At 71.6% G+C, this 115,343-nt stretch carries 95 protein-coding genes and 2 tRNA genes (1 of these 97 running past the window's edge); 66 read left to right on the forward strand and 31 right to left on the reverse strand.

The annotated features are described in order from the left end of the window. Positions 1 to 115: 115 nt before the first annotated feature. Positions 116 to 1,522 (reverse strand): MFS transporter, encoded by a 1,407-nt coding sequence (locus tag FM125_RS10045; RefSeq protein WP_245829966.1) that lies wholly within the window; start codon positions 1,520 to 1,522, stop codon positions 116 to 118. Between the two features lie 340 nt (positions 1,523 to 1,862). On the opposite strand from FM125_RS10045, the gene purH reads away from it, so the two are divergent. The 4 genes from purH to FM125_RS10065 all read left to right on the forward strand — a co-directional run bounded on the left by purH (position 1,863) and on the right by FM125_RS10065 (position 7,963). Beyond that, the gene (gene purH / locus FM125_RS10050) at positions 1,863 to 3,557 is read left to right on the forward strand and encodes a bifunctional phosphoribosylaminoimidazolecarboxamide formyltransferase/IMP cyclohydrolase (RefSeq protein ID WP_087134510.1); all 1,695 of its coding nucleotides are present in this window, start codon (positions 1,863 to 1,865) and stop codon (positions 3,555 to 3,557) included. A 4-nt stretch (positions 3,558 to 3,561) separates the two neighbouring features. Then, positions 3,562 to 5,022, forward strand: coding sequence for a magnesium transporter (gene mgtE / locus FM125_RS10055; protein WP_245829968.1), 1,461 nt, complete (start codon positions 3,562 to 3,564; stop codon positions 5,020 to 5,022). A 132-nt stretch (positions 5,023 to 5,154) separates the two neighbouring features. Then, the gene (locus tag FM125_RS10060; protein ID WP_087134511.1) at positions 5,155 to 5,583 is read left to right on the forward strand and encodes a hypothetical protein; all 429 of its coding nucleotides are present in this window, start codon (positions 5,155 to 5,157) and stop codon (positions 5,581 to 5,583) included. A gap of 157 nt (positions 5,584 to 5,740) precedes the next feature. Further along, on the forward strand, positions 5,741 to 7,963 hold the full coding sequence (locus FM125_RS10065) for an NADP-dependent isocitrate dehydrogenase (protein WP_087134512.1): 2,223 nt from the start codon (positions 5,741 to 5,743) through the stop codon (positions 7,961 to 7,963). A gap of 287 nt (positions 7,964 to 8,250) precedes the next feature. Here FM125_RS10065 and FM125_RS10070 read toward each other — a convergent pair whose 3' ends face one another. Then, positions 8,251 to 8,856, reverse strand: coding sequence for a methylated-DNA--[protein]-cysteine S-methyltransferase (locus FM125_RS10070; RefSeq protein WP_087134513.1), 606 nt, complete (start codon positions 8,854 to 8,856; stop codon positions 8,251 to 8,253). Between the two features lie 111 nt (positions 8,857 to 8,967). On the opposite strand from FM125_RS10070, the gene FM125_RS10075 reads away from it, so the two are divergent. Next, positions 8,968 to 10,584 carry a TIGR01777 family oxidoreductase gene (locus tag FM125_RS10075; protein ID WP_087134514.1) on the forward strand — a complete coding sequence of 539 codons (1,617 nt, stop codon included), beginning with the start codon at positions 8,968 to 8,970 and terminating at the stop codon, positions 10,582 to 10,584. Positions 10,585 to 10,593: 9 nt separating this feature from the next. Here FM125_RS10075 and FM125_RS10080 read toward each other — a convergent pair whose 3' ends face one another. Further along, positions 10,594 to 12,459, reverse strand: a complete 1,866-nt coding sequence (locus FM125_RS10080) for a glutaminase (protein ID WP_087134515.1) — start codon at positions 12,457 to 12,459, stop codon at positions 10,594 to 10,596. A 63-nt stretch (positions 12,460 to 12,522) separates the two neighbouring features. Between FM125_RS10080 and FM125_RS10085 the strand changes: the two genes are divergently transcribed. The 5 genes from FM125_RS10085 (at position 12,523) to FM125_RS10105 (ending at position 20,098) form a co-directional block, all read left to right on the forward strand. Continuing rightward, a complete protein-coding gene (locus FM125_RS10085) occupies positions 12,523 to 15,333 on the forward strand; it encodes an ATP-dependent helicase C-terminal domain-containing protein (RefSeq protein ID WP_087134516.1) in 2,811 nt (936 codons plus the stop codon). A 166-nt stretch (positions 15,334 to 15,499) separates the two neighbouring features. Beyond that, positions 15,500 to 16,813 carry an extracellular solute-binding protein gene (locus tag FM125_RS10090; protein ID WP_087134517.1) on the forward strand — a complete coding sequence of 438 codons (1,314 nt, stop codon included), beginning with the start codon at positions 15,500 to 15,502 and terminating at the stop codon, positions 16,811 to 16,813. Beyond that, positions 16,810 to 17,757, forward strand: a complete 948-nt coding sequence (locus FM125_RS10095) for a carbohydrate ABC transporter permease (RefSeq protein ID WP_070638718.1) — start codon at positions 16,810 to 16,812, stop codon at positions 17,755 to 17,757. Before FM125_RS10090 ends, FM125_RS10095 begins: the two co-directional genes overlap by 4 nt. A 116-nt stretch (positions 17,758 to 17,873) precedes the next feature. Then, a complete protein-coding gene (locus FM125_RS10100; RefSeq protein ID WP_070638885.1) occupies positions 17,874 to 18,695 on the forward strand; it encodes a carbohydrate ABC transporter permease in 822 nt (273 codons plus the stop codon). A gap of 35 nt (positions 18,696 to 18,730) precedes the next feature. Beyond that, positions 18,731 to 20,098, forward strand: coding sequence for an ABC transporter ATP-binding protein (locus FM125_RS10105; protein ID WP_087134518.1), 1,368 nt, complete (start codon positions 18,731 to 18,733; stop codon positions 20,096 to 20,098). 159 nt (positions 20,099 to 20,257) lie between these two features. On the opposite strand, the gene FM125_RS10110 is transcribed toward FM125_RS10105, so the two are convergent. From FM125_RS10110 to purU, 3 genes are all read right to left on the reverse strand, one after another. After that, positions 20,258 to 21,229: a D-isomer specific 2-hydroxyacid dehydrogenase family protein gene (locus FM125_RS10110; RefSeq protein WP_245829970.1), complete on the reverse strand. Its 972-nt coding sequence runs from the start codon at positions 21,227 to 21,229 to the stop codon at positions 20,258 to 20,260. 2 nt (positions 21,230 to 21,231) lie between these two features. After that, positions 21,232 to 21,753, reverse strand: coding sequence for a gamma carbonic anhydrase family protein (locus FM125_RS10115; RefSeq protein WP_087134520.1), 522 nt, complete (start codon positions 21,751 to 21,753; stop codon positions 21,232 to 21,234). Positions 21,754 to 21,879: 126 nt separating this feature from the next. After that, on the reverse strand, positions 21,880 to 22,803 hold the full coding sequence (purU, locus tag FM125_RS10120; protein ID WP_087134617.1) for a formyltetrahydrofolate deformylase: 924 nt from the start codon (positions 22,801 to 22,803) through the stop codon (positions 21,880 to 21,882). A 150-nt stretch (positions 22,804 to 22,953) separates the two neighbouring features. On the opposite strand from purU, the gene FM125_RS10125 reads away from it, so the two are divergent. Continuing rightward, positions 22,954 to 25,281 (forward strand): hypothetical protein, encoded by a 2,328-nt coding sequence (locus FM125_RS10125; protein ID WP_087134521.1) that lies wholly within the window; start codon positions 22,954 to 22,956, stop codon positions 25,279 to 25,281. A gap of 104 nt (positions 25,282 to 25,385) precedes the next feature. Here the strand turns inward: FM125_RS10125 and FM125_RS10130 are convergent, their stop codons facing one another. After that, complete coding sequence (locus FM125_RS10130) at positions 25,386 to 26,870, reverse strand: catalase (RefSeq protein ID WP_067188009.1); 1,485 nt, start codon at positions 26,868 to 26,870, stop codon at positions 25,386 to 25,388. Positions 26,871 to 27,138: 268 nt separating this feature from the next. Between FM125_RS10130 and glyA the strand changes: the two genes are divergently transcribed. The 4 genes from glyA (at position 27,139) to FM125_RS12440 (ending at position 32,443) form a co-directional block, all read left to right on the forward strand. Further along, positions 27,139 to 28,416 (forward strand): serine hydroxymethyltransferase, encoded by a 1,278-nt coding sequence (gene glyA, locus FM125_RS10135; RefSeq protein WP_087134522.1) that lies wholly within the window; start codon positions 27,139 to 27,141, stop codon positions 28,414 to 28,416. Positions 28,417 to 28,424: 8 nt separating this feature from the next. Further along, positions 28,425 to 29,330, forward strand: a complete 906-nt coding sequence (locus tag FM125_RS10140; RefSeq protein WP_087134618.1) for a bifunctional methylenetetrahydrofolate dehydrogenase/methenyltetrahydrofolate cyclohydrolase — start codon at positions 28,425 to 28,427, stop codon at positions 29,328 to 29,330. 204 nt (positions 29,331 to 29,534) lie between these two features. Then, a complete protein-coding gene (locus FM125_RS10145; RefSeq protein ID WP_245830004.1) occupies positions 29,535 to 30,467 on the forward strand; it encodes an ABC transporter ATP-binding protein in 933 nt (310 codons plus the stop codon). A 2-nt stretch (positions 30,468 to 30,469) separates the two neighbouring features. Then, a complete protein-coding gene (locus FM125_RS12440; protein ID WP_143745337.1) occupies positions 30,470 to 32,443 on the forward strand; it encodes an ABC transporter permease in 1,974 nt (657 codons plus the stop codon). 39 nt (positions 32,444 to 32,482) lie between these two features. Here FM125_RS12440 and FM125_RS10155 read toward each other — a convergent pair whose 3' ends face one another. Beyond that, entirely contained in the window at positions 32,483 to 33,952 is a 1,470-nt protein-coding gene (locus tag FM125_RS10155) for an MFS transporter (protein ID WP_245829972.1), read from the reverse strand. 181 nt (positions 33,953 to 34,133) lie between these two features. Between FM125_RS10155 and FM125_RS10160 the strand changes: the two genes are divergently transcribed. The 9 genes from FM125_RS10160 (at position 34,134) to FM125_RS10200 (ending at position 41,687) form a co-directional block, all read left to right on the forward strand. Beyond that, the gene (locus tag FM125_RS10160; RefSeq protein WP_180525500.1) at positions 34,134 to 34,715 is read left to right on the forward strand and encodes a VanZ family protein; all 582 of its coding nucleotides are present in this window, start codon (positions 34,134 to 34,136) and stop codon (positions 34,713 to 34,715) included. Between the two features lie 189 nt (positions 34,716 to 34,904). Next, complete coding sequence (locus FM125_RS10165) at positions 34,905 to 35,441, forward strand: hypothetical protein (protein WP_087134524.1); 537 nt, start codon at positions 34,905 to 34,907, stop codon at positions 35,439 to 35,441. 1 nt (position 35,442) lies between these two features. Beyond that, a complete protein-coding gene (locus tag FM125_RS10170) occupies positions 35,443 to 36,369 on the forward strand; it encodes an exodeoxyribonuclease III (RefSeq protein WP_087134525.1) in 927 nt (308 codons plus the stop codon). A gap of 74 nt (positions 36,370 to 36,443) precedes the next feature. Then, positions 36,444 to 37,520, forward strand: a complete 1,077-nt coding sequence (gene trpS / locus FM125_RS10175; RefSeq protein ID WP_087134526.1) for a tryptophan--tRNA ligase — start codon at positions 36,444 to 36,446, stop codon at positions 37,518 to 37,520. 173 nt (positions 37,521 to 37,693) lie between these two features. Then, complete coding sequence (locus FM125_RS10180; RefSeq protein WP_087134527.1) at positions 37,694 to 38,539, forward strand: ABC transporter ATP-binding protein; 846 nt, start codon at positions 37,694 to 37,696, stop codon at positions 38,537 to 38,539. Beyond that, positions 38,536 to 39,819, forward strand: a complete 1,284-nt coding sequence (locus tag FM125_RS10185) for an ABC transporter permease (RefSeq protein WP_067188023.1) — start codon at positions 38,536 to 38,538, stop codon at positions 39,817 to 39,819. The genes FM125_RS10180 and FM125_RS10185 overlap by 4 nt, the downstream gene beginning before the upstream one ends. 33 nt (positions 39,820 to 39,852) lie before the next feature. After that, positions 39,853 to 40,278, forward strand: a complete 426-nt coding sequence (locus FM125_RS10190; protein ID WP_087134528.1) for a hypothetical protein — start codon at positions 39,853 to 39,855, stop codon at positions 40,276 to 40,278. A gap of 37 nt (positions 40,279 to 40,315) precedes the next feature. Further along, the gene (locus FM125_RS10195) at positions 40,316 to 41,140 is read left to right on the forward strand and encodes a hypothetical protein (RefSeq protein ID WP_087134529.1); all 825 of its coding nucleotides are present in this window, start codon (positions 40,316 to 40,318) and stop codon (positions 41,138 to 41,140) included. 31 nt (positions 41,141 to 41,171) lie between these two features. Further along, on the forward strand, positions 41,172 to 41,687 hold the full coding sequence (locus FM125_RS10200) for a hypothetical protein (protein WP_087134530.1): 516 nt from the start codon (positions 41,172 to 41,174) through the stop codon (positions 41,685 to 41,687). Between the two features lie 71 nt (positions 41,688 to 41,758). Here the strand turns inward: FM125_RS10200 and FM125_RS10205 are convergent, their stop codons facing one another. The 4 genes from FM125_RS10205 to sdhC all read right to left on the reverse strand — a co-directional run bounded on the left by FM125_RS10205 (position 41,759) and on the right by sdhC (position 45,310). Further along, positions 41,759 to 42,547, reverse strand: coding sequence for a succinate dehydrogenase iron-sulfur subunit (locus tag FM125_RS10205; RefSeq protein WP_067188035.1), 789 nt, complete (start codon positions 42,545 to 42,547; stop codon positions 41,759 to 41,761). Continuing rightward, positions 42,547 to 44,334 carry a succinate dehydrogenase flavoprotein subunit gene (sdhA, locus tag FM125_RS10210; protein WP_070638732.1) on the reverse strand — a complete coding sequence of 596 codons (1,788 nt, stop codon included), beginning with the start codon at positions 44,332 to 44,334 and terminating at the stop codon, positions 42,547 to 42,549. Before sdhA ends, FM125_RS10205 begins: the two co-directional genes overlap by 1 nt. Positions 44,335 to 44,419: 85 nt before the next feature. Next, complete coding sequence (locus FM125_RS10215; protein ID WP_070638734.1) at positions 44,420 to 44,902, reverse strand: succinate dehydrogenase hydrophobic membrane anchor subunit; 483 nt, start codon at positions 44,900 to 44,902, stop codon at positions 44,420 to 44,422. Between the two features lie 3 nt (positions 44,903 to 44,905). Then, entirely contained in the window at positions 44,906 to 45,310 is a 405-nt protein-coding gene (sdhC, locus tag FM125_RS10220; protein WP_082739465.1) for a succinate dehydrogenase, cytochrome b556 subunit, read from the reverse strand. A 233-nt stretch (positions 45,311 to 45,543) separates the two neighbouring features. Here sdhC and FM125_RS10225 point away from each other — a divergent pair, with 233 nt between their 5' ends. From FM125_RS10225 to ilvA, 20 genes are all read left to right on the forward strand, one after another. After that, positions 45,544 to 46,695, forward strand: a complete 1,152-nt coding sequence (locus FM125_RS10225; RefSeq protein WP_087134531.1) for a mannose-1-phosphate guanylyltransferase — start codon at positions 45,544 to 45,546, stop codon at positions 46,693 to 46,695. Positions 46,696 to 46,781: 86 nt separating this feature from the next. Next, positions 46,782 to 48,047 carry an amidohydrolase gene (locus FM125_RS10230; protein WP_087134532.1) on the forward strand — a complete coding sequence of 422 codons (1,266 nt, stop codon included), beginning with the start codon at positions 46,782 to 46,784 and terminating at the stop codon, positions 48,045 to 48,047. A gap of 294 nt (positions 48,048 to 48,341) precedes the next feature. Further along, entirely contained in the window at positions 48,342 to 49,478 is a 1,137-nt protein-coding gene (locus FM125_RS10235) for a BMP family lipoprotein (RefSeq protein ID WP_087134533.1), read from the forward strand. Positions 49,479 to 49,596: 118 nt separating this feature from the next. After that, the gene (locus tag FM125_RS10240) at positions 49,597 to 51,147 is read left to right on the forward strand and encodes an ABC transporter ATP-binding protein (RefSeq protein ID WP_070638743.1); all 1,551 of its coding nucleotides are present in this window, start codon (positions 49,597 to 49,599) and stop codon (positions 51,145 to 51,147) included. Continuing rightward, on the forward strand, positions 51,144 to 52,610 hold the full coding sequence (locus FM125_RS10245) for an ABC transporter permease (protein ID WP_087134534.1): 1,467 nt from the start codon (positions 51,144 to 51,146) through the stop codon (positions 52,608 to 52,610). The genes FM125_RS10240 and FM125_RS10245 overlap by 4 nt, the downstream gene beginning before the upstream one ends. After that, entirely contained in the window at positions 52,607 to 53,923 is a 1,317-nt protein-coding gene (locus FM125_RS10250; RefSeq protein ID WP_067188061.1) for an ABC transporter permease, read from the forward strand. The genes FM125_RS10245 and FM125_RS10250 overlap by 4 nt, the downstream gene beginning before the upstream one ends. Positions 53,924 to 53,925: 2 nt before the next feature. Further along, positions 53,926 to 54,333, forward strand: a complete 408-nt coding sequence (locus FM125_RS10255) for a cytidine deaminase (RefSeq protein ID WP_245829974.1) — start codon at positions 53,926 to 53,928, stop codon at positions 54,331 to 54,333. Between the two features lie 124 nt (positions 54,334 to 54,457). Then, a complete protein-coding gene (locus tag FM125_RS10260) occupies positions 54,458 to 55,792 on the forward strand; it encodes a thymidine phosphorylase (protein ID WP_087134535.1) in 1,335 nt (444 codons plus the stop codon). A 16-nt stretch (positions 55,793 to 55,808) separates the two neighbouring features. After that, positions 55,809 to 56,450, forward strand: a complete 642-nt coding sequence (locus FM125_RS10265) for a DedA family protein (RefSeq protein ID WP_067188072.1) — start codon at positions 55,809 to 55,811, stop codon at positions 56,448 to 56,450. 54 nt (positions 56,451 to 56,504) lie between these two features. Continuing rightward, positions 56,505 to 57,725 (forward strand): adenosine deaminase, encoded by a 1,221-nt coding sequence (locus tag FM125_RS10270; protein WP_180525517.1) that lies wholly within the window; start codon positions 56,505 to 56,507, stop codon positions 57,723 to 57,725. A 20-nt stretch (positions 57,726 to 57,745) separates the two neighbouring features. Beyond that, on the forward strand, positions 57,746 to 58,552 hold the full coding sequence (locus FM125_RS10275; RefSeq protein ID WP_087134536.1) for a MazG nucleotide pyrophosphohydrolase domain-containing protein: 807 nt from the start codon (positions 57,746 to 57,748) through the stop codon (positions 58,550 to 58,552). Positions 58,553 to 58,605: 53 nt separating this feature from the next. Continuing rightward, on the forward strand, positions 58,606 to 59,883 hold the full coding sequence (eno, locus tag FM125_RS10280) for a phosphopyruvate hydratase (RefSeq protein ID WP_087134537.1): 1,278 nt from the start codon (positions 58,606 to 58,608) through the stop codon (positions 59,881 to 59,883). Between the two features lie 211 nt (positions 59,884 to 60,094). Then, positions 60,095 to 61,120, forward strand: a complete 1,026-nt coding sequence (locus FM125_RS12425; protein ID WP_281251981.1) for an FtsB family cell division protein — start codon at positions 60,095 to 60,097, stop codon at positions 61,118 to 61,120. 139 nt (positions 61,121 to 61,259) lie between these two features. Beyond that, complete coding sequence (locus tag FM125_RS10290) at positions 61,260 to 62,816, forward strand: DUF501 domain-containing protein (RefSeq protein WP_087134538.1); 1,557 nt, start codon at positions 61,260 to 61,262, stop codon at positions 62,814 to 62,816. Between the two features lie 37 nt (positions 62,817 to 62,853). Continuing rightward, a complete protein-coding gene (locus tag FM125_RS10295; protein ID WP_067188088.1) occupies positions 62,854 to 64,275 on the forward strand; it encodes an NAD(P)/FAD-dependent oxidoreductase in 1,422 nt (473 codons plus the stop codon). Between the two features lie 161 nt (positions 64,276 to 64,436). Continuing rightward, positions 64,437 to 64,511 (forward strand) — tRNA-Leu (locus FM125_RS10300). Between the two features lie 259 nt (positions 64,512 to 64,770). Beyond that, positions 64,771 to 65,649 carry a Bax inhibitor-1/YccA family protein gene (locus tag FM125_RS10305; RefSeq protein ID WP_425435830.1) on the forward strand — a complete coding sequence of 293 codons (879 nt, stop codon included), beginning with the start codon at positions 64,771 to 64,773 and terminating at the stop codon, positions 65,647 to 65,649. 216 nt (positions 65,650 to 65,865) lie between these two features. Further along, entirely contained in the window at positions 65,866 to 66,852 is a 987-nt protein-coding gene (locus tag FM125_RS10310) for an aldose 1-epimerase family protein (RefSeq protein WP_342743430.1), read from the forward strand. Beyond that, the gene (locus FM125_RS10315) at positions 66,849 to 68,201 is read left to right on the forward strand and encodes an AI-2E family transporter (protein WP_087134540.1); all 1,353 of its coding nucleotides are present in this window, start codon (positions 66,849 to 66,851) and stop codon (positions 68,199 to 68,201) included. The genes FM125_RS10310 and FM125_RS10315 overlap by 4 nt, the downstream gene beginning before the upstream one ends. After that, on the forward strand, positions 68,198 to 69,571 hold the full coding sequence (gene ilvA / locus FM125_RS10320) for a threonine ammonia-lyase (RefSeq protein WP_087134541.1): 1,374 nt from the start codon (positions 68,198 to 68,200) through the stop codon (positions 69,569 to 69,571). The genes FM125_RS10315 and ilvA overlap by 4 nt, the downstream gene beginning before the upstream one ends. A 122-nt stretch (positions 69,572 to 69,693) precedes the next feature. Here the strand turns inward: ilvA and FM125_RS10325 are convergent, their stop codons facing one another. From FM125_RS10325 to FM125_RS10335, 3 genes are all read right to left on the reverse strand, one after another. Further along, entirely contained in the window at positions 69,694 to 70,506 is an 813-nt protein-coding gene (locus FM125_RS10325; protein ID WP_070638768.1) for a GOLPH3/VPS74 family protein, read from the reverse strand. 200 nt (positions 70,507 to 70,706) lie between these two features. Beyond that, the gene (gene greA / locus FM125_RS10330; RefSeq protein WP_067188102.1) at positions 70,707 to 71,201 is read right to left on the reverse strand and encodes a transcription elongation factor GreA; all 495 of its coding nucleotides are present in this window, start codon (positions 71,199 to 71,201) and stop codon (positions 70,707 to 70,709) included. Positions 71,202 to 71,482: 281 nt separating this feature from the next. Further along, entirely contained in the window at positions 71,483 to 71,950 is a 468-nt protein-coding gene (locus FM125_RS10335) for a DUF4307 domain-containing protein (RefSeq protein ID WP_070638770.1), read from the reverse strand. A gap of 245 nt (positions 71,951 to 72,195) precedes the next feature. Between FM125_RS10335 and mca the strand changes: the two genes are divergently transcribed. Further along, entirely contained in the window at positions 72,196 to 73,116 is a 921-nt protein-coding gene (gene mca, locus FM125_RS10340) for a mycothiol conjugate amidase Mca (protein WP_067188307.1), read from the forward strand. Positions 73,117 to 73,141: 25 nt separating this feature from the next. Beyond that, positions 73,142 to 73,537: a hypothetical protein gene (locus tag FM125_RS10345; RefSeq protein WP_067188109.1), complete on the forward strand. Its 396-nt coding sequence runs from the start codon at positions 73,142 to 73,144 to the stop codon at positions 73,535 to 73,537. Between the two features lie 188 nt (positions 73,538 to 73,725). Here the strand turns inward: FM125_RS10345 and trhA are convergent, their stop codons facing one another. Continuing rightward, positions 73,726 to 74,511, reverse strand: a complete 786-nt coding sequence (gene trhA, locus FM125_RS10350) for a PAQR family membrane homeostasis protein TrhA (RefSeq protein ID WP_082739467.1) — start codon at positions 74,509 to 74,511, stop codon at positions 73,726 to 73,728. A gap of 139 nt (positions 74,512 to 74,650) precedes the next feature. On the opposite strand from trhA, the gene FM125_RS10355 reads away from it, so the two are divergent. Continuing rightward, the gene (locus FM125_RS10355; protein ID WP_067188112.1) at positions 74,651 to 75,424 is read left to right on the forward strand and encodes an isoprenyl transferase; all 774 of its coding nucleotides are present in this window, start codon (positions 74,651 to 74,653) and stop codon (positions 75,422 to 75,424) included. Positions 75,425 to 75,433: 9 nt separating this feature from the next. Here FM125_RS10355 and FM125_RS10360 read toward each other — a convergent pair whose 3' ends face one another. Continuing rightward, complete coding sequence (locus FM125_RS10360) at positions 75,434 to 76,138, reverse strand: rhomboid family intramembrane serine protease (RefSeq protein ID WP_087134542.1); 705 nt, start codon at positions 76,136 to 76,138, stop codon at positions 75,434 to 75,436. Between the two features lie 264 nt (positions 76,139 to 76,402). On the opposite strand from FM125_RS10360, the gene phoH2 reads away from it, so the two are divergent. Beyond that, positions 76,403 to 77,788: an RNA 5'-3' helicase PhoH2 gene (phoH2, locus tag FM125_RS10365; protein WP_245830010.1), complete on the forward strand. Its 1,386-nt coding sequence runs from the start codon at positions 76,403 to 76,405 to the stop codon at positions 77,786 to 77,788. Between the two features lie 325 nt (positions 77,789 to 78,113). Then, positions 78,114 to 78,632 (forward strand): prepilin peptidase, encoded by a 519-nt coding sequence (locus tag FM125_RS10370; RefSeq protein ID WP_087134543.1) that lies wholly within the window; start codon positions 78,114 to 78,116, stop codon positions 78,630 to 78,632. A gap of 225 nt (positions 78,633 to 78,857) precedes the next feature. Here FM125_RS10370 and FM125_RS10375 read toward each other — a convergent pair whose 3' ends face one another. The 3 genes from FM125_RS10375 to FM125_RS10385 form a co-directional block, all read right to left on the reverse strand. After that, positions 78,858 to 80,279 (reverse strand): class II fumarate hydratase, encoded by a 1,422-nt coding sequence (locus FM125_RS10375; protein WP_087134544.1) that lies wholly within the window; start codon positions 80,277 to 80,279, stop codon positions 78,858 to 78,860. 111 nt (positions 80,280 to 80,390) lie between these two features. After that, on the reverse strand, positions 80,391 to 81,038 hold the full coding sequence (locus FM125_RS10380) for a carbonic anhydrase (protein WP_067188121.1): 648 nt from the start codon (positions 81,036 to 81,038) through the stop codon (positions 80,391 to 80,393). Between the two features lie 122 nt (positions 81,039 to 81,160). Beyond that, positions 81,161 to 81,808 carry a DUF4245 domain-containing protein gene (locus FM125_RS10385; protein ID WP_245829976.1) on the reverse strand — a complete coding sequence of 216 codons (648 nt, stop codon included), beginning with the start codon at positions 81,806 to 81,808 and terminating at the stop codon, positions 81,161 to 81,163. Between the two features lie 141 nt (positions 81,809 to 81,949). On the opposite strand from FM125_RS10385, the gene glpX reads away from it, so the two are divergent. Then, on the forward strand, positions 81,950 to 82,966 hold the full coding sequence (gene glpX, locus FM125_RS10390) for a class II fructose-bisphosphatase (protein WP_067188124.1): 1,017 nt from the start codon (positions 81,950 to 81,952) through the stop codon (positions 82,964 to 82,966). Between the two features lie 148 nt (positions 82,967 to 83,114). Here the strand turns inward: glpX and manA are convergent, their stop codons facing one another. The 4 genes from manA to FM125_RS10410 all read right to left on the reverse strand — a co-directional run bounded on the left by manA (position 83,115) and on the right by FM125_RS10410 (position 87,874). Next, entirely contained in the window at positions 83,115 to 84,359 is a 1,245-nt protein-coding gene (gene manA / locus FM125_RS10395) for a mannose-6-phosphate isomerase, class I (protein WP_070638893.1), read from the reverse strand. A gap of 116 nt (positions 84,360 to 84,475) precedes the next feature. Further along, a complete protein-coding gene (locus tag FM125_RS10400) occupies positions 84,476 to 86,098 on the reverse strand; it encodes an LCP family protein (RefSeq protein ID WP_245829978.1) in 1,623 nt (540 codons plus the stop codon). Further along, positions 86,095 to 86,652, reverse strand: coding sequence for a 5-(carboxyamino)imidazole ribonucleotide mutase (gene purE, locus FM125_RS10405; RefSeq protein ID WP_087134546.1), 558 nt, complete (start codon positions 86,650 to 86,652; stop codon positions 86,095 to 86,097). Before purE ends, FM125_RS10400 begins: the two co-directional genes overlap by 4 nt. A gap of 1 nt (position 86,653) precedes the next feature. Continuing rightward, entirely contained in the window at positions 86,654 to 87,874 is a 1,221-nt protein-coding gene (locus FM125_RS10410; RefSeq protein WP_087134547.1) for a 5-(carboxyamino)imidazole ribonucleotide synthase, read from the reverse strand. A 390-nt stretch (positions 87,875 to 88,264) separates the two neighbouring features. Here FM125_RS10410 and FM125_RS10415 point away from each other — a divergent pair, with 390 nt between their 5' ends. Beyond that, positions 88,265 to 88,876, forward strand: coding sequence for a GtrA family protein (locus FM125_RS10415; protein WP_082739470.1), 612 nt, complete (start codon positions 88,265 to 88,267; stop codon positions 88,874 to 88,876). A 13-nt stretch (positions 88,877 to 88,889) separates the two neighbouring features. On the opposite strand, the gene FM125_RS10420 is transcribed toward FM125_RS10415, so the two are convergent. After that, positions 88,890 to 89,597: a hypothetical protein gene (locus FM125_RS10420; protein WP_087134548.1), complete on the reverse strand. Its 708-nt coding sequence runs from the start codon at positions 89,595 to 89,597 to the stop codon at positions 88,890 to 88,892. 218 nt (positions 89,598 to 89,815) lie between these two features. Between FM125_RS10420 and FM125_RS12340 the strand changes: the two genes are divergently transcribed. Together FM125_RS12340 and FM125_RS10430 are read left to right on the forward strand one after the other, a co-directional pair. After that, a complete protein-coding gene (locus tag FM125_RS12340) occupies positions 89,816 to 90,379 on the forward strand; it encodes a WhiB family transcriptional regulator (RefSeq protein WP_082739471.1) in 564 nt (187 codons plus the stop codon). Positions 90,380 to 90,624: 245 nt separating this feature from the next. Next, positions 90,625 to 91,632: a hypothetical protein gene (locus FM125_RS10430; RefSeq protein ID WP_087134549.1), complete on the forward strand. Its 1,008-nt coding sequence runs from the start codon at positions 90,625 to 90,627 to the stop codon at positions 91,630 to 91,632. A 183-nt stretch (positions 91,633 to 91,815) separates the two neighbouring features. Here FM125_RS10430 and FM125_RS10435 read toward each other — a convergent pair whose 3' ends face one another. Further along, complete coding sequence (locus FM125_RS10435; protein WP_143745339.1) at positions 91,816 to 92,334, reverse strand: hypothetical protein; 519 nt, start codon at positions 92,332 to 92,334, stop codon at positions 91,816 to 91,818. Positions 92,335 to 92,397: 63 nt separating this feature from the next. Here FM125_RS10435 and FM125_RS12345 point away from each other — a divergent pair, with 63 nt between their 5' ends. The 3 genes from FM125_RS12345 to FM125_RS10450 are packed head-to-tail and all read left to right on the forward strand — an operon-like array spanning position 92,398 to position 96,033. Further along, positions 92,398 to 92,913, forward strand: a complete 516-nt coding sequence (locus tag FM125_RS12345) for a DUF3499 domain-containing protein (protein WP_257994798.1) — start codon at positions 92,398 to 92,400, stop codon at positions 92,911 to 92,913. 48 nt (positions 92,914 to 92,961) lie between these two features. Next, positions 92,962 to 94,515: an adenosylhomocysteinase gene (gene ahcY / locus FM125_RS10445; RefSeq protein WP_245829982.1), complete on the forward strand. Its 1,554-nt coding sequence runs from the start codon at positions 92,962 to 92,964 to the stop codon at positions 94,513 to 94,515. A gap of 39 nt (positions 94,516 to 94,554) precedes the next feature. Beyond that, a complete protein-coding gene (locus tag FM125_RS10450; protein ID WP_087134551.1) occupies positions 94,555 to 96,033 on the forward strand; it encodes a TIGR01906 family membrane protein in 1,479 nt (492 codons plus the stop codon). Positions 96,034 to 96,133: 100 nt separating this feature from the next. Here the strand turns inward: FM125_RS10450 and FM125_RS10455 are convergent, their stop codons facing one another. Both FM125_RS10455 and FM125_RS10460 read right to left on the reverse strand, forming a co-directional pair. Next, positions 96,134 to 97,990 carry an AMP-dependent synthetase/ligase gene (locus FM125_RS10455; protein WP_087134552.1) on the reverse strand — a complete coding sequence of 619 codons (1,857 nt, stop codon included), beginning with the start codon at positions 97,988 to 97,990 and terminating at the stop codon, positions 96,134 to 96,136. A 60-nt stretch (positions 97,991 to 98,050) separates the two neighbouring features. Continuing rightward, positions 98,051 to 99,682: a dolichyl-phosphate-mannose--protein mannosyltransferase gene (locus FM125_RS10460; protein WP_087134553.1), complete on the reverse strand. Its 1,632-nt coding sequence runs from the start codon at positions 99,680 to 99,682 to the stop codon at positions 98,051 to 98,053. Positions 99,683 to 99,821: 139 nt separating this feature from the next. On the opposite strand from FM125_RS10460, the gene rsmI reads away from it, so the two are divergent. The 3 genes from rsmI to FM125_RS10475 all read left to right on the forward strand — a co-directional run bounded on the left by rsmI (position 99,822) and on the right by FM125_RS10475 (position 103,435). Beyond that, positions 99,822 to 100,673 (forward strand): 16S rRNA (cytidine(1402)-2'-O)-methyltransferase, encoded by an 852-nt coding sequence (rsmI, locus tag FM125_RS10465; protein ID WP_087134554.1) that lies wholly within the window; start codon positions 99,822 to 99,824, stop codon positions 100,671 to 100,673. A gap of 199 nt (positions 100,674 to 100,872) precedes the next feature. Further along, positions 100,873 to 102,354, forward strand: a complete 1,482-nt coding sequence (locus FM125_RS10470) for an NAD-dependent succinate-semialdehyde dehydrogenase (protein ID WP_087134555.1) — start codon at positions 100,873 to 100,875, stop codon at positions 102,352 to 102,354. Positions 102,355 to 102,457: 103 nt separating this feature from the next. Continuing rightward, positions 102,458 to 103,435 carry a TatD family hydrolase gene (locus tag FM125_RS10475; RefSeq protein ID WP_087134624.1) on the forward strand — a complete coding sequence of 326 codons (978 nt, stop codon included), beginning with the start codon at positions 102,458 to 102,460 and terminating at the stop codon, positions 103,433 to 103,435. 85 nt (positions 103,436 to 103,520) lie between these two features. Here the strand turns inward: FM125_RS10475 and FM125_RS10480 are convergent, their stop codons facing one another. The 3 genes from FM125_RS10480 to FM125_RS10490 are packed head-to-tail and all read right to left on the reverse strand — an operon-like array spanning position 103,521 to position 108,111. Beyond that, positions 103,521 to 105,881: a transglutaminase TgpA family protein gene (locus FM125_RS10480; RefSeq protein WP_070638795.1), complete on the reverse strand. Its 2,361-nt coding sequence runs from the start codon at positions 105,879 to 105,881 to the stop codon at positions 103,521 to 103,523. Beyond that, complete coding sequence (locus FM125_RS10485) at positions 105,881 to 107,113, reverse strand: DUF58 domain-containing protein (RefSeq protein ID WP_070638797.1); 1,233 nt, start codon at positions 107,111 to 107,113, stop codon at positions 105,881 to 105,883. Before FM125_RS10485 ends, FM125_RS10480 begins: the two co-directional genes overlap by 1 nt. Continuing rightward, positions 107,110 to 108,111: an AAA family ATPase gene (locus tag FM125_RS10490; RefSeq protein ID WP_087134557.1), complete on the reverse strand. Its 1,002-nt coding sequence runs from the start codon at positions 108,109 to 108,111 to the stop codon at positions 107,110 to 107,112. The genes FM125_RS10485 and FM125_RS10490 overlap by 4 nt, the downstream gene beginning before the upstream one ends. Before the next feature lie 271 nt (positions 108,112 to 108,382). On the opposite strand from FM125_RS10490, the gene FM125_RS12350 reads away from it, so the two are divergent. The 7 genes from FM125_RS12350 to glmU form a co-directional block, all read left to right on the forward strand. Further along, on the forward strand, positions 108,383 to 109,477 hold the full coding sequence (locus FM125_RS12350) for a transglycosylase family protein (RefSeq protein WP_087134558.1): 1,095 nt from the start codon (positions 108,383 to 108,385) through the stop codon (positions 109,475 to 109,477). Positions 109,478 to 109,559: 82 nt separating this feature from the next. Next, positions 109,560 to 110,495: a 16S rRNA (adenine(1518)-N(6)/adenine(1519)-N(6))-dimethyltransferase RsmA gene (gene rsmA, locus FM125_RS10500; RefSeq protein WP_087134625.1), complete on the forward strand. Its 936-nt coding sequence runs from the start codon at positions 109,560 to 109,562 to the stop codon at positions 110,493 to 110,495. Next, positions 110,492 to 111,466: a 4-(cytidine 5'-diphospho)-2-C-methyl-D-erythritol kinase gene (locus FM125_RS10505; RefSeq protein ID WP_087134559.1), complete on the forward strand. Its 975-nt coding sequence runs from the start codon at positions 110,492 to 110,494 to the stop codon at positions 111,464 to 111,466. The genes rsmA and FM125_RS10505 overlap by 4 nt, the downstream gene beginning before the upstream one ends. A 95-nt stretch (positions 111,467 to 111,561) precedes the next feature. Then, the gene (locus FM125_RS10510) at positions 111,562 to 113,394 is read left to right on the forward strand and encodes an ABC-F family ATP-binding cassette domain-containing protein (protein WP_087134560.1); all 1,833 of its coding nucleotides are present in this window, start codon (positions 111,562 to 111,564) and stop codon (positions 113,392 to 113,394) included. A gap of 320 nt (positions 113,395 to 113,714) precedes the next feature. After that, a complete protein-coding gene (locus FM125_RS10515) occupies positions 113,715 to 115,085 on the forward strand; it encodes a sugar transferase (protein WP_342743433.1) in 1,371 nt (456 codons plus the stop codon). Between the two features lie 100 nt (positions 115,086 to 115,185). Beyond that, a tRNA-Gln gene (locus tag FM125_RS10520) sits at positions 115,186 to 115,257 on the forward strand. 60 nt (positions 115,258 to 115,317) lie between these two features. Next, a protein-coding gene (gene glmU / locus FM125_RS10525; RefSeq protein WP_087134561.1) for a bifunctional UDP-N-acetylglucosamine diphosphorylase/glucosamine-1-phosphate N-acetyltransferase GlmU crosses the window boundary here: on the forward strand, positions 115,318 to 115,343 show its 5' end (the start). Its footprint extends 1,444 nt past the window's final position; 26 of the gene's 1,470 nt are visible here — the first part of the coding sequence; its start codon is at positions 115,318 to 115,320; its stop codon lies off the right edge, out of view.

Here is a 115,343-nt window from a genome sequence, read left to right on the forward strand (position 1 = left end):
GGAGGTTCTTTTCATCGTCAACGTCTATCTGTCACCAACGTCATGGCCGAGTACATCTAGGCCTCGGCCTGGGAGAACGCCTCCCTCATCTCCTCCCAGCAGGCCCAGGGGAGTCTCAGGCTGCCTCGTTCTCGGCGCCGGCCAGGTGCTCGCCGGCGGTCTCGGGCGCAGCCACCGCCATCGCGGCCAGGGACAGCGCCACGAGCAGGCCGGTGAGCACGAACGCCCCGGTCAGGCCGAGCATCGGCACCAGCCAGCCCACGAACAGCAGCGGGCCCACGCCGGCGGCCACGCGGGAGGCCGCGGAGGCCCAGCCGAAGCCGGAGGCGCGCAGGGTGGTCGGGTACAGCTCGGTGACATACGTGTAGAGCACTGGCACGGCCACCTGCACGAGGAAGCCGAACAGCAGCACCAGCGGCAGCGCCGCCGCGGGCACGCCCAGCACGGAGCTGAGCCACACGAGCACCGCGCAGGACGCCAGGGAGCTGACGGCCAGCAGCCGGCGGCGCCCGGTGCGCTCCACCAGGACGGCGGAGGCCACCACGCCCAGCAGGCCGACGGCCGCCATGCCGGAGGTCATCACGAACGCCCGCGACTGCTCGTGGCCGGCCTCCACGAGGAAGGTCGGCAGCCACTGCAGGGCCAGGTAGTAGGTGAGCATGATCGAGCAGAACAGCGCCCAGGCCACGGCGGTCACCTTCGGCGAGTGCCGCCAGACCTCCACGAGCTGCTCGCCCACGGCCTGCAGCCCGCCGCCCAGTCCGCTGCCGGAGGGCTCGGGCATGGTGTATTCGCGGCGCTCGGCGCCGGTGTCCTCCACCAGCGTGTCGACGACGGCACGCGCCTCCGCCTCGCGGCCTCGGCTCATCAGATAGAAGGGGGACTCGGGGACGCCGCGGCGCACAAGGAACACCAGCAGCGCGGGCAGGACCATGGCGAGCAGCGGCAGCCGCCAGTCGCCCCAGGTGGCCACGAGCCAGGCGGACACCAGGCCGCAGAGGGCTGCGCCGACCGGCCACCAGCCGTCCATGGCGGTGAGCACCCTGCCGCGCAGGTGCCGGGGCGTGAACTCGGAGACCAGGGCGTAGTCCACGGGGATGGTGCCGCCCAGGCCGATGCCGGCGAGGAAGCGGAAGAACGCGAACCAGCCGATGGACGGGGCGAGCGCGCCGGCCAGGGTGAAGATCGAGAACACCAGCAGCGTCAGGGCGAACGCCTTCTTGCGGCCCAGCCGGTCCGCGATCGTGCCCCAGAGGAAGGCGCCCACGCCCATGCCGATGAGGTTCGCGGTGCCGATCCAGGCGGCCTCGGACCTCTCCAGCCCCCATTCGGCGGTCAGCAGCGGGATCATCACGCCGTTCAGTGCGACGTCCCAGGCGTCGAACATGAAGCCGAGCCCGCCGATGAGGAAGATCCGGCCCTGCACGGACCAGCGCCACGGCAGCTCCTGCACGACCTCCTCTCCGGTGGGGAGGCGGCCGCCGGCAGGGGCGGCGGCGGTGGTGGCGGGGGAGGAGGACATCGGCGTCGGTCTCCTGTGCTCTGGTGTGCGGTGTGGTCTCAGGCCACGGGCGGGGTCCGTCCGGGCCCGGCCCCGTCCGCGGGGCGAGGCCCGTGTGGGGTCGTCGTCTCGGTGGTCGAAGCGAGGGCCAGGCTCCGCGCGGGGCGAGGCGCCTCGTGCCGCAGGGACTCGATGACCGCGGGGACCCGGCCCCGTCCGCGGGGCGAGGCGCCCACCGGCGGCGAGTGCCGTCGTCGTGGGTCAGGGGAGAGTATGCGCAGGACCGACGTGGCGTGCCACCTCTAGACTGGCTTCGTTACTTCACCTTCGACTTTTCCCTGACGCTGAGGAGACCTCTGCCGTGAGCACCGCGCAGCCGACCGCGATCGACGCCCTGGACACCGTCCCGCTGAAGCGGGCCCTGATCTCCGTGTATGACAAGACCGGCCTCGAGGAGCTCGCGACCGGGCTGCACGCGGCGGGCGTCGCGATCGTCTCCACCGGCTCCACCGCGAAGCGCATCGCGGACGCCGGCGTCCCGGTCACCGAGGTCTCCGAGGTCACCGGCTTCCAGGAGTGCCTGGACGGCCGCGTGAAGACCCTGCACCCGCGCGTGCACGCCGGCATCCTCGCCGACCGCCGCCGCGAGGACCACCGCGCCCAGCTGACGGACATGCAGATCGAGCCGTTCGACCTGGTGGTGGTGAACCTCTACCCGTTCGTGGACACCGTGCGCTCCGGCGCCGCCGAGGACGAGGTGGTGGAGCAGATCGACATCGGCGGACCGTCCATGGTCCGCGCGGCCGCGAAGAACCACGCGTCCGTGTCGATCGTGGTGGACCCGGCCGCGTACGGGGAGGTCGTTCAGGCCGCGAAGTCCGGCGGGTTCGACCTGAAGGCCCGCCGCCGCCTGGCATCCCTGGCGTTCGCGCACACCGCGGCCTATGACAACGCGGTGGCCGCCTGGACCGCCGCCCACTACGGCGCGGACACCGAGGACGAGGACGTCCCGGTCTTCCCGCCGTACGCCGGCTTCTCCCTCGAGCGCGCGGACATCCTCCGCTACGGGGAGAACCCGCACCAGCCGGCCGCCCTGTACGCGGACTCCTCGGCGGCCCCGGGCATCGCCCAGTCCGAGCTGCTGCACGGCAAGGCCATGTCCTACAACAACTACGTGGACGCGGACGCCGCCGTGCGTGCCGCCTACGACCACGCCGGCCCGGCCGTCGCGATCGTCAAGCACGCCAACCCGTGCGGCGTGGCCGTGGCCGACCAGGGCGAGGACATCGCCGTCGCCCACGCCAAGGCCCACGCCTGCGATCCGGTCTCCGCCTTCGGCGGCGTGATCGCCGCGAACCGCCCGGTGACCGCGGCGATGGCCGCGCAGGTGAAGGACATCTTCACCGAGGTGGTGGCCGCCCCGGCCTTCGACCCCGAGGCCGTCGAGATCCTCACCGCCAAGAAGAACCTGCGCCTGCTGGCCCTGCCCGAGGGCTTCGAGCGTGACGCCGTGGAGGCCAAGCAGGTCTCCGGCGGCATGCTCATGCAGATCACGGACGCGGTGGACGCCGACGGCGACGACCCGGCGAACTGGACCCTGGCCGCCGGCGAGGCCGCGGACGAGGCCACCCTCGCCGATCTCGCCTTCGCCTGGCGCGCTGTCCGCGCCGCCAAGTCCAATGCGGTGCTGCTGGCCTCCGGCGGTGCCACCGTGGGCGTCGGCATGGGCCAGGTCAACCGCCTGGACTCCTGCCGCCTGGCCGTGGAGCGCGCCAACACCCTGGGCTCCGCCGTCACTGGCGGCCAGGACGTGAACTCCGCCGGCGGCGCCGAGAACGTCACCGGCGCCGGCGCCCCGGAGCGCGCCCGCGGCGCCGTGGCCGCCTCGGACGCGTTCTTCCCGTTCGCCGACGGCCTGCAGATCCTCATCGACGCCGGTGTGAAGGCCGTCGTGCAGCCGGGCGGCTCCGTGCGTGACGCCGAGGTGGTCGAGGCCGCGAACGCCGCCGGCATCACCATGTACCTCACCGGGGCACGCCACTTCTTCCACGGCTGAGCCTGTGTCCGACCCGCACCGCAGCCGCCACGGCGCCGCCCTGTCCCCTGAGGATGAGGGCGGCGTCCCCGCGTCCGAGACCGATCGCCATGCAGCCCACGACCGTCATCCCGCCACCTCCGGGCTGCCCGAGCTCACGGAGGACGGGATCCGCGAGCTGCTCCGGAGGGACCGGTTCGACGCGGCCGTCGCGCAGCTGCGCCTGCTCCCGGCGGGCGACGTCCTCGAGTTCCTGGACCGCTGCGACCCGGACGAGGTCCCCATCCTGTTCCGCCTGCTGGAGAAGGACACGGCAGTCCGCGTGTTCACGGACATGGAGCCTCGGCAGCAGTCGGACCTGATCGCCCAGCTCCAGGACGGGCAGGTCCAGGACCTCTTCGGCCGCCTGCACACCTCCTCCCAGGCCCGCCTGGTCGACGAGATGCCGGCGAAGGTCGCCCGGCGCCTGCTGGACGGCCTGGGCCCGGAGGCCCGGGACCGTGCCGGCGAGCTGCTCGGCTACCCGGCCCACTCGGTGGGCCGCCGTGTCCGCACGGCCCCGGTGCGCCTGCGCCGGGACTGGAGCGTGGCCCATGCGCTCGAGCAGGTCCGCGTCCACGGCGAGGGGGACCGGCGCGCGCTGGCCGCCCTGCCGGTGGTGGGGGACCTGCATCGGGTCGTGGGGATCGTGGAGCTCGGAGAGCTCACCACCGCAGACCCGGGCGGCACGGTCGAGGCCCTCATGGACGATGCGGTGGCGGTCCCCGCAGGCACGGAGGCGGAGGAAGCCGCCAGACTCTGCGCGGACCGCCGCCTGTGGTTCCTCCCCGTCACGGACGACGACGGCCGCCTCATCGGCATGTTCACCGTGGCCGACGCCCTCCAGGTCCTGGACGAGGAGTCCACCGAGGACGCTGCCCGCTCCGGCGGCGCAGAGCCTCTCGGCCGCCCCTACCTGTCCACCCCCGTGATGACTCTGATGCGGGCCCGTATCGTGTGGCTGCTCGTGCTCGCCGTGGGCGCGACGCTCACGGTGCAGGTCCTGGAGGTCTTCGAGGAGACCCTCGAGCAGCTGGTGGTGCTCTCCCTGTTCGTCCCGCTGGTGATCGGCACGGGCGGCAACACCGGCAACCAGGCGGCCACCACGGTCACCCGGGCGCTCGCCCTGGACGACGTCCGTCCCCGCGACGCCCTCCGCGTGATGCTCCGCGAACTCCGCGTGGGCTTCACCCTGGGGGCCTGTCTGGGCGGACTCGGGACACTCGTGGCGGGCCTGTTCTACGGGTGGGACATCGGCGCGGTGATCGGTCTGACGCTGCTGTCCGTGTGCACCCTGGCGGCGACCGTCGGCGGACTCATGCCCCTGGCCGGCAAGAAGGTCGGCGTGGACCCGGCGGTGTTCTCCAACCCGTTCATCTCCACACTGGTGGATGCCCTGGGCCTGGTCCTGTACTTCCTGATCGCCCGGGCGCTGCTCGGCCTCTGATCAGCGACGCCGGGCCGCAGACAGCGGCTGGGTCCCGTGCGGCCGGTCGTCGGGCTACCGTGAGAGACGACGACGGCCCCTCGCCTGTCCGGGCACGTCACCGCCTGCATCGCCACTGTGGAAGGACCGACGATGAGCACCCCGTACCAGCCGCACGAGAACGACGACCGCATCGAGGATCAGGCCCGCCACGGCTGGGACCGGCCGGGCTACGGCGGCTACGGGGACTACGGGCCGGCCCCGTACCAGCAGTCCTACGGCATGGCCGCCGCGCAGGAGGGCCAGCGGGCGGGGCAGCTGGCGATCGCCTTCGGCGTGATCGGCCTGCTGTCCGGCCTGGGCGTGATCTTCGGCCCGCTCGCGATCTGGCAGGCGAACAGGGCGGACCGTGCCGGCGGCGTCGGCATCGGCGGGCGCGTGCTCGGCTGGGTGGCGATCGGGATCGCGATCGCGTTCGTGGTGCTCTTCGTCGCCTACGGCGTGTTCCTCTTCAGCATGGTCGAGTACATGTCCACCGAGTTCGGCGAAGACGTCCAGACCGACTTCAGCACGCGGTCCTGACACCGCACCGGACCCGGCCACGGACCGAGGCGAGGTCACAGGCGGCCCGGACGGGCCGTCGTCGGGCCTCCTCCGGTAGATTTGGGGGAGAGGAAGCCCTTTCCCCTGACGAAGACCCGGGGCGCCGAGGTGTGCCCCAGAAGGAGAGACGTCCCGCATGTCCAAGATCACCTACACGTTCACCGACGAGGCTCCCATGCTGGCCACCGGATCGCTGCTGCCGATCATCGAGGCCTACGCCGGCACCGCCGGTGTGGAGTTCGAGACCAAGGACATCTCCCTGGCCGGCCGCATCCTGGCCGCCTTCAACGACGTCCTGCCGGAGGACCAGCGCACTGCCGACGCCCTCGCCGAGCTGGGCGAGATGGTGAAGACCCCCGAGGCCAACGTCATCAAGCTGCCGAACATCTCCGCCTCCGTGCCGCAGCTGCGCGCCGCGATCAAGGAGCTGCAGGCCGCCGGCTACGACCTGCCCGAGTACGTGGACGAGCCGAAGACCGACGCGGAGAAGGACGCCAAGGCGCGCTACGACTCCGTCAAGGGCTCCGCCGTGAACCCGGTCCTGCGGGAGGGCAACTCGGACCGCCGCGCCCCGAAGGCCGTGAAGAACTACGCCAAGCAGTTCCCGCACTCCATGGGCGAGTGGACCGCCGACTCCAAGTCCGCCGTCGCCACCATGGGTGCGAACGACTTCCGCTCCAACGAGAAGTCCGTGACCCTGGACAAGGACGACGTCCTGACCATCGAGTTCACCTCCGCCGAGGGCGAGACCACCGTGCTCAAGGAGGGCCTGAAGGTCCTCGAGGGCGAGATCGTGGACGGCACCTTCATGTCCGCCAAGGCCCTGGACGCCTTCCTGGCCGAGCAGGTCCAGCGCGCCAAGGACGAGGGCATCCTCTTCTCCGCCCACCTGAAGGCCACCATGATGAAGGTCTCCGACCCGGTGATCTTCGGCCACGTCGTGAAGGCCTACTTCGCCGACCTCTTCGCCCAGTACGGTGACAAGCTGGCCGAGGCCGGCCTGTCCGCCAACGACGGCCTCGCGGCCATCGAGGCCGGCCTGGACAAGCTGGACGCCGAGACCGCCGAGGGCGTGAAGAAGGCCATCGCCGACGCCTACGAGAACGGCCCGGACCTGGCCATGGTGAACTCCGCCAAGGGCATCACCAACCTGCATGTGCCCTCCGACGTGATCGTGGACGCCTCCATGCCGGCCATGATCCGCACCTCCGGCCAGATGTGGAACAAGGACGACAAGACCCAGGACACCCTGGCCGTCATCCCGGACTCCTCCTACGCCGGCGTGTACCAGGCCGTGATCGAGGACTGCAAGGCCAACGGCGCCTACGACCCGACCACCATGGGCACCGTCCCGAACGTCGGCCTCATGGCCCAGAAGGCCGAGGAGTACGGCTCCCACGACAAGACCTTCGTGATGACCGGCGCCGGCACGGTCGAGGTCAAGAACTCGGCCGGCGAGGTGCTGATCTCCCACGAGGTCGAGGAGAACGACATCTGGCGCGCCTGCCAGACCAAGGACATCCCGGTGCAGGACTGGGTCAAGCTGGCGGTCACCCGCTCGCGCGACTCCCAGACCCCGGCCGTGTTCTGGCTGGACGCCGAGCGCGGCCACGACGCTGAGCTGATCAAGAAGGTCGAGACGTACCTGGGCGACCACGACACCGAGGGCCTGGACATCAAGATCCTGTCCCCGGTCGAGGCCACCAAGCTGTCCGTGGAGCGCATCCGCCGCGGTGAGGACACCATCTCCGTGACCGGCAACGTGCTGCGTGACTACAACACGGACCTGTTCCCGATCCTCGAGCTGGGCACCTCCGCGAAGATGCTCTCGATCGTCCCGCTGATCAACGGCGGCGGCCTGTTCGAGACCGGCGCCGGCGGCTCCGCCCCGAAGCACGTCCAGCAGCTGCTGGAGGAGAACCACCTGCGGTGGGACTCCCTCGGCGAGTTCCTCGCCCTGGCCGTGTCCTTCGAGCATGAGGCCAAGACGAACGACAACAAGCGCGCCCAGGTCCTCGCGGACACCCTGGACGCCGCCACCGGCACCCTGCTGACCGAGGGCAAGTCCCCGTCCCGCAAGGCCGGCGAGCTGGACAACCGCGGTTCGCACTTCTACCTCGGCCTCTACTGGGCCCAGGAGCTGGCCAAGCAGACCGAGGACAAGGAGCTGGCCGAGGCGATCGCCCCGATCGCCGAGGAGCTGGCCGCCAACGAGGAGAAGATCGTCGGCGAGCTGAACGGCGTCCAGGGCAAGCCCGTGGACATCGCCGGCTACTACTACCCGTCCGTGGAGAAGGTCGCCGAGGTGATGCGCCCGTCGCAGACCCTCAACGACATCATGGCCAAGCTGGCCAAGTGACCCGCTGACGGCGCACCCCCGCCCCGGGCGCTTTCGTTCGGGAAAGCGTCGGGTTCTCGGGCGAAAGCGCCCGTACGACGAGGGCCCCGTCCCACCGGAGTGATCCGGTCGGACGGGGCCCTCCGCCATGCCTGCGCCTCTGCCGGCGTGCCGGGCGTCGTCGGTGATAGCGGACGTCCCCGTGGCGCCGAACCAGAACAATCGGCCTCTTCACGGTGGGGTCAAGGGGCCGGTTCTTCTGGCTCGGCGGACCGTGTCAGCCGGCCTACCGCGCCCGGCCTGACGCCTCACCTGGCGTGCTTCGCCTCGTGCTCCAGCAGCGCCCGCTTCGCCTCGGCACCGTAGAGATACGACCCCACGGACCCATCGGCCCTGACTACGCGGTGGCAGGGCACCACCACGGCCACGAGGTTCTTCGCGCAGGCCGTCCCGGCGGCCCGCACGGCGGTCGGCTTCCCGATCTCCTCGGCGAACCGGCCGTAGCTCAGCGGCGCCCCGGCCGGGATCCTTCGCAGCCCCTTCCACGCCGCCTGGCGGAAGTCGGTCCCCGGCTGCTCCACGGCCAGCCCGTCCAGTGCCCCCACATCGCCTCCCGCATACGCCGCCAGCGCGTCCGCCACGGGCTGCTCCAGCCTCGGGTGGGGCTCCACGGGCATCGGGTTCATCTCCCGCGCGGCCGTCGCCGGGGCGACCTCCTCGAGCCGGTCCATCAGCTCCAGCAGCAGCCGACCGATGGCGGCCGCCTGCGGCTCGTCGCCGGCGGGCACGGCCACGCCGGAGGCCCGCACGGTCTGGTCTTCGGGGGAGAACACGGCCACCAGGTTCAGCTCGGTGCCGGGCAGGGCGGCCGCGGTCCAGCGCAGCTCGGGCAGGACGTCGTCGAACGCGGTCACGGGGCCTTCCGGTGGCTTCGGGTGTGGGGAACGGCCACCGCCCAGGGATCACAGGATTCCCGGAGCCGACGGCCTCCTGACAGTGTCCCACCCGCATGGAACGCTGGCCACATGACCTCCACGGACGCCCCCACCGCCCACGTCTTCGAGCACCGCACGCTTCTGCGTCACCCGCGCGACGTCGTCTGGCGCTGGCTCACCCACCCCGGCGCCCTGACCCGCCTGACCCCGGACTACGCCGGCACAGTCCTGCAGGAGCCGGCGGCCGGCCTGCCCGTCGGCTCCGAGGCCGTCCTCGCCCTCTCCGCACCCGGCGGCCTCGGCCTGTTCGCCGGCGCGGCGCACGGCACGGTCTCCCAGGCGCTCTCCTCCGTCCTCCCCGGCAGGATCCCCGCCCCGCAGGTCACCTGGCGGGCCCGCCACACCGCCCTCGACCCCGGCACCATGTTCCGCGACGAGATGGTCTCCGGCCCGCTGCGCTCCTGGGTCCACACCCATACCCTCGCGGACGCCGCACCCGGCGAGGCGGACACGGCCGACGGCAGCCCCGGCACCGTGGTCCACGACAGCATCGCGTACGCCCTCCCTGCCGGCGACGCGCTCTCCCGCATCCCCGGCATCGGCGACCGCACCGGCCGTGCCGCCCGTCAGGCCTTCGAACGCATCCTGACCGCCCAGTTCCACTCCCGCGCCGCGACCATGGCCGAGGACCTGGACTTCTACGCCGCCCACCCCGGTCCGCTCCACGGCGCCCCCGCCAAGACGATCGTGGTCACCGGTGCCAGCGGCCTCATCGGCGCCCGGCTCTGCGCGCTGCTGACCTCCGGCGGGCACACCGTGATCCGCCTCGTCCGCGACGCCGCCCAGGCCTCCGCCGAGGACGCCTCCTTCTGGGACCCGCTGCGGGGAGAGGTGGACCGCGCCGTCCTCGCCTCCGCGGACGCGGTGGTCAACCTCGCCGGTGCCACCATCGCCGGCCGCATGACCGACGCCCACAAGGAGGCCGTCCACCACTCGCGTGTGTCCGGGACCCGCACGCTGGCCGAGGCCCTCGTCGGTCTCGCCTCCTCTGCGGCCGGCCGGACCAACGACGACGGCCGCCGGGCTCCCGCTCTCGTCAACGGCTCCGCGGTGGGCTGGTATGGCGCCGACGCCGGGGACGGGGGCCTTCCCGGGGGCCTCACCGAGGACCTCCCCTGCGGGGAGGACTTCTTGGCGGAGGTCTGCCGGGACTGGGAGGCCGAGGCCCGCGCCGTAGAGGAGGCGGGCATCCGCTGCGTCCGGGTCCGGACGGGCATCGCGCTCAGCCCGGCCGGCGGCATGCTGCGGCAGATCCTGCCGATCTTCCTGGCCGGCCTCGGCGGCTCGCTGTCCACGAAGGGCTCCGGCCCGGACGGCACCCCGTGGATGAGCTGGATCTCCGCCGATGACGCTGCGGCCCTGTTCGCGCACGCGGCCCTCGAGGACTCCGTCTCCGGGGCGCTGAATGCCGCCGCGCCGGATCCGGTCACGGCGAAGGAGTTCGCGGCCACGCTGGGCTCGGTGCTGCACCGCCCGTCCGCGGTGCCGGTGCCCGGCGTCGGACCGCGTCTGCTGCTGGGCCGTGAGGGGGCGGAGCTGATCGTGGACGCGGACCAGAAGGCGTCGTCGGCCGCGGCGGAGGCCGCAGGCCACCGCTTTCGCCACCGCACGCTCGATCAGGCCCTGCGCAGCGTCCTCGGCCGCTGACCTCCGGCGTCAGTCCTGCAGCGCGCCGGTCTCCCGGATGAGCTGGGCGAGGGCGGTGAAGGCATCCCGCGCGAGGGCCTCCCAGAGCTTCATGGCCAGCTGCGGGGTGGCCTCCTCGAGGGCGTACATGACCTGAGCGGTCAGCACGCGGGTGGTCACGGGGCCGCGGGCGCGGACGGTGCCGGGCTGGCGGCCGGGCTGGCCGAGGGCCATCTCGCCGAAGATCATGCCGGGGGTGAGGAGCATGCGGCGCATGCGGCGGCCGCCGGTGGCCTGGCCGGTGAGCTCCACCTGGCCGGAGGTGATCACGTAGATGCCGCCGAAGGGCTGGCCTGCGCGGCGGATGATCTGGCCGTCCTCGTACCGGCGGGTGTCCATCATGGACTCGACGAGGCGGGCGTCGTCCTCGGAGAGGTGCTGCAGCAGCGGGGAGAAGGCGGCCTCCTCCTCGGTCTTGGGCAGCAGGTGCGGTTCGTGGCGGGCCAGCAGGCGCTGCTCGCACCACTGCATGGCCTGCGAGCGGGAGGTGAAGAACACGAACTGGGTGGAGTCCAACGGCACGTCCGGCAGGAACGCCTCGGACTCGCGCAGGGGCTCGCGCACCTCGACTCCCTCGGACGCACCGGCGGCGCGGACCTGCTCCAGCAGGGACTCGTCGCGGTCCGTGACCACGATGTCCAGGCCGTCACGGAGCGCGTGCGCGATCCACTGGGCGATCAGGCGGCGGGCCGGCCCGGAGATGGAGGACACGGAGCGTACGTCCATGGCGAGGGTCTGCAGGTCGTCCGGCATGCTGCCGACCACGTGCACGAGCGCCTCCACCTGGCTGAAGCCGATGTGGCCGCCGAGCTCCATGAGGTGGACGGTGTCCGCATGGCGTTCGAAGGCCTGCATGACCTCGGCGGTGCGGGAGGTGCCGGAGGGGGCCTGGTCCACCCGGTAATGGGTGCGCAGGGCGGAGCGCGGGGAACCGGCCACCAGGGACGGATGCATCTCGAAGGCCTCCACGAGCGAGCGCAGCGCCTGCAGGCCGTGCGCGGAGATGCCGTTCTCGTCCAGACCGTGGGACTGGAGTGCGAGACCGAGGTGGCCGGGGACGACCACCATGATCGTGCCGCCGCGGCGGGAGGCCCAGCCGGGCTGGCCCACGGTGAGGGACCACAGCGGGTCCCGGGTGACGAGGCCGCAGGAGGACATCAGGGAGAGCACGGCCTGCACGGTCTCGGCGGAGAAGACGCGGTCGCCGGTGTGCGGGTGGACGCCGCCGTGGGCGAAGACGGAGGCGATCACGGACAGCTCGCGCACGTCCACGGTCACGGCGCGCAGGCGGGAGATGTCTGTGAGGATGACGGTGGGGTCCGCGTCGATCGCCTCGATGGACTTCATGAACCAGGCTGCGGCGCGGGTGCGGCGGTTGGCCTTGTCCTCTGCGCGGGCGGCGGTGTCCGTCACGGAGACCTCGCGCTCGAGCAGGGTGGAGGCCAGCTGCATGAAGCGGGCGGTGCGGTCTCGTCCGCCGCGGCCCTTCACGAGGGTCGCCGCGGCCACCACTCCGGTGTCCGTGAGCCCGTTGTAGGCGCGGTGGGTCTCCGGCTCGACCTCGATGCGGTGCAGGGGGTCGCCGGCGGGCTCGGTGCCGATGTGCTCGAGCACGGCGTCGATGCCGTGGTCCTCCACCGCCATCGCGTAGATCAGTGGTGCGGCGAGCGCCCCGAGGGTCACGGTCTGCCCCGTGCCGGCCTCGTAGCCGTAGCCGTCCACGAGGGTCATGGCGATGCCCAGACCGCCCGGCGTGTCCTCGCCTGTCTCGGCCTGGGCCGGCTTCGCGTAGGAGGCGGCGAGCAGGTCGAGGTGGTAGTGCACGGGCGTCATCATGCGGCCCAGCCTATCCACAGACCGAGGCCTGCGACACCCGGTCCTGGGCCACAATGGACGGTGATGACCTCCGCTTCTCCGCTCTCCCCGCTGGACCTGGACTCCTTCGTCTCCGGCCTCACGGTGGCGCAGGTGCTGCCGGAGCTCACCGACGCCCTGGCGGCCCACGGAGCGGCCGTGCTCCACGCCCCGCCGGGCACCGGCAAGACCACCGCGGTGCCCCCGCACGTCGCCCTGACGCTCGCCGACGCCTCGGGTGTGGCCGGGCGTGCCGACGAGGGCCCCTGGCCCTCGTCTGCCGCTGCGCCTGCCGCGTCGGCCGGCTCGTCCCCCGACGTCGCCGCCGACACCGCCGCTGCGGCCGCACCCCGTGTTCTGGTCACCCAGCCCCGCCGCGTGGCGGTGCGCGCAGCCTGGCGCCGCCTCCATGCCGCGGTCGAGGCTGCGTATCGGGCCGCCGGCGCCGCCGAGCCCGCGGCGCGGCAGGCCGCCGACGCCGCGGTCGGCTACACGGTCCGCGGCGACGCCGTGGGCCGCGGCCGCAGCCAGGTCGAGTTCCTCACCCCGGGCGTGCTGGTCCGGCGCCTGCTGAACGACCCGGAGCTGGCCGGCGTCGGGGCGGTCCTGCTGGACGAGGTCCACGAACGTGACCTGGACACGGACCTGCTCTTCGCACTGCTGGCGGACCTGCGGCAGCTGCGCGAGGACCTGCAGGTCGTCGCGATGTCCGCCACCCTGGACGCCGAGGCCCTCGCGGCCCGATGGGCCGAAGGTATGGGCCAGGACGCCGTTCCGGTGGTCCGCACCGAGGACGTCCTCCACCCGTTGACTGAGCGGTGGGCGCCCTACGGCTCCTCCCGCCTGACCGCGCGCGGCGGCTGCGAGCGCGGCTTCCTGGACCACGTGGCCGAGCAGACCGTGGCCGCGCACGCCGCGGCCCTCGCCGAGGACCCGGGCATCGACGCCCTGGTGTTCCTTCCCGGCGTGGCGGAGGTGGAGGCGGTGGCCGAGCGTCTGCGCGCCCGCGTCCCGGCCCACGACGTGCTCACCCTCCACGGCCGCCAGGAGCCGGCCGAGCAGGACGCCGCCGTCGCCGGCCGCGCACCCGGCGGCGCCCCGCGCATCGTGGTCGCCACGAATGTCGCCGAGTCCTCGCTCACCGTGCCCGGGGTGCGTCTGGTGGTCGACTCCGCCCTGGCCCGCGAGCCGCGCAGAGACGCCGGCCGCGCCATGACCGGTCTGGTCACCGTGCAGGTCTCCCGGGCCGCCGCCGGGCAGCGGGCCGGTCGTGCCGCCCGCCTCGGCCCGGGCACCGTGGTCCGCTGCTGCAGCCGCTCCGCGCTCGGCACCGCTCCCGCCGCGCCGACGCCCGCGCTCGACGTGGTCGACCTCGCCCCGCTCGCCCTCGCCCTGGCCGCCTGGGGCGCCCCGCGCGGCGAGGGGCTGGTGTTGCCCCAGGAGCCGCCGGCCGGTGCGCTCGCCGAGGCCGAGGCCCGTCTGCAGTCCCTCGGCGCCGTGGACGCGGACGGCCGCATCACCGCCCACGGCACCGCCCTGTCCACGCTCCCGGTCCCGCCGCACCTCGGGCACGCCCTCGGGTACGGCGCGCAGGCCGTGGGGGAGCAGACGGCCGCGGACGTCGTCGCCCTGCTCGCGGCCGACCTGCGCGCCCCCGGAGCCGACCTCACCGCCGCCCTCGCCCAGGTCCGCCGGGGCGGACCCGAGTCCCGGATGTGGCGCCGTGAAGCCGACCGCCTCGAGCGCCTGCTGCGTCGCGGTGCTCTCGCTCCTTCTCTTCCCGACGACGGCGCCGGCACCTCCGCCTCGCCCGGCGCCTCCGCGGCGACCGCCGCGCGCGGATCCGCCGGTTCCTCCGCAGGCCCCCGTCGTCTCGGCCGGGACGAGGAGGTCGGCTATGTGGTGGCACTCGCGGCTCCGGACCGCATCGCCCGTCGGGTGGGGGAGTCCGACGCCTACCTGCTCGCCTCCGGCACCCGTGCTTCCCTGCCTGCGGACTCGCCGCTGCGAGGCAGCCGCTGGCTGGCCGTCGCCGAGGTCCAGCGCACCGGCTCCGACGCCGAGGGCACCGGCGCCGTGGTCCGCGCCGCTGCCCCGCTGGGGGAGGAGGCCGCGGTCGCCGCGGGAGCCGGACTGCTCCGCCAGGAGTACGCCGCCGTCTGGTCTGGCGGACGGCTCAGGGGCAGCCGCCGTCGCCTCCTCGGCGGCATCGAGCTGGCCTCCCACAGCGAGGCCCCCACCGTCGAGGCCGCCGCGGACGCCGTCCGCGCCGCGTGGGCCGAGGAGGGTCTGAAGGGCTGGGGCGGCGAGACCGCGGACACGCTGCGCCGCCGCGTCCACCTGCTCCACCGCGTCCTGAAGGACCCCTGGCCGGACATGTCTGCCGCCGCCCTCGCCCAGGACGAGGACCTCGTCGCGGCCGTCGCCGCGCAGGTGGTGGCCGGCACCCCGCGGCCCCGGGTCGACCTCGCCGGACTGCTGCAGGGCCTGCTGCCCTGGCCAGCCGCCTCCGAGCTGGACACGCTCGTCCCCGCACGGCTGCCCATCCCCTCCGGGCGCACCGCCGCCGTGGAGTACCCGGAGGTCGGCGACGACGGCCAGCCCGTGCTCGCCGCCAAGCTCCAGGAGTTCTTCGGGGCCTCCGGCACGCCGACGGTCGCGGACGGACGCCAGCCGGTGCTGCTGCACCTGCTCTCGCCCGCCGGACGCCCGCTGGCCGTGACGGCGGACCTGCCCTCCTTCTGGGCCGGCGCCTACGCCCAGGTCCGTGCCGACATGCGCGGCAGGTATCCGAAGCACCCCTGGCCCGAGGACCCCACGACGGCCGAGGCCACGGGACGGACCCGGCGTCGGTGAGCCGGGCCCCGGCGGTCCGTCCGCGGACGGTGCGGCCGGGCAGGAAGTCGGGGTGCCGTCGTCGTGAAACAGGGCTCCGTAGGGGCACGGTGCGTGCTGACGGACGGCGAAGGGTCTAGGGTGTAGCGCAGATCACCCGGAAGACGGACGACAAGGAATCCCCGCCATGACGACTCCCCCCACCCGGTGCGGCCGGGGCCGGATGCTCGCGGCGACCGGCCTGGCCGCCGCCGCCCTGGTCTTGAGCGGATGCGCCGCCGACGACGGCGGTGGCACTCCGGTGCTGACCTGGTACACGAATCCGGACGACGGCGGCCAGGCCACCATCGCCGAGCAGTGCACCGAGGCATCCGACGGGAGGTACCGCATCGAGACCTCCATGCTCCCCACCGAGGCCTCCGCGCAGCGGGAGCAGCTCACCCGTCGCCTCGCCGCCGGCGACTCGTCCATGGACATCATGTCCCTGGACCCGCCGTTCGTGCCCGAGCTCGCCGAGCCCGGCTTCCTGGCGCCGGTGCCCCAGGAGCTGCAGAAGACCGCGCAGGAGAACACCCTCGACGGCGCGCTCGCCGGCGCGACGTGGAAGGACGAGCTCGTGACCGTCCCGTTCTGGGCCAACACGCAGCTGCTCTGGTACCGCAAGTCGGTGGCCGAGGCCGCCGGACTGGACATGGACAAGCCGGTCACCTGGGACCAGCTGATCGAGGCCGCCGAGGCCGAGGAGAAGTACCTCGGCGTCCAGGGGGCCCGCGCGGAGTCCATGACCGTGTGGCTCAACGCGCTCGTCGCCGGCGGCGGGGACGAGATCATCGTGGACCCTGAGGCCTCGGCGGACGAGATGACCACCAACCTCGCCGGTGAGGCCGGCACGAAGGCCGCCGAGATCGTCTCGACCATCGGCAAGAAGGGCCTCGGCGGCCCCGGCCTGCCGACCCAGCGTGAGAACGAGGCGATGCTGCAGTTCCAGGGGGACAAGGGCTCGTTCATGGTGAACTGGCCGTTCATCTGGGCGGCCACCAACGCCTCGGTCGAGGCGGGAGACCTGCCCGAGGACCTCCCGGAGGACATCGGCTGGACCACCTACCCGCAGACCGTCGAGGGGCACGAGGCCGCACCGCCGCTGGGCGGCATCAACCTGGGGGTCGGCGCGAAGTCCGAGCATCAGGACCTGGCCTGGGATGCCGTCTCCTGCATCACCTCCGCCGAACACCAGGCGGACTACTTCGTCACCAACGGCAACCCGCCGGCAGACCCGAAGGCCTACGAGGACGAGCGCATCAAGGACGCCTACCCCATGGCGGACGCGATCCGCGACTCCCTGGACATCGCGAAGCCGCGACCGCAGACGCCGTACTACAACGAGGTCTCCACGGCCATCCAGCAGCGCTACGCGCCGGTCTCCGGCGTCAACCCCGCCACCACGCCGGAGGAGACGAACACCTTCATCGAGCAGATCCTCCGAGGGGAGCGCCTCCTGTGAGCACCGTGTCCACCCCCGAGCGCGCATCCGGGCGCCGCCGCGTCCGCTCCGCCCGTGCGAAGTCCGAGGCCCGCCTCGGCATGATGCTGGCCGCCCCGGCGTTCCTCATCATGCTGTTCGTGGTGCTGTACCCCATCGTCCAGGCCGTCTGGGACTCCCTGTTCAGCTTCCGCCTGACCGCGCCGGCGGACAAGGAGTTCGTGGGCCTGAAGAACTACGGCACCATCCTCACCGACCCCGTGTTCTGGTCCGACCTGGGCGTCACACTGCTCATCACGGTGGTCACCGTGGCGGTCGAGCTCGTGCTCGGCTTCCTCCTGGCCCTGGTGATGCACCATGCGATCAAGTCCACCAAGGGGCTGGTCCGCACCATGATCCTGGTGCCCTACGGCATCATCACGGTCGTGTCCGCCTTCGCGTGGTTCTACATGTTCTCGATCGACTCGGGGTACATGAACTCGTGGCTGTCCTGGCTGCCCGGCGTGGACGCGAACCTCAACTGGTTCGCCCAGGGCTCCACGGCGCTGTTCGTGATCATGCTCTCGGAGATCTGGAAGACCACCCCGTTCATCTCCCTGCTGCTGCTCTCCGGCCTGGCCCAGGTCCCCGGCGACCTCACCGAGGCGGCCGCCGTGGACGGCGCCACCCGCTGGCAGCGCCTCACCCGCGTGATCCTGCCCAACATGAAGGCGGCCATCATGGTGGCGGTCCTGTTCCGCGCGATGGACGCCTTCCGCATCTTCGACGCCATCTTCATCATGACCAACGGCGCCTACGGCACTGAGGCACTGTCCCTGCTGGCGTACCGGACCTCCATCGGACGCCTGGAGATCGGCCTCGGCTCGGCGGTCTCCGTCATCCTGTTCCTGTGCGTGGCGCTGATGGCCTTCATCGCGGTGAAGGGCTTCAAGGTGGACCTCGCCGACCGAGGAGGCAACCAGTGAGCACTGTGGCAACCCCTGACAAGTCCGGCAACGCACCGGACACGTCCGCGCACGGGCGCACGGAGGCAGGGCGCAGCGCAGCGCCTCCGGCCAGGAAGAAGTCCGGGACGGGTCGGATCACCCTCGGCTGGTGGGTCCTCACCGTGCTGATCGGCATCTGGTGCCTGTTCCCGGTGTTCTCCATCCTGGCCACCAGCTTCAAGACGCCCTCGGACCTGTCCAACGGCCGGCTGCTGCCGACCTCCTGGTCCACCGTGAACTACGAGGAGATCTTCGTGGGCGGCTCCCGCGAGCTGTTCCTCACGGCACTGCGGAACTCGGTGGGCATCTCGGTGATCGCCACCGTGGTCGCCGTCGTCCTGGCCACCCTGTGCGCCTATGCGATCGCGCGCCTGGACTTCCCCGGCAAGCGGCTGGTGCTGACGGTCTCCCTGATGGTCTCCATGTTCCCGGTGATCTCGCTGGTGACCCCGCTGTTCAACGTGTGGCGGACCATCGGCCTGTACGACACCTGGCTCGGCCTGATCATCCCCTACCTCTCGCTCACCCTGCCGATCTCCATCTGGACGCTGGCCGCGTTCTTCAAGCAGATCCCGTGGGAACTGGACCAGGCAGCCCAGGTGGACGGCGCCACCCCGCTGCAGGCGTTCAGGAAGGTGATCGTCCCGCTGGCCGCGCCCGGCGTGTTCACCACCGCGATCATCGCGTTCTTCATAGCCTGGAACGACTTCGTCTACGGCATCTCGCTGACCTCCACGGAGGCGGCACGTCCGGTGCCGGCGGCACTGGCGTTCTTCACCGGCGCCTCGCAGTTCGAGTCGCCGACCGGCGCGATCTCCGCCGCCGCGATCATCGTGACCATCCCGATCGTGCTCCTGGTGCTCTTCTTCCAGAAGCAGATCGTGGCCGGCCTGACCAACGGCGCCGTCAAGGGCTGAGGCCCGGACCAACGCTTCGAAAGGACCCTGAACCGATGGCCTCCATCACCCTGAACAACATCCACAAGACCTACGACGACGGCTTCCACGCGGTGAAGGGCGTCGACCTGGAGATCGCCGACGGCGAGTTCGTGATCCTCGTGGGCCCCTCCGGCTGCGGCAAGTCCACCCTGCTGCGCATGGTCGTGGGCCTGGAGGACATCACCGACGGCGATCTGCTGATCGGTGAGCGCCGCGTCAACGAGGTGGCGCCGAAGGACCGCAACCTCGCCATGGTGTTCCAGAACTACGCGCTGTACCCGCACCTGACGGTGTTCGAGAACATCGCGTTCCCCCTGCGCCTGAACAAGGACGCCAAGCTCTCCGAGGACCAGATCAAGGCCAAGGTGGCCGAGGCGTCCCGCATGCTGGAGCTGGACGACCACCTGGACCGCAAGCCCGGCAACCTCTCCGGCGGCCAGCGCCAGCGCGTGGCCATGGGCCGTGCGATCGTCCGTGAGGCCGACGCGTTCCTGTTCGACGAGCCGCTGTCCAACCTGGACGCCAAGCTGCGCGGCCAGATGCGCGCCGAGATCGCCCAGATGCAGCGCCGCCTCGGCATCACCTCCATCTATGTGACCCACGACCAGACCGAGGCGATGACGCTCGGCGACCGCGTGGCCGTCCTGAAGAAGGGCGAGCTGCAGCAGGTGGCCTCCCCGCGTGAGCTCTACGAGCAGCCGATCAACCTGTTCGTGGCCGGCTTCATCGGCTCCCCGTCGATGAACTTCCTGCCCGCCAGCCTCAAGTCCGAGGGCGGCCGCCACGTCCTGTCCTCGCCGATCGGGGACATCCCGGTGCCGGAGGCCAAGGCCAAGGCCGCCGAGGGACGCGACCTGGTGTTCGTGGGCCTGCGCCCCGAGTTCTTCGAGGACGCCTCCCTCGTGGACGAGGACAAGAAGTCCAAGGGCTCGATCTTCCAGGTGGAGCTGACCCACCTGGAGTGGCTGGGCCACGAGCAGTACGGTCACATCGAGTTCGACCCGGACCCGGAGGTCAAGACCATGCTCTCCGACCTGGCGAAGGAGATGGACGCGGACGAGCTGCGCCCGGTGGTGGTGACCACCCTGTCCGCCGAGTCCCGCGTCCGCCCGGGCACCCCGGTGGACCTGTGGGTGGACACCTCCCGCATCCACCTCTTCGACCCGAAGACCGGTGAGAACCTGACCCGCGACCCCGAGGCCGGCGCCGAGCTGACCCGCATGGCCGGCGAGGAGCGCCAGCGTCAGATCGACCTGGCCCAGGAGAACGACCGGAAGAAGGAGCAGGAGGGCGCCGGGCACCGGACCGAGGACGCCATCGGGGACAACCTCGACCACGGCACCGAGGGCGAAGGCCGCACCGGCTCCCACACCCAGGGCTGACGCTCCCGGGGCGTCCTGGCCTGACGCTCCCGGGGCGCCCTGGCCTCGGCCCACAGCGAAAGTGAGGGGAAGACACGGTCTCGTTCGTCGATCTCGACGCCGTGTCTTGCCCTCACTTTCGCCTTGGTCGCCTTGGTGGCGTTGGTCGCCGTGTTCGGCTCAGTACCCGCCCTCGACGTCCACGAGCCCCTCGAGCTCCCTGCCCTCCGCGCGGGCGGCGAGGTTCCGCCGGATCCGCGCATCGAGCAGCGGGATGCACATCTCCGGGGTGTCGGCGGTGTGCGGGGTGATCAGACAGCGCGGCTCGGCCCACAGCGGGTGTCCGTCCGGCAGCGGCTCGGGGTCGGTCACGTCGGTGCCGTAGGCCCGGATCTGCCCGGCGGCCAGGGCGGCGGTCACGGCGTCGGTGTCCACGAGGACGCCGCGGCCGACGTTGACCAGCACCGCGTCGTCGTCCATGAGCTCCAGCTGCCGTGCGCCCACGATCCCGCGGGTCTGGTCGGTCGCGGCGGCGGCCAGCATGACCACGTCGGCTCCGGGCAGCACCTCGTCGAACCGGTCGGTCGTCACGGTGACGTCCGCGCCGGGCACGTCGTCCGCCCTGCGCCGCACCGCGGTGACGTGCACGTCCCAGGCCTTGAGCAGTCGGATGTACTCCTGTGCGATGCCCCCGCCGCCGAGCACCACCGCGCGGGCCCCGTCGAGGCTCTTCCCCCGGCACTGACCCCAGGACGTCGCCGTGACGCGCTCGGGCAGATGCCGCAGCAGCGCGAGGGTCAGCATCAGGGCGTGCTCGGCCACCGGCGGGGCATAGGTGCCCTTCGCCGACGTCCAGGTGATCTCCGGGCGGCTGCGCACGAGCGGCACATAGGCCTCGATCCCGGCGAAGGGGAACTGCACCCAGTCGATCTGCGGGTTCGCCTTGAGTGCGGCGCGCACGTCCTCCACCGGGATCGGGGTCAGCAGCACCAGCGCGGTCGCGTCGCCGTCGCCGTGGGGTGACCCGTCCGTCCCGACGACGGCCCCTCGCGTCTGCGTGACGGCTTCCGTCGGCCCGCGGCGGGCCTCGGCGTAGCGGGTGCCGGCCAGCTGCTCGGCCGTCGGCAGGATCAGCAGGCGTTCGGCGCGCACCCTCAGCCCTCCTGGGCGGCCTTGTGGGCCGCGGACAGCTCGAGGTAGATGCTTGCGTTGCGCTTCAGGGACTCGCGCTCCTCGTCCGTCAGCGGGCGGCGCACCTTGGCCGGGACACCGGCCACCAGGGAGCCGGCGGGGACCTTGGTGCCCTCCAGCACGAGCGCGCCGGCGGCCACCAGGGAGCCGGCGCCGATCGTGGCGCCGTTCATGACGGTGGCGGACATGCCGATCAGGCAGTCGTCCCCGACCTTCGCGCCGTGCACCACGGCCGAATGGCCCACGGAGACGCCGGAGCCCAGCTCGCAGGGGAAGCCCTCATCCGCGTGCAGCACCACGTTGTCCTGCAGGTTGGTGCCCTCGCCCACGCGGATGGGCGCAGAGTCGCCGCGTGCGGAGACGCCGTAGAAGGCGGAGGAGCGCTCGGCCATCTCGACGTCGCCGGTGATCGCGGCGGTCGGGGCGAGGAAGACGGACTCGTGGATGAGGGGCGTAGCGCCCTTCACAGTGATGATGTGTGCCATGTCACCAGGCTACGGGGAGCGGACAGGCGGCGGCGAGCGCCGCCGTCGTCCGAGGCCTGACGACGACGGCCGGGTCCCTCCGTCTTCCCGGCGAGGGTCGTCGTCGGGAAGGGACGCGGGTGCGGATCAGCCGAAGACGACCGTGCGACGCCCGTCCAACAGGACGCGGTGCTGGGCGTGCCAGCGGACGGCCTGGACGAGGGTGTTGCCCTCCACGTGCCGGCCGCGGGCCACGAAGTCCGCGGCGGTCTGCGCGTGGGTCACCGGCTGGACGGACTGGGCGATGATCGGGCCCTCGTCCAGGTCCGCGGTGACGTAGTGGGCGGTGGCGCCGATGAGCTTCACGCCGCGTTCATGGGCCTGGTGGTAGGGGCGCGCGCCCTTGAAGGACGGCAGGAACGAGTGGTGGATGTTGATGGCACGGCCCTCGAGTTCCGCGCAGAGCTCGTCCGAGAGGATCTGCATATAGCGGGCGAGGACCACCAGGTCGATGTCGAACTCCTCGATGAGCTCGCGCAGGCGGGCCTCGGCTGCGGCCTTCGTCTGGGTGCCGGTGGCGGAGACCGGGAGGTGGATGAACGGGACACCGTAGAACGAGGCCAGCGGCTGCAGGTCCAGGTGGTTGGAGACCACCACCGGAATGTCGATCGGAAGGGTGCCCGCGCGCTGCTGGAACAGCAGGTCGTTCAGGGTGTGGCCGTCCTTGGAGCACATCACCAGCGTGCGGGTGCGGACCGCGGCGTCCCAGAGCTGCAGGTGCATGCCGAACCGCTCGCCGACCGGGGCGAGGGCGGCGTCCACGGCGTCGTGTGCGGCCGGGGTGCGGAATTCCACACGCATGAAGAAGGTGCCGGTGTCCGGGGAGTCGTACTGCTGGGACTCGGTGATGTCCGCGTCCACCTCGAGCAGGGCGCCGGAGACCGCGTGCACGATGCCCCGGGTGTTGGTGCAGGACAGCGTCAGGACGAACTCGCGCTCGCCGGCAGCGGGGGAGGCGGCTGCACCGGTGGGGGCGGGGGAGGGCAGGCGGACGGCGTCGGAGGCAGACATGCCTGCCATCAAACCACGGGGACGGTCGCGTCGAACCGGGGGGTCGGCCGATGACCACACAGCGGAAGGTGTGACATTCTCGGGTCTGAACTGTCTCCGCGACCGCGGAATCAGCAGTGACATCGACCGGAAGTAGACAGAGGAGACATCATGGACAACCCCATCGTCTATGTGGTGATCGCCGCCATCATCGTGGTGCTGCTGATCCTCATCATCCTGAGCGTCGTCGCCGGCAAGCGCCGGGCGAACGCCGAGCTCGAACAGGAGCAGCGCGAGAAGAAGGCCGGCATCAAGGACGGCGTGGTCCCGGGCGACGAAGACAAGGTCGCCGGGGCCGACCGCGTGACGCCCCGGAAGAAGGCGACCAAGGACGTCACGGCGGCGAAGGGTGCCGACGGTGCCAAGGGGGCCGATGAGGCCGCCGCGGGCACGGCTGCCGCGGACTCGGGCGCCGTGAAGGCCGGCGGCAAGGACGGCCAGGACCCGGACGTGTTGAAGGACGCCGATGTGCAGGCCGGCGGCAAGGATGTGCAGGTGGACGAGGCCGATGCCGACGCCGCCGCGAAGGTCGGCAAGGGAGGCCCGTGGGACACCCCGACCGCACCGGATGCCAAGGACCCGAGCAAGCGCAAGCCGATCAAGTTCACCGAGGGTGAGAAGGTCTCCGAGGCGGAGACCGCCCGTGAGGGCAAGGCCCCGAACGCCCCGAAGGAGAGCGGCACGGGCAGCAAGACCGCTGCCGCTGTCGCCGGCGGTGCCGTGGCCGGTGGTGCTGTGGCCGGTGGTGCTGCCGCCGCGTCCCAGGACGAGAAGGACGCCGACGAGGGCGGCGCCGTGAAGGCCGACGAGAAAAGCGCCGACGAGGCCGGCACCGTGAAGGCCGACGAGAAGACCGCCGCCCCGGCTGCTGAGCAGAAGGTCGCCCACAAGGACGCCGATCGTGAGGGCGCCGAGCGTGAGGTCGCGGACAAGGGCGCCGTGGGTGCCGGTGCCGAGAAGTCCGGCGTTTCCCAGGACGCCGATGTGCAGGCCGGTGGCCGTGGCGTGACGGTGGACGAGGCCGCAGACGGTCAGCAGGCCGCCGACGTCCCCGAGGACAAGGCCGCTGAGACGGGCTCCGAGGACAAGGCCGCTGAGACGGCCTCCGAGCCGGCGCCGGTGACCGACTCCCAGCGTCAGGTCCAGCAGGCCACCGCAGCCACTGCGGCGGGTGTCGTCGGCGGGACCGCAGCCGCCGCGACCGCCGGTGTGGCCGGCGGTCAGGGCGTGCAGGTCGACGAAGCCGAGGCCGAGACGGGCCAGGGCACCGCCCCGACCGGCAAGGCTGATCAGGCCGACCAGGCCGACGGCGAGCCGGCCCTGGCGATGTCCTCCAAGGACGAGGACCGCATGGCCGCCACTGTCGACTCCGACAAGACCGCCGCGGTCGACGCCGACAAGGCTGCCACTGTCGACGCCGACAAGAAGGAGACCGTCCAGGCCGCCGAGGCCGAAAAGTCGCAGGGCTCCGGCGCAGGCACCGCCGCCGTGGTGGGCGGCACCGCCGTCGCCGGCGGCGCTGTGGCTGCCGGTGCGGCCGCCCACGCCGCCCGGACCGAGAAGGCCGAGGCTCCGAAGGAAGGCACCTACGGCGCTCAGACCCTGACGAGCGGCACTGACGTCCCGGGCACCGAGAAGGACCACGGCGACCTGCTGGACGAGCCCACCGCCGGCCGCACCGCCGACGGCACGAAGATCGAGACCGTGACCGACGAGCAGCTCAAGGCCCGGGCCGAGGGTGACGACGTCGACGGTGCGGACACGGCCGACGCCGCACGGACCGATGCCGGCCGAGCGGACGCCGCGCAGACCGATGCCGGCCGAGCGGACGCCGCGCAGACCGTTTCCGGCCCTGCCGACGCCCCGCAGACCGACACCGCCGACTCCGGACGCGAGACGGCCGCCCAGATGGACGGCTACTCCGTGACCGGCGTGCCCGGCTACGCGGGACCGGTCTCCGAGCGCGCCCGGCGCGAGATCGCCGAGGACGAGGCCAAGGCATCCGCCGCCGGCGCCTCGGACGCCGGTGCAGGCACAGCCGACACCGACAAGGTCGGCGCCGACCAGGCTGATGCGGACAAGGCCGCCACCGGCAATGCCGCCACCGGCAATGCCGCCACCGGCAATGCCGGCACCGACCGTCATGAGGTCCAGTCCGAGGAGGCCCTCGGCGAGCACCACACCCCGGCCGCCCAGGGCCCGGTGTCCGTGGGTGCCTCCGGCACCGCGGCCGGCACCTCCGCCGAGGCCACGGCCTCGAAGCGTCAGGAGGACGGCTCCCTGAAGGAGACCATCGTGGAGACCGCCAAGGGTGCCGCTTCCGTGGCCGCGAAGGGGGCCGCCAAGGGCGCCGAGGCCGGCGCCAAGGGTGCTGTGAAGGGCGCCGCCTTCCTCCGCGACAAGCTGGCCCAGGCCCAGGAGCGCCGCTGGAAGAAGTGATCCGCTGACAGGCGCCGCGGACGCACGCGGCTCCGGACAGACGACGGCCCCCTCACTTGCGAAAAGTGAGGGGGCCGTCGTCTGCCCATGGACGTCCTGCCGGATCAGACGCCCGGGATCTCATCTCCGGCGGCGGCCTTCACGGCCTCCTCGATCTTGGCGCCGGTCTCGGCGTCCACGTTCTTCCAGTACTCGAGGGCCTTGGAGAGCACCGGCTCCTTCACGCCGTCGAGGGCGCCGGCCACGGTCTGCACGAACTCGGCGCGCTCGGCGTCGGAGAACACCTCGCGGACCAGGATGCCGGCCTGGCCGAAGTCGTCGTCGTCCTTGCGGAGCGTCTGGGACTCGCGGGTCATCTCGCCGTCGGCCTCCCAGCCGTTGTCGACGCGGCCCTCCTCGTCGGACCACGAGTGGTCGAAGGAGTTGGGGACGTACTGCGGGGCGTTGCCCTGGTGGTGGTACGTCATCTGGCCGTCGAACGTGTAGGAGTTGACCGGGCACTTGGGCTGGTTGACCGGCAGCTGCGCGAAGTTCGTGCCGATGCGGTAGCGCGCCGCGTCGTGGTACGCGAAGGAGCGGGCCAGCAGCATGCGGTCCGGGGACAGGCCGATGCCCGGCACGGTGTTGCCCGGGGAGAACGCGGCCTGCTCGATCTGCGCGAAGTGGTTCTCCGGGTTCCGGTTCAGGGTCATGGTGCCGACCTTGATGCGCGGGTAGTCCTTCTGGGACCACACCTTGGTCAGGTCGAACGGGTTGTACCGGTAGGTCTTCGCCTCCTCGTACGGCATCACCTGCACGTACAGGTCCCACTTCGGGAAGTTCCCCGCGGCGATGGACTCGAACAGGTCCTGGCGGTGGTAGTCGGCGTTCTCGCCGGCCATCTTCACGGCCTCGTCATTGGTGAAGTTGTGCACGCCCTGCTGGGAGATGAAGTGGTACTTCACCCAGAAGCGCTCGCCCTCGGCGTTGACCCACATGTAGGTGTGGGAGCCGTAGCCGTTCATCTCCGCCCAGGTGCGAGGCAGGCCGCGCGGGCCCATCAGATAGGTGACCTGGTGGGCGGTCTCCGGGTTGTTCGCCCAGAAGTCCCACTGCATGGTGCCGTCACGCAGGCCGGAGTCCGGCAGGCGCTTCTGCGAGCGGATGAAGTGGGTGAACTTCATGGGGTCGCGCATGAAGAACACCGGGGTGTTGTTGCCGACCAGGTCGTAGTTGCCCTCCTCCGAGTAGAAGCGGAGGGAGAAGCCGCGCACGTCGCGCCAGGTGTCCGGGGAGCCCAGCTCACCGGCCACGGTGGAGAAGCGGGCGAGCATCTCGGTCTTGGTCCCCGGCTGGAACACGAGGGCCTTGGTGTACTGCGAGACGTCCTCGGTGACCTCGAACTCGCCGAACGCGCCGGAGCCCTTCGCGTGGGGACGGCGCTCCGGGATGTTCATCCGGTTGAAGTGCTGGTGTGTCTCCACGAGGTGGGAGTCGTGCAGGACGACCGGGCCGTCCGGGCCCACCGTCAGCGACTGGCGGTCCGACACGGCCGGGGCGCCCGACTGCGTCGTCGATCCGGTGGCGTGGGGAGTCTTCTTCTCGATCATGCTCACTCCTTGCGGTTCCGTCCGGGCCGGGCCCGGGTTTCCGCCCTCTTCCGGAGGGCTCACTCCACTGTGTCACCTGGCGTCCGAAGCTGTAAGGGGCGGTGTGCTCCGGCGGTGACGCCCACAGCGAAAGTGGTGCGGGCCGTCGTCGCCGAAGCGGCCATGGACGCACACCGCTGCGAGCGGCGCCACACCCCTGGCTAGGATGGTCCACGGAGCAGTCCGACCAGCCGAGGGTCGGAGCAGCCGACCGCCGAAGGGAAAGCCCGTGACCCAGCCCGATGTGAACACCCTCCCGCTGTCCGAGGTCGATCCAGAGATCGCCGCCGTCCTGGCCGACGAGCTGGGCCGTCAGCGCGGCACGCTCGAGATGATCGCCTCCGAGAACTTCGTGCCTCGCGCGATCCTCGAGACCCAGGGCTCGGTGCTGACCAACAAGTACGCGGAGGGCTACCCCGGCCGCCGCTACTACGGCGGCTGCGAGTTCGTGGACGTCGCCGAGAACCTCGCCATCGAGCGCGCCAAGGCGCTCTTCGGCGCAGAGCACGCCAACGTGCAGCCGCACGCCGGCGCCCAGGCGAACGTGGCCGTGATGACCGCCCTGATGGACCACGGGGACACCATGATGGGCATGTCCCTGGCGCACGGCGGCCACCTCACCCACGGCATGAAGATCAACTTCTCCGGCAAGAACTACACCATCGCCGCCTACGAGGTGGACCCGGAGACCTACACCGTGGACATGGACAAGGTCCGTGAGCAGGCGCTCGCCTCGAAGCCGAAGGTCATCGTGGCCGGCTGGTCCGCCTACCCGCGCCAGCTGGACTTCGCCGCGTTCCGTGAGATCGCGGACGAGGTCGGCGCCAAGCTCTGGGTGGACATGGCCCACTTCGCCGGCCTCGTGGCCGCGGGCCTGCACCCGAACCCGGTGCCGCACGCGGACGTGGTCTCCTCCACCGTGCACAAGACCCTCGCCGGCCCGCGCTCCGGCTTCATCCTCTGCAAGGAGGACCTGAAGAAGAAGATCAACTCGGCCGTGTTCCCCGGCCAGCAGGGCGGCCCGCTCATGCATGCGATCGCCGGCAAGGCCGTGGCCTTCAAGATCGCGGCCTCCGAGGAGTTCAAGGCCAAGCAGGAGCGCACCCTGGCCGGCGCCCAGATCCTGGCAGAGCGCCTCTCCGCGAAGGACATGCAGGACCAGGGCGTCTCCGTCCTCACCGGCGGCACCGACGTCCACCTGGTGCTCGTGGACCTGCGCAACTCGCAGCTGGACGGCCAGCAGGGCGAGGACATCCTGCACGAGGTCGGCATCACCGTGAACCGCAACTCCGTCCCGTGGGACCCGCGCCCGCCGATGACCACCTCCGGCCTGCGCATCGGCACCCCGGCCCTGGCCTCCCGCGGCTTCGGCGAGGCCGAGTTCCGCGAGGTCTCCGACGTCATCGCCGAGGCCCTCAAGCCCGGCGCGGACCTGGAGGCGCTGCGCGGCCGCGTGGCCAAGCTCGCCGACGACTTCCCGCTGTACGACGGCCTCGAGAACTGGTGACCGCCCAGATGACAGCACAGAAGCTGGACGGCAAGGCCACCGCGGCGGCCATCAAGGACGAGCTGCGCGGACGCGTGGCGCAGCTGGCCGAGCACGGCTTCACCCCGGGCCTGGGCACCGTCCTGGTGGGCGAGGACCCCGGCTCGCAGAAGTACGTGGCGGGCAAGCACCGCGACTGCGCGGAGGTCGGCATCCACTCCATCCAGAAGGAACTGCCGGCCGACGCCACCGAGGAGCAGATCCTCGAGGCCGTGCGCGAGCTGAACGAGGACTCGGACTGCACCGGGTACATCGTGCAGCTGCCGCTGCCGAAGCACGTGGACACCCAGAAGGTGCTCGAGGCCATCGACCCGGCCAAGGACGCCGACGGCCTGCACCCGATGAACCTGGGCCGCCTGGTCGCCTCCGTGGGCGGCGACCTGGACTCCCCGCTGCCGTGCACTCCGGCCGGCTGCGTGGAGCTGCTCAAGCGCCATGGCGTGGAGCTGGCGGGCAAGCACGTGCTGGTGGTCGGCCGCGGCGTGACCATCGGCCGGCCCGCCGGCCTGGTGCTCACCCGCCGCGAGGTCAACGCCACGGTGACCCTGGCACACACCGGCACCACCAACCTGGACGAGCTGCTGGCCGAGGCCGACGTGGTCATCGCCGCCGCCGGCTCCGCCCACATGGTGAAGCCGGAGCAGGTCAAGGAGGGCGTGATCGTCCTGGACGTGGGCGTCTCCCGGACCACGGACGCCGAGGGCCGTTCCCGCATCTCCGGGGACGTGGACCCGGCCGTGGCCGAGAAGGCCTCCTGGATGGCGCCGAACCCCGGCGGCGTGGGCCCGATGACCCGCGTCATGCTGCTCGCCAACGTGGTGGAGGCCGCCGAGCGGGACGCCGCCTCGGGCGACTGGGCGGGGGAGACCCGCTGAGCCCGCTGGGCTGACCCGGCCGCCGTCCCCTGTGCGCGTCAGCCACCGTTGGCGGAGTCTCGTCCGCATCATGGTGCCGTCCACGCGTAGGATGCTGGCGTGAGCCACACCACCTCCTCTGCGGGCACCCCCGTGCCCCCCGCCGCCGAGACCGCCACCGAGACCGCCACCGAGACCGCCGCCGGCACCTCGGGTACGTCCGTCATCCGCGCCCGCGGCCTGCGCAAGCACTACGGCGACTTCCACGCGGTCCAGGGCATCGACCTGGACGTCACACCGGGGGAGTGCTTCGGCCTGCTCGGCCCGAACGGCGCCGGCAAGTCCACCACCATGCGCATGCTCGCCGGCGTCTCCCAGCGCACGGCCGGAGAGCTGTCCATCATGGGCATCGACCCGGAGGAGGACGGCCCCGCGGTCCGCGCGCACCTGGGCGTGGTCCCGCAGCAGGACAACCTGGACGAGGAGCTCACCGCCCGGGACAACCTGCTGATCTACGGACGCTACTTCGGCCTGCCCTACTCCTACCTCAAGCCCAAGTCCCTGGAGCTGCTGGAGTTCGCGCAGCTCACGGACAAGGCGGACACCAAGGCCGACGCCCTCTCCGGCGGCATGAAGCGCCGCCTGGTGATCGCCCGCGCCCTGGTGAACGAGCCGCAGCTGCTGCTGTTGGACGAGCCGACCACCGGCCTGGACCCGCAGGCCCGCCACATCCTCTGGGACCGCCTCTACCGGCTGAAGGAGCGGGGCACCACGCTCGTGCTCACCACGCACTACATGGACGAGGCCGAGCAGCTCTGCGACCGGCTCGTGGTGGTGGACGGCGGGCAGATCATGGCCGCCGGCACCCCGCAGGCGCTGATCCGCGAGCACGCCTCCCGCGAGGTCCTGGAGGTCCGCTTCGGCACGGACCGCAACGAGGCCGCCGCCGAGGTGCTGCGGGCCGAGACCCGCGTGCACCGCATCGAGGTCCTCCCGGACCGTGTGCTGCTCTACGGCGACCGTGCCGACGAGCTCCAGGACGCCGTCGCCGCGCTCGCCGCGGCCGGCCGCGTGAGCGCCCCGGTCACCGCGCTGACCCGCCGCGCCTCCCTGGAGGACGTGTTCCTCATCCTCACCGGCCGCACCCTGGTGGACTGAGCATGGCCGAGACCTTCCCGACGACGGCCGCCTCCTCCGGCGGCCGCCCCGCCTCCTCGTCCGCGCGCCAGGATGCCGCAGGCACCGCGCCGGGCGGCACGGCCGGCGCCTCCACGGCGTCCGGCCCGCTGCAGCCTCCTTTCGGTCCGGCCGAGTCCGCGCGCAGGGTCAGGCGCCGCGGGCTCTGGTACTTCGCCGAGCACCAGCTGCGCTCCATGCGCCGCTACGGCTCGGTGCTGGTGGTCAACGCCGTGGGCGAGCCGCTGGTCTACCTGCTGGCCATGGGCCTCGGCCTGGCCACGCTGATCAGCGGTGGGGCCTCCGCCGAGGTGCTGGGCGGCGCCACGTACCTGCAGTTCATCGCGCCGGCGCTGCTGGCGTCCTCGGCGCTGATGACCGCCTCGGTGGAGTTCTCCTACCCGGTGATGGGCGGCTTCAAGTGGCAGCGCACCTACTACGCGCCGCAGGCCACGCCCGTCAGTCCGGCGCAGATCGCCGCCGGCCATCTGACCGCCGTGTCGCTGCGGTTCCTGGCCCAGTCCGCGGTGTTCTACCTGATCATGACGGCCTTCGGCGCCACGGACTCCCCGTGGTCCTGGCTGCAGGTGTTCTCCGCGACCCTCGGCGGCCTGGCGATCGGCTCCTGGATCATGGCGTTCGCCGCGTCCATCCGGGACGAGAAGGGCCAGTTCGCCCTGCTCCAGCGGTTCGTGGTGATGCCGCTGTTCCTGTTCTCCGCCACGTTCTACCCGCTGACCCAGCTGCCGCTGTCCCTGCAGTGGATCGGTTGGATCTCCCCGCAGTGGCACGCCGCCCAGCTCGGCCGCGTGCTGTCCTACGGCATGGACAACCCGGCCTGGCTGACCGCGGTGCACGTGCTCTACCTGATGGGCCTGGCCGCCTCCGGCGCCCTGGTGGCCGTCGCGATCTACACCCGCCGGCTCGGCTGGCGGTCCGGCCGCCCGGACCCGGACGCGGTGGTGACGCGGACGAAGGGGCCCCGCGGTTCCGTCCTGTCTCGCCGCGCCGAGCGCGCCTCATCGGCCCCGGCCGCCTCCGCGTCCTCGGCGGCGGAGGCCGCCGGCGAGGCGACCACCGCCGGCGAGGCGGCAGGACCTGGGGGAGCGGCCGTCGTCGGGACGCCGGGCACCGCCGCCGTCCCACCGATGCCGGAGATCACCGTGCGCACCGGCGCCCTGTCCGGCATGTACTCCGGCAACATCCGCGCCGTGCTGGAACGGGCGTTCCTGTCCCTCAAGTCGAACAACTGGGCGGTCTTCGTCTCCGGCTTCGCGGAGCCGGTGCTGTACCTGCTGTCCCTGGGCATCGGGCTGGGCTCGCTGATCGGCGAGCTGCCCGGCCCGGACGGGCAGCCGATCCCGTACGGCATGTACATCGCGCCGGCGCTGCTGGCGGTGTCCGCCATGAACGGCGCCGTGTACGACTCCACCTGGAACGTCTTCTTCAAGCTGCGCTACGCGAAGACCTACCAGACCATGCTCGCCACCCGCCTCGGCCCCCTGGACGTGGCCCTCGGCGAGATCTTCATGGCCCTGTTCCGCGGCGCCGTGTACGCCGCGTCCTTCCTGATCGTCATGGCGCTGATGGGGCTGGTGACCAGCTGGACCGCGCTGCTCATGGTGCCCGGCGCGCTGCTGGTGGCGTTCGGGTTCGCGGCGGTCGGCATGGCGGTGACCAGCTACATGAAGACGTTCCAGCACATGGACTGGATCATGATCGTGATGCTGCCGATGTTCCTGTTCTCCGCCACGTTCTTCCCGCTGCAGGTGTACCCCACCGGCGTGCAGTGGTTCATCCAGGCGCTGCCGCTGTGGCACGCGGTGGAGATGATGCGGCACCTGGCCGTCGGCGTGGTCACCTGGGCCACCGCCGGGCACATCCTGTACTTCGTGGTGATGGCCGCCGCGGGCCTGGTGTTCGCCTCGCGTCGCCTGGCCAGGCTCTTCCTGCGCTGACCAGACCCTTCCTGCGCTGAGCCGTCAGACGGCGCCGCGCTACCGCTGGCGCTGCACGCCGCGGCGCGCCAGGTCTGCCGCACCGACGGCCAGCACCACGCACCAGCAGGCCAGCACGACCCACAGGGCGTCCACCGCGGCCGCGCCGGAGGCCTCGCGCGCGGAGGCGTCCCGCATCCCGGCGGCGGTCACGAAGTACACACCGGTCACCGCGGCGATGCCGGTGGAGGTGCCGATGCGCTGGATGGTCTGGGAGACGCCACCGGCGGCACCGGCCTCGCGGGGGGCCACGTCGTCCATCATGAGCACCTGGGTGCTGGTCATGATCAGCGCCTGGGACACGCCCTGGGGAAGCAGGATCAGTGCCACGGTCCAGAACGGCCAGGACCCGTCCGTCACGCGCGCGAACGCCAGGATCAGCAGCAGCGCGGAGACCACGGCCAGCACCCCGCCGGCGAACACGAACCATGGGCCGAACCGGTCCACCCGCGCACCGATCCACGCCGAGAGCGACACCACCATCAGTGCTGAGCCGAGGGTGGAGACGCCGGCCAGGAACGGGCTCAGCCCCAGCCCGTCCTGGGCGAACATCGCCACCACGGCGAATGCGGCCGGCATGGCGGCCATGTACACGGTCACCTGCAGGGTGCCGAGGCTGAAGGACGGGCGGCGGAACAGGGCCGGATCCACCATCGGGTACACGCCGGTCTGCACGGCGGTCCGCCGCACCCGCACCTCCCACGCCCACCAGGCGATCACCAGCACGGCGGCTACGGCCAGCAGCCACAGTGCGTCCGTGAGGATGAACGGGAGCATCAGGCAGACGGTCGCGGCGGCCAGCAGCGTCATGCCCACCGGATCCAGGTACTTCAGCCCCCTGGGCACCAGGTCTGCTGAGGTCTGCGTCGGCGGGTGCAGCCAGAGCAGGCCCATCACCAGGGCGGCCAGGCCCAGCGGCACGTTCATCAGGAACAGCCAGCGCCAGCCCCAGTCGTCCCCGGCCACGCCGAGCAGCGCGCCGCCGGCCGGCGGGCCCACCGCCACGCCCAGGCCGATCACGGTGCCGAAGAACCCGTAGGCCCGGCCGCGTGCACGCCCGGTGAAGGAGGACTGGATGACGCCGATGATCTGCGGGTTGAACAGGCCCGCCCCGCAGCCCATGAGCAGACGCGAGGCGTTGAGCATCAGCGCGTTCGCGGCGAATCCGGACAGCAGCGAGCCGATCACGTAGACGAGGATCCCGGCCAGGAACAGCGGCTTGCGGCCCCAGAGGTCGCCGGCACGGCCGGCGGCCACGAGCACCACCCCGTAGGTCAGGGTGTAGCCGGAGAGCACCCACTGCAGGTCCGCGGCGGTGGCGCCGAGGCCGCGCTCGATCGCCGGCACCGCCACGTTCACCACGGACACGCTCATCAAGGCCAGGAACAGCGGCATGAGCAGCACCAGCAGGATGCGGGTCTGCTCCGGGCTGAAGCGCGTGGAGGTGGCCTCCGGGGTCGTCTCGGTCACCGGGACAGGATAGGCCAGGGGCCTCGATGAACGGTTCCGATCGCTTCAGGAGCCTGGCTTGACGAGAAAGAGTTGCGACAGCAAGAAGCTCAAGCTAATGTTCCGGGCAGGGGTCAATTGTGACCAGATGTTATTAAGTATCCATGAGGGTCTTTTAAAGAGAAAAGAATGGAGGGTGCCCATGAGCTCGTGGATCAGCACCTACGCAGGATTCCTGCCCCTGCTCGTCGGCCTCGGCGTGGCCGTTGCCGTCGTCCTGGCCGTCCTGAGGTGGCGGGGGCTGCCGCGCGGCTGGTCCCTGGACCGGGTGACGGCGCTCTGGCTGTTCGTGATGTGGCTCATGGGCGTCGCGGTGGTCACCCTCGTCGGCACCGTCGGCATGGGCGGTAGCTTCGACAGGCCCCTGTCCGACCGCGTGGACCTGGTCCCACTGCGCTCCGTGTTCACCGCCGCGGACGGCGTGGCCGCCACCTCGTACCTCGAGCCCCTGTTCAACATCGCGATGTTCGCCGTCGGTGGGCTTGTGGCGGCGTGGGCCTTCCGCTGGTCCGTGGCCCGCACAGCGGTGGTCTTCCTCGCGCTCGGAGTGGGCATCGAGCTGCTGCAGACCGTGGTCCCGGGCGATCGGTCCATCACCGTCGACGACGTCCTCTGGGCCGTGCTCGGCGGTGCCCTGGGCGCTCTCGTCGCCACCGCGCTCCGAGGCCGGTCCCGTCCAGCCTCCGGCGCCGCGCGCCCGGCCGCGCGCCCGGCCGCGCGCTGAGCCGCGGCGTCCCGCGCCCCGGTTCTCCTCGCGCCCACCGCCCCACGGAAAGGCCAGCGGCACGACGACGGACGGTGCCGTCGTCGGGACGCCTCACCTCGGTCCGGGCCCGAGTGGCACCGGCACCGCCGGTGCGGGAGAATGGAGGCTGATCCCGCACGCGAGCCCTCGAGGAGAGGAAGCACACCCATGGCCAACGCCCTGCCCGGTGCCCCCGGCACGCCCCGCAACGCACGAGGAGGAGGGCTGCAGGTCGGCGGTCTGGGCTTCGCGGTGATGGTCACCGTGCTGCTGGTTGCGCTGCTGTTCGCGGCCAACCAGAACTCGGTCATCGGCTGGCTGCTCGTGGCGATCTCCGCCGGCTGGCTGATCTTCGCGATCGTCGTGTTCCTGCTGATGCGCAGGGGGATCCAGGGCGCCGCCCGCCGCGTGGACTCCATGGTCGCCAACACCGCCCGCCGCCAGGAGGCCCCGGCAGCCGCCGGCGCGCAGACGTCCGCGGACCCGATGCGGGACACCAAGCTGGACCACTCCTTCAAGATCTGCCAGGTGCAGGTGAAGGTGGTGCGCGAGCAGCTCGCCTCCGGCGAGCTGGACCGGGACATGGTGGACCGGGCGCTGGAGACCATCGACATCACCGCCTCCAACGCGCGGGACATGATCAAGGGCGACGACGCCCGCAAGGACGAGGGCGAGGGCCCGGTGTCCGGAACGGTGGTGGGCTGACATGGCGCAGCTGCCCCAGAAGGACCCCGTCACCGGCAAATACCCCGAGCCCGCCGAGGGCGAGCCGATCATCCACGCCAACGCCGGCGCCCCCAAGGCCGAGGGCGCGGTGCGCATCGCCTCGGTCAACGTCAACGGCATCCGCGCCTCCCACCGCAAGGGCATGATCGGCTGGTTCGCCGGCCGCGGCGTGGACATCATGACCCTCCAGGAGGTCCGGGCCCCGCAGGACATCACCGCCGCGCTGGTCCCGGAGATCGTGGACGGCGCCTGGGACGAGGTGCACCTGGTGGACGTGGAGGCCGCCGCCAAGGGCCGCGCCGGCGTGGCGATCGCCTCCCGGTTCCCCATCGAGGACGTCCGCCGCGGCCTGCGGGACGAGGACGGCCACGTCAACGACCGGGGCCGCTGGATCGAGGCCGACGTGCGCCTGCCGGACGGCTCCCTGCTCACCGTGGTGTCCGCCTACGTGCATACCGGCGGCGTCGGCACCCCCAAGCAGGAGGACAAGTACCGCTTCCTGGACGAGATGGTCCGCCGCCTGCCCGAACTCGCCGCCACCGGGAACGAGGTCCTGGTCACCGGCGACCTCAACGTCGGCCACACCGAGCGGGACATCAAGAACTGGAAGGGCAACCTGAAGAAGGCCGGCTTCCTGCCCGAGGAGCGCGCCTACTTCGACCGCTTCTTCGACGAGCTCGGCTACGTGGACGTGGCCCGCACCCTCGCCGGGGACGTGGCCGGCCCCTACACCTGGTGGTCCATGCGCGGCAAGGCGTTCGACAACGACGCCGGCTGGCGCATCGACTACCACATGGCCACCCCGTCCCTCGCGGACCGCGCCACCTCTGCCGTGGTGGACCGCGCCCCGTCCTGGGGCACCCGCTTCTCCGACCACGCCCCGCTCGTGGCCGACTACCAGTACTGAACGCCCCGCCCCGGGGCACCCGCAGCAGCCATGCGCGGCCGCCGCGCAGCACACACGAAGAGACAAGAAGAGCAATGACGAAGAACACCGTGGCCGACGTCCTGGCCAAGGATCCGTCCACCACCGCCCACCTGGCCGGCGCCGGCACCGGCCACCGCGTGCTCTCCGGCATGCAGCCCTCGGCCGACTCCCTCCACCTGGGCAACTACCTGGGCGCACTGGTGAACTGGGTCCGCACCCAGGACGACTTCGACTCCTACTTCTTCATCCCGGACCTGCACGCCATCACCGTGCCTCAGGACCCGGCCTCCCTGGCCCAGCGCACCCGCGTGGCCGCCGCCCAGTACATCGCGGGCGGCATCGACCCGGAGCGCTCCACCCTGTTCGTCCAGTCCCAGGTGCCCGAGCACGCGCAGCTGGCCTGGGTGCTGACCTGCATGACCGGCATGGGCGAGGCGATGCGCATGACGCAGTTCAAGGACAAGGCCGCCAAGCAGGGCACGGACGCCGCCGGCGTGGGCCTGTTGGCCTACCCGATGCTCATGGCCGCCGACATCCTGCTCTACCAGCCGCACGGCGTGCCGGTGGGCGACGACCAGCGCCAGCACGTGGAGCTCACCCGCGACCTCGCCCAGCGGTTCAACCACCACTACGGCGAGACGTTCGTGCTGCCGACCGGCTTCTACCCGGAGGCCGGCGCCCGCATCTACGACCTGCAGGACCCGACCTCGAAGATGTCCAAGTCCGCACAGTCCCCGAACGGCCTGATCAACATCCTCGACGAGCCGAAGGTGATCGCCAAGCGCATCAAGTCCGCCGTCACGGACACCGGCACCGAGGTCCGCTTCGACCGCGACCAGAAGCCGGGCGTGTCCAACCTGCTGACCATCCTGTCCGCGGTGACCCAGAAGCCGATCGCCGAGCTCGAGGCCGAGTTCGAGGGCAAGATGTACGGCCACCTGAAGGTCGCGGTCGCGGACGCCGTGGTGGAGGCCGTGACCCCCATCCGCGAACGGGCCCTCAGTCTGCTCGAGGACCCGGCCGAGCTGGACCGCCTGCTCGCCGCCGGAGCCCAGAAGGCCCGCGAGGTCGCCACCCCGGTGCTCGAGGACGTCTACCGGAAGGTCGGCTTCCTGCCGCCGGTCGGCTGAGTCCTCACTCGTCCTCAAGACGCAGACGCACCGCGGGGATCTCCTCCTGACGGGGGAGGTCCCCGCCGTCGCGTTCCGGGAGAATAGAGTCACCGGGAGATCCACGACGACGGCCGCCCGCCTGCCGTGCTCGGCTCGCCCCGGCCCGCAGCAACCGACGACGAGAGGGACGCATGGCCACCGCAGCGCCGCCGACCGACCCGACCCCACCCGAGGCCCCAGCCGACCGACCAGACGCCGATCCGATCCTGGAGACCGAGAACCTCGTGAAGTCCTACGGCCAGGGCGAGGCCCGCTTCGACGCCCTGCGCGGACTCACCCTGCAGATCGGGCGCGGCGAGTCCGTGGCGATCGTGGGCAAGTCAGGCTCCGGCAAGTCCACGCTCATGCACCTGCTGGCCCTGCTGGACCGGCCCTCCCACGGCGTGGTCGCCATGGACGGACGGCCGGTGTCCGAGCTGAAGGCGAAGGCCGTGGCACAGCTGCGCAACGAGACCTTCGGGTTCGTGTTCCAGCAGTTCTTCCTCAACCCGGCCCAGACCGTGCTGGAGAACGTGGTGCTGCCGCTGAAGATCGCCGGTGTGCCGCGCAGCGAGCGGCGCCGCCGCGGCATGGAGGTGCTCGAGCGCCTGGAGTTGGCGGAGAAGGCGGACAACCGCGCCACCGACCTCTCCGGCGGCCAGAAGCAGCGCGTGTGCATCGCCCGCGCGCTCGTGAACAACCCGACGGTGCTGTTCGCGGACGAGCCCACCGGCAACCTGGACACCGCCACCTCGGCGGTGGTGGAGGACATCCTCTTCGGCCTCAACCACCACGAGGGCATCACCCTCGTGGTGGTCACCCACGATGAGGACCTCGCCGCCCGCTGTCGCCGGCGCGTCGAACTGCAGGACGGGCAGATCGTCTCCGATGCGCCCGTCGCCGCCCCGGCGGCGGGAGCCGCCCCCGGCGGGCACATGGCGACGGCGGACGGAACGGCGAGCCGCGCGGCCGTCGTCGAGAAGGAGGAGGACCGATGAAGACCGCAGACCTGTTCGGCACCGCCCTGACCAACACCCTGCGCTCCAAGCTGCGCACCATCCTGACGGTCATCGCGATCGTGATCGGCGCGTTCGCCCTCACCCTCACCTCCGGCCTCGGCGCCGGCGTCAACCGCTACGTGGACACCATGGTGGAGGGCTTCGGCGCCCCCGACGAGCTCTACGTCTCCAAGCAGGCGGACATGGTCACCGGCATGCCCACCAACAGCGCCCCCGCCGAGTACGACGCGGAGGAGGCTGGGGCCGGCGAGATGTTCGGCATGCCCCTGCTGACGCAGAAGGACGTCGACACCATCGAGGGGATCGAGCACATCAGCGAGGTGGAGACCACCCGCCTGGTGGAGCCGGACTACGTCCAGACGGCCGACGGCAAGAAGTGGCAGGTGGCCTTCATGGGCTCCTCCTTCGAGACCGAGACCGCCTCCACGGCCGCCGGGCGCATGCCCGCCGAGGACGCGGACGAGGTCACCGTCCCGCTCGCCTGGGTGGAGACCCTCGGCGGCAGGGACCCCGAGGACGTGCTGGGGGAGACGGTGACGCTCGTGGCCTCCGACCCGCTCGGCGAGGAGGGCTCCGTGGAGGCCGAGGTGGTGGGGGTGACCGAGACCCTCGCCTCCGGCTCCGGAGCCGGCCCCGTGCCGTCGGTGAAGGTGGAGGAAGCGCTGCACGAGATCCAGACCGAGGGGCTGCCCGAGGAGCAGCGGGACACCTGGTTCAACGCCACCGTGACCGTGCAGGACATGGAGGCCAACGAGGCGGCCGTGAAGCAGGCCCTGGCGGACGAGGGCTACACCGCGCAGACGCTGGAGGACCAGCTGGGCATGATCCGCGGCGTGATCGACGCGGTGACCTGGGTGTTCAACGGCTTCGGCCTGATCGCCCTGCTGGCGGCGTCCTTCGGCATCATCAACACCCTGCTGATGTCCGTGCAGGAGCGCACCCGGGAGATCGGCCTGATGAAGTCGCTCGGCATGACCAGCGGCAGGGTCTTCGGGCTGTTCTCCATGGAGGCCGTGGTGATCGGCCTGATGGGCTCGCTGATCGGCGTCGGAGGGGGGCTGGCCGTGGGACTCGTGGGCAACCGTCTGCTCGTGGACGGTCCGCTCAAGGACGTCACCGGGCTGCAGCTGTTCGCCGTGGAGCCGCTGTCCGTGCTCGGCATCGTGGCGCTGATCGTGGGCATCGCCTTCGTGGCCGGCGCCCTGCCCGCGGTGCGGGCGGCGCGCAAGGACCCGATCACCTCGCTGCGCTACGAGTGACCGGCCCCCGGTCCGCCTGCCATCCTTGGAGGCATGGACATGCACACACGCCGAGACCCCGACGATCCGCGCTGGCTCCTGGACGACCGCCCGCCCCGCTGGGGGAACGTCGTCCGGCTGATGCCCGTGGTGGTGCTGACCGTGGTGGTCTACGCCTTCGCCGTGGGACCGATGCCCAGCGCCCTCACCACGGGCGCAGGGACCCTGATCATCGGCGCCGGCGTGCTCGCCGGACTGATGAAGGTCTCGGACGGTGCCCGCTGGGCAGGCCTGGTCTTCACCGTCCTGGTCATGCTTGGGACCCTGCTGTCCCTCGTCTTCCGCACGGCGGCCACCGGCAGCATCACGATCTTCTCCGTGGTGACCGCCGTGCTGGTGCTGGCCGCCGGCGCCTTCTGGATCACCCAGGCCTTCCACGCCCAGGTCACCGCCTGGTTCAATGCCCGCCGCGACGGCTGAGACGCACAGACCGCCCGAGAGAACCGAGAGGAATCACATGCCCGAGCAGAACGACCGCCCGTCCTACGGGCAGGACCCGGAGGGAAGGGGGCCCTACGGCGTGCCCCCGCAGGGCCAGGACCGGCAGTCACGCCCGGACTACGGGCCGACCGGCCAGGGCGCCTACGGCATGGGCCCGGGCCACCCGCAGAACGCTCACGGCCAGCCGCCGCACGGCGGGTACGGCCAGCCGCCGCAGGGCGGGTACGGCCAGCCGCCGCAGGGGGCCTACGGCCGGCCGCCGCAGGGCTGGCCGCAGCAGCCGCAGCCCGGCGACCGCTACGGCACCACGCCGTACGAGGCCTACGGGAGGCAGCGGCTCGAGGAGCCGCCGAAGTACCGCGCCCTGCTGACCGCCACGCTGGTCTCGCTGGCCGTCTACGTGGTGTCCGCCGTCCCGGGCTTCCTGATGCTCGGGGACGCCGCCGGCTTCCGCTCCATGATCGACGAGTCCATCGCCGAGCAGGGCCGGCAGCTGAGTGCGGACGAGCTGGAGTCGATCGACCAGGTGTTGGGCATCGTGACCGGCATGGGCATGGCGTTCATGGCCTTCTGGATGGTCGTGGTCGTCGGCCTCTACCTGCTCGTGTACTTCGGCCTTCGCGGTCGGAGGAACTGGGCCCGCGTCACCGGCATCGTCTTCGCGATCCTCGCCCTGGTCTTCACGCTCCCGAGTCTGTTCGCCCTGCCCTTCATAGGCGGTGCCGGCATGTTCGCGGCCGTCGTCAGCCTGGTCTCCGTGGCCGTGGACATCTGGTGGCTGGTGCTCGCCTTCAACGGCCAGATCTCCCGCTACCTGGAGCAGCGCGCGCTCATGTCCTGAGCCGTCTGCTTCCCCTGGCACCATGGAGTCCATGGACTCCTCCCTCATCGCGCACGACGCCGCAGCCCGCCATCCCTTCGTGGAGCAGGGGCTGCGGCGTCTGTCGTCGGCCACCGTGGCCGCCGGGCTCGTGTCCGCCGCGGCCTCGGTGGGCACCGGCCTGCTGAATCGGGACCCCGGCTACGTGCGCGCCCTGCTGACCTCCCGAAACTGGGGGACCGTCGAGCCCACCGCCGCGGACGTGGCGGCGGCACAGAGCACCGTGCTGGACGCCGTGCTCGTGGGAGCCGTCCTGCTGGCGCTCACCGCGCTGCTCGTGTGGCTTGTGCGCCGCCCCTGGCGTCCTGTGCGCTGGGTCGGCAGCGTCCTGACCGGGCTGGGCGCTTTCACGGCCGCGTTCTGGGCCGTGGACGGCGGCACGATGGTCCTCACCGCGGGCGCGGCCGGAGCGGTCGTCCTGGTGCTTGTCGGAGCCATGCTCGTGGCCTGCGCCCTGTGGCTGCTCGTGGCGCACTCGCAGACGGTGCGTGAGGCTCTCAACGGCTGACCTGACCCGGCAACGGCGAAGGGCCCGCCGCCCCGGAACGGGACGGCGGGCCCTTCGTGTGATCGTCAGGATCAGAAGGAGCGGGCCAGGATGGCCTGCTTGACCTCGGCGATCGCCTTGGTCACCTGGATGCCGCGCGGGCACGCCTCCGAGCAGTTGAAGGTGGTGCGGCAGCGCCACACGCCCTCCTTGTCGTTGAGGATCTCCAGGCGCATGTCACCGGCCTCATCACGGGAGTCGAAGATGAAGCGGTGCGCGTTGACGATCGCGGCCGGACCGAAGTACTGGCCGTCGGTCCAAAACACCGGGCAGGACGAGGTGCACGCGGCGCAGAGGATGCACTTCGTGGTGTCGTCGTAGATCTCCCGGTCCTTCTGGGACTGGTAGCGCTCACGGGTCGGCTCGTGGCCCGAGGTGACCAGGAAGGGCATGATCTCGCGGTAGGACTGGAAGAACGGCTCCATGTCCACGATCAGGTCCTTCTCCACCGGCAGGCCCTTGATGGCCTCGACCGTGATGGGCTTGGACAGGTCCAGGTCCTTCAGCAGGGTCTTGCAGGCCAGGCGGTTGCGGCCGTTGATGCGCATGGCATCGGAGCCGCAGATGCCGTGGGCGCAGGAACGGCGGAAGGTCAGGGAGCCGTCGTGCTCCCACTTGACCTTGTGCAGCGCGTCCAGGACACGGTCGGTGCCGTACATGGTGAGCTTCCACTCGTCCCAGTACGACTCCTCAGAGGTCTCCGGCACGTAGCGGCGGACCTTGAGGATGATGTCGAAGCTCTCGACGGCGCCGGCGCCGTCGCCCGACTGGTTCAGCTCGACCTTGGAGGCCGGCTCGGCGGTCTCGTTCACGGTGCTCATCAGTACTTACGCTCCATCGGCTGGTAACGGGTGACGACGACGGGCTTGGTCTCGAACCGGATGCCCTTCACGCCCTCCATCTCGGCGGTCTCGTCGCGGTAGATCATGGTGTGCGCCATGAAGTTGGCGTCGTCGCGGTCCGGGTAGTCCTCGCGGTAGTGGCCGCCGCGGGACTCCTTGCGGCCCAGGGCCGCCAGGGTCATGGCCTCGGCGATGTCCAGCAGGTAGCCCAGCTCCATGCCCTCGAGCAGGTCGAGGTTGAAGCGCTTGCCCTTGTCCTGCACGGAGATGTTGAGGTAGCGCTCGCGCAGGTCCTCGATCTCGGCCAGGGCGCGGCGGATGGACTCCTCGGTGCGGAACACCTGCATGTCGGCGTCCATGACCTCCTGGAGGCGCGAGCGCAGCGCGGCCACCTTCTCGGTGCCGGTGGCGGAGCGCAGGTTCTCGATCTGCTCCACCACACGGGCCTCGCCGTTCTCCGGCAGCTCGACGAACTCGGCGTCGTGCGCGTACTCGGCGGCGAAGATGCCGGCGCGACGGCCGAACACGTTGATGTCGAGCAGGGAGTTGGTGCCGAGGCGGTTCGAGCCGTGCACGGACACGCAGGCGACCTCGCCGGCGGCGAAGAGGCCCGGGACGATCGTGTCGTTGTCCTGGAGGACCTCGCCCTTGACGGTGGTGGGGATGCCGCCCATGAAGTAGTGGCAGGTCGGGAAGACCGGCACCGGCTCCGTGTACGGCTCCACGCCCAGGTAGGTGCGGGCGAACTCGGTGATGTCCGGGAGCTTGGCGTCGATGTGCGCCGGCTCCAGGTGGGTCAGGTCGAGCAGCACGTAGTCCTTGTTCGGACCGCAGCCGCGGCCCTGGCGGACCTCCTCGGCCATGGAGCGGGCCACGATGTCGCGCGGCGCCAGGTCCTTGATGGTCGGGGCGTAGCGCTCCATGAAGCGCTCGCCGTCCGCGTTGCGGAGGATGCCGCCCTCGCCGCGGGCCGCCTCGGACAGGAGGATGCCCAGGCCGGCCAGGCCGGTCGGGTGGAACTGCACGAACTCCATGTCCTCGAGCGGCAGGCCCGCACGGTAGGCGATGGCCATGCCGTCGCCGGTGAGGGTGTGGGCGTTCGAGGTGGTCTTGAAGACCTTGCCGGCGCCGCCGGTGGCGAACACGACCGACTTGGCCTGGAAGACGTGGATCTCGCCGGTGGCGAGCTCGTAGGACACGACGCCGGCCACGCGCTTCTGGGTGTAGGAGGAGCCGTCCTCGCGGGTCGCCTCCTCGTCCACCAGGAGCAGGTCCAGCGCGTAGAACTCGTTGTAGAACTCCACGTTGTGCTTGACGCAGTTCTGGTAGAGCGTCTGGAGGATCATGTGGCCGGTGCGGTCCGCGGCGTAGCAGGCGCGGCGGACCGGGGCCTTGCCGTGGTCGCGGGTGTGGCCGCCGAAGCGGCGCTGGTCGATCTTGCCCTCCGGGGTGCGGTTGAAGGGCAGACCCATCTTCTCGAGGTCGAGGACCGCGTCGATGGCCTCCTTCGCCATCACCTCGGCGGCGTCCTGGTCGACCAGGTAGTCACCGCCCTTGATGGTGTCGAAGGTGTGCCACTCCCAGTTGTCCTCCTCGACGTTCGCCAGCGCGGCGCACATGCCGCCCTGGGCCGCACCGGTGTGCGAGCGCGTCGGGTAGATCTTGGTGAGCACGGCGGTGCGGGCACGCTGGCCCGACTCGATGGCGGCACGCATGCCTGCGCCACCGGCGCCGACGATCACCACGTCGTACTTGTGTACCTGCATTCTCAGGTTCTCTCTTCCGTTTCGTGTGGACGTCCGCTCCGCGTCGGTGCGGGCGGCGTCGCAAGCGTCAGACGTCGGTGTGCGGTCAGCCGGCGCAGAAGGCCGGGGTGCCGGACAGCAGCTGGCCGGTGGCGTCCACCATGCACGGCTCGAAGGTGAAGATCACCAGGGTGCCGAGGATGATGATGGCGGCGGTGGCCACGTACAGGATCATGGACAGCCAGAAGCGGACGCCGTCGCGCTGGGCGTAGTCGTTGATGATGGTGCGGACGCCGTTGGCTCCGTGCAGCATCGCCAGCCACAGCATCACGAGGTCCCAGAACATCCAGATCGGGTCGGCCCACTTGCCGGCGACGAAGCCGAAGTCGATCCCGTGGATGCCCTCGCCGAGCATCAGGTTCGAGAACAGGTGCCCGAAGACCAGGACGACGAGGATCACGCCGGAGACGCGCATGAACAGCCATGCGAACATCTCGAAGTTGCCCTTCTTGCCCTTGTCGCGGGTGTACTTCGCGTCGACGCGCGTGGAGCGCGGAGCGGCGATCGTGGTCTCAGCAGCGGTGCTCATGGATCACATACCTCCAAAGGCCAGCATGAAGTGGCGGACGCAGAAGCCGAGGGTGAGGACGACCCAGAGTCCCAGGACGACCCACAGGAGGGTCTTCTGATGCTTCGTGCCGCCCTTCCAGAAGTCCACGAGGATGATGCGCAGGCCGTTCAGCGCGTGGAACAGCACGGCAGCCACCAGACCCGCCTCGCCGAGAGCGAAGAGCGGGTTCTTGTACGAGCCGATCACCGCGTCGTAGGCCTCCGGGGAGACGCGCACGAGCGAGGTGTCCAGCACGTGGACGAGCAGGTAGAAGAAGATCACGACGCCGGTGATGCGGTGGCCCACCCAGGACCACATCCCGCCGTAGCCGCGATACAGGGTCCCGCGGCCGTTTTTGGCCGGGGCCTGTGCAGTGGCACTAGTCACGGTTGATTACCTCCCAGGGAAATGCACTGGCCCGGTGCGCGTCCGTGGGCGGGCGGGCAGGGGGCTGGGGTGCGAGTCGATTCCACCTTCCAGGATAGACCCTCCCCGGCCTCCGCCGGGTTCCGGGGGCGGCTGTGTGACACGGCGCCCCCGCGCCGCGGTGTGCAGGGCACCGTCCACCGCCGGGACATCGGTCCGCTCGACGGGGCACTGCGTTCCGTAGAGTGGACCCCGTGAAGAACGAGAGCACCGCGCCTGCGCCGCAGTCCGACGCCGCCGCCGAGGCCCTGTCCCGCTTCCACGCCGTGATCCCGGCCGGAGGCGTGGGCACCCGCCTGTGGCCGCTGTCCCGCGCCGCCGCGCCGAAGTTCCTGCATGACCTCACCGGCTCGGGCCAGACCCTGATCCGTGCGACCTGGGACCGCCTGGAGCCGCTGGCCGGCGCCGGGATGATGGTCGTCACCGGCCAGGTGCACCGCGACGCCGTGGCCCGTCAGCTCCCGGAGCTGGGGGAGGGCGACTTCGTCCTGGAGCCGGAGCCGAAGGACTCCGCGGCCGCGATCGGCCTGGCCGCCGCGATCCTCTCGCTGCGGGACCCGGACACCATCATGGGCTCGTTCGCCGCGGATCAGGTGATCTCTCCGCTCGAGGACTTCCAGAAGGTCGTGGAAGAGGCGGTCGTCACCGCGGCCACCGGCAAGATCGTCACCATCGGCATCACGCCGACCCACCCGGCCACCGGTTTCGGCTACATCCGTCGCGGCCGTTCGCTGCGCCTGGAGGACGCCCCGCACGCCTTCGACGTCGCCGCGTTCGTGGAGAAGCCGGACGCGAAGGTCGCGGCGCAGTACGTCCGCTCCGGAAAGTACCTGTGGAACGCCGGCATGTTCGTGGCCCCGGTGACGCTGATGCTGCAGCACCTCGAGGAGCACGAGCCCGAGCTGCACGCCGGCCTGATGGCCATCGCGCGGGCCTGGGACACGGACCGTCGTCAGGAGGTCCTCGCCGAGGTCTGGCCGACGCTGAAGAAGACCGCCATCGACTACGCGGTGGCCGAGCCGGCCGCCGCCGCCGGGGACGTGGCCGTGGTCCCGGGCGACTTCACCTGGGACGACGTGGGCGACTTCGCCGCCATCGCCCGCCTGAACCCGGTCAAGGACGGCTCCGGCATCACGGTCATCGGCGACACCCCGCGCGTGTACTCCTCGGAGGCCTCCGGGGTGGTCGTCACCGACTCGGATCGCGTGATCGCCCTGATCGGCATCGAGGACGTCGTGGTGGTGGACACCGGCGACGCCCTGCTGGTCACCACCACGGACCGCGCCCAGGACGTGAAGAAGGCAGTGGAGTCCCTCAAGGCCGAGGGCGCCGACGACGTCCTCTGACCCGGCGCGCCCCAGATGACGCGAGGCCCCCGCGATGTGAACACCAGGTGAACCTCGCGGGGGCCTCTGCGCTACCCTGCGGTGACATGACCGGCACCATCGAGAGCTCCGCCTTCCCGCACCGCAAGACCGCACCCGACGTCCCCACCGTCTCCTCGGCGGTCGAGGCCCTGGAGGGCGAGGTGCGCGTGCTGCGCCGGTCCATCCACCAGGAGCCGGAGCTCGGCTTCGAGGAGCACGAGACCACCCGGAAGGTCATGGAGTTCCTCCGCGGTGCCGGGCTGGAGCCCGTGCAGCTGGCGGACACCGGCTGCTTCGTGGAGGTCGGCGAGGGGCCGCTGGTGCTCGGCCTGCGTGCGGACATCGACGCGCTGCCGGTCGAGGAGCTCACCGGCCTGCCCTACGCCTCGAAGCGCCACGGCCTGGCCCACGCCTGCGGCCATGACATGCACACCTCGGTGATGGCCGGCACCGCCGCGGCCCTGCACCGCATCCTCACCGGGCAGGTGGTGGACGAGGACCTGAAGGAGGCCGGCGCCCGCGCCCACGGCCGGGTCCGCATCATCTTCCAGCCCGCCGAGGAGCAGCAGCCCGGCGGCGCCCTGCACGTGATCGAGCAGGGCGTCCTCGAGGGGCTGCCGCGCATCCTGGCCGCGCACTGCGAGCCGCGCTTCGACGTCGGCACGATCGGCACCCGCATCGGCGCCATCACCTCGGCGGCGGACACCATCCGCATCACGCTGACGGGCCGCGGCGGCCACACCTCGCGCCCGCACCTGACGGAGGACATGGTGTTCGCCCTGTCCCAGATCGCGGTGAACGTCCCGGCCGTGCTCTCGCGCCGCCTCGACGTCCGTTCCGCCGTGTCCGTGGTGTGGGGCCAGATCTCCGCCGGCTCCGCCCCGAACGCGATCGACTCCACCGGTCGCCTGTCCGGCACCATGCGCTGCCTGGACGCCGCGGTCTGGGAGGAGGCCGGCGAACTGCTGGACGAGGTCGTCACCCAGGTGGCCGCGCCGTACGGCGTGGAGGTGGAGCTCGAGCACATCCGCGGAGTGCCGCCGGTGGACAACGCCGAGGCCGAGACCGCCCTGATCGAGTCGGCCGCCCGCCGTGAGCTCGGCTCCGCGGCCATCCAGCTGACCCCGCAGTCCATGGGCGGGGAGGACTTCGCGTGGATGACCCAGAAGGTCCCCGGCTCCATGCTGCGCCTGGGCACCCGCACCCCGGGCGGCATCGACTACGACCTGCACCGCGGCGACTACGCCCCGGACGAGCGTGCCCTGGGCACCGGCATGCGCGTGTTCGTCTCCGCGGCCCTCGGCGAGATGCTCCGCGCCCCGCGGCCCTGAGCGGCTCCGGCGCGCCCCGACGACGGCACCCGCCCCGGACTCGCGGCGCGCCCCGGGTGCGCGTCGCACCCAGGACCCGCGCGCGTCGCCCCCAGGGTCCACCCAGGTCGAGGTCAGCCTCGACGCGGGGGCGCGGGGCCGTCGTCGTGCGCCGTGCCACAGGTGTGGACTCAAGGTAAACTCACGGGTAACGAGCGTGCTCCTTCGCGTGCGCGCGGCACGCTCGAACCCGGTCCATGGGCGGACGCCCGTGCCCCGGGCATCGTCATCGCATCACGTGAAGTGAGGAAATCCATGGGCATCCTGTCCGACGAGAAGGCCCGTCGCCTTCTGCTTCCCGCCGCTGTCCTGTCCGTCTCGGGCCTGCTGCTCACCGGCTGCGGCGCCCCGCCGGAGGAGGGCGACTCCAACGCCAACGGCGAGGCCCAGGTCTCCACCGACCCGGAGGTCGGCGACGACAACTCCGACTACCTCGCCTGCATCGTCTCCGACGAGGGCGGCTTCGACGACCGCTCCTTCAACCAGTCCTCCTACGAGGGCCTGAAGGCCGCGGAGTCCGACTACGGCATCGAGATCCGCGAGGCCGAGTCCCAGGAGCCGGGTGAATTCACCCCGAACGTGAACTCCATGGTCGATGCCGGCTGCAACTCCATCTTCGGTGTGGGCTTCATGCTCGGCGACACCATCAAGCCGATCGCCGAGAAGGAGTCGGACATCCACTTCTTCGGCGTCGACGTCACCGACGGCGGCTTCTCGGACAACGTCCAGAACCTGACCTACGACACCGCCCAGGCCGCCTTCCTGGCCGGCTACCTGGCCGCGGGCATGTCCGAGACCGGCACCGTCGCCACCTACGGCGGCATGGAGCTTCCGACCGTGACCATCTTCATGGAGGGCTTCGCCGAGGGCGTCGAGTACTACAACGAGCAGAAGGACGAGGACGTCAAGGTCCTCGGCTGGGACAACGACGCCAAGACCGGCTCGTTCATCGGCGACTTCTCCAACCAGGCCGCGGGCAAGACCAACACCGCCAACTTCATCAACGAGGGCGCGGACATCATCATGCCGGTCGCCGGCCCGGTGGGCCTGGGCACCCTCGACGCGGTCGAGGAGGCCGGCGAGGACAAGGGCGTCAAGGTGATCTGGGTCGACTCGGACGGCTACGAGTCCACCGACAAGGGCCAGTACATCCTGACCTCCGTCATGAAGAACATGGGCCAGTCGGTCACCGACGTGATCGCCGAGGACCTCAAGGGCGAGTTCACCCACGAGGCCTACCTGGGCACCCTGGAGAACGAGGGCGTGGGCCTGGCCCCGTACCACGACTTCGACGGCGAGGTCCCCGAGGACCTGAAGAAGGAGGTCGAGGACCTGCGGCAGCAGATCATCGACGGCGACGTGACGGTCGAGTCCTCGATCGACGAGGGCTGAGACGCCGCCTGAACGCCACGGGGCCGGACCCGGCAGCACAGCAGGGTCCGGCCCCGTGGCGCGCACACCGCGTGCCGGAGCCCCGGCACGTGACCGGATGGAGGAGACGGAACACCCCATGAAGCTCGAGCTGCGCGGCATCACGAAGCGGTTCGGCACGTTCGCCGCGAACGAGGACGTGGACCTGGTGGTCGAGTCCGGGCAGGTGCACACCCTGCTCGGAGAGAACGGCGCCGGCAAGTCCACCCTGATGAACGTGCTCTTCGGCCTGTACGACCCCACCGAGGGCGAGATCCTGCTCGACGACGAGCCGGTCGCCTTCGCCGGTCCCGGCGAGGCCATGCGCGCCGGCATCGGCATGGTGCACCAGCACTTCATGCTGGTGCCCGTGTTCACCGTGGCGGAGAACGTGGCACTGGGCGACGAGTACACGAAGGCCGCCGGCGTCCTGGACCTCGAGGCCACCCGCCGCAGGATCCGTGAGATCTCGGACCAGTACGGCTTCCACGTGGATCCGGACGCGATCGTCGAGGACCTGCCTGTCGGCGTGCAGCAGCGCGTGGAGATCATCAAGGCCCTCGTCCGCGATGCCCGCATCCTCATCCTGGACGAGCCGACCGCCGTGCTCACCCCGCAGGAGACCGACGAGCTGCTGAACATCATCCGGCAGCTGCGCGCCGACGGCACCGCGATCGTCTTCATCTCCCACAAGCTCCGCGAGGTCAAGGCGATCTCGGACACGATCACCGTGCTCCGCCGCGGCCGCGTGGTCGGCACCGCCGACCCGTCCGCCGAGGCCTCCGAGCTGGCCGCCCTCATGGTGGGCCGCGACGTGGTCCTCAACCGCCAGAAGACCGAGCCGAACCTCGGCGATCAGACGTTCTGCGTGGAGGACCTCACCGTGGTCTCGCCCACCGGCCAGGTGCTCGTGGACGGCGTCTCCTTCGGCATCCGCCAGGGCGAGGTCCTCGCGATCGCCGGCGTGCAGGGCAACGGCCAGACCGAGCTCACCGAGGCCATCATGGGCCTGCAGAAGGCGTCCGGCTCCATCCGCCTGGACGGGCGTGAGCTGCTCGGCCGCTCCACTCGCCAGATCATCCGCGCCGGCGTGGGCTTCGTCCCGGAGGACCGCTCCACCGACGGCCTCGTGGGCACGTTCACCGTGGCGGAGAACATGGTGCTCAACCGCTATGACACCGCTCCGGCCGGGACCTCGCTGCAGCTGAACCCGAAGGCCATCCGCCGCCTCGCCACCGAGAAGGTCGAGGAGTTCGACGTCCGCACCCAGGGCGTGGACATCCCGGTCGGCACGCTCTCCGGCGGCAATCAGCAGAAGGTCGTCATGGCCCGTGAGCTGGTGGACGACCTCTCCCTGTTCATCGCGTCCCAGCCGACCCGCGGCGTGGACGTGGGCTCGATCGAATTCCTCCACTCCAGGATCATCGCCGAACGCGATTCCGGCACCCCCGTCATGATCGTCTCCACCGAGCTGGACGAGGTGCTCGAGCTCGCCGACCGGATCGCGGTGATGTACCACGGCCGGATCGTCGGCATCGTCCCGGGGGACACCTCGCGCGACCACCTCGGCCTCATGATGGCCGGCCAGCTCCCCGACGACGTCGTCCTCGCGGACGGCTCCACCCCGACCCAGGAAGGAGCGCGCGCATGAGCACCGCCGCCCCGCAGCCCACGGCGTCCGAGGCGCCGGGCACGGCGTCCGGCACGCAGCCCGGCGCCGGCCGTCCGGCGCCGGACCAGGCCTCCGTGATGCGCCAGATCCTCTCCGGCAACGGCACGGTCACCGTGCTGGCCATCGTCCTGTCCCTGCTGATCTCCGGCCTGCTGATCGTCGTCACCGACGAAGACGTGCAGGAGACCGCCGGCTACTTCTTCGGCCGTCCGACGGACATGCTCGCGGCCGCGTGGTCCGCGTTCTCGGGCGCGTTCCTCGCCCTGTTCCGCGGCGCGATCTTCAACTACGAGGCCTCGAACTTCGAGGGCATGATCAGGCCGCTGACCGAGACCATGACGGTGGCGACGCCGCTGATCATCATCTCCCTCGGCATCGCCATCGCCTTCAAGGCGGGCCTGTTCAACATCGGTGGCCAGGGGCAGTTCATCTTCGGCGCCATGTTCGCCACCTGGTTCGGCGTCTCCATGGACCTGCCGTTCGGCGTGCACCTGCTGGTCGTCCTGGTCATGGGCGTCCTCGGCGGCATGCTCTGGGGCTCCGTGGTCGGCCTGCTCAAGGCCTACACCGGCGCCCACGAGGTCATCCTCACCATCATGCTGAACTACGTGGCGCTGAACCTGCTGGCGTACCTGCTGAACACGGACATCCTGCGCCGTGAGGGCACCACCAACCCGGTCTCGGAGTTCCTGCCGCAGCAGGCCCGCTTCCCGCTGCTGTTCGGTGAGGGCTTCCGCCTGCACTGGGGCTTCGTCCTGGCGCTGGCGGCCACCGCCTTCGCCTGGTGGCTGCTGCAGCGCTCCACCGTCGGCTTCCGCCTGCGCGCGGTCGGCGCCAACCCGGCCGCGGCCCGCACCGCCGGCATCTCCGTGAAGGGCGCCTACATCACCGCCATGGCGGTCTCCGGCGGCCTGGCCGGCCTGGCCGGCATGGCCCACGTGTCCGGCACCGAGGGCTCCCTGAACACCTCGGTGGCCGGTTCCTTCGGCTTCGACGCCATCACCGTGGCCCTGCTGGGCCGCTCCAACCCGGTGGGCGTCCTCTTCGCCGGCCTGCTGTTCGGCGCCCTGCGCGCCGGCGGCGTGACGATGCAGACCCAGACCGGCGTGCCGATCGACATCGTCCTGGTGGTGCAGTCCTTCATCGTGCTGTTCATCGCCGCCCCGCCGCTGGTGCGCACCATCTTCCGCCTGCCCGCCCCGGGCGCCGCCAAGGCCCGCCGCACCGCGGACCCGGTGACCCAGCCGGCCGTGGCCGGCGCCGCCGTCGCCGGCGCCTCGGGCGAGGCGGCCGTCCCGTCCGTGGAGACCCAGGAGGCCGCCGTGGCCGCCGAATCCGCCGCGGACGGTGTGGAGGACCCGGACCCGGCACCCACCGCCGCCGAGCCGGCTCCGGCCGCCGGCGCTGACACCCAGACCTCCGAGAAGGGGCAGACCCGATGAGCGCCACCGCCGCTGAGAAGAAGACCGTGGCCGAGACTCCGGACGCCGCACGCCGCGGCAAGGACGACAAGCCGCTGGTGCGCAGCTGGAGCACCCCGATCCTGCAGACCGTCTTCGCGCTGCTCTCCCTGGGCCTGTTCGCGATCGGCGCCCCGGCGCACGACGCCGAGTTCCGCATCGCCACTCCGGGCGACCTGATCGAGCTGGCGGCCGTCACCGTGCCGGCCGCCCCGACCCTGTGGGTCCTCACCCTGGCGATGATCGCCATCACGGTCCTCGCCTGGGTCCGCGCCGCTGCCGGCCGCAAGAACCCGGTGTGGCTGAACGGCCTGTACGTGTTCGCCTTCGTGGCCGCCTTCCTCATCTGGGTCGTCGGCTCGGCAACGAACAACTCCGTGTACCTGACCGGCCTGATCGCCGGCTCGTTCGCTCTGGCCGTGCCCCTGATCTTCGGCTCGATGGCCGGCATCCTGTCCGAGCGCTCGGGCGTGGTCAACATCGCGATCGAGGGCCAGCTGCTCGCCGGCGCCTTCACCGCCGCGATGGTCGGGTCCGCCACCGGCTCGGCCTGGATCGGCCTGGCCGCCGCGATCGTCGCGGGCGTGGCCGTCTCCAGTCTGCTGGCCGTGTTCTCCATCAAGTACCTGGTGAACCAGGTGATCGTGGGCGTCGTGCTGAACGTGCTCGTGATCGGCCTGACCAGCTTCCTGTTCTCCACGGTGCTGGCCCCGAACTCGTCCGAGCTGAACTCGCCGCCGCATTTCCCGAACATCCGCATCCCGTTCCTCGCGGAGATCCCGATCATCGGCCGTATCCTGTTCGATCAGTCGATCCTCGGCTACGGCATGTACCTGATCGTCGGCCTGCTGTGGTTCGGCCTGTTCCGCACCCGCTGGGGCCTGCGCGTGCGCGCCGTGGGCGAGCACCCGAAGGCCGCGGACACCGTGGGCATCGACGTGCTGCGCACCCGCTACGTCAACGTGCTGCTCGGCGGCGCGGTGGCCGGCATGGGCGGCGCGTTCTTCACCCTCGTCTCGGCGTCCTCCTTCTCCAAGGAGATGACCGCGGGCCAGGGCTTCATCGCCCTCGCCGCCGTGATCTTCGGCCGCTGGAATCCGATCGGCGCGTTCTTCGCCGCCCTGCTGTTCGGCTTCGCCACCAACATGCAGTACGTGTTCGCCATCCTCGGCACCCCGGTGCCGAGCCAGTTCATGGCGATGCTCCCGTATGTGGTCACCGTGTTCGCGGTGGCCGGCCTGGTGGGCCGCTCGCGCGGGCCGGCCGCGGCGGGCACGCCGTATGTGAAGGAGTGACCGTGGAGCCGAACGCTGTGGACTGGGAGGCGCTGACCGCGGCCGCCGTGGAGGCCCTGCAGCACGCCTACGTGCCGTACTCGGGCTACCGTGTGGGCGCGGCCGCGCTGACCGCCGACGGCCGTACGGTGAACGGCTGCAACATCGAGAACGCGTCCTACGGCATCACGCTGTGCGCCGAGTGCTCGCTCGTCTCCGCCCTGATGATGGGAGGCGGCGGGACGCTGGCCGCGTTCGTCTGCGTGAACGGGCACGGCGAGGTGATCATGCCGTGCGGCCGCTGCCGCCAGCTGCTGTCCGAGCACCGCGCGCCGGAGATGCTGCTGATGACCCCGGCGGGCGTGCTCACCATGGACGAGGTGCTGCCGCAGTCCTTCGGTCCGGCGGACCTGGAGTCCGCCTCCGGCTGAGCCGCCCTCAGCCGGAACCACGACGACGGCCGCCGCCCTCCGAGGCCATCCCACCTCGCCGGCGACGGCCGTCGTAGTCTGTTGTCTTCAGAGAACGTCTCCGAGGGAAGGATCCCGAGCCGCCATGACCGATGCCCCCGCCGCCGAGCCCTTCGACGCGATCGAGGTCATCCGTGCCAAGCGCGACGGCCACGAGCTGAGCCGTGAGCAGATCGACTGGGTCGTGGACGCCTACACCCGTGAGGTGGTGGCGGACGAGCAGATGTCCGCCCTGGCCATGGCGATCTTCCTCAACGGCATGCAGCTCCGGGAGATCGCGGAGTGGACGAACGCGATGATCGCCTCGGGCGAGCGCATGGACTTCTCCGGGCTGACCGCCCCGGACGGCCGCAGGCTGGAGACCTCGGACAAGCACTCCACCGGCGGTGTGGGGGACAAGATCACCCTGCCGCTGGCCCCGCTGGTGGCCTCCTACGGGGTGGCCGTCCCGCAGCTGTCCGGCCGCGGCCTCGGCCACACCGGCGGCACCCTGGACAAGATGGAGTCCATCCCCGGCTGGCGCGCCGAGCTGTCCAATGAGGAGATGATGCGCCAGCTCGGCGAGGTCGGCGCGGTCGTCTGCGCCGCAGGGTCCGGCCTGGCCCCGGCGGACAAGCGCCTCTATGCGCTGCGCGACGTCACGGGCACCGTGGAGGCCATCCCGCTGATCGCCTCCTCGATCATGTCCAAGAAGATCGCCGAGGGCACCGGCACCCTGGTGCTGGACGTGAAGTGCGGCTCCGGCGCCTTCATGAAGGACGAGTCCATGGCCCGGGAGCTGGCCCGCACGATGGTGGACCTGGGCCGGGATGCGGGAGTGAACACCACCGCCCTGCTGACGGACATGTCCGTGCCTCTCGGCCTCACCGCGGGCAACGCGCTCGAGGTGCGCGAGTCCGTGGAGGTCCTCGCCGGGGGCGGCCCGGCCGACGTGGTGGAGCTGACCGTGGAGCTGGCCCGCCACATGCTGGCCGGCGCCGGCGTCACCGGTGTGGATCCGGCCGAGAACCTCGCCAACGGCAAGGCCATGGACGTGTGGAACGCCATGATCTCCGCCCAGGGCGGCGACCCGAAGGCCGCGCTGCCCACCGCGAAGCACACCGAGACCGTCACCGCCGAGGCGGACGGCGTCCTCACCGAGCTGGACGCGATGGCCGTGGGGCTGGCCGCCTGGCGCCTCGGTGCCGGCCGTGAGCGTCAGGGCCAGCCGGTGCAGTTCGGCGCCGGTGTGGAGCTGCACGCCCGTCCGGGCGACGAGGTCAGGGCCGGGCAGCCGGTGATGACCCTGCACACGGACACCCCGGAGCGCTTCGAGCGCGCCCGGGCCGCCCTGGCCGGCGGCTGGACCGTGGAGCAGGCCGACGCCGAGCGCGCCGCCGCCCTGCGGGGCCGCTCCGTCATCCTCGACGAGATCCGCTGAGCGGTCGGGGAAGGTCGTGCTCGCCTGGCTCGAGGAGTTCATCCTCCACGCCGCAGCCCAGTGGTGGGTCCTGCCCGTCACGGGACTGCTGTGCCTGCTGGACGGCATCGTGCCGGCCTTCCCGTCCGAGTCCGTCCTGGTCGCGCTCGCCGCGATCGTGAAGGACGGCCAGCCGTTCGCGCTCACTGCCCTGTGGGCAGTGGGCGCGGTCGGCGCCTTCTGCGGAGACAACCTCGCCTACCTGATCGGCCGCACCGTCGGCGCCGACCGCTGGCGCTGGATGCGTTCCAAGGCCGTGGCCGGGGCCATGGGCATGGCCCGCCGGAACCTGGACCGGCGCGGCGCCTTCCTGCTGTTCACCGCCCGCTTCATCCCGGGCGGACGCGTCGCCGTGAACCTCACCGCCGGCGCCACCCGGTACTCCTACCTCCGCTTCGTCCTGCTGGACGCGATCGCCTGCCTGTGCTGGTCCGCGTACTCGATCCTGATCGCCCGCGTGACCACCGGCTGGCTGGACTCCCCGCTGGCGAAGGTCGCCGTCTCCCTGGTCGGCGCCTTCGTGGTCGGCCTGCTGCTGGACCGCCTCATCCACCTGGTCCTCAGCCGCCGCGAGCAGGCGGTGGCGCGGCGGACGCCCGGCACCGGCCCCACGTCCTGAGCCGGGGGTCGTCCGGCTCCCTGCCCGTCCGGCCCCTGCCGTAGACTCCGGGGCGTGACTGAGAGCATCCCCACCGCCGACGCCCCGAGCCCCCTCGAGATCGACCTCGCCGCCCTGCCGAAGGTCTCCCTGCACGACCACCTGGACGGCGGCCTGCGCGTGGCCACCGTCCTGGAGCTGGCGAAGGAGGCCGGCACGCCGGTCCCGGCCGAGACCGAGGAGGAGCTGGCCGCCTGGGTCCACTCCCACGCCAACGGCGAGTCCCTGGAGAAGTACCTCGAGGTGTTCGCGCTGACCACCTCCGTCATGCAGACCCGTGAGCAGCTGCGCCGCGTGGCCCGCGAGTTCGTCGAGGACCTCGTGGAGGACGGCGTGGTCTACGGAGAGATCCGCTGGGCGCCCGAGCAGCACCTGGAAGGCGGCCTGACCCTGGACGAGGCCGTCGAGGCCGTGCAGGAGGGCCTGGACGAGGCCGTCGCCGCCGCGGTGGACAACGGCCAGGACATCTCCGTCGGCCAGCTCATCACCGCCATGCGCCACGCGGACCGCGCCCAGCAGATCGCGGAGCTGGCCGTGCGCCACCGGGACCGCGGCGTGGTCGGATTCGACATCGCCGGCCCCGAGGCCGGCTTCCCGCCGTCCCGCTTCGCGGACACCTTCACCTGGCTGGCCGCCCAGCACCTGCCGGCCACCGTGCACGCCGGTGAGGGTGACGGTCTGGCCTCCGTGCAGGACGCGCTCGTCAACGGCCGTGCGCTGCGCCTGGGCCATGGCGTGCGGATCGCCGAGGACATCAGCGTGGAGTACGGCGCGGTGGACGAGGACGGCGAGCAGCTGGACGCGGACACCGGCCTGGTGGAGCTCGGCCCCACCGCCGCGTGGGTGCGGGACCGGCAGATCGCCCTGGAGGTCTGCCCGTCCTCGAACCTGCAGACCGGTGCCGTGGACCCAGCCGCCGGCATCGAGGGTCACCCGATCGACATGCTGGTCCAGCTCGGGTTCCGCATCACCGTGAACACGGACAACCGCCTCGTCTCGGACGTCTCGCTGACCGATGAGCTGTACCTGCTGGCCGAGACCTTCGGCTACAGCCTGTCCCAGCTGCTGGAGTTCCAGCTCAACGCCGCCGAGGCCGCGTTCCTGCCGGTCGAGGAGCGGGAGGAGCTCGCCGAGCTGCTCGTGGCCGCCTGGAACCCGGTGATCTCCGGCTCCGGGGACGCCCCGCACCTGGCCGAGCTGCCGGACGACGAGCCCGCCGACGCCGAGCAGGACTGACGCACCAGCGTCTGACGAGCATGGGTGCCCGGGTCGACCATCTGGTGTGGGTGGTGGCACAACTGCGCCTCCACTGCCCCTGGACCCGGGCGCTCACACATGAGCAGCTGACGGAGTATCTCGTCGAGGAGGCCTACGAGGCCGTCGAGGCGATCGAGACCGGCGCGGACGAGGACACGCTCCGCTCCGAGCTCGGAGACGTGCTCTTCCAGGTGGTCCTGCACTCGGCGATCGCCCAGGACCGCGGCGCCTTCGCCATGGAGGACGTGGCCGAGGCGATCACCGCCAAGATGCTGCGCCGCAACCCGCACGTGTTCACCCCGGACGGTGCCCTCCGCCCGCCGGACGAGCTGCGGGAGATCACCGTCGAGCAGCTCGAGCGCCAGTGGGAGTCCATCAAGGCCGCCGAGAAGGCCGCGGCCTCCTCAGCCCCGCCGGCCGCACCGCCCTCCTGCGCACCCGGCCCCGCTCCCGAGGGGAGCGGGCAGTCGGGGGAGGGGACCGTCGTCGAAACGCCGGGGGAGGACCGGCCGGGGCAGACCCGTGCAGCGGACGCGGCCCTGGCGGACCTGCTCGCCTCCCTGCCCGCGCACCTGCCGGCGCTCGCCGCCGCCGGCAAGGCCGTCGACCGCGCCGCCCGGCGCGAGCCGAACCCGCTGCCGGCCCCCACTCAGACCCCGGACCACCTGGCCGAGGCGCTCGCCGACGAGGCGGCGCTCGGCGAGGCGCTCTTCGCCCTCGTCCGCCACGCGCGGGCCGCGGGGCTGGACCCGGAGCGCGCGCTGCGGCGGCGGCTCAGGGGTCCGGGCCCGGACCCCGCGCGGTAAGCTTGCAGGCGTAGGCCACCGGACCCACCACCGCATTCAAAGGAGACTGCTCCATGGCTCTGATCGACGCCATCCAGGCCCGTGAGATCCTCGACTCCCGCGGCAACCCCACCGTCGAGGTGGAGGTGCTGCTGACCGACGGCTCCGTCGGCCGCGCCGCCGTCCCGTCGGGCGCCTCGACGGGCGAGTTCGAGGCCGTCGAGCGCCGTGACGGCGACAAGGGCCGCTACCTCGGCAAGGGCGTGCAGGACGCCGTCGCCGCCGTCGACGAGATCGCCGACGAGCTCGAGGGGGCCTTCGCCGAGGACCAGCGCGCGGTCGACTACGCCATGCTGGACCTGGACGGCACCCCGAACAAGGGCAAGGTCGGTGCCAACGCCATCCTCGGCGTGTCCATGGCCGTGGCCGTGGCCGCCGCCCAGTCCGCCGAGCTCCCGCTCTTCAAGTACCTGGGCGGCCCGAACGCCCACGTGCTGCCGGTGCCGATGATGAACATCCTCAACGGCGGCGCCCATGCCGACTCCAACGTGGACATCCAGGAGTTCATGATCGCCCCGATCGGCGCGCCGACCTTCAAGGAGGCCCTGCGCTGGGGCGCCGAGGTCTACCACGCCCTGAAGAAGGTGCTGCAGGACAAGGGCCTGGGAACCGGCCTGGGCGACGAGGGCGGCTTCGCCCCGAACCTGGAGTCCAACCGTGCCGCCCTGGACCTGATCGCCGAGGCGGTCCAGGCCGCCGGCTACACGCTCGGCGAGGACATCGCCCTGGCCCTGGACGTGGCCTCCTCCGAGTTCTGCGAGAACGGACGGTACACCTTCGAGGGCGAGCAGCGCTCCGCCGAGCAGATGGCCGCCTACTACACCGAGCTGGTGGACAACTACCCGATCGTCTCCATCGAGGACCCGCTCGACGAGAATGACTGGGAGGGCTGGCAGCTGCTCACCGAGTCCCTCGGCGGCCGAGTCCAGCTGGTGGGCGACGACCTCTTCGTGACCAACGTGGAGCGCCTGCAGCGCGGCATCGACGACAAGGCCGGCAACGCCCTGCTGGTGAAGGTCAACCAGATCGGCTCCATGACCGAGACCTTCGACGCCATCTCCCTGGCCCAGCGCCACATGTTCCACTGCATGATCTCCCACCGCTCCGGCGAGACCGAGGACACCTTCATCGCGGACCTGGCCGTCGCCACCAATGCGGGTCAGATCAAGACCGGCGCCCCGGCCCGTTCGGACCGCGTGGCCAAGTACAACCAGCTGCTGCGCATCGAGGAGGAGCTGGGCGACGCCGCCGTCTACGCCGGCCGCACCGCCTTCCCGCGCTTCCAGGGCTGAGCCACCGACGCAGTGACCCCGCCCCGCCGGTGACCGCCGGGCGGCAGGGGGACACACGAGGGCCCCACGCTGCGAGCGTGCGGGCCCTCGGTGCGTCCGGGCCGGGGCCGCACGGGCCGTGCGGTCCGGCGCGTCAGCCCGGCTGCCGTCCAGGTGCGGCGACTACCCTGGGGACATCCCCGCCCGTGACCTCCTCGAAGGAGCCCGCCCCATGGTGAGCCGCCGCCCCCGCATGCCCCGCGTGCCCGGTGCCGAGCGTGCCCGGGCGGAGGCCGCCGAGGCCGAGCAGGCCAAGGCGGCGGCGGAGGCCCGCGCGGCCGCGGACGACGCCGTACGGCGCAGGGCCGCCGAGACCGCGGAGGACCTCGCCGCCGAACACAGCGCCGCGGACGGCGAGACGGCGAAGGAGAACGCGACGTCGGCGGGCGAGCGGTCGGCGGGCGGAGACGTCGTCGAGCTGCGTCGCGCCGCGGACGCCGCCGAGACCTCCGTCAGTGAGGACGCCGCCGGCATCGTCGCCGAGCGCGAGGTGAAGGACTCCGCCGAGCACCCCGGGAGAAACGGGGAGGACCCGGAGAAGGACGGGGAGACGGCAGGGGGAACGGACGCGCCCGCGTCCACCGCCTCCTCCCGCATCGCCACCGAGCCGGGCCCGAGCGTCTCCCGCCTGCGCCCCGCAGGCGGTTCGCACGGCGCCGGATCGGCCTCCGATCCCCGCCCGTCCGCCCGGTCCCACACCGCCGGGGCCCGCCCGGCCGGCTCCCCTCAGCGCCGCCTCGGCCCGGGACGCACACCCGAGCAGGCAGCCCAGGATGTCGCCCGCCGCCGCCAGCCCGCCCCGAAGCCGGTGCCGGCGCGATCCGTCACCGGTCGCTCGCTGGTGGTGATCGCGGTGATCTTCATCGCCGCCACCCTCATGGCCCCGACGCTGCGGGTGTACCTGAACCAGTCCCTGGAGATCGCGGCCGCCGAGCAGGACATCGAGGACCAGCAGCGGCAGAAGGCCGAGTACGAGGAGCGGATCGCCCGCTGGGAGGACCCGGACTTCGTGCGCCAGCAGGCCCGCGACCGCCTGGACCTGGTGATGCCGGGGGAGACCCTCTACATGGTCACCGGCCAGGATCGGATCGAGGAGGTCCCCGAGGAGACGGACGACGCCCAGGAGGAGCCGGTGAACGAGCACCTGCCCTGGGCCGAAGGCCTCTGGGACTCCGTGGTCCGCGCCGCCACCGAGTGACCGGGGCCGGCCTCCACTCCGGCGGCCGGGACCTCCGACCACCGCTCAGCCCGCGGGCCGGCACCGATGCCCGGCACCACAGCACCGAACTGCACAGCACCGAACCGCACACCTTCCGCACCCTGACGAGGACCCCCACATGAACACCGCTGACCGCACCGTCACCGAGCATGACCTGGACACCCTGTCCCTGCAGCTGGGCCGACCTGTTCGAGACGTCGTGGAGATCGGCGCCCGCTGCGTGTGCGGCAGCCCGTTGGTGGCCACCACGGCCCCCCGCCTGTCCAACGGCATCCCGTTCCCCACCACCTTCTACCTGACGCACCCGGTGCTCACCGCCGCGGTGTCCCGTCTCGAGGCGGACGGGGAGATGACCCGCATGAACGAGCGCCTCGCCGAGGACGCCGAGCTGGCCGCCGCCCACCGCGAGGCGCACGAGGCCTACCTGGCCGAGCGTGACCGCGTCGGTCGGCTCTCCGGCGTGGGCGAGGTGAAGGAGATCGCCGGCATCTCCGCCGGCGGCATGCCCGAGCGCGTCAAGTGCCTGCACGTGCTGGTCGGCCATTCCCTGGCCGCCGGACCCGGCGTGAACCGCCTCGGCGACGAGACCCTGGAGAAGATCGCTCCGTGGTGGACCCCGCAGGCCTGCCGCTGCGACGGCGCCTGGGACGCCTCCGCCGAGGTCCCCACCAAGGACCTGTCCCGCCACGTGAAGCACCTGGAGAAGGTCGAGGCCCTGAAGAAGGTCACCGTGGCCGGCATCGACTGCGGCACCAACTCCATCCGCCTGCTCATCGCCCGACCGGACGAGCAGGACCCGGAGACCCTGGTGGACGTCGTCCGTGAGATGACCATCGTCCGCCTCGGCGAGGGCGTGGACGCCACCGGCGAGTTCTCCGCCGCGGCCCTGGAACGGACCTTCGCCGCCGTGGACGCCTACGCCCGCCTGGTGCAGCGCCACCACGCCGGTGCCGTCCGCTTCGTGGCCACCTCCGCCACCCGGGACGTGCAGAACCGCCAGGTCTTCGTGGACGGCGTGACAGAGCGCCTCGGCGTGGAGCCGGAGGTCATCTCCGGCGCCGAGGAGGCCTCCCTGTCCTTCCGCGGCGCCGTCTCCGCGTTGCCGCCCGGCCTGGACCCGCAGGACCGCGTCCTGGTGGTGGACCTCGGCGGCGGCTCCACGGAGTTCGTCGTCGGCACCGCCGCCGGCGAGGTCCTGGACGCCGCGTCCACGGACATGGGCTGCGTGCGCTTCACCGAGCGCTTCCTCCCGGACGCCGACCCCACCGACGACCAGGTCGCCGCCGCCACGGCCGGCGTGGACGAGATCCTGGACCACGTCGCCGGGCGACTTCCCCTCGAGACGGTGAGTGCCGTCGTCGGGGTGGCCGGCACCGTCACCACGGTGACGGCCCACGCCCTGGGCCTGGAGGACTATGACTCCGAGCGGATCCACGCCACCGTCCTGCCCGTGGACGAGGTGACCGCCTCGGCCCGCGCCCTGCGCTCCGCCTCCCGTGAGGAGCGCGCGGCGATGGGCTTCATGCATCCGGGCCGCGTGGACGTGATCGGGGCGGGCGCGCTGATCTGGTCGCGCATCGTCGAGCGCATGCGTGAGGTCGCGGGCGTGACGGACGTCGTCACCAGCGAGCGTGACATCCTCGACGGCATCGTCCTGTCCATGAAGGACCACTGATTTCCAGCCGCCCCTCGGTGGTCCTAGAATCGGTGGCATGACTGTCACCCCTGATCTTTCTCCCAAGCCCCGACTCCTGGTGGTCGGCGGCGGCTACGCCGGCTTCCACATCGCCAAGTCCCTGCAGACGAAGATCAAGGAGCGCGGCGGCGTCGTGACCGTGGTCGACCCGCTGCCGTACATGACCTATCAGCCCTTCCTGCCGGAGGTCGTGGGCGGTCACATCGACGGCCGTCACGCCGTCGTGGACCACGCCACCCACCTGAAGGACGCCGAGCTCGTGCGCGGCGCCGTGGTGAAGGTGGAGCACGCCCGCCGCACCGCCACCGTGCAGGGCCCGGACGGCTCCGAGTTCGAGGTGCCCTACCAGGACATCGTGATGACCGCCGGCGCCACCACCCGTACCTTCCCGATCCCGGGCCTGGCCGACGCCGGCATCGGCCTGAAGACCGTCGAGGAGGCCGTCGCCCTGCGCAACCAGATCCTGGAGCGCCTGGACGCCGCCGCCCGCATGACCGACGGCGAGGAGCGCAAGCGCGCCCTGACCTTCGTGGTGGTCGGCGGCGGCTTCGCCGGCGTGGAGGCCATCGCGGAGATGGAGGACCTGATCCGCAACGCCGTCTCCCGCAACCCGCAGCTGTCCCAGTCCGAGGTCCGCATCGCCATGGTCGAGGCCATGGGCCGCATCATGCCGGAGGTCTCCGAGGACCAGGCCGAGCAGGTCGTCGAGCACCTGCGCGGCCGCGGCATCGAGGTGCTGCTGAACACCTCCCTGGGCAACGCCGAGGGTGGCGTCCTGGAGCTCATCTCCATGGCGGACAAGTCCGTGGTGGAGCGCTTCGGCGCGGACACCCTGGTCTGGACCGCCGGCGTGGCCGCCAACTCCGTGGCCAAGTCCACCGACTTCCCGGTCGAGGAGCGCGGCCGCATCGAGGTCACCGCGACCCTCCAGGTCAAGGACGGCGAGAACGGCGTCCTCGAGGGCGCCTGGGGCTGCGGCGACGTCTGCGCCGTGCCGGACCTGACCGGTGCCGGCCCGGGCGGCATGTGCGTCCCGAACGCCCAGCACGCCGGCCGTCAGGCCAAGCGCCTGGTCGCCAACTACCTGGCCGTGCGCCACGGCGAGGGCGAGGTCCAGGAGTACGAGCACAAGTCGCTCGGCGCCGTGGCCGGCCTCGGCTTCGGCAAGGGCGTCGGCAACCCGATGGGCGTGAAGCTCTTCGGCCCGCTCGCCTGGCTGGCCCACCGCGGCTACCACGCGATGGCCCTGCCGCAGCTGGAGCGCAAGGCCCGCGTGCTCGGCGGCTTCGTCATGGAGACCGTCTTCGGCCGTGACACCACCGCCGTGTTCGACCTGGAGCGTCCGCGCAACGCCTTCCTCAAGGCCGCCGGCGGCACGCCGGTCCTCGGCCGCTTCGCCAAGAAGCAGCTGGAGGACAAGGAGAAGGCCTCGGCCTGATCCGGTGAACACCACCCCCTGACGTCGCCTCCCGTGCGGGGCGCCTCGGGGGACCACGACGACGGCGGCCTCCCCTGTCGCAGGGGACGGTCGCCGTCGTCGCATCGTCGCCTCCTCGGCGGCGCGCCCCACGGTGCGTCAGTCAGGGGAGCGACGGCCACGCCCCCGTGGCCCAACTGGCAGAGGCAGGCGACTTAAAATCGTCTTCGGTGCGGGTTCGACTCCCGCCGGGGGCACGCGACGTCCCGTCGGGCATCCGACACGCTGCGCAGCAGCGGAGGGTCCGCCGCGGCCGCCGCCGTCCGCTCTCTGTGAACACGGTGTCCCAGGATGCAGAGAATTCGCCCGGTGACCTGCCCGGACGCGCGGGGGACCGGTAGACTTCCAGACAGGAAAACGTCCCGCCGTCCGCCGACGGGTGCCTCACGCAGACGCAGCCCCGGCGCGGTCCGGGCCGAGTCGATCGTGAAGGAGCACACCGTGGCGAACCCGGTGATGAACAGCCGCAACTTCCAGGAGCAGATGGGCGGCGGACAGCAGCCCGGCTGGTACGGCGGCGGTCAGCAGACCCAGCAGGACCCCCACATGCAGCAGGGCCAGGGCGGCCCGTACGGCCAGCAGTACCAGGACCAGTACGCGGCCACCCAGTACGCCCAGCAGCAGGGGCGCGAGCAGCGTCTCGAGGACATGTACAACGCCCCGGCCGCCCACGCGGGCGACACCGGCCGCATGACCTACAACGACATCATCGGCAAGACCGGCATGTGCCTGGTCCTGGTGGTCGTCGGCGCCGTCGTCGGCTGGATGTTCCCGAGCATCGGCATCGTCGGCGCGATCGTCGGCCTCGTGCTCGGCCTGGTCAACTCCTTCAAGAAGGAGCCGTCCGCTCCGCTGATCCTGGCCTACGCCGGCGCTCAGGGCCTGTTCCTCGGCGCCCTGTCCATGATGTTGGAGTACCAGTTCTCCGGCATCGTGATCCAGGCCGTCCTGGCGACCCTCTCCGTGTTCGCCGTCGTGCTGGCCCTGTACTCCTCGGGCAAGTTCCGCCCGACCCCGAAGATGACCAAGATCTTCATGGTCGCCATGCTCGGCTACCTGGCGTTCAGCCTCGTGAACCTCGTGGTGTCCCTGCTGGGCGTCACCGACGGCATGTTCGGCCTGCGTGACGGTCCGATCGGCCTGATCATCGGCGCCATCGCCGTGCTGCTGGCCTCCTACTCGCTGGTCATGGACTTCAACATGGCGGAGCAGGGCGTCCGCAACGGCGCCCCGCAGAAGTACTCCTGGACCGTGGCGTTCGGCCTGACCGTCACCCTGATCTGGCTGTACGTGGAGATCCTGCGCATCATCGCGATCCTGCGCAGCAACGACTGACACGCAGAGCCCGGGCGGCACCCGCCGCCTCCGGCCCCGGAGCCCCCGTCCTCCCCGGACGGGGGCTCCGTCGTGTCTGGGGATGTGGGAGGCGGACGTGAGCCTGTCCACAGTCCGGGCCGCGGGGTCGCCCCGCCGCGCGCACAGGCGTAGCCTCAACCAGAGTCCGTTCTCCGGCCGCATCGGTCGGAGAGCACCAGGGGTGAGGAGAGAGACGTGGAGCCGAACGAGCAGGGATCGCTCGCGGAGGACACCGCCGCCACCGGCATGCAGTACCGCCTGGAGCGGGGTCGCGCCGAAGCGGTCGTGGTGGGCCTGGCCGGCGCACTGCGCACGTACCGCGTGGGCGGCGAGGACCTCACCGAGCCCTACGACGAGGACACGATCCCGCCGGCCGGCAACGGCATCCAGATGACGCCCTGGCCCAATCGCGTGGCCGACGCGCGCTGGGAGCTGGACGGCCGGACCCAGCAGCTGGACGTCACCGAACCCGCTCGTGGCCATGCCAGCCACGGCCTGCTGCGGAACACCCAGCTGATGCTGGAGTCCAAGACCTCGCACCGGGTGAGTCTGCGCGGCGAGATCCACCCGCAGCACGGCTGGCCCTTCCGCCTCACCCATCGCGTCTCCTACACGCTGGAGGCGGACGGCTCGCTGACCGTCGCCCAGACGCTCACCAACCACTCGCCCCAGGCCGCCCCCGCCGCCTTCGGCAGCCACCCGTTCCTGCGGCTCGGGGACGTCCCCTCAGCCGAGCTCACCCTCACCGTGGACGCGGAGCGATGGATCGAGGCCGACCCCCAGACCCTCATCCCGGTGGGCACCCGCGAGGCCGCCGGCACCGCATTCGACTTCCGGCAGGGACGGCAGGTGGGCTCCGCTCCGCTCGATGTCTGCCTCACCGGTCTCACCGCTGCGGAGGGCGGCCGGCACGAGGCCCGTCTCACCGCTGCCGACGGCCGCACCCTGACCCTGTGGTCCGACCCCGTGTTCGCCTACACCCACGTGTTCGTCACGGACCGCCTGCCGGGCCGTGACGCGGCCGTCGCGGTGGAACCGATGACCGCCCCCGCCGACGCCCTGAACTCAGGACAGGGCCTGCGCTGGCTTGAGCCCGGGCAGAGCCTCACCGGCTCCTGGGGACTGATCCCGCCGGCCGGCGAGGACACTGCCGACACCGACGAGAGGACCACCCGCCGATGACCACCCCCGCCTCCACCGCACGCCGCGTGGACCGCGACGTCCCGTACGGCCTGACCGTCGCCGCCGCGTGGTCGTGGCGCGTGATCGTCATCCTGGTCATGGCCGGTGTGCTGATCTGGCTGCTCAGCCACGTCAGCCTCTTGGTCATCCCCGTGATCGTGGCCGGACTGCTCGCCACGCTGCTGAGTCCGGTCTACCGGTGGATGGTCGGCATGCGGACCCCGCCGATCCTGGCCTCGCTGCTGTGCGTGCTGCTGCTGATCGTGGTGGTCCTGGGTCTGCTGTTCCTCTCCGGCCAGCAGCTGGCAGTGGGCTTCGCGGACATGTCCGAGCAGGTCGGCCAGGGCATCGAGGCCGGACGCCGCTGGCTCGAGTCCACCGGCATCCCGATGCCGTGGCAGGAGGGCAACGGCGGCTCCAGCGTCCAGGACATCCTCAACACCGTGCGGGAGAACTCCAGCACCATCATGGGCGGTGCCATCTCCTTCGGCTCCACCGCCGCCAATGTGCTGGCCGGCACCGTCATGGCGCTGTTCACCCTGATCTTCTTCCTCTACGACGGCGGCCGCATCTGGGCGTTCATGCTCCGCTTCGTCCCGGCCGCCCGCCGTGAGGCGATCGACAACGCGGGCCACTCCGGCTGGCGCGCCCTCGGCTCCTACGTGCGGGTGCAGATCTTCGTGGCCTTCGTGGACGCCGTCGGCATCGGCCTCGGCGCCTGGCTGCTGGGCGTGCCGCTGGCGTTCCCGCTGGCCGTGCTCGTCTTCCTGGCCTCCTTCATCCCCATGGTCGGCGCGGTCCTGACCGGCGCCCTGGCCGTCCTGCTGGCCCTGATCACCAACGGCATGTGGAACGCCGTCTTCATGCTCCTGGTGGTGCTGCTCGTCCAGCAGCTCGAGTCCAACGTGCTCCAGCCGCTCGTGATGGGCAAGGCGGTCTCCCTGCACCCGCTGGCCGTGTTCCTCGCCGTGGCCGGTGGCTCCGCCGTCCTCGGCCTGGTCGGTGCCGTGTTCGCCGTGCCGCTGCTGGCCTTCGTCAACGCCTTCGTCCGCGGACTGACGGGTGAGGGCCCGCATGTGGGCGTCGACGACGAAGCGCTGACCCTTGAACCGGGCGACGAGGCCCGCAGGCCGGACCCGGACGGCCAGGACCGCTCCGTGCGCCGGGAGAAGGCCCTCGTGGCCTCGCACGGGATCGCGGCGGAGGAAGCGGCCGCGGACGCCGGCATCGACCCGTTCGAGCGTCGCCGGGACGGCGAGGACGCGGGCGAGCCCGGCGCCGGACAGGATGCCGAGCGCGGCGACGACTCCGCAGGCTCCCGCCGCGCCGAGGACGAGGGCCGCGCATGAGCATCGCCCGCCGTCGCCCCCGTCCTGACGAGCTGCCCCGGTGGGTCCGCCCGGCCGTGCCCGCCGGTACCGGCGCGACGTCGCAGGCCTCTGCGTCCGGCCCCGGCTCCGGCGCACAGTCCGGCGCCGCCCCCACGCTGCCGGTGACCCTGGCCGACGTCCGGGCCGCCGCCGAGACCCTGCGGGACACCGCCCTGACCACCCCGCTGCTCACCGCCCGCGCCCTCGGCCGGGACGTGGGCACCGAGGTCTACTACAAATGCGAGAACCTGCAGCGGGCAGGCTCCTTCAAGGTCCGCGGCGCCTATGTCCGGATGGCACTGCTGACGGAGGAGGAGAAGTCCCGCGGCGTCGTGGCCGCCTCGGCCGGCAACCACGCCCAGGGTGTGGCGCTGGCCGCCCGCCGGCTCGGCATCCATGCGCGCATCGTGATGCCGCGCGGCGTGGCCCTGCCGAAGCTGCAGGCCACCCGGGACCACGGTGCCGAGGTCGTGCTCTACGGCACCACCGTGGACGAGTCCCTCGCCGAGGCCGAGCGCTACGCGGAGGAGACCGGCGCGGTGTTCATCCACCCCTTCGACAACCCGGCGATCATCGCCGGGCAGGGCACCGTGGGCCTCGAGATCCTCGAGCAGCTGCCGGACGTGGACACCGTGATCATGGCGATCGGCGGCGGCGGTCTGCTGGCCGGGGCGGCGATCGCCCTCAAGGAGTCCGCCCGCGAGGCCGGGCGTGAGATCCAGGTGATCGGCGTACAGGCCTCGGACGCGGCCGCCTACGTCAGCTCGCTCGAGGCGGGGAGCGTGCAGTCCCTGCAGGGCGTGAGCACCATCGCCGACGGCATCGCGGTGGGCCGTCCGGGGGCCGTGCCGTTCGAGGTCATCAGTTCCCTGGTGGACGCCGTGGTGACCGTGACCGACGACGAGATCGCCGAGGCCATCGTGCACCTGATGGAGCGTTCGAAGCTCGTGGTGGAGCCCGCCGGCGCCGTCGGTGCGGCCGCACTGCTCTCCGGGCGCGTGGGCGCCCTGGGGATGGACCTCGGCAAGACCGCCGTGGTGCTCTCCGGCGGGAACATCGACCCGATGCTCATGCTCAAGTCCATCCAGGTCGGCCTCGCCTCCAACGGCCGCTACATGGGCGTGCGCATCCCGTTGCGGGACCGCACCGGCGAGCTCGCCACCATCTCCCGGCTCATCGCGGACGCCGAGGCGAACGTGGTCCGCGTGGACCACACCCGCGTGGGCCCGGAGTTCTCCATGGGCGGCGTGCACATCACCATCGACATGGAGACCCGCGGGCACGAGCACTCCGAGCACGTGCTCGCCGCGCTGCGCGAGGCCGGCTACGCCCCCGAGCAGCTGTACTGACGCCGGCAGTTGTACTGACACCGACCGTCGCGTACACGACGAGGGCCGCACCGGACATCCGGTGCGGCCCTCGCGGCGTCACGGCGTCGGGGGACTCGGCCCCTGTCACCCGGCGATGCGACTCAGTGCTCGGCCTTCTGCGGCCCGGCGGCCAGCTTGGCCTTCGCCGCCTTCTCGGCCTCCTGCTCGGCGGCGTGGGACTTCGCGGCGGCCTCGTCCACCGTGGCGGCGCGCTCGGTGTCCTCGGCCGGGCTGCCGGAGGAGGCGTCCTCGTGGCTCTGCAGGGTCTCGAGCGTGGCCGGGAGGGCTGCGGCGGCGGTGTTGCCGGCGAAGGAGGAGGTGGCGGCACGCAGGGCGCGCACGTGGCGGTCGTCCCGGGTGAGGCGGTTGATGCGGCGGCTGAGCTCACGGCGGCCGTGCTCGGCCTCGGCGCCGGGGATGAGCACACGGGCGATGTTCAGCGCGTCCAGGGTGCCCAGCAGCAGGGAGGTGGACGGGGTCATCGCCTCCTCGGAGTGAAGAGCGGTGCGGACCTCGTCGATCACCTCGTCGCGGGCGCGGGTGGACTCCGGGCGGATCTCGGTGTTGAGCAGGCCCTTCTTCTCCTTCACGAGCGTGCCGCGCTCGATCAGGTGCTTCTCCAACGGCTTCTGCACGGCCGGCTTGCCCTTCTTCACGAGGGCGTGAAGCGGTGTGCCGTCCAGGCCGTCGACCTGACCCAGCACGGCATCCAGGACCGGGTGGCCGGTGGTGCCTGCGGACACGACGCGCACGCGGGCCTGCGCCGGCTCCGCGTCCTGCTCGACGGCCACGATCCCGGCGTCGGCCAGGTCGACCAGCGCGGCGGCGGCGAGGGCGTTCTTGTGCGCTTTCGGGGACTCGACGGTGCCGTCCGGGCGGGTCAGCATCAGGTGCATCTTCTCAACGGTGAGCATGCACTCAACCTAGCAGTGGGCACCGGGCTCGGCAGAGCCCGGGCGCACGGTACGTCCCCGCGTGCTCGACCTCCCCGGCCCCGCCCGCCGGACGACGACGGCCCCTTGCCCTCCCGTCCACGGCAGGTGCCGCGGAAGGGAGAGGGAGGGGCCGTCGTCGTGGTTCCGTCCGGCAGGGACGGTCAGCCACGGGGAGGGGATCAGGCGCGGTAGAGCTGGACGTCCAGGATCTCGACCGTGATCTCCTTGCCGTTCGGGGCCGTGTAGGAGACCTTCTCTCCCTTCTTGGCGCCGTTGATGGCCTCGCCGAGCGGGGAGCGCTCGGAGTAGACATCGAGCTTCTCGCCGTCGTCGGCGATCTCGCGGGAGCCGAAGAGGAAGGTCATCTCGTCGCCGGCGACGGTCGCCTTCACCACGGTTCCCGGGTGCACGTGGCCGTCGTTCTCGGCGGCCTCGCCCACGGTGGCGGTCTCGAGGAGGTGCTTGAGCTCGGCGATGCGGCCCTCGTTCTTGGACTGCTCCTCGCGGGCGGCGTGGTAGCCGCCGTTCTCCTTCAGATCGCCCTCCTCGCGGGCGGCCTCGATGCGGTCGATGATCTCCTGGCGGTACGGGCCGGAGATGTGCTCGAGCTCCTTGGAGAGGCGGTCGTAGGCCTCCTGGGTGAGCCACGGGGCGTCGGCAGAGTTCGTGGTCATGCTGACTCCTTCCATTCGGGTCGGTGCCCGGTTCTTCGTCAGGCACTCGTGGGCGTCGGCGCCTGCACTGCCTGCAGATGACAAGAACCCCGCCGGTGTGTCCGGGCCGTGCGGTCCGCGGTCCGTTCCTCGACCACGTTCCGACGTCCACCGAGAGACACATGCGTTCGGCGGGGCAGAAAGCGCTGGGTCCGACTATACCAAGTGGGGTGAGCCACAGGGATCTGTGACGGCCCTGAGCCGCCCTTGTCAGCCGCGGGCGAAACCCCGGCGGGGGCGCGTCAGAGCGAGCGGCAGGTGTGGACCACGCCGGTGTTGCCGCGGACCACGGTGCGCACGTCCACGGTGTAGGTCCAGGTGTCGTCGCCGGGGGCGGAGCGCTGCTCCGGCTCGAGCCCTGAGACCAGCACGGTGCGGAAGCCGACGGGGGCTGCCTGGGCGTCCTGGACCTCCACGTCGCACTCGGCCTGGGTGTCCGCAGGCGCGCTGACCTGGAAGGTGACGCGGGTCAGGTGGTCGTCCACCACCTCGAAGCCCACATCCTTGTAGGTGATCTTGCCGATGGAGGTGGAGAGCGCGAACCAGGCGGTGACCAGAACCGCCGCCACGACCGCGAGGGCGGCCACCAGACGCACACGCCGCGAGACCCCTGCGGACGGGCGCCGTTGAGCGCCTCCGTAGCGGTTGGCTAGGCTTTCCTCCGGCGTGTCGCCGGTGGAGGCGTGCGGTGCAGCGGTGGGAGAGGCCATCGGCACCAGCCTACCGTCGGGCGGACCCGCGCCGCGTTGCCCCACGGCATCGTGACGGGTCCGGCCAGGCCGCCGCACATCCGTTCCCGTCAGGAGTCCCGCCCGTGAGCGACAAGCACACCGCAGACCCGGCCGTCCCCTCGGCCGGTGGCATCCCGGTCGGCCACACCGGCCGCCACAGCGTCTCGGAGGCGGTGGAGGCGCGCCCGGGCGCCACCGTGCCGCCGTCCCCGGGCCTGCGCCTGATGGCCGTGCACGCGCACCCGGACGACGAGTCCTCGAAGGGCGCCGCCATGATGGCCGCCTACGTGGACGCCGGGGCCGAGGTCATGGTGGTCACCTGCACCGGCGGCGAGGCCGGAGACCTGCTGAACCCGCTCTACGAGGACACCGTGGCCTGCGACCGGGACATCACCGCGGTGCGCCGCGTGGAGATGGCGGAGGCCCAGGCCGCCCTCGGTGTGGAGCACGAGTGGCTGGGCTTCCACGACTCCGGCCTGCCGGAGGGCGACCCCGTCCCGGAGCTGCCGGCGAACTGCTTCGCCATGACCCCGCTGGAGACCGCCGCCCTGCCGCTGGTCTCGCTGATCCGCCGCTTCCGCCCGCACGTGCTGATCTCCTATGACGAGGTGGGCGGCTACCCGCATCCGGACCACGTGATGTCCCACAAGGTCACCGTGGAGGCCTACCGCGCTGCGGGCCTGGCGGACGAGTACCCGGAGGCGGGGGAGCCGTGGGAGATCTCCAAGCTCTACTACGACCGCGCCTTCAACCCGGCGAAGTTCCGCACCCTGCACGAGGCCTACACGGCGGCCGGCGAGGACTCCCCGTTCGCCGACCGCCTCGGCTGGTACGAGAAGATGGAGCGCCTCCGCGAGGTCCGCGCCCGGCAGGCCGCCGGCGAGGACATCCCGGACCCGGAGGACGCCCCGGCCTGGTTCATCCCGGACCACGCCGTCACCACGCAGATCCCCGTGGCCGACTACCTGGAGCGCCGGGACGCCGCGCTGCGTGCCCACCGCACCCAGGTGGACCCCACCGGCTTCTTCTTCGCCGCCCGCAACGAGGTGCTGCGCGAGGCCTGGCCGTGGGAGGACTACGTGCTGATCGACTCCCGCGTGGAGGTCGACCTGCCGGAGCACGACCTCTTCAACGGCGTCCGCTGACGACCCGCCGGTAGACTGGACCGCTGTGACGACCTGGACCTGTCTGAACTCCGCCCTGCTCACGCTTCAGGCGCAGGCGCCCTCCCCCGCGGTGCCCGAGCCGAGCCTGCGCCCCGGCCTGGACGAGGCCGACATCACCCCGGGCGTGGTGGGCTTCCTGTTCACCGCGCTGATGGTGGTCATGGCGATCATCGTGCTGCGTCTGATGGTGCGCTCCGTGCGCCGCGTGCAGCTGCGCTCGCCCGAGGCCGAGGAGATGCTCGTCGAGCGCAACCAGCCGCGCCTGACGGCGGAGCAGCGCACCGCCGGCGAGGGCATCGATGCCTCCGGTGAGGACCGGCTGCAGCGCCTGCGCAAGAAGTACCCGGGCTACCTGGACGAGCCCACCCCGGAGCCGCAGGAGCCGGACACCGGCCGCTGAAGTTCCACCCCTGATGCGCTGAGGGCGGAGGGCTGCCACGGCCCGGCGTTTCGGGGAAGAGACACGGTCACCCGGTAGATGCGGCCCGGTGCCGCCACGGCCTCGCGTTTCGGGGAAGAGACACGGTCACGTTCTGCGATCTCAACACCGTGTCTTGCCCTCACGTGCGCAGGGGTGAGGCCGTCCCGTCAGCCGGCCCCGAGCACGCCGAACATGATCGCGATGTAGTGGCAGACGAAGCCGCCCACCGTGAAGGCGTGGAACAGCTCGTGGAAGCCGAACCACTCCTTGTGGAGGGACGGCGCTTTGAGCGCGTAGAACACGGCGCCCACGATGTACGCGGCACCGCCGGCGCAGATGAGCACGGCGGCCGGGACGTTCGCGGCGAAGAAGTCCCCGATGTACAGCAGCGCCGCCAGGCCGAGGCACACGTAGACGGGCGTGTAGAGCCAGCGCGGGGCGTGGGTCCAGAAGACGCGGAACAGCACGCCCACGATCGCGCCGCCCCAGACCAGGGACAGCAGCAGGAGGGCCTTGTCCTGCGGCAGCAGCGCGATGGACAGCGGCGTGTAGGTGCCGGCGATGACCAGCATGATGTTGGTGTGGTCCAGGCGCTTGAGCACCAGGGAGACCTGCTCGTTCCACTGGACGAGGTGGTAGGTGGCGGAGACGCCGAACAGCAGCAGGCCGGTGGTCGAGTACACCACCGAGGCCCAGGTCAGCGCAGTGCCGGGGGCGAGGACGATCAGCACGATGCCCGCGACCAGCGTCAGCGGTACCATGACGGCGTGGATCCAGCCGCGCAGACGGGGCTTGAACAGGGGGTCGGACGGGTCGGTAACGCGGGCGATCCGCCAGCGCGAGGGCGGGGCCACGGCGCCGTCGGCGGCGGGGGCCAGGCGATCGCCGGCCACGCGTCCGTCATGGTCCGTGGCGAGCGCCCCCGTGGTGGGGATGTCAGGACGGGTGCTCATGGCCCCATCCTTCCACCGCCGCCTGGGCGTGGGCCGCGTATTCTGTTCATGACCGGATGCGCGTCCGCGTGGCGACGCCCGGGTGAGCCCGAGCGGGCTTCGAACCGAGCAGGCTTCGAATCAGACAGGAGTGGTCCGCGTGCGCCAGCCCGAGGTCGTCTACCGCATGTACGAGCGGCGCCTGGCCCAAGACCTGGACCCGGAGCGCATGCCGCGGCACATCGGCGTGATGGTGGACGGCAATCGCCGCTGGGCCCGGGCGTTCGGTGCCTCCACCCAGCAGGGCCATCAGGCCGGTGCGGACCGGATCATCGAGTTCATCGGCTGGTGTGACGAGCTGAGGATCCCGGTGGTCACCCTGTACATGCTGTCCACGGACAACCTGGCCCGGGATCCGCAGGAGCTGGCCCCGCTGCTGGAGATCATCAAGACGACGGCCCGGAGGCTGGCTGAGCCGCAGGACGGCCGTCTGCGGGCTCGGGTGCAGCCGGTGGGTGCGGTGGACCTCCTCCCGGAGGACCTGGCCGCGTGCCTGACGGCCGTGGCCGAGGAGACGAAGGACAGCGAGGGCATCCACATCAACGTGGCGGTCGGCTACGGCGGCCGCCGGGAGATCGTGGACGCGGTGCGCGAGCTGCTGGTGGAGGCGGACGCGCAGGGCCGTTCGGCGGCGGACGTGGCCGCGGAGCTGTCCGTGGACCAGATCTCGGACCGTCTCTACACGCGCGGCCAGCCGGACCCGGACCTGGTGATCCGCACCTCCGGCGAGCAGCGTCTGTCTGGGTTCCTCATGTGGCAGTCCGCGTATTCGGAGTTCTATTTCTGCGAGGCCCTGTGGCCGGATTTTCGGCGGGTGGACTTCCTCCGCGCGCTCCGGGACTACGCCTCCCGCCAGCGCCGCTTCGGGGCCTGACCGACCGCCTCAGCGGATGCCGGCGCGCATCTCGGCCCGCTCGAGCCAGGACGGGCCGCGCTCCCGGCGGTCCTTGCGCCCCCACAGCAGGGCCAGCACGAGCCCGGCGAGGAAGCCGGCGATGTGTCCGGTCCAGGACAGGCCGGCCTGCGGGATCATGCCGAGGAGGGTGCCGCCCAGCAGCGGCAGGGAGACCAGCAGGGAGACCACCACGGCGATCCAGCGCCGCGCGACGATGCCGTAGACCAGCAGGAACGCGGTGAACGCGTAGACGATGCCGGAGGCGCCGATGTGCACGCCGGGGGTGCCGATCAGCCAGTTGATCAGACCGGAGCCGAGCCAGGTCCAGAGCATGAGCCGCAGCGGGCGTCGGGAGACCACGGCGGCCACGGGGGACAGCACGAGCAGGGCGGTGGTGTTGCCGATCAGGTGTCCCCAGCCGCCGTGCAGCAGCGGGGAGAAGAGGATGCCGTGCAGCCCGTCGAGCCGGCGCGGGATGAGGCCGAACCCGGACACCAGTGCGCGCCCGCCGACCATGCCGAGCAGCCCGCCGAGCCACATGAACGCCAGCAGGAACACGGACGGGGCGAACCAGCGGATCAGGTGGTCGCGCCACGGGGGGCGCTCGCGCACCGAGCCGTCGCGTCCTCGGGGCGCGGGCTGGTCGCCGAAGCCGACCGAGTCGAATCGGTCGGGGCTGTGGTGGTGGGTCATGTCGGCCTCCTGCGGTCCAGTCTAAGCAGACGCCCGCGCAGGTCTTCGCCTGCACCGAACGCTGCGGTCACCGGCCCGTCACCGCCGTCACCGGGGCTTCACGCGACATTCATCCGGTGTGTCTGACGGGGCCGGTCCGCCCGCTTCTAGCGTGAGAGGCATCCGGACAGGCAGGGGCGTCGAGGCCCCGGCGAGGAGGCACACGTGCAGCAGACCACCCATCCCGTCCAGGCCGGCGAGGAGCGCGGCCGAGACCGCCTCAGCGTGGGAGATCGGACCTATGTGCTGGACACCTCGGTGCTCCTGTCCGACCCGCGGGCGCTGCTGCGCTTCGCCGAGCACGAGGTGATCCTGCCGCTGGTGGTGATCTCGGAGCTGGAGCACAAGCGGCACGACCCGGACCTGGGCTACTACGCCCGCTCCGCGCTGCGCCTGCTGGACGAGCTGCGCACGCAGCACGGCGGGCTGTCCCAGGATCTGCCGCTGAACCCGGAGGGCGGAACGCTGCGGGTGGAGCTGAACCACATCTCCACGGACGTGCTGCCGTTCGGCATCCGCGGCACGGACAACGACTCGCGCATCCTGGCCGTGGCCAAGTCCTTCGCGGACGAGGGACGGGACGTGACGGTGGTGTCCAAGGACCTGCCGATGCGTGTGAAGGCCTCGGCCATGGGCCTGGCCGCGGACGAGTACCGCAACGACCAGGTGAAGGACTCCGGCTGGACCGGCACCGTGCAGCTGAGCGTGGAGGAGGCCGCTGTGGCCGCCCTGTACGAGGACGGGTCGGTGGACCTGGAGGACCTCCTCCTGCCGGCCGTCTCCGGCCTCTCCCTTCCCGACGACGGCGCCCTCACCTCCACGGGGCTGCTCACCGTGGGCGGGGGCCTCGCCTCGTCCGAGGACCTGCCGGTGAACACCGGGCTGGTGCTGACGAGCCCGCGAGGCTCAGCACTGGCCCGCGTCGGGCAGGGCGGTCGTGCCCACCTGGTGCAGGGGGACCGGGAGGTCTTCGGCCTGCAGGGCCGCTCAGCGGAGCAGCGACTGGCGATCGACCTGCTCACGGATCCGTCCGTGGGCATCGTGTCCCTGGGCGGGCGCGCCGGCACCGGCAAGTCCGCCCTGGCCCTCTGTGCCGGCCTCGAGGCCGTGATGGAGCGGCGCGAGCACCGCAAGGTGGTCGTGTTCCGCCCGCTGTACGCGGTGGGAGGCCAGGAGCTCGGATACCTGCCCGGCAGCGAGGCCGAGAAGATGAATCCCTGGGCGCAGGCGGTCCACGATACGCTCTCGGCCGTGGTCTCGGAGAACGTGATCGACGAGGTGATGGACCGCGGGCTCGTGGAGGTCCTGCCCCTGACGCACATCCGCGGGCGCTCCCTGCACGACTCGTGGGTCGTGGTGGACGAGGCGCAGTCCCTTGAACGCAACGTGCTGCTCACGGTGCTCTCCCGCATGGGCCGGAACTCCAAGGTCGTCCTCACCCATGACGTGGCGCAGCGGGACAACCTGCGGGTCGGCCGGCACGACGGCATCGCGGCCGTGGTGGAGACGCTCAAGGGGCATCGGCTGTTCGGGCACATGACGCTGACCCGCTCCGAGCGCTCGGAGATCGCCGCTCTGGTGACCGAGCTGCTCGAGGAGCGCGGCCGCTGAGCTCCCCGGAGAAGACGCCGCAGACGTGAAGACGTGAGCAAGACCCCGCAGACGTGAAGAAGACCCCGGAGACGTGAAAAGGGGCCGCTGCATGGCAGCGGCCCCGGGCGGGGGTGCTCGGCCCCGTGGAGGGGGGATGTGGGACCGAGGAAGCCCGCCACCATGGCCCCTTGAAACGGGATCGAGGCCATGGGGTCTTTCACGGTCGAACCGGATGTCATTCCGTGCTCGACTGCCACCAGCCTAGCCGCCTGTGGGCAGACCGTGCAACAGTCTCTGTGGACAGATCACCTTCGAATCCGCTGTGTCTGGCAGAGTGGGGTCCATGGGGTGGAACGCGACGTCCGGAGGATGGGGGACGGCCGTTGTGGGAGCGGCCGAGAGCGGCCTGATCGCGGGACTGGCCTGGGCGGCCGTGTGCGCTGCGGTCCTGTTCGCCACAGATCTTCGTGAGCACCGGCTCCCGAACCGCTGGACCGGGGCGCTCGCCGTCGGGGGAGTGCTGACAGCCATCCTGGTCGCAGCGCTGTCCGGGGACGCGTCCGTGCTGCCGACGGCCCTGCTCTGCGGGGCCGGCTACCTGGCGGCGATGCTCCTGCTGCACCTGCTCACCCGGGGTGGCCTCGGCATGGGGGACGTGAAGCTCGCCGGTGGCCTCGGCCTCTATACGGGTGTGCTCGGCCCCGGCGCCACCGTGGCCGCCGGAGTGCTCGCGATCCTGCTCGGCGGGCTCGTGGCGGCCGTCCTCGTGCTGCTGCGCCGGGCACGGGCCTCCACACACCTGCCGTTCGGGCCGCCCATGCTTATCGGCGCCGCGGCGGTGCTGTCCACCGCCTTCCTCTGAGCCTGTCCACCGCCTTCCTCTGCGCCCCGAGCGGCAGACGATGCGTCGGCCGGCACCGCCCTCGGGATGAGACTCGCCATGGCCGGCACGGCGTCGGGTGACGGTGCGGCAGCCGGCGAGCGGCCGTCGTCGTGAAGAGGCCCGGCACACGTGCAACGGCGCGGCCCCTGAAGAAGGGGACCGCGCCGTCGCAACGGGACAGGTGCCGTCAGGCACCGGCCGGGATCACTCGCCCGGGTGGGTCATCGACATGGTGTCCAGCGCCTTGTCCAGCTGCTCCTCGGTGACCTCGCCGCGCTCCACGTAGCCGAGGTCGACGACGGCCTCCCGGACGGTCATCTTGTTGGCCACGGAGTGCTTGGCGATCGTGGCGGCGGCCTCGTAGCCGATCACCTTGTTCAGCGGGGTGACGATGGACGGGGAGGCGCCGGCCAGGAAGGTGCAGCGCTCCTCGTTGGCGGTCAGGCCGTCGATCATCTTGTCCGCCATCACGCGGGAGGTGTTGGCGAGCAGGCGGATGGACTCGAGCAGGTTGGCGGCCATCACCGGGATGCCGACGTTCAGCTCGAAGGCGCCGTTGGTGGAGGACAGGGCCACGGTGGTGTCGTTGCCGATCACCTGGGCGCACACCATGATGGCGGCCTCACAGATCACCGGGTTGACCTTGCCCGGCATGATCGAGGAGCCCGGCTGCAGGTCCGGGATGGCGATCTCGCCGAGGCCGGTGTTCGGGCCGGAGCCCATCCAGCGCAGGTCGTTGTTGATCTTCATGATCGAGTAGGCGATGGTGCGCAGCTGACCGGAGGCCTCCACCAGGCCGTCGCGGTTGGCCTGGGCCTCGAAGTGGTCGCGGGCCTCGGTGATCGGCAGGCCGGTCTCCTCGGCGAGCAGCTCGATCACACGGGCGGAGAAGCCCTTCGGGGTGTTGATGCCGGTGCCGACGGCGGTGCCGCCGAGCGGGACCTCGGCCACCCGGGGCAGGGAGGCCTCGACGCGCTCGATGCCGTAGCGGATCTGCGCGGCGTAGCCGCCGAACTCCTGGCCCAGGGTCACCGGGGTGGCGTCCATCAGGTGGGTGCGGCCGGACTTCACGATGCCCTTGAACTCCTCCGCCTTCTTCTCCAGGGAGGCGGCGAGGTGCTCGAAGGCCGGGATCAGGTCGTTGATCAGGGCGCCGGTCACGGCGACGTGCACGGAGGTGGGGAACACGTCGTTGGAGGACTGGGAGGCGTTCACGTGGTCGTTCGGATGGACCTCCTCCTCGGAGCCGGCCTCCTTCAGGGTGCGGGTCGCGAGGGTGGCGAGCACCTCGTTGGTGTTCATGTTCGACGAGGTGCCGGAGCCGGTCTGGAACACGTCGATCGGGTAGTGGTCGTCATGGGCGCCCGAGATGACCTCGTCGGCGGCCTTCACGATCGCGTCCGCACGCTCCTGGGAGATGATGCCCAGCTCGGCGTTCGCCTTCGCCGCGGCCTTCTTGACCTGCGCGAGGGCGTGGATGTGGGCCGGCTCCAGGGTCTTGCCGGAGATCGGGAAGTTCTCCACGGCACGCTGGGTCTGGGCGCGGTAGAGGGCGTCCACCGGGACCTTCACCTCGCCCATCGTGTCGTGCTCGATGCGGTACTGCTGCTCGTTCTGTGCGCTCATGTGACCGAGTCTAGTCCGCCCGGGCAGGGCGGGAGAGGGGCGTGGGACTGTTGCGCTCCGATCGCTGCGGCGCAGGTGCACGGCGGCCTCATGCCGGCCGGCACGCGGACATCAGTCGATGTCGCCGAGCACCCGTCCGAGGGTGGTCTCGCCGTCCGCCAGCGAGTAGGTCAGACCGATGACCGCGGTGCGGCCGTCGCGCACGGCGCGGTAGAGGTGGCGGGAGGACTCCACGAGCCGGTCGCAGGTCTGGTCCACGTGCTCGGCCACGGTGCCGTCCACGTCCGTGATGCCCTTGCGCTGTGCAGCGAGCACGGACGGGGTGATGCGCTCGACCAGGGAGCGGATGAAGCCCGGGGGCATCCGGCCGGTCTCATAGGACTCCACCGCGGCGGTGACGGCGCCGCAGGAGTCGTGGCCCAGGACCACCACGAGCGGGATGTCCAGCACGTCCACGGAGTACTCGAGGGAGCCGAGCACGGCGTCGTCGATCACCTGGCCGGCCGTGCGGATCACGAACACGTCGCCCAGGCCCACGTCGAAGATGATCTCCGCGGCGAGCCGGGAGTCCGCGCAGCCGAAGATCACGGCCTTCGGGTGCTGTCCGGACGTCAGCGAGGAGCGGTACTCGGCGCCCTGGTTCGGGTGGCCGGGGGTGCCGGCCACGAAGCGGTCGTTGCCCGCCTCGAGCATCCGGTAGACCTCGCCGGGCGTCAGCCGCGGCTCGGAGGGGGACTGCGGGGTCGGAGTGCTGGCCATGGGGATCCTTCCGTGCGGGCCGCGGCGTCGGGCGGCGCCGTCCGAGGCCTATGGTGCCACGGCCGGACCGGCGGCCGTGCCCGTCCGGCGTCATGTCTATCAGCGGACCGCCGTGAGGTCCGTCACCGGGCCGCCGCGGTCACGGACTCGGCGAGCTCGCGCATCACGGACTCGTCGCCGGTGACGGTGAGCACCACGGTGGTGCCGTCCACCTCGCCGACCCAGAACAGGTCCTTGCCCTCCGGGTCGTGCGGGGTCCAGGAGACGCCTCCGACATCCACGGAGTCGCCGGCCGGGGACTGCTTCACGCGCATGGCGGTCCAGGTGGGGTTGGCCTCGGCGGCCTGCTCCAGGCCAGCGAACACGTCGTCCGACACCACCCAGCCGACGTCCCACGAGGAGACGCCGTCCCGGGTGGTCCAGCGGGCGTAGTTGGATGTCCACCCCTCCGGAACGTCCGGGGCGACGGCGGGGACGCCCTCGGCGGCGCGGATCTGCTCGGCCGTCTCGGCCACGTCGATGCGGTCCTGGCGCTCCGGGGCCGGCGGAGGCGGGGCCAGCAGCAGGAAGGCGGCCACCACGGCCATGAGGAACAGGGTGGACAGCAGCATGGCCACGGAGCTGGAGGTCGCCCGCTTGGCCTGCTTCTCCGTCAGCACCGGACGCGGCGCCGCCTGGAGGTCGGCCTCCGAGGAGTCTGCGGGCGCCGCGGCGCGGCCGCCGTCCGGCCCTGCACCGCCTGCGGGCGCGGTGCGGGCGGGGTCGGTCACGTCGGGATGGTTCTCGCTCGAGCTCACCCGTGCATTCTGCCACCCCGGGCACGGCAGGCCCGTAGGATGGAGGCGGGGCAGAGTGGCCCCGGCGCCGACCCGCGAGCAGGACCGGCGCACCGCGATCTGGATCGGAGAGACATGGGCACCGCGTCCACGCAGAACACCGGGTACGAGAACCACGTGCCGGACCGCAACCTCGCCATGGAGCTGGTGCGGGTGACCGAGGCCGCGGCGATCGCGGCCAGCCCCTGGGTTGGCTACGGGGACAAGAACAAGGCCGACGGCGCCGCCGTGGATGCGATGCGCTCCTTCATGGACACCGTCAACATGGACGGCGTGGTGGTGATCGGCGAGGGCGAGAAGGACGAGGCGCCCATGCTGTTCAACGGGGAGAAGGTCGGCGACGGCACCGGTGCCCCGGTGGACGTGGCCGTGGATCCGATCGACGGCACCCGCCTGACCGCCATGGGCTACAACAACGCCCTCTCCGTCTTCGCCGTGGCCGAGCGCGGCACCATGTTCGACCCGTCCGCCGTGTTCTACATGGACAAGCTCGTGGTGGGCCCGGAGGCCGCCGACTTCGTGGACATGCGCCTGCCGGTGAAGCAGAACGTGAACCTCGTGGCCAAGGCCCTGGACAAGCCGGTCTCCCAGGTGACCGTGTGCGTGCTGGACCGTCCCCGCCACGATGAGCTGGTCGCACAGATCCGCGAGGCCGGCGCACGGGTGAAGTTCATCCTGGACGGCGACGTCGCCGGCGCGATCGCGGCCGCCCGTCCGGGCACCGGCGTGGACATGATGATGGGCATCGGCGGCACCCCGGAGGGCATCGTCACCGCCTGCGCCATCAAGGCCACCGGCGGCGTCATCCAGGGCCGGCTGGCCCCCACCGACGATGCGGAGAAGCAGAAGGCGATCGACGCCGGCCTCGACCTCGACGCCGTGCTGACCACCGAAGAGCTCGTGACCTCCGAGCACTGCTACTTCGCCGCCACCGGCATCACCGACGGCGACCTGCTGCGCGGCGTCCGCTTCCAGGACGGCCGCGTGCACACCCAGTCGATCGTGATGCGCTCCAAGTCCGGCACCGTCCGGACCGTGGACGCCGAGCACGACGTGGCCAAGTGGTCCAAGTGGCTGCAGAACGCCCGCTGAGCCACATCTGAACGGCTCCGCCGGCCGGATCACGACGACGGCCCGGTCCCCTTCGCGGGGACCGGGCCGTTGGTCTGTGCCCACCCCTTCTCAGACGGAGGCGGGCCGGGCGGGCGAGGGTGCGGGCCGTCGTCGGGAGGGAAAGAGGTCAGTCGGCCGGCATCGACGCGACGTAGACCGTGGTGTTCTCACCGTCGCCGGAGCGCACCTCGAACGGGGCGGCGGCGGTCTGCGCGGCGGAGAGGAACACGGCCTCCCCGGGGGCGAGCGTGGTGCGCTCGTCCCCGCAGCAGACCTCGGCGGTGCCCTTGGTTCCGACGGCGATGGCCGGGCCGTGCAGGACGGCGGGGGCAGGGGCGTCGGCCCCCTCGGCGGTGAGCTGGGTGAGGGCGAACTCCTCGAACGGCGGGCGGTAGCGCACCGTGCCCTGGCCCACCGGCTCCGGGTTCGTGTAGGGGACCGGCAGCGGGTCGAAGGTGACGATGCGGGTCAGCTCCGCGACGTCCACGTGCTTCGGTGTCAGGCCGCCGCGCAGGACGTTGTCCGACGCGGCCATGATCTCCACGCCCAGGCCGTGCAGGTAGGCGTGCACGTTGCCGGCCGGCAGGTGCACGGCCTGGCCCGGCATGAGGTCCACGCGGTTCAGCAGCAGGGTGACGAGCACGCCCGGGTCGTCCGGGAAGTGCTCGGCGGCCTCGAGGGCGGTGACGATGGCGTCGTCGTGCAGGATCAGGTCCTGCATGCCTGTGAGGGCCTCCACGAGTTCGGCGGTGCCGCCGCGGGACCAGATCGACTCGGGGTCGAGGATCTCGGCGAACGCGCCGGTCACGTCCCCGTCGGCGAGCAGCACGGCCAGGTGACGGGCGGCCAGGGCCACCTCGGTGGCGTTGCCGTCCGAGTACTCCGTCATCACCTGGGCGATGCGCTCGAACGTCAGCTGCGACTCCTCCGGACGGCGGAAGCCGCACAGCGCGGAGAACGGCGTCAGCGCCACGACCATCTCGGGCTTGTGATTGTCGTCCTTGTAGTTGCGCTCCGGGGCGTCGAGGGGTGTGCCGGCCGCCTCCTCGGCCGCGAAGCCCTCCCGGGCCTGCTCGAGGGTCGGATGCGCCTGGATGGACAGCGGGCGGCCTGCCGCCAGCAGCTTCATCAGGTACGGCAGGCGCCCGAAGCGGGCCGCCTCGCCCAGATGGCGCTCCGGGCCCTGGGCGATCAGACGGTCCAGGGTCACCCGCTCGCCTGTACCTGTCTCGACCTCGGACGGGGCCGCCGGGTGGGCGCCCAGCCACATCTCAGCCTCGGGTGCGCCCGAGGGCTCGCGGCCCTGGAGGGCGGCGAGCAGGGTGGTGGAGCCCCAGGCGTAGTCGCGGATGGGGGAGTGCAGTCGAAGCATGGTCCCCAGGGTAGCCGACGCCGCGTCGGGGGTCTCCGTGACCGCCGGGGCGCCGGGGCGCCGGGCCGCCGGGACCGGCGTGACCGCCGGGGCGCCGTCCGGGCGACCCGGAGCGGTCAGCGGCCGGGGGCGCACAGGTGGTTGGTCGAGGAGGCGTGGAGGAGCGCCTTCTCGAGGCCGGCGTCCTCCCACTGCATGAGGGTCTCCTCGGTGATCTCCATCCCCTCGTAGTCAGTGGGGGCGGCGGGCCAGGTGTCCGGGTCGTCCTCGTCCACCTCCGGGGCCACGGAGGGCTCCGGGGCGGTGCCGGTGAGCAGCGGCAGGGCGGCGCCGGCCGGAGACTGCGCCTCGGCGCCGGGCTCCACAGGAGTGCCGTCCTCCTCCATCATCTGCCCCACACGCTCATGGATCTGCTCGAAGTCCGGGAAGGTGGAGAACTTGTCTCCGGCGTCGCCGAAGTCCGGGGCGCCGATGGTGAGGCGCTGCATCTTCTTGCCCCGCGCCTTCTCGCCCAGGTCCACGAAGGTGCCGAGCTGGGACTGCGGCAGGTTCGTCTCCACGATCTGCTCGCCGGCGTCCATGATCTCCTCGAAACGGGCGAGGACGGTGCGGGGGGAGAACTGCTGGAGCATCGCCTGCTGCATGCACTGCTGGCGGCGGATGCGGGAGTAGTCGGTGGAGTATTTTCGGGAGCGGGCGAAGGCCAGGGCGTTCTTGCCGTCCAGCTCGTGCGTGCCCGGTGCCCACCAGGCGTTGCCCCACTGGCCGTCCGGGCGCTCGCCGCGGTGTGTGACCCAGCCGCCGGAGGTCAGGGTGATGCCGCCCATCGCGTCGATCAGCTGGGAGAAGCCGCCCATGTCCACGAGCACGTAGCCGGACATGTCCAGGCCGAGGATCCCGCCGGCGGCGTCCACCATCGCCTCGGCGCCGGGGTCCTCGGCGCCGGGGTAGAGGTCGCTGTGATTGTTCGTGACGTCCACGTAGAGGGCGTTGATGATGCACTCGTCGCCGCAGTCGTAGCCGTTCGGGTAAACGTCCCAGAGCGGCGAGTCCTCGGTGAACTGGGCGTTCTGGAAGTTGCGGGGGATGGAGAACAGCATGGTGGCGCCGGTCCGTGCGTTGATGGAGACCACATGGATCGAGTCCGGGCGCAGCCCGACGCGGCCCTCGCCGGCGTCGCCGCCCATCACCAGGAAGTTGTAGCGGCCGTCCTGGGAGGGGACCTTCGGGCCGTCGCCGAAGATCTTGCCGATCGAGGTGCGGCCGGCGTTCGTCAGGTAGGCGCCGTACGTCAGGCCGCCGGTGGTGACGATCAGTGCGAGGATCGTGGCGGCCACCGTCAGGATCTTCGCACCGGGGGCGAGCTGGCCCACCTTGAGCAGGCGGAACGTGTCCACCCAGAGCACCAGCCAGCCGAGGGCCAAGACCAGCAGCACCACGGCGAGGACGCCGAGCACCACGGGGTTCGCCAGCATGTTCAGCAGCCAGCCGCGGGCCACGAAGGAGATCAGCAGGCAGACCAGCAGGGCCGCCCAGACCGTCATCGTCACGCGCAGTGCCGCACGCCCCAGCCGCCGGTTGCCGGCCACCACCTGGGCGCCGCCCGGGACCAGCAACGTCAGCAGCAGGAGGATCGCGGAGCGCTTCGTGCGCTCCGGGGCGGTGGCCGTGCGGGGGTCGCGGACCGGGTCGCGGTCCGTCCCCAGGGTCTCGGGCCGGTCGGTCAGCTGGGCGTTCACGAGCCGGTCGCCACCTCGTCATGCAGGCGGGCGCCCTTCGCCTGCGCCTGGGCCTTCAGGTCCGCGGCGAATGCCACCAGCCGCTCGCGCAGGGCGGCGGCCTCCTCGCCCTCGCCGGCCCCCAGCATGCGGGCGGCCAGCAGGCCTGCGTTCTTGGCGCCGTCCACGGACACCGTGGCCACCGGGACCCCTGCGGGCATCTGCACGATCGACAGCAGGGAGTCCAGGCCGTCCAGGTTCTTCAGGCGCACCGGCACGCCGATCACCGGCAGCGGTGTGACGGAGGCGAGCATGCCCGGCAGGTGGGCGGCGCCTCCGGCACCGGCGATGATCACACGAATGCCGCGCTCGTGCGCCGTCGCGCCGAACTCGACCATCTCATGGGGCATGCGATGGGCGGAGACCACGCCGACCTCCACCGGGACGCCCAGCTCGCCGAGCACGTCCGCGGCGGCGCGCATCACGGGCCAGTCCGAGTCCGATCCCATCACCACGGCCACCTGGGCCGGGGCGTCCTGCAGGGGACGGGTGTAGCTGTTCTCGGCGGCGGTCATGTCAGGCCTCCTGTGCTGCAACGGTCGAGGGGACGGACGGGGCGCCGCCGTCACGGATCCGGGCGACGGCCGCCTCGGCGGCCTCCACGGCGTGCGGCAGGTCCGCGGCGGTGCGGACGACCACGTTCACGTGGCCGAGCTTGCGGCCCGGGCGGACGCCCTTGCCGTACAGGTGCACCTTGGCCTCCGGGAAGGAGCCCAGCGCGTGGGGCACCTCGGCATACAGGTCCTCGTTGGCGCCGCCGAGCAGGTTCTTCATCACCACGGCCTCGCCGTGGATGGAGACGTCCCCCAGCGGCAGGTCCAGGACCGCGCGCACATGCTGCTCGAACTGGCCGGTGACGGCGCCGTCCATGGACCAGTGGCCGGAGTTGTGCGGGCGCATCGCCAGCTCGTTGACCTGGAAGCCGTCTGCGCCCTCGCCGGTCTGGAACATCTCCACGGCCAGCATGCCGGTCACGCCGAGTCGCTCGGCGATGGCCCTGGCGGCGGAGGCGGCGGCCTCGGCCAGCTCGTCGGAGAGGTCCTGGGCCGGGGCGGTGACCAGGTCGCAGACGCCATTCGTCTGCACCGAGTCCACCACGGGGTAGGACCTGAGCTCGCCGGAGGGCGTACGGGCGACCTGGGCGGAGAGTTCGCGGGTGAAGGGGACGAACTCCTCGGCCAGCAGCGGGGCGATGCCGGCGCCGAGCCAGGTGCCCAGGGTCCCGTCCGCGGCGGAGGAGCGGACGTCCTCGGCGGAGTCGAGCCTGAGCACGCCCTTGCCGTCGTAGCCGCCGCGCGGGGTCTTCAGGATCATCGGCCAGCCGTGCTCGGTGCCGAACGCGAGGATCTCGTCCATGTCCGAGACCGGGGCCCAGGCCGGGTTCGGCAGGCCGAGCTCCTCGATCGCGGCGCGCATGGCCAGCTTGTCCTGCGCGTACTGCAGGGCGTCCGGCCCGGGGCGCACGGCGACGCCCTCCTCCTCGAGGGCGCGCAGGTGCTCGGTGGGGACGTGCTCATGGTCGAACGTGATCACGTCGACCGTCCGGGCGAAGGCGCGCAACGCCTCCAGGTCCGCGTGGTCGCCCACCGTGTGCGGGGCCACCTGGGCGGCGGAGGCGTCGGGGGCCTCGGCCAGGACGCTGAAGCGGACGCCGAGTTCGGCGGCCGGGCCGGCCATCATCCGCGCCAGCTGGCCGCCGCCGATCACACCGAGTCGAGGAGAAGTCGGAGAAGTCACGCCCCCCAGGCTAGCGGCGTCGGCTGGGAATCCGATCACAGCGACGGGGTCGGCTCCGGGTGTCCGGGACAGGCGGCACGGGCGGCACGGACGGAAGGCCGGCGGCCGTCGTCGTGACCTGGGGCGCGGTGCCGCGTGAGCGGCGTCGCGTGTTGTCTGCGGATGTGCTGGGAGTCTGCCCCCATGAAGGGCAGGTCATGCCCGCGCAGGTCCTTCGACGGCTTACACTCGTCCACACGCCCGCGACCGAACGGCCCTGCGCCGGATCGGCCAGAGCCCTGGCGGTGAGCGGGTGCGACGCGGAAGGGGCGTCGCCGGCCGAGGACCGACTCCGCCGACGGACACGCCCCACTGCGGAACACTGCTGTCGACCTGAGGACCCCTCCTTCCATGCTGACGAACCTGTGGCGCCGCTTCACCGGCCTTGTGTCCCTGCTCTGGCGCGAGGTCGCCAAGTTCGGCACGGTCGGCGCCGCCGCCTTCGTTGTGGACTCCGCCGTCTTCCTCTGGATGATGTCCGGCCCCCTGGAGGGCTCCAACGTCAAGGCCAAGATCGTGGCCGGCGTGGTCGCCACCCTGTTCAGCTGGGTGGCCAACCGCTTCTGGACCTTCCGCCACCGCCGCCAGAACAACGTGGTGCGTGAGCTCGTGATGTTCCTGATCATGAACGCGATCGGCCTCGGCATCCAGGCCGGCTGTGTGTTCATCGCGCAGTACGGCATGGGCCTGACGGACAGGACCAGCCTGTTCATCGCCGGCAACGTGGTGGGCCTGTTCTTCGGCACCGTCTTCCGCTACTTCGCCTACCGCTTCTGGGTGTTCCGCGAGGAGCTGGACACCGAGCCCGGCTACGAACGCGACATCGCCGTCATCACCGGCCAGATGCCGTATGTGACCCAGCAGCCTGAGGACGTCCCGGCCGCGACCGCCGAGAACCCGCACGCCGTGGAGCGGGACCCCTCGCGGGCGACCGCGAACCGCCCCCAGCGCCCAGCGGCCTGAGCGGCGGGGCGGCTCAGGCCGAGAAGCCGGCCTCGCGGGCCGCGGCGGCGAGGTCACCGGCGCAGACCACCACGGCTCGGCCCTCGTCCCAGGCCTGCAGGGCGGCGGCCAGGTGACGGGCCTGGAGCGGGCCGCGGGCCAGCACGGCAGCGCCGGGCACGTGCAGGACGTCCTCGGCCTCGGCGGCGGGGTCCGCGAGGGACGCCGCAGCGGGCACCCGGGGTGTGTCCGCGAAGCGGTCCGCCTCGCCGAGCAGAGCCTCGGCCATGTCCACGTCCGCGGCGGACACCTCGTCCGGGTGCGCGCGCACGGGGGAGAGGTCGCGTGGCAGGGCCAGGCGCAGCCCGAGCGCACCGGCCGGCACCGCAGCGGCGGCGTCCTCGGCGACGACGGCGTCCACGTCCTCCGGGGCCTGGCCGTCGGAGCCGGTGAAGGCCGGCTGAACGCCGGCGCAGACGGCGCCGAAGGCGACCGCCAGGGACATCCAGTGCACGGGCAGGTCCAGGCGGAGGCGGGCGCCGTCGTCGAGGTCCTCGGCGGCGCAGAGCGCGGCCGTCTTGGCCGCCCACGTCATCAGCACCGATCCGGAGACCTCGATGCGGGCGTCCACACCGGAGTCCGCGTCGGCCGAGCCCGGAAGATGGATCAGCACCGGCCTGGCGGTGGCCTCCAGCCGACGGGCGAGCGGGGCGTTCGAATCGGGGCGTGACAAGGCGATCATGTGGCCAGTGTGGCATGTCCGGAAGGGTCCGCCACAGGGGTTCGGGGGTGCTGGTCGGGGCCCGGCCTCGGCTTGACGAACGGGGAGTTACACCGGTGTAATTGTGGACATCGAGAGGCGATCCGGCCGGGTGTTCCCGGTGTCGATGCCGGCATGCAGATGCCGTGTGGTGGTCGCCCGCCAACCACACACGTGCAAGCCTCCGGGAGGGTCCTGTCATGGAGAACACGCAACGAGTCGAGGACGTCCGGCGCAGCGTCTCTGCGCCCGCCGCGTCCCCCGACCGGAGCGTCCCCGCTGACTGGTTCATCGACCCGGCGGATCCGCACGCCGGCCGGTGGCAGGAGGCCTCGCTCGAGGACCAGGCCACCGCGTTCCTCACCGCCCACGGGCTGGACGAGGACGGCGAGGACGCGCAGCAGGGGCAGGAGCCGCAGGCCGGCACCGTCACTGCGCTGTTCCCGACTTCCGCCCCGCAGCAGCCGAAGGGTGCCCCGTCCCTGAAGGACGACCCGTGGCAGGTGCTGCCGCTGGCCATGGAGCCGGCTGAGATCGAGGGCGAGCTCGCCTGGCAGGTGGATGCCCTGTGCGCGCAGACCGACCCGGAGGCGTTCTTCCCGGAGAAGGGCGGCTCCACCCGTGACGCCAAGAAGGTCTGCGGTGCGTGCCCGGTGCGCCAGGAGTGCCTGGACTACGCGATGGCCAACGACGAGCGCTTCGGCATCTGGGGCGGCCTGTCCGAGCGCGAGCGCCGCCGGCTGCGGAAGATGCAGCAGGGCTGATCTCTGCCCCTCAGCCCCCGCTCCTCCCCTTTGCGTTTTGGGGATACAACACGGTGTTGAGATCGAAGAACGTGACCGTGTCTGTTCCTCACTCTCGCCGCGCCGGTGCCGGGGGCCGCGCTCGTCATGGGGTCGGTTCCTCCACAGCCGACCGGTCCTCCACAGCCGACCGATCGCCGGGATCCATCCACAGATGAGGCTGCCCCCGAGGCACAGCCGCCTGCCTGCCCGCCACTGTGTGGAGCATGGGCAGTTTTCCACGACCTCTCGACGACGGCCTTCCGACGATCATCACCAGCCGTGACGTGCGGGCGTCCGGGCTCAGCCCCGAACGGCTGCGCGCACAGGACCTCGAACATCTGGACCACGGGATCTACCTGCGCCGGGACGCGACTCTCCGCAGCTGGCAGAGCCTGGGCCTGCCGGAGCCTGGTCACCGGACCCTTCCGGACTTCCTGGCGGCCTTGCTCACCCTTCATCCTTCGGGAGTGCTCTCCCATGAGACTGCGGCACACCTGCACGGGATCCCGATGCCCCATGCTCCGTGGCTCCACCGAGACCCGAGCGGCTACCGGACCAGCGACCTTCCGCCCGTCCACATCACCGTGCCGAAGGGCACGAAGCGGATCCGCCGCAGTGGTGTGGTGGACCACCGTAGGAAGCTGGATGCCCGGCACGTCACCGAGGTCCACGGACTGCGGGTCACCACTCTCGAGCGCACGTGGCTGGACCTCTGCGCCCTCGGCTACCCGTGGTTGCTGGACGACCTCGTGGCGGCCGGAGACTACCTGGTGAAGCATCCCTGGCATCCGGGTGGACGTCTGCCTCCGCTCAGCACCGTGGAGCAGATCAGGCAGGCGGTCGATCAGGTGGGACAGTTCAAGGGGAAGCGTCTTGCCAAGGACGCCCTGGAACTCGTGCGAGTCGGCGCCGATGCTCCACCGGAGACGAAGCTGCGGCTCGCCCTCCTCCGCGCGGGCCTTCCCGAACCCGAACTGCAGTGTCCGATCGACCCGGACGATGAGGACTCCCCGGAGACCGACCTCGGCTACGAGGACTGCAGGCTCGCCATGCAGTACGAGGGCGCCGGACACCGCACGGCCGAGCAGCAGACGCGTGACGTTCGGCGTGACCGGTACGCCGCCGAGAGAGGATGGCGGACGCTCAAGGCCAACGTGGACGACCAGCGCGAGGGCTTCCGATCGTTCATCCGGCAGGTGCGGCGGCATCGGGATTCGTGGGGGAAGACGTGAGGGCTTCGGCCGGACCCGCGAGCGGGAGAGGCCCGGCGTCCCTCAGGCCCGGCATTTCTCAGACCACGTGAAAGTGAGGGGCAGACACGGTCACGTTCTTCGATCTCAACACCGTGTTGTATCCCCAAAGTGGTCCCCCAAAGTGGTCCCCCACAGTGGTCCCCCACAACACAGAGGCCCAGCTCAGAGGCTGCCCCAGCCCGGGTCGAGCTGCTCCGGGTCCCGGCCGATCTCCTCCGCGCACCGGGCCAGTACGGTCGCGTACACCGCCGTGTCCAGCTCGTCCGACTCCACGGCCGAGAGGATGGGCCGTTCATGCAGGGTCACCACCAGCGTGCCGTCGCCGCGCCGTCCCACGCTCGCCCACAGCCGCTCCGGCCCGGGCGGCATCCCCGCCCTCAGCTCCCGCAGCAGCCCGTCCGCGTGGTCCGGGATCCGCTGCACCCGCACCACCATCCCGATCAGCGCCGGCTCGCCGAGCCCGCCGATCTTCTCCACGGCCTTCTCCACCGCCGTCTCCAGCCGGTCCTGCCGGCTCCGCCGCGCCCGCCGTCCCAGCGGCAGCGGGTGGCGCAGCCCGCGACCGTGCCGGTCCCGGGACCTCCACGGCACGCCGCCGGCCGCAGACTCCTCCCCACCGGCTGCAGACTCCTCCCGCGGCTGTGCGGAGAACTCGAGCGGCGCGAACGGCGAATCGGACATGGCCACAGGCTAGGTCATCCGCGCCGCGCCCGATCCCGAGTAGGGTGGTGCGCCGTGGGAGCCATGCGTCGATGCAGCAAGACGGGGTGCCAGCGGAACGCGCTGGCCACCCTGACGTACAACTATGCCGACTCGGCGATGGTCATCGGCCCGCTCTCGCGCCGCGCCGAGCCGCACACCTATGACCTCTGCGGCGAGCACGCCGCAGCCATGACGGCCCCGAAAGGCTGGGAGATCCTGCGTCTGGAGCTGCCCGAGCGCTACGAGCCGGTCCCGGGTCCGGACGACCTGCTCGCGGTCGCCAACGCGTTGCGCCCGCAGCGCACGGCCCGACCGCTCACGCCCACGGCCTCCTCGGCCGTCCCGCCGCGCGGGCAGGACCAGCAGGAGACCCACGACGACGGCCCCGCCCCCTCCGCCACGTCCGTCACCGATGCCGCCCCGTCCCGGTCGGCCGCATCCCGGCCCACGGCGGACGGCGAGCAGGCTCCGCGCCCCTCGCTGGGCGGCCCGGACGGCCCGGCCCGTCCCGGCCGTGGAGGGCTGCGTGTGATCCGCGGCTCAGAGGAGGCCGACTGAGTCCGCGCCCCGCGCGTTCACAGGCGCCTCGGACGTAGGCTGGTCCGTATGACTGAGACCACCGCTGCCACGCCCGACGTCGACCCGCAGTACTCCAACCGCACCACCGTGCCCGGTGCGGACTTCGACTTCGTGGTCCGTGACCTCGCGCTCGCCGAGGCAGGCCGCCACCAGATCCGCCTGGCCGAGCACGAGATGCCGGGCCTGATGGCCCTGCGCGAGGAGTACGGCGAGTCCCAGCCGCTGGCCGGCGCCCGCATTGCCGGCTCCCTGCACATGACCGTGCAGACCGCCGTGCTCATCGAGACCCTGACCGCCCTGGGAGCCGAGGTCCGCTGGGCCTCCTGCAACATCTTCTCCACCCAGGACGAGGCCGCGGCGGCCGTCGTGGTCGGCTCCGGCACCCCCGAGGCCCCCGCCGGCGTGCCGGTGTTCGCCTGGAAGAACGAATCTCTCGAGGACTACTGGTGGACCGCCTCCCAGATCCTGACCTGGCCGGGGGCCGCGGAGGACCCGCAGCTGGGCCCGAACGTGATCCTGGACGACGGCGGCGACGCCACCCTGCTGCTCCACAAGGGCGTGGAGTTCGAGGCCGCCGGTGCCGTGCCGTCCGCCACGGAGGACGACCCGGAGGAGTACCGGATCATCCTCCAGACCCTGCGCCGTCGCCTGGCGGAGGACCCGCAGCACTGGACCCGCACCGCGAAGACGGTCCGCGGCGTGTCCGAGGAGACCACCACCGGTGTGCTGCGCCTGTACCAGTTGGCCCAGGACGGGCGGCTGCTGTTCCCGGCCATCAACGTCAACGACTCGGTCACCAAGTCCAAGTTCGACAACAAGTACGGCATCCGCCACTCCCTGCCGGACGGCATCATGCGTGCCACGGACGTGCTGATCGGCGGAAAGGTGGCCGTGGTCTGCGGCTACGGCGACGTGGGCAAGGGCGCCGCCGAGGCCCTGCGCGGCCAGGGTGCCCGTGTGATCGTCACCGAGATCGACCCGATCTGCGCGCTGCAGGCCGCCATGGACGGCTTCCAGGTGGCCCGCCTCGAGGATGTGGTGTCCGCCGGTGACATCTTCATCACTACCACCGGCGGCAAGGACATCATCATGGCCGAGCACATGACGGCGATGAAGGACAAGGCGATCGTCGGCAACGTGGGCCACTTCGACAACGAGATCGACATGGCCGGCCTCCACCGCCTGCCGAACACGGTCAAGACGGAGATCAAGCCGCAGGTGCACGAGTGGACCTTCGACGCCGGCTCGGACGCTGAGCGTTCGATCATCGTGCTCTCCGAGGGCCGTCTGCTGAACCTGGGCAACGCCACCGGCCACCCGAGCTTCGTGATGTCCGCGTCCTTCACCAACCAGGTGATGGCGCAGATCGAGCTGTTCGGCGGCTCCGCCGGCACCGGCGCCCTGACCGGCGACCACTACGAGAAGCAGGTGTACACCCTGCCGAAGATCCTGGACGAGAAGGTCGCGCGCCTGCACCTGGACGCCCTGGGCGTGGGCCTGACCGAGCTGACCAAGGTCCAGGCCGAGTACCTCGGCGTGGACGTGGCCGGTCCGTACAAGGCCGACCACTACCGCTACTGAGCCCCCCGACCCGCTTCCACTTCCCCAGGAGGGATCCCCATGAGCTCCACCGCATCCGGCGGCCGTCGGCCGTTCGGCAAGAAGGAGGGCGAGCAGACCGCCGAGTCCTCCGAGTTCGAGTCCGGCCTGGACTACGGCGCCTTCATCGAGGACGACGCGGACCAGGACCCGAACCGCACCGTGGCCCTGCCGCGGGAGGACCACGACGACGGCTCGCTCGCCTCCGGCGGCGACCGCACCGACCGCTCGGCATCCGGTGACGAGGAGACCGTGGCCCTGCCGCGGGAGGGCGCCTCCGGCGAGGAGAACGAGACCATGGTGCTGTCCCGTGAGGACCGTGAGGACGGTTCCGGGTGGGCCGACGAGGCGGACCACCAGTCCACGGCGTCCCTGAGTCGCGAGGACATCGACGAGCTGCGCCGTCAGGACACCGCGGGCCGCGCCGCCGGCGAGCGTGACGTGGTGGCCACCCGTCCGGTGGCGGCCTCGGCCCCGGTGCCGCCGGAGGGCGGGTCCGGTTACCCGACCGGGGTCATGGACACCGTGGACGAGCGCCGGGACGGCCGTGACGTCCACGCTGAGCGCGACGTCCGTGCCGAGCGCACGGAGCGTCCGTGGGCGACCTCCACGGACCGTGGCGAGCCGTACTCGCAAGACCAGCTGGCCGAGCGCGGCGCCTACGACCGCGGGGGCGCGCACGCCCCGATGGCCGTCGCCGGCGCCGGGGGAGTGGCCACCCAGGCGTTCTCCCGCACCCAGCGCGACCCGGACGGCCGTCTGCCCGTCACCGGCCCGCGCATCGCGCAGACCCTGCTGGCGATCCTCGCCCCGATCGTGCTGCTGATCGGCGTGGTCCGCCTGGTGGCCTCGCCGGTGTTCCTGTGGCTGGAGTACCACCGCCCGGGCTTCCCGGAGGACCAGTACGGCTTCTCCCTCCAGGACCGTCTGCACTACGGCTCGGCCGGCCTCGACTTCCTGTTCAACGCCGCCGGCGCCCGCTACCTGCACCAGCTGCAGGCGGACGGAGACCCGGTGTTCACCGAGGCGGAGGTCGCGCACATGGTGGACGTGAAGGTGGTCATGCTGGTCACCATGGCCGTGGGCGTCGTCCTGGCGGTCGTCTGCGCCCTGCTGATCGCCTACCTGGTGAAGAACTCCCCGGGCGGCGTGCGCCGTGCCCTGTTCGCCGGGGCGCTGTGGTTCATCGTGGCCGTGCTGGTGCTCGCCGTGCTCGGCGTCCTCGGCTGGGAGGGCCTGTTCGCCGGCTTCCACCAGCTGTTCTTCGCGGACGGGACGTGGACCTTCGCGGCCAACGACGGTCTGATCCGCCTGTACCCGGGCCAGTTCTGGATCGACGCGGCGATCGCCATCGCCCTGGTCTCGCTGCTGGTCGCCGTGGTCACGCTGATCGTCACGGCTCCGACCCGTCGCCGCCGCGAGGCCGCCTGGGACCGCCGCCTGCAGCTGGAGGCGACCCGTGGCCGCTGGTACCGCGAGGACAACGTCGAGGTCGGCTGACCTCTCGACGCCGTCCACCCGGCGCGGGCCGGCAGCCGGCCCCGCACATGATCAGGCCCCGCACCGAGACGATCGGTGCGGGGCCCGCTTGTTTTTTGCATCAGACCTTCTTGCGCGGGCCGTAGAGGGCCTCCACCTCCGCCTCGAAGTCCTCCATCACGGTGCTGCGCTTGAGCTTCATGGACTGGGTCACGTGGCCGGATTCCTCGGACAGCTCGTGGTCCAGGATCACGAACTTGCGGATGGACTCGGCGCGGGAGACACCCTCGTTGATCCGGTCCACAGCCTCCTGGACGGCGGCACGGACCTGGTCGTCCTGGGCGGCCTCGGACATGCTCATCTCGCCGCGGCCGTTGTCCTTGCACCATTCGGCCAGGGCCTCGGGGTCCAGGGTGATGAGGGCACCCACATAGGGGCGGTTCTCACCGACCACCACCACGTGGTTGACCAGGCGATCGCGGCGCAGCCCCTCCTCCATGGGGGTGGGGTAGACGTTCTTGCCGCCGGCGGTGACGATGAGCTCCTTCTTGCGGCCCACGATGGACAGGTAGCCGTCCTCGTCGAGCGTGCCGAGGTCCCCGGTGAGGAAGTAGCCGTCGTCGTCGAAGCACTCGGCGGTGGCCTGATCGTTCTCCCAGTAGCCCTTGAACACGATGGGACCCTTGACGAGCACCTCGGAGTCCTCGGAGATGCGCACGGTGGCGCCGGCCACGGGCAGGCCCACCGTGCCCATGCGCATGGCGGTGGGGATGTTCACGGTGGCCGGTGCGGTGGTCTCGGTGAGGCCGTAGCCCTCCATGATCGGCAGGCCGGCGCCGCGGAAGAAGTGGGCCAGCTCCGGGTCCAGGGCGGAGGCGCCGGACACCGAGTACTCCACAGCCCCACCGAGGGCCGCGCGCAGCTTGGCGAACACGAGGCGGTCGAACACGGCGCGCTTGGCCCTCAGTGCCAGGGACGGCCCGGAGCCCGTGCCGCGTGCGGCGTCCTCCTGGGCCTTCGAATAGGCGATCGCGGTGGCGCGGGCGGCGTCGAAGACCTTCCCCTGCCCGGCGTTCTTGGCCTTGGTGGCCACACCGGCCTCCAGCTTCTCGAACACGCGGGGCACGGCCAGCAGCCAGTTCGGGCGGAAGGAGGCCAGGTCCCGGGTGAGCGTGCCCATGGAGGGGGTGTGGGCGATCTGGATGCGGCCGACGAGGCAGATGACCTGCACGGCGTGGGCCAGCACATGGGCCAACGGCAGGAACATCAGCGTGCGGGAGTTGTGCCCGGACTCCTTCCAGGCCACGACCTCGTGGGCGAACGCCAGCACGTTCAGGCCCCCCGCCGCGAAGTTGCGGTGCGTGATCATGGCGCCCTTGGGCTTGCCGGTGGTCCCGGAGGTGTAGACCAGCGAGGCGACGTCGTCGAGGTCCGCGGCGGAACGGGTGGCCTCCAGGGTCGCGTCGTCCACGTCCGTGCCGCCGGCGGTGAGCTCGTCCAGGCCGGCGCCGGATAGCTGGAAGGTGGACACCTTCAGGCCGCCGTCCAGGGCGGCGCGCTGGGTGGTCTTCTCGTGCGAGGCGGTGCCGCAGGCGACCAGCGTGGTCCCGGAGTCGGAGAGGATGTGCTCGACCTGGTGGGCGGAGGAGGTCTCGTAGATCGGCACGGAGATCGCGCCGGCGAACCAGATCGCCTGGTCCAGGACGGCCCACTCGTAGCTGGTGGGGGCGAAGATCGCCACGCGGTCTCCCGGCTCCACACCCCGGGCGATGAGGCCGCGGGCGACGCTGCGGACCTGGTCCAGGAAGGCGGAGAAGCTCACGTCCAGCCAGCCGCCGGCGCCGTTGCGCACCGCGTACACGGGGGCGTGGGGGGCCTCGGCCTGGGAGGACAGGACGAGGTCCGTGATGTTGCTGTCCTCCGGCAGGTCGGCGGCGAGGGCAGTCGAGGTCTCGGTCAGGCTAGTGGGCTTCTGCACAGGTACAGAGCCTACAGACACCCGGAGTGATCTGCGTAGCAGCAGCGGCCCCGGAGGGGCTCAGATCCAGCTGGCGAACCACATGCGCCAGCGCCAGTGATCGTAGGGGAGGACCTCGCCGGTCCAGAGGGGAAGGAAGAACACGGAGACGGCGAGCACCAGGAGCGTGTACGCGACGATGATCAGGGCGCCGCCCCGCCGTCCGAGCCGGGTGCCGGGACGCAGCAGCACAGACAGCATCAGGACCACCATGAGCACCAGGAACGGCTCGTAGGCCACCGTGTAGAAGAAGAACATGGTGCGCTCCGGCCACAGGAACCAGACCACCTGGCCGGCGAGATACGCCCCCAGCAGGGCGCCGGCGCGCCAGTCCCGCCGCGCGATCCAGAGCCACAGGCTCACCAGCACGGCCACCAGACCGGACCACCAGAGGAGGGGGTTGGCGATGTCCGTGATGGCGGAGGAGCACGTGACGTCCATGCCGATGCAGGGCGCCTCGCCCGGATCGCCGCCTTCGTAGAAGTAGCTGACGGGCCGTCCCATGAAGGGCCACGTCCAGGGGCTGGAGGCGTAGTCGTGGGGACTGGTGAGGCCCTCGTGGAAGTTCGTGGACTCCTGGTGGTAGTGGATGAGCGAGCGCAGCGCGTCCGGCAGCAGGTGCTCCCACCAGGCGCTCGGCGGGTTCTCGGCGCCCCACTGGCGGTAGTAGCCGTCCGAGCTGAGGAACCACCCGGTCCAGGACGCCAGGTAGACGGCCAGGCCGCCGCCCACCACCGCGAGGAATGCACCCAGGCCGTCGTGGGTGACGCCGGCGCGCAGCCAGTGGCGGATGCCGGCGGTGCGGCGGGCCTCCATGTCCCAGAGCACCGTCATCAGCCCGAACACGGCCATGAACGCCAGGCCGGAGAGCTTCACAGCGCAGCCGGCGCCGAGCAGCAGGCCGGCCGCCAGCCGCCACGGACGCGAGCCCAGCAGCGGGCCGGAGGCGAGGAGCCGTCGTCGGCAGGCATGGTCCCCCGCCGCGCCGAGCGAGGAGGCGAGGCGGCGCGCCAGCTGTGCCCGGCCGTCGTCGCGGTCCTTGAGCAGGGCCCAGAAGGCGGCGACCACGAAGAAGGAGAGGAAGATGTCCAGCAGCCCGATGCGGGACAGGATCAGGTGGTGGCCCTCGGTGGCCAGCAGGACGCCGGCCAGCGCGCCCAGGGTGAGCGAACGGAACAGGCGGCGGCCGATCAGCACCGTCAGCAGCACGGAGAGCGTGCCGGCCAGGGCTGCGGCCGAGCGCCAGCCGTAGCCGTTGTCCAGACCGAACACCAGCATGCCGAGGCCGATCAGCCATTTGCCCAGCGGCGGGTGCACCACATAGGCCGGGTCCGGGTCCGGGGTGGCGGTGCCCTCGGCGAAGGCGTCGTTCACGTCGTCCGGCCAGGAGCGCTCATAGCCGTAGTGGAGCAGGGACCAGGCGTCCTTGGGGTAGTAGGTCTCGTCGAAGACCAGCCGGTCCGGGAAGTCCAGGGCCGTGAACCGCATGACGCCCGCCGCCAGCGCGATGAGCAGCGGGACGACCCAGTCCCATCTCGTCATCGCCGCCGTCCGCACGTCGAGGCGGGCGCGCAGCGCTGCCTCGGAGAACGGGTCGCCGGCGCGCGCGCCGGTCAGGGCACGGGAGGGCGGGGCGACGGAGGTTCGGGGCACCCTGCCATGCTACGGGGCCGGGTCGGTGTGGCGGCTAGAGTGCGGCGCAGACAGTGTTGGACGACGACGGCACGCGCCTGTGCCTGCCACGACGCCGTGGGTGCAGGCCGGCCCTGCCGGCGACAGGGGAGGAACACGCATGACCGGACAGCTGATCCTCGCGGCCACGCCGATCGGGAACCTCGGCGACGCCACCGACCGGCTGCGCGAGGTGCTCGCCACCGCGGACGTGGTGGCGGCGGAGGACACCCGCATGGCCCGGCAGCTGTGCCGGAAGCTCGGCGTGACGCTGGCCGGGCGGCTCATGGCGCACCACGAGCACAACGAGGCCGCCTCCGCCCAGGGGCTGCTGGCTCTGGTGCGGGACGGGGCCACCGTGGCCGTGGTGACCGACGCCGGCATGCCGACCGTCTCCGATCCGGGCCACCGGCTGGTGGCCGCCGCCGCGGCCGAGGGGCTGGCCGTGACCTGCGCGCCGGGGGCCAGTGCCGTGACGACGGCGCTGGCCCTGTCCGGGCTCCCGACGGACCGCTTCGCCTTCGACGGCTTCGTCCCGCGCAAGGCGGGGGAGCGGACTCGCGCCTTCGAGCAGATCCGCACCGAGCAGCGGACCGTGGTGTTCTTCGAGTCCCCGCAGCGGATCACGGCGGCGCTGGAGTCCCTCGTGGAGGTGCTCGGAGCGGACCGCCCCGCATGCGTGGCCCGCGAGCTGACGAAGCTGCACGAGCAGATCGTCCGCGGCACCGTCGGCGAGCTGCGGGACTGGGCCCGTGAGCGTCAGGCGGGCGAGGGCATCCGCGGTGAGATCGTCCTCGTCGTCGGCCCCGGTGGCGAGGCGGAGGCGACGATCCTGCAGGAGCTGGTGGCCGTCGTCGAGCAGAGGGTTGCCGACGGCGAGCGGATGAAGCAGGCCGCCGCCGAGGTGGCGGCCGCCCACGGCGTGCGCAAGAACGAGCTGTACGACGCGGTGCTGGCGGCCCGGAAAGGCTGATCCGGTCCCCGCGGCGTCGGGAGTGCCCGAGCGTCGGACAGCCGTGGGGCACAGGCCCTGTCGGTCAGTAGGATGCGCGGTAGAGGCCCCGGAGGGAGCGGGCGCCGGGAATGAGCCCGGCCCGGCCCACCGTTGGAGCTGACAGGCAAGCGGCCGCCGGGGCAGGCGAGCCGACGACCCCGTGTGAGAGAGGTGCACCATGACCGTGACCGCCGAACGTGAGAAGGCCCTGCTGGAGTCCGTCCCGAAGGGCCTGCTGATCGACGGAGAGTGGCGTGAGGCCTCCTCCGGCACGACCTTCGACGTGAAGGACCCGGCCACCGGCGAGGTCCTCGCCTCCCTGCAGGACGGCGGCTCGGACGACGCGATGGCCGCCTTCGACGCCGCCTGCGCCGCACAGAAGGACTGGGCCCGCACCCCGGCCAAGGAACGGGCAGACATCCTGCGCCGGGCCTACGACATGATCAACGAGCGCGCCGAGGACTTCGCGCTGCTGATGACCCTCGAGATGGGCAAGCCCCTGGCCGAGGCCCGCGGCGAGGTCACCTACGGCAACGGGTTCCTGCGCTGGTTCTCCGAGGAGGCCGGCCGCCACTACGGCCGCACCCTGACCGTGCCCGAGGGCACCCTGAAGATGCAGGTGAACCACAAGCCGGTTGGCCCCTGCCTGCTGATCACCCCCTGGAACTTCCCGCTGGCCATGGCCACCCGCAAGGTCGGCCCCGCCGTCGCCGCCGGCTGCACCATGGTGCTCAAGGCCGCCAAGCTCACCCCGCTGACCACCCAGCTGTTCGCGCAGGTCATGCAGGAGGCCGGCCTGCCCAAGGGCGTGCTCAACGTGGTCTCCGGCTCCTCCGCCTCCGCGATCTCCGGCCCCATCCTCGAGGACCCGCGCCTGCGCAAGGTCTCCTTCACCGGCTCCACCCCGGTGGGCGTGAAGCTGATGCAGGACGCCGCCAAGAACGTGCTGCGCACCTCCATGGAGCTCGGCGGCAACGCCCCGCTGATCGTGTTCGAGGACGCCGACCTCGACGCCGCGGTGGAGGGCGCCTTCGCCGCCAAGATGCGCAACATGGGCGAGGCCTGCACCGCCGCCAACCGCTTCCTCGTCCACGAGGACGTGGCCGAGGAGTTCACGAAGAAGTTCGTGGCCAGGCTCGAGGCCCTCAAGCCGCTGCGCGGCACCGACCCGGACTCCACCCTCGGCCCGATCGTGGACGAGGGCGCCCGCGATGACATCCACGCGCTCGTCACCGAGGCCGTGGACGCCGGCGGCGAGGTGCTCACCGGCGGCGACAAGGTCGAGGGCCCGGGCTACTTCTACCAGCCCACCGCACTCAAGGTGGACAAGGACAACCCGATCCTGAAGCAGGAGATCTTCGGCCCCGTGGCCCCGATCGTCACCTTCTCCACCGAGGAGGAGGCCATCGAGATGGCCAACGACACCGAGTACGGCCTGGCGTCCTACATCTTCTCCAAGGACTACACCCGCATGTACCGGGTCTCCGAGCAGATCGAGTTCGGCCTGGTGGGCTACAACGCCGGCGTGATCTCCAACCCGGCGGCCCCGTTCGGCGGCGTCAAGCAGTCCGGCCTCGGCCGTGAGGGCGGGGCCGAGGGCATCGAGGAGTACACCACCGTCCAGTACATCGGCATCGCCGACCCGTACGCGGGCAAGTGATGCGCTGACCGGCTGCGCTGTTGCGCTGACCCGCCGCACAGCAACCGAGGCCACGGCCCCCGGAGGAGACTCCGGGGGCCGTGGCCGTCCTAGAGTGGGCCGCATGCCCACTGAACTGAGCCCCGACCACGCCGAGCCGCCCTCGGTCCCCGAGGCCTACCTGCCCCGGCAGGCCGAAGCCCCGGCCGGCGACGGTCCCCGCCGCGACGAGAAGGACGAGAAGACGGGCCGGAAGCGCCGCCTCGAGTATCCACCCGCGCCGGAGCCGCTGCCGGTGCCCGTGGTGGACAACCACACCCACCTGGACTTCCGCGACGGCCTGGTGACCGTCACGCCGTCGCAGGCGATGGACGCGGCCGAGGCCGTGGGCGTCCGCGGCGCCGTGCAGGTGGGCTGCGATGTGGCCTCGGCCCGCTTCACCGTCGAGTCCATCGAGGCGGACCCGCGGCTGCTCGGCGCCGTGGCCATCCACCCGAACGACGCCGCACGGCACGCCGAGCGCGGGTCCCTGGACGAGGCGCTCGCCGAGATCGAACTCCTCGCGGCACATCCGCGGGTCCGCGCCGTGGGGGAGACCGGCCTGGACTACTTCCGCACACGCGATGAGGCCGGTCATGCCGTCCAACAGGAGTCTTTCCGCTGGCACATCCGGCTCGCCCGCACCCTGGGCAAGGCAGTGCAGATCCATGACCGCGACGCCCACGACGACGTCGTCCGCATCCTGCTGGAGGAGCAGGGCGCAGGGGGGCTCCCGGAGAAGGTCGTGTTCCACTGCTTCTCCGGTGGGGTCGACCTGGCACGCATCTGCAACGAACACGGCTGGCACATGTCCTTCGCCGGCCCGGTGACGTTCAAGGCCAACGACGCCCTGCGCGAAGCCCTCCTCGAGGCCCGCGAGGACCTGCTGCTTGTCGAGACCGACGCGCCCTTCCTGACGCCGCACCCGTACCGGGGGCGCCCCAACGCCCCCTACCTGGTGCCGTACACCCTGCGGCACATGGCGCAGGTGCGCGGGTCGGACGTGGACGACCTCGCCCGTGCGATCGACGCGAACACGACGGCGGTGTACGGAGAGTTCTGACGGGCCGGGGTCCGTCCGGCGCACCGGTCGAGGGCCCTGGGACGTTCCGCCCAGGGCCCTCGGTGCTTCCGTCACCGGCCGGGCATCAGTCCCTCTTCCGCTCCTTCTTCGCCTCGTCCATCGCCTCGACGACGGCACCGGCCGCCGCCGAGACCGCGGCGGGATCCGTGGGGGCCGGGCTGGTGGACGGCGCGTAGCGGGCCCACTGGACCGCGGACCGGACGGTGTCCATCTCCTCCTGGCGCTCCGGCACGAGGGCCACCCACGCGGCGGCCGCCTCGGCCTCGGCCTGGGAGGGGCCCTGCCGGACCTTCGAACGGGCTGCGGTGTCCCGCACCTCGGCCCAGGCGGCCAGCACGCGGGCACGCGCCTGGTCCTCGCCCTCCCACGGGCCCTCCAGACGACGCCGCCGACGGCGCCTGCGCCACCACGCAGGCCCGAAGACCGCCGCGGCGACCACGGCCATGAGCAGGAGGACGCCGAGCACGATGCCGACCACACGGAACACGTCGGCGGCCGAGACACCGGGCTTCTGCGGCTCGTCCCCGGCCTGCTCGGTGGACTCCGGCGACGCGGTCGGGCTCGCAGCCTCGGTGGGCGAGGGAGAGGCCGATGTGGAGGCCGAGGGCAAGATCTCGGTCGGGCTCGGCGAGGCCGGTTCGGAGGCAGACGGCGAGGCGGACTCGGACGGCAGGGCGCCGGCACCGGCACCGGCCTCCGGGTCGGTGTAGTCCGGGGCATCGGCCACGCCGGAGGTCGGCTCGAAGGCGATCCAGCCGACTCCGTCGAAGTAGACCTCCGGCCACGCGTGGGCCCGGTTCGAGGGGATGTCGGTGGGTTCACCGGCCTGACCGGTCTCCGGGGCGTAGCCGATGACGATGCGGGTCTGCAGCCCCTGCGACTCCGCCATCAGGGCGAAGGCCGAGGCGAAGTGCACGCAGTAGCCGGTGCGCTTCTGGAGGAACTGCTCCGTCATGGACAGCCCGGAGCCGTCGTAGTCGTCGTCGACGGGGGCCGTGGTGGAGTAGTCGAACTCGTCCGAACGCAGCCAGGCCTGCAGGGCGTTGGCCTTCTCCCAGTCGGAGGCGCCGCCGCCCATGACCTCCTCGGCCTGGCGGGCGAGCTCGGAGTCCTGGAGCTGGGCACGCTCGTCCGCGCTCATGCGGTCCCGGTCCGGCCCCTCCTGGTCTGTGCCTGCCGCCTGCTCAAGGTGGGTGGGCATGTCCTCGGGGGAGGCCGCGATCGCCGAGTCGATCAGCGTGAGGCCGCCGGACAGACGGGTCGGCGTCGGCCGCGCGATGACGGTGTCTTGCAGCAGCGGCACCCAGTCGTCCTCGGCCGCCGGAACACGCTGGGCGCCGTTCGGCACGGGGATCCAGTCGGGGGAGAACCGGTCCAACGTCACGGTCACCTGTTCCGTGGTCTGCGGCAGCCCGGGCTGCGGGAAGGCGATCTCCTGGCGGGCGAAGGGGGCGTTGTCATCCGGACGGCGCAGGTGCCACGTGTCCGCCATGATGTCCTCCACCACGCCGGTGCGCAGGTACCGGCCGGTCCCGTCCTCGGTGGTGAGGGAGATGCCCGTGGGGCCGGGGGTGCGGCGCAGGTCCTCGCCGAGGTTCACCTCGGTGTTCAGCTGGGGGCCGGAGCTCTGGCCGGACGTCCACCGCTGGCCCTCCGGAAGCAGGCCGGAGGTCAGCTGCGGCAGGGTCGCCGCGGCGACCAGCAGGGCCAGAAGGGCCGCCGCGGCGGTGCCCGCCGAGCCCAGGGCGCTGCGGACGCGCCGGGTCGGGTGCGCCAGCCACATCAGCCCCATCCAGGCGGCGGCGGCCAGCAGCATCGCCGGCAGCGGAGTCACTCCCGCGGTCACCACCGCGCCGATGACGACCAGGGTCAGCGCCGGTGCGCCGGCGAGGGTGGGCTGGTCCAGGGAGCGGGCGAGCAGCAGTGTCAGCGCGAGCGCGAGCAGCAGCACCGCGCAGGTGCTGGCGACTGCGCCTGCGGATGCGGTGATGGGCGGGGTCTCCTGCGCGATCGTCCGGCCCAGGAGGGAGATCTCCTCCTGCAGGGCTCCGAACGTCTGTCCGGTCGGGAGGGCGCCGAGCAGCAGGGTCTCGGACCAGCCGATGCGCAGCCAGAAGACTGCGGCGACCACGGCACCGGCCAGCACGCCCAGCAGCCCTGCGGTGTCGCCGGAGGCGTCACGGTGTTCGAACCAGGCGGTCACCGGCGTCCAGGCGACGGCAAAGGCGATGCACGGCAGGAACGCGGCCCAGAACCAGGGTCCGGCGAAGAGGGCGTCCGCGGCCTGCGCCGCGGCACCGATCAGGACCAGGGACAGCAGTGCGACCGCGGCGCAGCCGAGCAGGGCACGGGGGAACGTCGGGGGCGCGTCGGCGGCCGACGCGTCGTCCTGGACCGGGGCGGAGACGGTGGGTGCGGCGGACATCATCGGTCTCCTCCCGTGCTCGTCAGGACGTTCCAGCCGGCAGAGCGCCAGCGGTCTGCCTCGGCGGCCGCGGCCTCGGTCACCAGCACCACGGCTCCGCGCTGCGCAGGCGCCGCAGGAGGATGCGGCGTCGAGGCGCCGACGACGGCCACGAGCATCACGGCCGCACCGTCGATGGCGTCGCGGCGCAGTGACCAGGGCGCCCCTTCACGGTCCGCACCGTACATGTCGGTCCAGGCCGAGGCGGGGTCGAAGCGGTCGCCGGTGTGGTCCACCACGTCCACGTCCAGGTCCGTCTGGGACCGCAGGGAGTTCTCGACGGCGGCGGCGGTGGCCACGACGGCCTCCAGGGCATCGTCCGTGCTCACCTCGTGGCCGGACGGGGACACGTGCCTCTGCGGCTCACCCGAGCCGAGGGTGCGGTCCACGAGCAGCTGGACCGGCGCCCGGTCCTCGGGCTCCTCGGCGCGCACCATGAGCTGGCCGGCGCGTGCGGTGGCGCCCCAGTGCACGCGGTGCAGGGCGTCGCCGGCCGTGTGCTCGCGCAGCCCGACGTCGTCCGGGCGCTGGGTGCGTCGATACCCGATGGCGCGCGCCACCTGGGCCATCAGCACCCGGTCCAGGTTCGCCGGGAGAGGCCTGCGGCGCGGGCCCACTGGCAGCTCGGCCTCCTGGGGGACGGCGATCCGCTGACGTGCGCTCCACAGGCCGAACGGTCCGGTGACGCGGCAGCGGACGGCGTCCAGCTCGTAGCGACCTCGCCAGTGGGGGAACAGGGAGAGCGCCGAGCCGCGCAACGGGGTCCACCCGCCGGCCCGGGCGGAGCGCCACAGACGGCGGAGGCGTCGAGACCGAGGCGAGGGGCCGTCGTCGGGACGCAGGGACTCGGGGAGGTACACCTCGAGGCCGGCGCCGCCGGACAGGGAGTCAGCGCGCGTGTGCACGGTGAGGTCCAGGGGCTCGAGCCGTTCGTGCAGTCCGTGCAGGCTGTCCGTGCGCGGAGCGGCCAGACCGATCCAGGACCGCTCCCAGGCGCGACGGGTGAGGACGAGCTCGACGAGTGTCAGGACCAGGGCGGCCAGCACGAGGATCAGCAGGAACAGGCCCACCGCGATCGCCTCACGTCGGCCCAGTACCGGGCCGAGCGCCAGGAGCACGACGCCGAGGATCATGAGCCCCACGGCGTCGGCACGGGGACGGAACCGGGGCAGCCGGGTCAGCGGCGCGCTCATCGGGCGGCTCGAGCCTCGGCGCGGGAGGCGAAGGGGGCCTGGACCTGGGAGAGGACCTCGTCCACGATGCGGCGCGCCTGCGGCGAGGTGGTGTCATGGCGGACGGGTCCGTCCAGCAGCAGGCGGTGGGCCAGGACCACATGGGCCACGGCGCGCACGTCGTCCGGGACCACGTAGTCGCGGCCGCTCAGTGCGGCTTCGGCGCGGGCGGCCGACATCCACTGCACCAGCGCGCGCGGGCTCGCGCCCACGCGCACGTCGGCGTGCCGGCGGGTGGCCTGGCCGAGCGCCACGAGGTAGCGGCGCACCGGCTCGCCGACGGCGACCAGGGAGGTGGCGGCGATCAGGCTGCGGGCGGTGTCCACATCCATGACGGGCTCGACGTCGTCCTGGACGGCCGCGTCGGGGCGGTCCGGGTCGTGGGTGTGGTGGGCCAGCATCAGCACCTCGGCGTCCGTGTCCGGGTAGCCCATGGAGATGCGGGCCATGAAGCGGTCCCGCTGGGCCTCCGGCAGCGGGTACGTGCCCTGGGAGTCGGAGGGGTTCTGGGTGGCGACCACCATGAACGGGTCCGGCAGGCGGTGCGTGGTGCCGTCCACGGACACCCGGTGCTCCTCCATGGCCTCCAGGAGGGCTGCCTGCGTCTTGGCCGAGGCACGGTTGATCTCGTCCGCGATCACAAGGTGGGCGAACACCGGGCCGGGGCGGAACTGGAAGTCGTGGCGCTCCTGGTGGAACACGGAGACGCCCGTGATGTCCGCCGGCAGCAGGTCCGGGGTGAACTGGATGCGGTTCACATCGCCGCCGACGGCTCCGGCCAGCGTCCGGGCGAGCAGGGTCTTGCCGACGCCGGGGACGTCCTCCACCAGCAGGTGGCCGCCGGCCAGCTGTACCAGGACCGCGGTCCGGACGGCCTCGGGCTTGCCTTCGACCACCTCCTGGATCCTCGCGATGAGGGCGTCGGTGAGCTCGGTGAAGGCGGGAGTGCCAGGGCGCATGGACGTGAACTCCTGTCAGGCGGGGCCGGGGAGGTGACCGCCCGCGGGATGCGCACGGCCTCTGTTCCGGCCAGCCTACGCCCCGTGATGTGGAACAGTTCGGACGGTGCGGTTCGTCACCGATCCTTGATCTACCGTGACCAAGTCGTTATCGTCGATCCCGTTCATCTCGTGATAGGTCCCTACGTCGGCGTGATCTGCCGCAGCTGCACGGCTGAGATGCCGTGGCCAGCGTGTGACTGTCCGAGTCCCCTTGAGGAGAGAAGGCTTCATGCTGTCTGCCCCGAATCTGCGTTCGACCCGTCCCGGCCGTCTGGCCGCCGTCGCTGCGATCGCCGCCCTCGGTCTGACCGGATGCGCCGGTCAGGACGATGCCGCCCAGGCGAAGCAGGAGGACGTGACCCTGGAGCGCGTGGCTCAGGTGGAGAAGGACGAGGCGGACAAGGGCGGGGACGTCGAGCGTCAGGCCGAGGAGTCTGAGAAGGCCCGGAAGGCTGAGAAGAAGGCTGCCGAGAAGTCGGAGAAGGCCGAGGCGGCCGAGAAGAAGGCCGCCGCCGAGCAGAAGGCTGAGACGGCCGAGAAGAAGGCAGCCAAGCGCCGCGCTGCTGCCGAGAAGGCTGAGCAGGCCGAGAAGAAGAAGGCCGTCGAGCGCGAGGCCGAGAAGAAGAAGGCCGCCGAGCAGAAGGCTGAGAAGAAGGCCGCCGAGCAGAGGGCTGCGCAGCAGAAGGCCTGGGCGGAGAAGGTTGCCGAGCGTGAGGCCATGGAGAAGGCCTGGGCCGAGAAGGCAGCCGAGCGCCGCGCCGCCGAGCAGAAGGCCGCCGAGCACCAGGCCGCGCAGCAGAAGGCCGCGGAGGAGGCCTGGGCGAAGAAGGTTGCCGAGCGTGAGGCCGCGGAGAAGGCGTGGGCCGAGAAGGTTGCCCAGCAGCGCGCCGCTGAGGAGAAGGCCGCGCAGCAGAAGGCCGCCGAGAAGGCCGCGCAGCAGAAGGCCGCCGAGGAGGCCAAGGCGAAGCAGGCCGCCGAGCAGAAGGCTGCAGAGCAGAAGGCTGCAGAGCAGGCCGCCCAGCAGAGCGTCGCCACCGAGCGCGTCGCCGTCGAGCGCACCGCCTCCACCACGTCTGACGACTCCGTGTGGGACCGCCTGGCGCAGTGCGAGTCCGGTGGCAACTGGTCCATCAACACCGGCAACGGCTTCTACGGGGGCATCCAGTTCAAGCAGGACGTGTGGGTCGCCAACGGCGGCACCCAGTACGCCCCGATGCCGCACATGGCCACCCGTGAGCAGCAGATCATCATGGGCAAGAAGATCCAGGCCATGGCAGGCTGGGGCGCCTGGCCCAGCTGCGCGGCCCAGCTGGGTCTGTCCTGACCCGACCTGCGCATGATGCCGCGGCCCGGTCCCTCCACAGGGGCCGGGCCGCGGCGCGTCTGCGGTCGATAGACTCGTGACCATGCCCGACCACGCCGACGACACCTCCGCCGCGCCCGGCGTCGCCCCGCTGCTCAGCGCCGCGGACATCCGGCGCATCGCCACGGAGCTGGACCTGCGCCCCACCAAGTCCTGGGGGCAGAACTTCGTGATCGACCCGAACACCATCCGCCGCATCGTCGCCGCCGCCGAGCTCGCCGAAGACGAGCACGTCCTCGAGGTCGGCCCGGGTCTGGGATCGCTCACCCTCGGCCTCATGGACGCCGCGGCCGCCGTGACCGCCGTGGAGATCGACCCGACGACGGCCGCCCGCCTCCCCGCGACCGCCTCCGCGATGCGTGCGGGCGCCTCCGCACGCCTCGCCGTCCTCCACGGCGATGCGATGACGGTGACGCCCGAAGAGGTCGACGCGGTCCGACCGGCTGCGGCGCAGAGCGGCCCGACCGCGCTCGTGGCGAACCTGCCGTACAACGTGGCCGTGCCCGTGCTCCTGCATGTGCTCGAGCACTTCCCGGACATCCGCCACGGGCTCGTCATGGTGCAGGAGGAGGTGGCCGACCGGCTCGCCGCCGGACCCGGCTCGAAGGTCTACGGGGTGCCGTCGGCCAAGGCCGCCTGGTACGGCCCCGTGCGCAAGGTCGGCACCATCGGCACCCAGGTGTTCTGGCCGGCGCCCCGCATCCACTCCGGGCTCGTCGCCTTCGAGCGTGCCGAGCAGCCGCCGGTGGCAGGCGTCGAGCGTGAGGACGTGTTCGCAGCGGTGGACGCGGCCTTCGCCCAGCGCCGCAAGACCCTGCGCGCCGCCCTGTCCGGCTGGGCGGGCGGCGCTTCCGCCGCGGAGGACGCGCTGCGCACCGCCGGCGTCGAGCCCCAGACCCGCGGTGAGACCCTCGGCATCGCGGACTTCGCCCGCATCGCCGTGGCCCGTGGTGCCCGGGTGACTGAGGAGACCGCATGAACACGCACGCGCGCCATGATGTCCACAGCGACGTCGCCCGCCGCCACGTCACCGCCACCGCGCCGGGCAAGGTCAACGTCTCCCTCCGGGTCGGACCGCTGCGCCCGGACGGCTACCACGACGTCGCCAGCGTGTACCTGGCCGTGTCCCTGACGGAGACCGTCACCGCGGTGGCCAGGGACGACGGCCGCATCACCGTGGGTCCCTGCCCTCGCCACGTGAGCCTCGTGGACGCCCACGAAGTCCCGTGGGACGAGTCCAACCTCGCCCACCGTGCCGCCGTGCTGCTGCGCGAACGCATGGGGCTGGACCCCGAGACCCACGGCGTGGACCTCCAGGTGGCCAAGCAGGTCCCCGTCGCCGGCGGCATGGGCGGGGGGTCGGCCGACGCCGCGGCGGCACTCGTGGCCTGCTCCGCCCTCTGGGACACCGGATTGACCCGCTCGGGACTCGCCGAGCTCGCCGCGGAGCTCGGAGCGGACGTCCCCTTCTCCGTGGTCGGAGGAGCCGCGGTCGGTCTGGGCACCGGCACCGACCTGACCCCCGTGGCAGCCCGGAATCCCGTGCATCTCGTGGTGGTCCCGGCGGACGGCGGACTCTCGACGTCGGTGGTGTTCGAGGCACTCGACCGCCTTCGGGCCGACGGCACCCTGGACTCTCCTGGGGGCGTAGAGGTGAACCAGGACGTGGTCCGCGCCCTGGCCCTCGCCGACCCGCTGGCGCTTGCCCTGGCCATGGACAACGACCTGCAGACGCCGGCCGTCTCCCTGTTCCCGGAGCTGTCCGACGTCCTCGACCTCGGCCTGGACGAGGGGGCGCTGCGCGGCATGGTCTCCGGCTCCGGTCCCACGCTGCTGTTCGTGGCCCGGGACGAGCAGGAGGCCGAACGCCTGGCGACCGCGGTGAAGGAACGGACCGGCATCGAGGCGATCCCGGTCCACGGCCCCGTCCACGGTGCCGGCCTGCTCTGACCGGCGCGCCACACGGGTCGGCTCCGGCCCCTCTGACGACTCCCCGACCCCACCCGGCGTCCGGCACGGACGCGGAAGGACTGACACCACCGCTCATGGCACATCTGCTCGGCGCTGAGAACATCGGCATCTCCTTCGGCACCCGCACCGTCCTCGAGGGTCTCTCCCTCGGCGTGGACGAGGGCGACCGCATCGGACTGGTCGGCCGCAACGGAGACGGCAAGTCCACCCTCATGCGGATCATGGCCGGCCTGCAGACCCCGGACACCGGCCGCGTCACCCGGCGCGGCGGCGTGCGTGTGGGCGTGCTGGACCAGCGTGACGACCTCGACCCCGCCCACACCGTCAAGCAGGCCGTCGTCGGGGAGGTGGACGACCACGTCTGGGCCTCGGACGCCAAGGTCCGCGACGTCTTCGACGGTCTCCTGTCCGGCCTGGACCTCGAGCGGACGGTGGAGGGGCTCTCCGGCGGACAGCGGCGCCGCGTGGCCCTGGCCGCACTGCTCGCGGACGACCATGACGTCCTCTTCCTGGACGAGCCCACCAACCACCTGGACGTGGAGGGCGTCGCGTGGCTCGCCCAGCATCTGAAGGGCCGCTGGCGCCCCACCGACGGCGCCCTCGTGGTGGTGACCCACGACCGTTGGTTCCTGGACACCGTCTGCACCCGCACCTGGGAGGTCCACGACGCCACGGTGGACCCGTTCGACGGCGGCTACGCGGCGTGGATCCTCGCCCGTGCCGAGCGTGCCCGCCAGGCGGCCGTGGCCGAGCAGAAGCGGCAGCAGCTGATGAAGAAGGAGCTCGCCTGGCTCCGCCGCGGTGCCCCGGCCCGCACCTCGAAGCCGAAGTTCCGCATCGAGGCGGCCAACGCGATCATCGCGGACGTCCCCGAACCCCGGGACTCGGTGTCCTTGGCCAGGATGGCCACCGCCCGACTCGGCAAGGACGTCCTGGACCTCGAGGACGTCTGCCTGGCCCTCGGCGCCAAGACCGTCCTGGACCACGTCACCCTGCGCCTGGCCCCGGGCGAACGCCTCGGCATCGTGGGCGTCAACGGCGCCGGAAAGTCGACCCTGCTCAAGCTGCTGGACGGCCGTGTCCAGCCTGACGCCGGCCGCGTCAAGCGGGGCAAGACCGTGGTCACGGCGACGCTCACCCAGGACGTGCACGAGCTGGACGAGGTCGCGCACCTGCGCGTGGTCGAAGTGATGGCCCGTGAGGGCTCGAGCTTCCGGGTGGGAGAGAAGGAGATGTCCTCGGGCCAGCTTCTCGAGCAGCTCGGCTTCGGCACGGACCGTCAGTGGACGCCGGTCGCCGAGCTCTCCGGCGGCGAGCGGCGGCGGCTGCAGCTGCTCCGCCTCCTGGTGGGAGAGCCCAACGTCCTGCTCCTCGACGAGCCGACCAACGACCTGGACACGGACACCCTCGCCGCCGTCGAGGACCTGCTGGACGGTTGGCCGGGCACGCTGATCGTGGTCTCCCACGACCGCTATCTGCTCGAGCGCGTGACGGACCACCAGGTCGCCCTGCTCGGCGACGGCAAGGTGAGGGGCCTGCCCGGGGGAGTGGAACAGTACCTCGAGCTGCGCTCGGCGATGCCGGCGTCCGGCTCCGTCGTCGAGGCCAGTGCGCGGGCCGACGGGCCGGTGCCGGCAGCCGCAGGAGCCGGATCGGCCGACGGGGCGGCTCCGGCGGGACCGACAGCCGCCGAACGCAGGCAGGCGCGCAAGGACATGGCCCGCCTGGAGCGGCAGCAGGAGAAGCTGAGGGAGCGCGCCGCCGGCCTGGAGGCACGGCTGGCCGAGCTCAGCGACGCGCAGCGCTTCGGCGAGCTCGGACCGGTCGACGCCGAGCTCCAGCAGGTGAACGCCGAGCTCGAGGCGGCGGAGGAACAGTGGCTCCTCGCTGCCGAGCTGGCGGAGTGATCCTGTTCATGTCAGCGTTCTCACATGCGTATGTGATGGGCTCCTCGGTGCCGAACGTCTAGCCTGGACCGCCTGGGTCTGCTTACAATTCACGGCATAGGAAATGCTCAGGATCCTGGTTGCAGGAGCCTGACCGTCGGGCCGCCCTTCGTCGACTCCGACGTCCGCGGACCGCAAGCAAGAGGGAGAACGTGGCAACCACCTTGGAGACATCGGCAGCGCATGCCCGGCCTGCACGGCCGCCCCGGCCCCAGGGAGAACGACTGCTCGGTGCCTCCTGGCATCAAGGGATCCCGCGACTGCTCGTCCTGGTGGACAGCGTGCTCATCCTGCTCAGCATGCTCATGGCAGAGTTCCTCCGATTCGGGGGGCTCGGCGCCCGCATCGTCGGAACGGCCGTGCTGAACTACACCGCGCTCACCGTGATCCTGACTGCGGGGTGGGTGGCCACCCTCGCTGTCGTCGGCTCGCGTGACATCAAGGTCTTCGGTGTGGGCGCGGAGGAGTACAAGCGGGTCCTCAAGGGGACTCTCTACTTCTTCGGCGCCGTCGCCATCGTCTCCTATGTGACCCGTACGGATACCGCCCGCGGCTACGTGGCCGTCGCCCTGCCGGTCGGCCTGCTTGCCGTGCTGCTGGGCCGCTTCGCTGTCCGCACCTGGGTCGCGCGCCAGCGCGCGAAGGGCCGCTACCGCCGCCGCATGCTCCTGGTCGGCGGTCCAGGCGGCGTCGCACACGTCCATGGTGTCCTTGTCTCAGAGGCTGGGTCGGGCTATGAGCCAGTCGCGGCGGTCATGCCCGGATACCGGCCCCGGGGTGAGGGGTTCCTGCCGATCCCGAGCCGTACGGATCTGAGCACCATTGGTGAGATCGTGGACTTCGCCGTGGACAATCAGGTCGAGGCCATCACCCTCACCTCAGGTGATCCGTTCCCGCCGCACGACGTGCGCCGCCTCGGGTGGGAGCTGCAGGAGCGCGGCATCTCGCTGATCATGGCGCCGGCCCTCGTGGACGTGGCCGGTCCCCGGATTCACATGCAGCCGTTGGCCGGCATGCCGCTCATCCACGTCAGCACGCCTCGCCTGTCCAGGGGTAAGGCGGCCACCAAGCGCGCGTTCGATGTCCTTGCAGCCGGCGTCGGGATCGTCCTGATCTCCCCACTGCTGCTCGGCGTCGCCCTCGCGGTGCGCCTGGACAGCCCCGGCCCCATCCTGTTCCGTCAGGAGCGCGTCGGCCTCCACGGCAGACGGTTCACCATGCTGAAGTTCCGTTCCATGGTCCCGGACGCGGAGAGAATCAAGTCCGCCCTGTCCTCGGACTCGGGCGATGCGAACGTCCTGTTCAAGATGAAGGACGACCCGCGCATCACCAGGGTCGGCCGCTTCATCCGGCGCACGAGCATCGACGAGCTTCCCCAGCTCATCAACGTCCTGCGTGGGGACATGTCCCTGGTGGGCCCACGCCCGCACCTTCCCCACGAGGTCGAGCAGTACGAGGACTACGTCCACCGCAGGTTCCAGGTGCAGCCGGGCATCACCGGCCTCTGGCAGGTCTCAGGTCGCTCCGACCTCTCCTGGGAGGATGCCGTTCGCCTCGATCTCTACTACGTGGAGAACTGGTCCCTCCTCGGGGACATCGTCATCCTCGGCCGCACGGTCCGCGCTGTCACCGCCGCGGACGGCGCCTATTGACCGCGGCCGCCATCGCGCTTCGGCCGGGGCGCCCGTGGGCGGAAGTCCGCCGTGTGGAAGAATGACGACGCGTCGCCGCGCCTGCCGGTGCGGCCGACGGTCCGCCCTGGTGTAATGGCAGCACGCCGGCCTTTGGAGCCGTGCAGTCTAGGTTCGAATCCTAGGGGCGGAACACCGGGCCGCCTCCGTCAGGCGACCGGCCCTCGACCGCCATCCCAGGAGAAGCGCAGGAATGTCCGAGACCACCGCACCCCGACC

It is taken from the genome of Micrococcus lylae, from assembly GCF_900163825.1.
In the GTDB taxonomy this organism is placed as follows: Bacteria; Actinomycetota; Actinomycetes; order Actinomycetales; family Micrococcaceae; genus Micrococcus; species Micrococcus lylae.

Bases quoted from the DNA above. Each gene is read 5' to 3' on its own strand.
- FM125_RS10045 (WP_245829966.1), bottom strand. From the start codon at position 1,522: ATGTCCTCCTCCCCCGCCACCACCGCCGCCGCCCCTGCCGGCGGCCGC.
- FM125_RS10060 (WP_087134511.1), top strand. From the start codon at position 5,155: ATGAGCACCCCGTACCAGCCGCACGAGAACGACGACCGCATCGAGGAT.
- FM125_RS10065 (WP_087134512.1), top strand. From the start codon at position 5,741: ATGTCCAAGATCACCTACACGTTCACCGACGAGGCTCCCATGCTGGCC.
- FM125_RS10075 (WP_087134514.1), top strand. From the start codon at position 8,968: ATGACCTCCACGGACGCCCCCACCGCCCACGTCTTCGAGCACCGCACG.
- FM125_RS10080 (WP_087134515.1), bottom strand. From the start codon at position 12,459: ATGATGACGCCCGTGCACTACCACCTCGACCTGCTCGCCGCCTCCTAC.
- FM125_RS10085 (WP_087134516.1), top strand. From the start codon at position 12,523: ATGACCTCCGCTTCTCCGCTCTCCCCGCTGGACCTGGACTCCTTCGTC.
- FM125_RS10090 (WP_087134517.1), top strand. From the start codon at position 15,500: ATGACGACTCCCCCCACCCGGTGCGGCCGGGGCCGGATGCTCGCGGCG.
- FM125_RS10105 (WP_087134518.1), top strand. From the start codon at position 18,731: ATGGCCTCCATCACCCTGAACAACATCCACAAGACCTACGACGACGGC.
- FM125_RS10115 (WP_087134520.1), bottom strand. From the start codon at position 21,753: ATGGCACACATCATCACTGTGAAGGGCGCTACGCCCCTCATCCACGAG.
- purU (WP_087134617.1), bottom strand. From the start codon at position 22,803: ATGTCTGCCTCCGACGCCGTCCGCCTGCCCTCCCCCGCCCCCACCGGT.
- FM125_RS10125 (WP_087134521.1), top strand. From the start codon at position 22,954: ATGGACAACCCCATCGTCTATGTGGTGATCGCCGCCATCATCGTGGTG.
- FM125_RS10130 (WP_067188009.1), bottom strand. From the start codon at position 26,870: ATGATCGAGAAGAAGACTCCCCACGCCACCGGATCGACGACGCAGTCG.
- FM125_RS10140 (WP_087134618.1), top strand. From the start codon at position 28,425: ATGACAGCACAGAAGCTGGACGGCAAGGCCACCGCGGCGGCCATCAAG.
- FM125_RS12440 (WP_143745337.1), top strand. From the start codon at position 30,470: ATGGCCGAGACCTTCCCGACGACGGCCGCCTCCTCCGGCGGCCGCCCC.
- FM125_RS10160 (WP_180525500.1), top strand. From the start codon at position 34,134: ATGAGCTCGTGGATCAGCACCTACGCAGGATTCCTGCCCCTGCTCGTC.
- FM125_RS10165 (WP_087134524.1), top strand. From the start codon at position 34,905: ATGGCCAACGCCCTGCCCGGTGCCCCCGGCACGCCCCGCAACGCACGA.
- FM125_RS10170 (WP_087134525.1), top strand. From the start codon at position 35,443: ATGGCGCAGCTGCCCCAGAAGGACCCCGTCACCGGCAAATACCCCGAG.
- trpS (WP_087134526.1), top strand. From the start codon at position 36,444: ATGACGAAGAACACCGTGGCCGACGTCCTGGCCAAGGATCCGTCCACC.
- FM125_RS10180 (WP_087134527.1), top strand. From the start codon at position 37,694: ATGGCCACCGCAGCGCCGCCGACCGACCCGACCCCACCCGAGGCCCCA.
- FM125_RS10185 (WP_067188023.1), top strand. From the start codon at position 38,536: ATGAAGACCGCAGACCTGTTCGGCACCGCCCTGACCAACACCCTGCGC.
- FM125_RS10190 (WP_087134528.1), top strand. From the start codon at position 39,853: ATGGACATGCACACACGCCGAGACCCCGACGATCCGCGCTGGCTCCTG.
- FM125_RS10195 (WP_087134529.1), top strand. From the start codon at position 40,316: ATGCCCGAGCAGAACGACCGCCCGTCCTACGGGCAGGACCCGGAGGGA.
- FM125_RS10200 (WP_087134530.1), top strand. From the start codon at position 41,172: ATGGACTCCTCCCTCATCGCGCACGACGCCGCAGCCCGCCATCCCTTC.
- FM125_RS10205 (WP_067188035.1), bottom strand. From the start codon at position 42,547: ATGAGCACCGTGAACGAGACCGCCGAGCCGGCCTCCAAGGTCGAGCTG.
- sdhA (WP_070638732.1), bottom strand. From the start codon at position 44,334: ATGCAGGTACACAAGTACGACGTGGTGATCGTCGGCGCCGGTGGCGCA.
- FM125_RS10215 (WP_070638734.1), bottom strand. From the start codon at position 44,902: ATGAGCACCGCTGCTGAGACCACGATCGCCGCTCCGCGCTCCACGCGC.
- FM125_RS10230 (WP_087134532.1), top strand. From the start codon at position 46,782: ATGACCGGCACCATCGAGAGCTCCGCCTTCCCGCACCGCAAGACCGCA.
- FM125_RS10235 (WP_087134533.1), top strand. From the start codon at position 48,342: ATGGGCATCCTGTCCGACGAGAAGGCCCGTCGCCTTCTGCTTCCCGCC.
- FM125_RS10240 (WP_070638743.1), top strand. From the start codon at position 49,597: ATGAAGCTCGAGCTGCGCGGCATCACGAAGCGGTTCGGCACGTTCGCC.
- FM125_RS10245 (WP_087134534.1), top strand. From the start codon at position 51,144: ATGAGCACCGCCGCCCCGCAGCCCACGGCGTCCGAGGCGCCGGGCACG.
- FM125_RS10250 (WP_067188061.1), top strand. From the start codon at position 52,607: ATGAGCGCCACCGCCGCTGAGAAGAAGACCGTGGCCGAGACTCCGGAC.
- FM125_RS10260 (WP_087134535.1), top strand. From the start codon at position 54,458: ATGACCGATGCCCCCGCCGCCGAGCCCTTCGACGCGATCGAGGTCATC.
- FM125_RS10275 (WP_087134536.1), top strand. From the start codon at position 57,746: ATGGGTGCCCGGGTCGACCATCTGGTGTGGGTGGTGGCACAACTGCGC.
- eno (WP_087134537.1), top strand. From the start codon at position 58,606: ATGGCTCTGATCGACGCCATCCAGGCCCGTGAGATCCTCGACTCCCGC.
- FM125_RS12425 (WP_281251981.1), top strand. From the start codon at position 60,095: ATGGTGAGCCGCCGCCCCCGCATGCCCCGCGTGCCCGGTGCCGAGCGT.
- FM125_RS10290 (WP_087134538.1), top strand. From the start codon at position 61,260: ATGAACACCGCTGACCGCACCGTCACCGAGCATGACCTGGACACCCTG.
- FM125_RS10295 (WP_067188088.1), top strand. From the start codon at position 62,854: ATGACTGTCACCCCTGATCTTTCTCCCAAGCCCCGACTCCTGGTGGTC.
- FM125_RS10305 (WP_425435830.1), top strand. From the start codon at position 64,771: ATGAACAGCCGCAACTTCCAGGAGCAGATGGGCGGCGGACAGCAGCCC.
- FM125_RS10315 (WP_087134540.1), top strand. From the start codon at position 66,849: ATGACCACCCCCGCCTCCACCGCACGCCGCGTGGACCGCGACGTCCCG.
- ilvA (WP_087134541.1), top strand. From the start codon at position 68,198: ATGAGCATCGCCCGCCGTCGCCCCCGTCCTGACGAGCTGCCCCGGTGG.
- FM125_RS10325 (WP_070638768.1), bottom strand. From the start codon at position 70,506: ATGCTCACCGTTGAGAAGATGCACCTGATGCTGACCCGCCCGGACGGC.
- greA (WP_067188102.1), bottom strand. From the start codon at position 71,201: ATGACCACGAACTCTGCCGACGCCCCGTGGCTCACCCAGGAGGCCTAC.
- FM125_RS10335 (WP_070638770.1), bottom strand. From the start codon at position 71,950: ATGGCCTCTCCCACCGCTGCACCGCACGCCTCCACCGGCGACACGCCG.
- mca (WP_067188307.1), top strand. From the start codon at position 72,196: ATGGCCGTGCACGCGCACCCGGACGACGAGTCCTCGAAGGGCGCCGCC.
- trhA (WP_082739467.1), bottom strand. From the start codon at position 74,511: ATGAGCACCCGTCCTGACATCCCCACCACGGGGGCGCTCGCCACGGAC.
- FM125_RS10360 (WP_087134542.1), bottom strand. From the start codon at position 76,138: ATGACCCACCACCACAGCCCCGACCGATTCGACTCGGTCGGCTTCGGC.
- FM125_RS10370 (WP_087134543.1), top strand. From the start codon at position 78,114: ATGGGGTGGAACGCGACGTCCGGAGGATGGGGGACGGCCGTTGTGGGA.
- FM125_RS10375 (WP_087134544.1), bottom strand. From the start codon at position 80,279: ATGAGCGCACAGAACGAGCAGCAGTACCGCATCGAGCACGACACGATG.
- FM125_RS10380 (WP_067188121.1), bottom strand. From the start codon at position 81,038: ATGGCCAGCACTCCGACCCCGCAGTCCCCCTCCGAGCCGCGGCTGACG.
- glpX (WP_067188124.1), top strand. From the start codon at position 81,950: ATGGGCACCGCGTCCACGCAGAACACCGGGTACGAGAACCACGTGCCG.
- manA (WP_070638893.1), bottom strand. From the start codon at position 84,359: ATGCTTCGACTGCACTCCCCCATCCGCGACTACGCCTGGGGCTCCACC.
- purE (WP_087134546.1), bottom strand. From the start codon at position 86,652: ATGACCGCCGCCGAGAACAGCTACACCCGTCCCCTGCAGGACGCCCCG.
- FM125_RS10415 (WP_082739470.1), top strand. From the start codon at position 88,265: ATGCTGACGAACCTGTGGCGCCGCTTCACCGGCCTTGTGTCCCTGCTC.
- FM125_RS10420 (WP_087134548.1), bottom strand. From the start codon at position 89,597: ATGATCGCCTTGTCACGCCCCGATTCGAACGCCCCGCTCGCCCGTCGG.
- FM125_RS12340 (WP_082739471.1), top strand. From the start codon at position 89,816: ATGGAGAACACGCAACGAGTCGAGGACGTCCGGCGCAGCGTCTCTGCG.
- FM125_RS10430 (WP_087134549.1), top strand. From the start codon at position 90,625: ATGGGCAGTTTTCCACGACCTCTCGACGACGGCCTTCCGACGATCATC.
- FM125_RS10435 (WP_143745339.1), bottom strand. From the start codon at position 92,334: ATGTCCGATTCGCCGTTCGCGCCGCTCGAGTTCTCCGCACAGCCGCGG.
- FM125_RS12345 (WP_257994798.1), top strand. From the start codon at position 92,398: ATGCGTCGATGCAGCAAGACGGGGTGCCAGCGGAACGCGCTGGCCACC.
- ahcY (WP_245829982.1), top strand. From the start codon at position 92,962: ATGACTGAGACCACCGCTGCCACGCCCGACGTCGACCCGCAGTACTCC.
- FM125_RS10450 (WP_087134551.1), top strand. From the start codon at position 94,555: ATGAGCTCCACCGCATCCGGCGGCCGTCGGCCGTTCGGCAAGAAGGAG.
- rsmI (WP_087134554.1), top strand. From the start codon at position 99,822: ATGACCGGACAGCTGATCCTCGCGGCCACGCCGATCGGGAACCTCGGC.
- FM125_RS10470 (WP_087134555.1), top strand. From the start codon at position 100,873: ATGACCGTGACCGCCGAACGTGAGAAGGCCCTGCTGGAGTCCGTCCCG.
- FM125_RS10475 (WP_087134624.1), top strand. From the start codon at position 102,458: ATGCCCACTGAACTGAGCCCCGACCACGCCGAGCCGCCCTCGGTCCCC.
- FM125_RS10480 (WP_070638795.1), bottom strand. From the start codon at position 105,881: ATGTCCGCCGCACCCACCGTCTCCGCCCCGGTCCAGGACGACGCGTCG.
- FM125_RS10485 (WP_070638797.1), bottom strand. From the start codon at position 107,113: ATGAGCGCGCCGCTGACCCGGCTGCCCCGGTTCCGTCCCCGTGCCGAC.
- FM125_RS10490 (WP_087134557.1), bottom strand. From the start codon at position 108,111: ATGCGCCCTGGCACTCCCGCCTTCACCGAGCTCACCGACGCCCTCATC.
- FM125_RS12350 (WP_087134558.1), top strand. From the start codon at position 108,383: ATGCTGTCTGCCCCGAATCTGCGTTCGACCCGTCCCGGCCGTCTGGCC.
- rsmA (WP_087134625.1), top strand. From the start codon at position 109,560: ATGCCCGACCACGCCGACGACACCTCCGCCGCGCCCGGCGTCGCCCCG.
- FM125_RS10505 (WP_087134559.1), top strand. From the start codon at position 110,492: ATGAACACGCACGCGCGCCATGATGTCCACAGCGACGTCGCCCGCCGC.
- FM125_RS10510 (WP_087134560.1), top strand. From the start codon at position 111,562: ATGGCACATCTGCTCGGCGCTGAGAACATCGGCATCTCCTTCGGCACC.